Source organism: Bradyrhizobium sp., from assembly GCF_027451485.1.
In the GTDB taxonomy this organism is placed as follows: domain Bacteria; phylum Pseudomonadota; class Alphaproteobacteria; order Rhizobiales; family Xanthobacteraceae; genus Bradyrhizobium.
On record NZ_DAIDJE010000078.1, the window covers coordinates 1 to 83,754 of the forward strand.

The window sequence follows — 83,754 nt, forward strand, 5'->3', positions numbered from 1 at the left end:
ACGACGGGCAAATCACGGGCACATCTTCGCGCGTCTTCCGCCCGCCAGGAGGGGCGTTTCGCGATCGTCACTGAACGTTGGGCGGAAGATGCGGTGGACGCGGCGCGCGCAACAGACGAATGCGCGCTCGCGGACGGCGAAGTCGTGGCGTCCTGATACCTCGACGCTGGTATCAACTCGGTGACGATGCTTGCGCATGGCACTGGGGATGGTGGCAAGAAAGCCCGATCACCAGGGAGACCACGAAGGAAACCGTTAAAACCATTGCGCAGGGAATGCCGGAAGGTTTCGGCGAACCTGTGGTGACTAACTCGTGTGCTTTCTTTCATTGCACGCGAGGCTGCGGGCGAGCCAAACGCCCGGCATTCCCTGCTCCCTCTGATTTCGGGAGACATTGCTTGCAATCACCCGGAGGCGATTTGCCTGGCGGGAATGGCGACGTATGTCCGAGACCTCACGCGGTCATTCCGGGGCGCGCGAATCCTTTCTCCAGGTCTTCATGGGGCGAGATGGAGTCTCAGCTCGATGCCTCGCATCGCCCCGGAATGACAGGGTATCAGGCTGTTTGACATGTGCATCGATTCGACCCGCGCAGGGCCGTCAACCCCGCGGTAACCTGTTTTATTTACCCTTCGCGAACCATGAATCCCGGCCATCGGGGAACGGGTGCGTACAGGCGGCTCCATGTTGTGTTCGAAGTTGCGTTTGAAGGCTCTCACCTTGGTTGTTCCCCTGGCCGCTGCCGCGTTTTTCGTCCGCGGCAGCCTGCTCTCCACCCCGCACCCCTGCATCGCGGTCGCCAACACATCGGTGGAGATGGCCGAACTGCCCTGGCACGCCGACCTGCATGTCGCCTTCACCGACGATCCGGCGGCCGCGACGGTGCGGGTGGCGATCACCGACAGCGCCGAAGCGGCCGACTTCGCGCTGGTCGACGACAGCGACGCCGCGGAAGTGAGCGCCTGCGAGGCCAATCCCGTCACGCGCGCCGTTTCGATCGAGGATAGCGCGGCGCGCGGCGCCCCGGTGATTTACCTGACGCATGACGGACCGGCTGACTATCGGATCTTCGTCCGTTCGAAGAGATTTACCCCGCGCGAGGCGGCCGCGCTCGTCGTCGGCGCGGGCGTCGCCGGGCATCCGCAACGGGCCGCATCGCTCTGATGCCGCGATGGCGCGCTATCGTCAGCGCCTAACGCTTCATCAACCACGTTCGCAAGCGGCGAACGGAACCGGCGCGCCTTCAAGCACTTCGCAACGCCGAAGGCGGCATCTTCGCGAGCCAACGAACGATGCGCAAAAAAGAAACTTCAGGTGATCGGCCATGGGGCGGATGATCCGGATCAAATTGCACCTGAGGCGCTTTTCGCGACGTCATCCGTGGATCGCGTTTGCGGTTCGCTCGTTCACCATCTTCTCCGCCACGTTCGGCGGCGCCTATGGCTTCATCACCGGCAGCCGCTCCGAACATTCCGGCTACGACCCCAACGCTTTCGCGATCGGCGCAAGCTTCCTGTTTGCGATCGCCTGTCTCGCGCTCGCCACGGTAAGCATGCGGCTGCGCTTTGTGCACAGGAAGATGCGCAAGATCGCGCTGCATAACGAGGCGTTGGCCGACCGCAATTGGGAACTGCAGGAAGCCGAGGAGCGCGCGCGCAGCCTGTTCGAGCAGCAGGGCGACCTGATCGTGCTGCGCGACGCTGACGGCAGGATCACCTTCGTCAACGACGCCTATTGCGAACTGGCGCGCAAACGCCGCAACGAGCTGATCGGCAGCCGCTTCCAGTTCACCGTGATCGAACAGGGCGACAGCGCCATCGAACCGAACGGCACCAGAGTTCATGACCAGCGCATCGAAACCGCGCTGGGTCCACGCTGGATCGCCTGGCGTGAAGCGCTGGTCCGTTTCGATGCCGGGGCGCCGGCCGAAATGCAAAGCGTCGGCCGCGACGTCACCGACCGCACCGAAACCGAGCGCGCGCTGGCCGAGGCGCGCGACCAGGCGGACGCCGCCAACCGCGCAAAGTCGCGTTTTCTGGCGATGGCAAGCCACGAGATCCGAACCCCGCTCAACGGCATCCTCGGCATGAGCGGACTTCTGCTCGACACCGCGCTGACACCGGAGCAGATGACTTACGCCAGGGCGGTGAAAACGTCCGGCGAGGCGCTGCTCGCGCTGATCGAGGAGCTGCTCGATTATTCCAAGATCGAGGCCGGCAAGATCGATCTGGAATCGCGCCCCTTCTCGCTCGCCGGCCTGATCGAGGACATCACCGAGTTACTGGCGCCGCGGGCGCAGGCGCGCAAGCTCGAGATCGCATCCTTCATCGACGACCACCTGCCGGCGCAGGTGATCGGCGATGCCGCGCGCTTGCGGCAGGTGCTGCTCAATCTGGCCGGCAACGCCATCAAGTTCACCGCGTCAGGCGGCGTGGCGCTGATCGTGGAGCCCGGCATCTGGCCCAACGAAATCGCCTTCGTCGTGCGTGACACCGGCATCGGCATCGCAGCCGAAGCGCAGGCGCGTATCTTTCGCGAATTCGAACAGGCCGACGACCGTATTGCCCGCAGCTATGGCGGCACCGGCCTCGGCCTTTCCATTTCCGAACGCATCGTCAAGCGAATGGGCGGCCGCATCACGCTGGAAAGCGAACCCGGCAAGGGCTCGACCTTCGTGGTCAGCATTCCGCTGGCGGCAAGCCAGAACGCCCCGCAACCGTTTGCGGCGCCCGATCTTGCCGGCCGCGCAGTGATGCTGGTCGCGCCGCGAGGCATCGAGGCCTCACTGGTGGCGCGGCGGCTGGAATGCTGGGGCGCGCAGACCTGCGTGGTTGCGGATGCCGATGTGGCGCGGGCGCTGTTGCCGGAGCGGAGCTGGCACGCGGTGCTGCTCGATCATGCGCTGGGCATCGACACGGTCGAGACGCTGGCCAGCGCAGCGCGGCCGTTCGCCACCCAGCGGATCGTCATGTTCACGCCGGCGACGCGCCAGGAATCGCAGTTCTCGGCGGCTTCAGCGCTCACCGGCTATCTGGTCAAGCCGCTGCGCGCGGCCTCGCTCGCGGCGCGCCTTGCGAGCCTGCCCGGCGTTTCCGCGCCAGGTCTGACTGATGAAGCCGTCACCGCGCCGGCGATGATTGCCGAAGCGTTGCCCGCCGTTATCCCGCGCGGGTTCTCGGTGCTGGTCGCCGAAGACAACGAGATCAACGCGCTGTTGATGCGCTCGCTCCTGACCCGGCTCGGACATCAGGCCGTCATCACCACCAATGGCGAGGAAGCGCTGGAATCCTGGCTGGCGGCGAAATCTGCCGGTACGCCCTATGATCTCGTGCTGATGGATATTCAGATGCCGGGCCTCGACGGCATCGAGGCCACCAAGCGCATCCGCAGCCATGAAGCCATGCAGGCCGGACGGCGGACGCCCATCCTGGCGCTGACCGCGAATACGCTGGTCGAGGACCGTTATGCCTGCTTCGAAGCCGGCATGGACGGCTTTCTGGTCAAGCCGCTCGACCGCGAGAAGCTCGCCGACGCGCTCGCTGGCCTCGGCGCCACGCCGCATATCGCGGCCTGAGTTCGTCGCCTGCGGCAAGGCACGATTGCCCGTGCCTGCCTTGACAGCGGCGGCTGATTCCATCGAGCATCGCCGATCTTTTCAAGCATGATCTCCGTGCAGCGCTCAAGCGTTTATCGGGAGGGAACCGGTACCCGGTTTGCGCTGACGCGGGCGTGCCGGTCCGGATCATGCGCCAAAGACAAGAAAGGTCACGGGAGGCATTCGATGCAGAGCAGGCTTTTGCGATTTTTCTTTTTGTCGGTCGCAACATTTCTTGCCGGTATTTCTTTGTTGTCGTCCACCAACGCCCAGGAGCCAAAGCTTGAGGCGACCGACACCATGATCCCGTCGGGCGATCCCGGTATCGAGCTCTTCGTGCGCAACAAGCATCTCGCCGGGCAGACGAGCTCGCCCGACAAGATTCTTTTGTTCGTGCACGGCGCGACCTATCCGGCCGAAACCGCGTTCGACCTGCCGATTGAAGGCATGTCGATGATGGACCTGATCGCAAGCCGCGGTTACGACGTCTATCTTGTCGACGTCAGGGGCTATGGTCATTCGACGCGGCCGCCCGAGATGAGCCAGCCGCCGGAAGCCAACAAGCCAATCGTGTCGACGAAAGTCGCCGCCCACGACCTCGGGGCTGCAGTCGACTACATCCTGCACAAGCGGAAGGTCGCGAAGATCAACGTGATGGGCTGGTCATGGGGCACCTCGATTGCCGGGTCCTACGCCGCGGAGCACAACGACAAGGTCGAGAAGCTCGTGCTGTATGCGCCGCAATGGATCCGCAACGAGCCGGCTACGCCGCCGGCGAAGCCGCTGGGCGCTTACCGGCTGGTGTCGATGGATTCCGCGAAGGCGCGCTGGCTGAAAGGCGTCGCGCCGGACAAGCAGGCCGGCCTGATTCCGCCCGGCGTGTTCGAGGCGTGGGCCAAGGCGACCTGGGCAACCGATCCCGACGCCTCCAAACACAATCCGCCGATGCTGCGCGCGCCGAACGGCGTGCTGGAGGACAGCGCCAACAGCTACGGTTCCGGCAAGGCGCTGTATGATCCCGGCAAGATCACGGTGCCGACGCTGCTGCTGCACGCCGAGTGGGATGCCGACCTTCCGTCCTATCAGGCGCAGGGTTATTTCGCCCACCTGACGCATACGCCTTACAAACGGCTGATCGAGCTTTCAGAAGGAACGCACACGGTGATGATGGAAAAGAACCGCATGCAGTTCTTCCACGAACTGATGGGCTTCCTCGACGAGGAAAGGCCGCTGGCGCTCAAGTGAAACAAGCATGAGCCGGAAAATGGGAGCCGGTCTTCCGAAAAGATCGTGCTTCAAGTAAGAAGGTTCAGAGCCGGCGCAGCGCCACCGTTTCGACCACGTGGTCGGCGCCCTTCTTCAGGATCAGCGTGGCGCGCGGCCGGGTGGGCAGGATGTTGTCCTCAAGGTTGGCAAGGTTGGTGCGTTCCCAGATCGCGGTCGCGGTCGCGGTCGCTTCGTCGTCGGACAACAGCGCGTAGCGGTGGAAATACGATCTCGGATCGGTGAATGCGGTGTCGCGCAGCGCCAGAAAGCGCTTTACGAACCATTGCCGCAGCACAGGTTCCTCTGCGTCGATATAGACAGAGAAATCGAAGAAGTCGGAGACGACGGGCACGGCCTTGCCGTCGCGCGGCAGCGGCCCGGTCTGCAGCACGTTGACTCCTTCGACGATAAGAATGTCTGGACGATCAACCTCGATCCATTGGTTCGGAACGATGTCATAGGTCAAGTGCGAATAGACCGGTGCACGCACCTTGGCGCGTCCGGACTTGATGTCGCTCAGAAACTCCAGGAGGAGCGGCAGATCGTAGCTTTCGGGAAACCCCTTTTTCTGCATCAAGCCCTGCTGTTCGAGCACGGCCTTGGGATAGAGAAACCCGTCCGTCGTCACCATCTCGACCTTCGGTTGCGGCGACCAGCGGGCCAGCATCGCCTGCAGCACGCGCGCGGTGGTGGACTTGCCGACGGCGACCGATCCGGCGACGCCGATGATATAGGGCACCTTGCGGTCGCGAATCCCCAAAAATTGCCGCTGCGCATAATACAGCCGCTGCGTGGCGTCGACGTAGATCGACAACAGGCGCGACAGCGGCAGATAGATGTCCTCGACCTCTTTGATGTCCAGCCGGTCATGCAGCGAACGCAGCTTGTCGAACTCGCCGGGCTCCAGCGTCATCGGCGTATCATTGCGCAGCGCCGCCCACTGCTTGCGCGTGAAGAGACGGTAAGGATTATACCTCTGATCCGGTGCCCTGATATCCATGACGCCTATCCAGCTGGACTAATCGCGCTTGCGCGCGGCCTTTTCCTCAAGACCGGACATCCCGGTGCGGCTTTGCAGCGTTGCCTCGACTTCCTCAAGCCGAACGCCTCGCGATTTCAACAGCACCAGCAGATGAAACAGCACGTCGGCGCTTTCGGCGATCAGGTGGTCGCGGCTGGCGCCGACCGCGGCGATCACGGTTTCGACCGCCTCCTCGCCGAACTTCTTGGCGCAATGCTCCGGTCCCTTGTCCAGCAGCTTGCGGGTATACGAAGTCGCGCCGCCAGATGCGGCTCGGGCGTCGATGATGCTGACCAGGTCTTGGAGTGAAAAACGCGACATCAATTCGAACTCGGCTTCAAACCCCGCAGGCACCAGGCGGCTCAGGACGCCAAGTGCCCCTGACATGTAGCACTTCCGTCAGGAAGAGTCGTCAGGGATCGAGCCGCATGGCCAGGCCGGCGCGGGCCATGTGGTCCTTGGCTTGCCGAATGGTAAATTCGCCAAAATGGAAGATGGAGGCGGCAAGCACCGCCGTCGCGTGCCCTTCGCGGATGCCATCGACCAGATGGTCGAGATTGCCGACTCCGCCGGAAGCGATCACCGGCACCTTGACGCTGTCGGCGATCGCGCGCGTCAGCGGCAGGTCGAACCCCTGCTTGGTGCCGTCGCGATCCATCGAGGTGAGGAGGATTTCGCCGGCGCCGAGCGAAACCACCTCCTGCGCGTACTCGATGGCGTCGATGCCGGTCGCCTTGCGCCCGCCATGGGTAAATATCTCCCAGCGGTCCGAGCCGCCGGGGCGTTTCACGCGCTTGGCGTCAATGGCAACCACGATGCATTGGTCGCCGAATTTTTCGGCCGCTTCCTTGACGAATTCGCGCCTGACCACTGCGGCCGAGTTGATCGAGACCTTGTCGGCGCCGGAACGCAGCAGCGTGTTGATGTCGTCGACCATGCGCACGCCGCCGCCGACCGTGAGCGGCATGAAGCAGGCTTCCGCCGTGCGCCGGACCACGTCCAGCATGATGCCGCGGTTTTCATGAGTCGCGGTGATGTCGAGAAAGCAAAGCTCGTCGGCGCCGGCGGCGTCATACGCAATAGCGGCCTCCACCGGGTCGCCGGCGTCGCGCAGATCGACGAAGTTGATGCCTTTGACGACGCGCCCGTCTTTCACGTCGAGACAAGGGATCACGCGAACCTTGAACATGGATACTCCTACGCCGCCGCCCGCGCGCTGCGGATCAGCTTCAGCGCTGCTACAGGATCGAGACGGCCGTCATAGAGCGCACGGCCGACAATGGCGCCGGCGAGCTTCTTGGCACGCGGGTCAAGCAGCGCCTTCACGTCGTCGATCGACGCGAATCCGCCGGAGGCGATGACAGGAATGGAAATGCTGTTCGCCAGCTCGATGGTGGCATCGAGGTTGAGGCCTTTCAGAAGCCCATCGCGCGCGATGTCGGTAAAGATGATCGCGGCAACGCCGGCATCCTCGAAGCGCTGCGCAATATCGAGCGCTCTGACCTCGGAGGTTTCAGCCCAGCCTTCGACCGCGACCCTGCCGTCGCGCGCATCGAGGCCCACAGCCACGCGGCCGGGAAACCTTTTCGCCGCGCTCTTGACCAGCTCGGGATCGCGCACCGCGGCGGTGCCGACGATCACCCGCGTGATGCCTTTTTCGAGCCAGGCCTCGACTGTTTTCAGGTCACGGATGCCGCCGCCCAGTTGCACCGGCATGGTGATTTTCGCGAGCATCGCCTCGACGGCGTGCGCGTTCACCGGCTTGCCGGCGAAGGCGCCATCAAGATCGACGACATGGAGATATTCGAATCCTTGCGCGGCGAAGCTTGCCGCCTGTGCCGCAGGGTCGAGATTGAAGACGGTCGAGCGCGCCATATCGCCCTGCTCCAGGCGCACGCACTGCCCGTTTTTCAGATCGATGGCTGGAAAAAGAATCACGGCTTCCACTTCAAGAAGTTGGAGATCAAGGCGAGCCCGAAGCGCTGGCTCTTTTCGGGGTGGAATTGCGTACCAATCGCGGTGTCGCGGGCAACGATCGCCGTCACCGGGCCGCCATAGTCGGCGCGCGCCAGCACATCGGCTTCGTTGACGGCATTGAGGTGATAGGAGTGCACGAAATAGGCGTGCCTGCCCTTTGGCCCCAGCGGCAAACGCTCAAGCACGGCGTGTTCGGCCACCAGATCGAGCGTATTCCAGCCCATATGCGGAATCTTCAGGCTCTCATCGCGCGGCGAAATTTTCTCGACATCGCCGGCGATCCAGTTGAAGCCGTCGGTCGTGACGTATTCCTTGCCGCGCGTTGCCATCAGCTGCATACCGACGCAGATGCCGAAAAACGGCCGCGCCTTATGGCGAACGGCTTCCGTCAGCGCGTCAACCATGCCGTCCAGCGCATCGAGGCCACGACGGCAATCGGCAAACGCGCCGACGCCGGGCAGCACGATGCGGTTGGCGCGATACACGGTATCGGGATCGCGCGTGACTACGATCTTGTCCGGACTCTCCATGCTGCGGCTGGCGCGCTCGAATGCTTTCGCCGCCGAGTGCAGGTTGCCGGAACCGTAATCGATGATCGCGACACTCACCTTGGCGCTCCCGGTTCCGGAAACAGACCGATGATATCGTCGCGCGGCAGTGGCGGCGGCTTGGAGAAGGCCTGGCCTGGGACATCCCGCGTCGGCGGCGGACCGCCGCGATCAACCGCCGGCTGGTCATTGCCGGTTATGCGTTGCCGTGCGGTCCAGCGGTCGAAGAAGCGGCGCTCAGCGCCCTCCTCATCGTCGGCGACCACGATATCAATCTGCCGCCAGTTGCGCCGCGACAATGTCCAGCGTTTGAGGCTGGCGGCCTCGAAGCCCAGAAGCAACGCGAGCAGCACATCGACAAGCAAGACGAGCCCGGCGCCGAAGCCGAGCCGGACGAACGCAATGTCGATCGCCGTCATCAGCACGATCCAGCCGATCATCGCCAGCCAAAGGCGATGCCACGCGAGCCACACCACGCCAAGGATCGCGGCCCAGACATGAAAGCCGTCACGGACGAAGGCGAAGCGGTCGGTCGCGCGGAAATCCAGGTTGCTCACCACGGGGGCGTGAACGGTATAGACCGGCATTCTTACTCTCCGCCGAGAATCGGACCTCCAGGTCAGCCGCCGAGCTGACCCTTGGTCGATGGCACCTCGCCTGCCGCGCGCGGGTCGATGGCAACTGCCGTCCGCAGCGCCCGCGCCAGGCCCTTGAAGCAGGACTCGGCAATGTGATGGCTGTTCTCGCCATATAGGGTTTCGACGTGCAAAGTCACCCCGGCATTCATCGCGAACGCATTGAACCATTCGCGCACCAGCTCGGTGTCGAATTCGCCAACCTTGTCGCGCGGAAACTCGGCCTTGAAGACCAGCACCGGGCGGCCCGAAATATCGATCACGACCCGCGACAGCGTTTCGTCCATCGGCATATGGACGCTGGCGTAGCGATTGATGCCGGCCATGGTTCCCAGCGCCTGCTTCACAGCCTGCCCCAGAGCAATGCCGACGTCTTCAGTCGTGTGGTGGTAATCGACGTGCAGGTCGCCCGTCGCCTTCACGGTGATGTCGATGCGGGAATGGCGGGCCAGAAGATCAAGCATATGGTCGAAGAAACCGATCCCGGTCGCGACGTTGGACACGCCCGACCCGTCGAGATTCACCGTCACTTCGATATCGGTCTCTTTCGTCTTGCGCTTAATGGTGGCGCTACGCATGAGCATCCTTCTCCAGACCAACTCATTGGCCGAAAACGCGGTTCTTTTAACAGGCCCCTCCATGCTTCGCTACTGCGGGACGCCGCTGTGGGAGGGTGACTTGAGCCTATGGTGACCAAAATCCGGCTCCCTCGCCCGTCTAAAAGTCTGGCCGGCTAGGGCGTCGAGTTGTAACCACGCGCGCCTGCCCCTAGATGTGGCGAGGTCGAGAGGTATTCCATGCATTCAGCAGCCCAACAGACGCCGGTTTGGCACGGCACCACCATTTTGACGGTCCGCAAGGGCGGCAAGGTCGTGATCGGCGGCGACGGTCAGGTCTCGATCGGCCAGACCGTGATCAAATCGAACGCCAAGAAGGTCCGCAAGCTTGGCAAGGGCGACGTCATCGGCGGATTTGCCGGGGCGACGGCTGATGCCTTCACCTTGTTCGAGCGGCTGGAGGCCAAGCTTGAGCAATATCCCGGGCAATTGACCCGCGCTGCAGTTGAACTCGCCAAGGACTGGCGGACCGACCGCTATTTGCGGCGCCTGGAAGCCATGATGATCGTCGCGGACAAGGACGTTTCGCTGGTCTTGACGGGGACCGGCGACGTGCTGGAGCCGGAAGGCGGCGTGATGGCGATCGGCTCGGGCGGCAATTATGCCCTTGCCGCTGCGCGTGCGCTCGTCGAAACCGACAAGGATGCGGAAAGCATCGTGCGCCGTGCGCTCGATATTGCGGCCGACATTTGCGTCTATACCAATCGCAACGTCACCATCGAGATGCTGCAGGCCGGCTGAGAGGCATGACGGCATTCGCCTTTCGCCCGATGTTGGCGGATGACCTGCCGACGATCAAGCGCTGGCTGGAGGCGCCGCACGTCCGCGAATGGTGGCATGACCCGGCCGAGCAGTTTGAGCTCGTCAGCGGCGACCTCGGCGATCCGGAAATGGCACAATTCATGGTTGCCGCAGATGGACGGGAATTTGCCTATTTGCAGTGTTACAAGCTGGGCGCCAAGGATTCCGGCTTCGGACCACAGCCGCAGGGCACCCGGGGGCTCGATCAATTCATCGGCGAAGCCAGCATGGTCGGACGTGGCCATGGCTCGGCCTTTGTCCGCGCCTTTGCCGACAGATTGTTGGCTGACGGAACGCCCCGTGTCGTCACTGATCCGGACCCCGCCAATCGACGGGCGATTCGGGCCTATGAAAAAGCCGGCTTTCGCCGCGACCGACTGGTGAAAACACCAGATGGAACGGCACTGTTGATGATCCGCGATCCGTGATGGCAACCGCTGCAAAACGACGCTTGTTCCGGCCGCAATTTACACATAGCTAGAAACCATGACTGACTTTTCTCCCCGCGAAATCGTTTCCGAACTCGACCGCTTCATCGTCGGCCAGACCGAGGCCAAACGGGCGGTCTCCATCGCCTTACGCAATCGCTGGCGTCGCCAGCAGCTCTCCGAAGGCTTGCGTGAAGAAGTGCTGCCGAAGAACATCCTCATGATCGGACCGACCGGCGTCGGCAAGACCGAAATCGCGCGGCGTCTGGCAAAGCTCGCGGGCGCGCCCTTCATCAAGGTCGAAGCCACGAAGTTCACCGAAGTCGGCTATGTCGGGCGGGACGTCGAGCAAATCGTGCGCGACCTCGTCGAGGTCGCCATTTCTCTGACCCGCGAGCGCAAGCGCAAGGACGTTCAGGCGAGAGCGCAACTCGCCGCCGAGGAACGCGTTCTCGATGCGCTGGTCGGCGCCAATTCCAGCGCCGCCACACGCGACTCCTTCCGCCGAAAACTGCGCGAGGGCGAACTCAACGACAAGGAGATCGAGATCGAGACGCAGGCTTCCGGCGGGATGCCGATGTTTGAAATTCCGGGAATGCCGGGCGCGCAGATGGGCGCGATCTCGATCGGCGATATCTTCGGCAAACTGGGCGGCCGCACCAAGACGCGCCGGCTGACGGTTGCCGGCTCGCACGAGATCCTCGTCAATGAAGAAGCGGACAAATTGCTCGACAACGACCAGCTCACCCTAGAGGCGATCGCCGCGGTCGAAAACAACGGCATCGTGTTTCTCGACGAGATCGACAAGATCTGTGTGCGTGACGGACGGGTCGGCGGCGAAGTGTCCCGGGAGGGCGTGCAGCGAGACCTGCTGCCGTTGATCGAAGGCACGACCGTCTCGACCAAGCATGGACCGGTGAAGACCGACCACATCCTATTCATTGCTTCCGGCGCGTTCCATATCGCAAAACCGTCGGATCTGTTGCCGGAATTGCAGGGACGGCTGCCGATCCGCGTCGAGCTGGACGCGCTCACCCGCGACAATATGCGACGGATTCTGACCGAGCCCGAGGCCTCACTGATCAAGCAGTATGTCGCACTGATGCAGACCGAGGGCGTCACGCTGGATATCACCGACGGCGCGATCGATGCGCTGGCCGATATCGCGGTGGCTGTCAATTCGACCGTGGAGAACATCGGCGCCCGGCGCCTGCAAACCGTGATGGAGCGCGTGCTGGACGACATTTCCTTTGCCGCGCCGGATCGCCATGGGGAAACCATCCGGATCGACGCCGAATACGTGCAGAAGCACGTTGGCGATCTCGCCAAGAATGCCGACCTGAGCCGGTTCATTCTGTAGCGCGCCCGAATGAGCCGGCTCCGCCCGGCAGAATCCAAGGTGATGCGACGGCTGTCTTTAGGCCCTCACCATGCCGCCATTCCGAAATCAAAGCCGCGATCGCCGGATCCGCACATAGAGTGCGCCCGCGCCGCCGTGACCAATATGAGCTTCGTCAAAGCCGACCACCAGGCTGCGAAACTCCGGCTGGCTCAGCCATTGCGGCACCTGGCGCCGGAGCACGCCGCGCTCGGATTCAGCACCAACCTTTCCTTTGCCGGTGATGACGAGCACGAAGGTCAGGCCGTCGCCGTGCGCGCGATGGAGAAAGCCCGAGAGCGCGCGATGCGCCCGCGCCTGGGTCATGCCGTGGAGGTCGAGACGGGCTTCGATCTCCTTCTTGCCCTTCGACAGCTGCAATCGCTCACGGCGGCCGAGCGGCACCAGCGGCGGCGTCAACGGTTTCTTCGGTTGTGGGCCGGTAGCGGGAACCGGCTTCGGATGAACCGCGATTTTGGCGGCGGCCCGCGCTTCCACTGATGGTGGGGCCGTCGGCGCAGTTATCACGCGGTGCTTCTTTCGCAGCGGCTTGATCTGCCTGGCGACGCTTTCCCACAGCGCATGCTCCTCTTCGCTCAGGATTCGCTTGCGGCGCGGCGGGTCCAGAATCGGGGGTGGTCGCTTCATGAGGATCGGCGGTGACGGACAAAGCGGCGAAGACGAAGGCCCGTGCGTCCGATCTTGATCAGCGGCCGTGCCTGCGGCAACGGCACTTTCACGGTCGCCTGGACTGTGGCGGTTGGAGCCGCCGAAGACTTTAGGCTACCTCGGGCTTCGTTTGAACTCTCCTTCAATGGACCGGCCTGTGGGAACAGCTTGGCGATTTTTTCCGACGGGCGCGGGTCCGGCAGCGGCATCCTGCGGCCACGGGCGGTGGGATCAAGGCTCTTGGGCACCAGCATCACGAAGCGCATGTTGTGGCGGAAGCGCCCGGATATGCGGCCGGCTTCCGGACCGGTGCCATAGTAGATGTCGGCACGGGCAGGGCCGATGATGGCCGAGCCGGTATCCTGCGCGACCATCAGACGCCGAAACGGCGTTTTCGCCTGCGGCGACTCGATCGGCAGTTCGCCTTCGATGAAGAACGGCGTTCCATAGACGTGAAGCGAGTTGTCGACCGCGATCGACCGGCCCGGCGTCAGCGGCACGCCTTGCGCGCCCACCGGCTCATCCTTGTCGGAAAGTGGCACTTCGCGAAAGAACACATAGGCGCGGTTCTGCCGACGCACTTCGTTTGCGCCTTCGGGATTTTGCTCCATCCACTCCCTGATCTTCTGCATCGACATCTGGTCTTTCGGAATGATGCCGCGATCGATCAGGATGCGGCCGACCGCCGTATAGGGAAAGCCGTTATGGGCATCGTAATTGATGCGGATGGTCGAGCCGTCCTGAAGACGAACCCGCGCCGATCCCTGGATCTGCGCAAACAGAAGATCAGTCTGGTCCTTGAGCCAGCAGATTTCGAGACCGCGGCCGGCGATCGCGCCATCTTCGATCTGGGCGCGGTCATAATAGGGCACCAGTTTGCGCCGTCCGATCTTGCGATACACCGGACCCTTGTTGGGAAGGCTGGGAGAATCCTGCGTATAGCCTTTGACGAACAAGTTCGACGGCCGGCGATAGACCGGCACATGGAATACATCCGTCTGCGTCCGCGAGCCCTCGATGATCGGCTCGTAGTAGCCGGTTACAAAGCCGGCATCCTGGCCAAGCCGCGATATTTGTAGCGGCACGAAATTCTCCTCGAAGAAGGCTCTCGCCTTTGCATCGTCGGTAATCGCACGGGCTCTGGCAAGGCGGCACGGTCCGCGGAGGGAGGCGCCGAGCGCCCTGGAGTCCTCGGGCGAATTTTGCTGGGCGGCAATCGTGGCGCAGCTGACGCGGAAGGCCTTGTAGGCCTGCGTGTGGTCATCGGACGCCCAGCCGGCGATATCCTGCCAGGCGAGCGGAATATATTGCCCGCCATGGATCACGATCGGCCATTCAAGGCGTGGATAGGGAATTGGGCGCGAAGCCCGCGCCGCCGCGTGCGTGTGGGCAGAAAGCGATGCGCGAATTTTGCGGGCAGCCATCGGCGCGAGCGGAATGACAGACAGCGCCAGAACCACGAGACCGAGCGCGGCGGCAATGCGCCGCAAACGGCTAGTTCGCGCTACCAGTGCCGACCAGCTTCCAGTTAGGATCGCGCGAAGACGGGTCGCGGGCGAATGTCCAGACATCGGTGATATCGGCGACCTTGTCCGGGTTGCCGTCGACAATCGCGCCGGTCTTGTCCCGGGTGACCGAGATCATCTGCGACACGAAGCGAACGGTGAGCTGCGCGTTGCGGTCGCGCGCCTCGGCCCCGACAATTTCGGCCTTGTCGATCGAAACAAACCGCGTCTCGGTCTTGCGCTCCTGGCGCTCGCGGTCCTTGATCGCAGCGTCGAAACTCTCATAGACCTCGGACGAGAGCAGGTCCTTCAGCGACCGCCGGTCGCCGTTGGCGAAGGCCAGCACGATCATTTCGTAGGCGCTTCGCGCGCCGCTCAGGAAATGACGCGGATCGAACGACGAATCCTGTGCGGCGATCGCGTCAAGACCCTGCGCGAGCGGCGTTCCAGCTTCGGCGATGCCCTTCCAGCGATCGGTGGGCGGCGTAACCTCGGCCGTCGGCGCCGCCGGCGCCTGATCGATCACGGTTCCCGGGATCGGAACGACGTTGCTGTCCGGCGCGCCCTGCACGACGTTGCGCGCTGCGCGATCATAAGGCGGCCGTTCATTGCCGGTGCGCTGTCCGAGAACGTTGCGCAAACGGAGGAAAATGAAAACGGCCAGCGCCAGGAAGATGATCGTATAGATATCCACGTCGAATTCGCTTTCTGATCTAGGCGCCGGCGGTGGACCCGGCGGTAGAGCGTCCCTTTATTGGGAGCAGATATTACATCATCGATGAGCCAGCCGCATGTAAGCACGAAACCTAGGCTTACCAATGGTATCTGCCGGCCAGAATGTCACACCAATTGAACTGCTCGCTCCCGGGCATGTCCGGCTGACGAATGGACAAATCCTAGCGCGTTTTAGACCCGGGTGGAAACCCCGAGAGCCGCTATAAGTCGCGTATATTCAATTATTTAGAGGAACCTCTCGTTCCCTCGGCGGTTCGCAATTGATCGAATTGGACGCGACCTGTCGCCCTGGTTGGACGGTCGTCCTTGTGGAAAGAGGTGGGGCTATGATAGCCACTCGCCTCGAAAACGCGTTTGTTTCCCTTTCAGGCGAATTCGGATGCGACAGATGGCTCCGCTCGCCAAACCGTTCCAGGAGAGAATCATATGACCAACGGCAATGGTGCGCCTCCCGAGGCGGCCCCTCCTCCGCAGTTGAACGTGTTGGCGCAGTACACCAAAGATCTGTCGTTCGAAAACCCGAATGCACCGGCTTCGCTTGGACCGCAGCAGCAGCAGCCCGCGATCAACATCCAGATCAATGTCAACGCCAACGGCGTTGCCGAGAACGATTACGAGGTGGCGCTGTCGGTCGAAGGCAAGGCCGAAAGCAACGGCAAGGTGATGTTCAGTTTCGAACTCGTCTATGCCGGTGTTTTCCGGATCCTGAACGTGCCGCAGGAAAATCTGCATCCGCTGATAATGATCGAATGTCCGCGTCTGCTGTTTCCGTTTGCCCGCGAGATCATCGCGACCGCGGTTCGCGATGGCGGCTTCCCGCCTTTGATGCTGGATCCCGTCGACTTCGTCGGGCTGTATCGCCAGAACATGGAACGGCAAGCCGCTCAGATGCAGGCGGCCCAAGTGAAGCCAAGTTAATTCAGGCGGAGCTGATTTCGCCCTGGGCTGCCACGGGCGGCAGGAAGTCGTTCCAGATCGGCTTGTCGCCGAGCGTCAGAACAAACTCGCGATGCGCCAACCGATCGGCCTCGGTGACCCGGGGCGCGAGCGGGATTTCGCGCTGTCGCCGCGGCATTTCGCCAACGCCGGCAACGCGAATTTCGCGTGGTTCCGCAGCCAGGATGAGTTGCGACTGCCGCGCGCCGATCAGATCGATATAGACTTCGGCCAACAGCTCCGCATCGAGCAGCGCGCCGTGCTTGGTACGCCGCGAATTGTCGATCTGATAACGCGAGCAAAGATCGTCGAGGCGGTTCGACACACCCGGATGTTTGCGCCGCGCCAGCATCAGCGTATCAACCAGACGCTCCTTCGAGATCGCCGGCCGCTTGATCCGCTCGAGTTCCGCATTGATGAAGCCGATATCGAACGAGCTGTTGTGAATCACCAATGGGGCGTCGCCGATGAACGCCAGGAACTCGTCGACCTCCTCCGCAAACAACGATTTGGTGGCGAGAAATTCGGTTGAGAGCCCGTGCACGGCAAAGGCTTCCGCCGGCATGTCCCGTTCGGGATTGAAATAGCGGTGAAAGATCTGCCCGGTCGGCATGCGGTTGAATATCTCGACGCAGCCGATTTCAACCAGCCGGTCACCGCGCAACGGATCAAGGCCGGTTGTTTCGGTATCGAGGACGATTTCGCGCATATTGGATTTAAAATCCAGACCAGGAGAACGGACGAATCAGGTCCGCCCGGACGTCATTTTAGCAGCCTCCGCCAGAATGTCGCGAATCCGCGAGCGAACGGGATCAAGGCCATGCGAGGTATCCACCACGAAATGCGCGCGCTTTCTCTTTTCCGCATCCGGCATTTGGCGCGCCAGAATCGCAGCAAGCTTTTCCTCGGTCATGTTGGGGCGCGCCAGAATTCGTTCGCGCTGAAGTTGCGGGCTTGTCGTCACCACGACGACGGCATCGACGCGCTTTTCGCCGCCGGTCTCGAACAACAGGGGCACATCGACCACCGCCACCGGGGCACCGGACTGTTCGGCGTCTCGAAGAAACTTCTGCCGTGAGGCTCCGAGCATCGGATGCACGATTTCCTCGAGTTGTTTCATGGCAGCGGGATCATGCACGACGCGGGCGGAAAGCCTGTTGCGGTCAACTTTGCCGTCGATCGACGTGCCGGGAAAGGCGGCCTCGATGGCGGCAACAGCTTCGCCTTCGTAAAGCCGGTGAACCGCGGCATCGGCGTCATAGACAGGTACGCCCGCTTCCGCGAACAGACTGGCGGTAGTCGATTTTCCCATCCCTATGGAGCCGGTCAAGCCGAGGACGATCATGTTCACACGCTCAACAAATTTTTGCTGCGCAAAAATGCGAACAGCGGCAACAGCGGCAGGCCAAGAATCGTGAAGTGATCGCCCTCGATCTGCTCGAACAAATGAACACCCAGCCCTTCGAGCTGATAGGCGCCGACGCTCGACGTCACGGCCTGCCCAGCCTCAGCCAGGTAGCTTTCGATAGCAGCATCGCTTAACGGCCGCATGGTCATGCGTGCGATCGAAACGTGTTGGAATAGCAGCTTTCCGTCGCGAGCAACCGCGACCGCGGCGTGAAGCTCGTGGCACTGGCCGGATAGCGCGCGCAACTGTCCAGCGGCTTGCGCCCTGTCCGCGGGCTTGTTGAAGGTCCGCGTTCCAAGCGCCAGCGTCTGATCGGCACCGACGACGTAGTGCCCTGTCCGCCCCAGCGCGACGGCGCGGGCTTTTTCACGGGCAAGTAGGCCTGCGATCTCGCCTGGCGCGGACAGTCCGGATGATTCCTGGATGGCACGCTCGTCGATATCCGCCGGTTCGCATTCAAAAAGGATGCCTGCATTGGCAAGCAGGGTTTGCCGCGCCTTGCTCTTCGAGGCCAGCAGCAGAGGCTCTTGTCCCCGCCACAGCGTCATTCGGCCAACCGCTGCCGTTGCCGATCGGAGAAAAGCTTCATGACAGCGGCCGCAGTTTCCTCGATCGAGCGGCGGGTCACGTCAAGCTGCGCCCAATTGAACTTGGCGCAGAGCCGCCGTGCAAAGGCAACTTCATCGGCCACGGCCTGGCGGTCGATATAAGTTTCGTTGTCGCGGTCACCCATGCTGAGCAGCCGGTTCTGCCTGACCTGAATCAGACGTTCCGGCGTTGCATGCAGGCTGACGACCAGCGGCTTGGTCAAGACTTCCAGCTGATGCGGAATTGGAATGCCCGGCACCAACGGCACGTTGGCGGTGCGGATGCCGCGGTTGGCGAGATAGATCGAGGTCGGGGTTTTCGATGTACGGGACACGCCGACCAGAATGACGTCCGCTTCGTCGAGGCCTTCGACGTGCTGACCGTCGTCATGCATCATCGTGTAATTCAACGCATCGATCCGCTTGAAGTATTCGGCATTGAGGGTGTGCTGCGCCCCTACCCGCCCCGAAGTCGGTGCGCCGAGATAGGCCTGGAAGAGTTGCATCACCGGCCCGATAATCGACAGGCTTGGAATGTTGATCTCCTGACACTTCGATTGCAGCTTCGAGACGAGATCCTTTTCCAGCAGTGTGAACAGCACGATTCCCGGCGCTTCCTCGATTTCGTTCAACACGCGATCGAGCTGCTTCTGGCTGCGAACCAACGGATAAACATGCTCGACGGGAATGACGTTGGTGTATTGCGCGGCGACAGCGCGGGCCACGGTTATCAACGTTTCGCCGGTCGAGTCGGAAACCAGATGCAGATGAAAATAGTTGCTGTTCGTGGGCACGAAGAAGCCTGTGTAATCTGTGAATCCTTGTGGAGATTACCCGAGAGAAAACCGGCCATCCTGCCCGGTCTGGGATAACCGGATTTTTTCTTCACAAGGCTTCCGGTGAGGATAACTGAATTCCGGCACGATCACGTTAGTGGGGTTTTGTGGATTTGTCTCTTCATAAACTGGTCGGACGGCCCGCCAAAGAATTGAAATATCGGATGTAACGGCAATCGGCGGGACTCACGAGGAAATTGTAGACAGATGTGAGAAAGGTCTGAATAACGATCGGATGCCGTTGGGTGAGTCCAATCCACCGCTACCCAGACTCAAACCTTAAGATTCTAAAATTATTAGTTTAGATAAGGACGCATCACGATAGGTCGGATCGAGCCGAGGGAAAGATGTCTCTCCGCTTGATACGGGGCTGATCGCTGGTGGCGAACGTCACGCTGTCCGCGCATTCCGATAGAGGTGGGAGAGCCGGTGTACGAGTGGATCAAGGCGCTGCATGTGATCGCGGTCATCGCCTGGATGGCCGGTATGCTCTATCTGCCACGGTTGTTCGTCTATCACTGCGAGGCCGAGGCGGGCTCGAAGCAGTCCGAGACCTTCAAGGTGATGGAACGGCGTTTGCTCAAGGCGATCATCAATCCGGCGATGATCGTGACCTGGCTCGCGGGGCTTTACCTCGCATGGTCCGGGCGCTGGCTTTTCACCAGCTGGTGGATTTACGGAAAACTTTTCCTGGTGCTGGTGCTCTCGGGTGTCCACGGACTATTTGTTCGCTGGGTGAAGGATTTCGCGGCGGACCGGAATCGTCACCAGCAGAAATTCTATCGGTTAATCAATGAGGTGCCGACCCTCCTGATGATCGGGATCGTCATTCTGGTGGTCGTCAAGCCATTTTGAGCGCCCTCCCCGCAGCTACGCGCCGTCTTGCGGAAGGTCGTCCAATTTTCTATATTGATGGCATTCCCACCCTACGCAGGCGGATGTGATTGCGTTCCGGTTTCCTTGTGGACCGGCCGCTGCATCAGGTTTGAGGCCCTCCGGGCTCTTGCCTTGCTCAGACCTGCGGACCTTCCTGACTTCAGGCTCCGCGCTCCCAAGAAGCCACCTCGCAACCTCCCTTCTTCAGCACTCCACAGGACCATCCCAATGCGGGAAATCAAACTCCAAGACCTCAAAGCCCAGACGCCGGCGGAACTCGTCGCCTTTGCGGAGGAGAAAGGGGTCGAAAACGCCAGCACGATGCGCAAGCAGGAGCTGATGTTTGCCATTCTCAAGCAGCTCGCGATCCAGGAAATCGATATTATCGGCGAAGGCGTCGTTGAGGTTCTCTCCGACGGCTTCGGCTTCCTGCGCTCGCCGGATGCCAACTACCTGCCCGGCCCGGACGATATCTATGTGTCGCCATCGCAGATTCGCCGCTTCGGCCTTCGCACTGGCGATACCATCGAAGGCCACATTCGCAGTCCCAAGGAAGGCGAACGCTATTTCGCGCTGCTCAAAGTCAACACGCTGAATTTCGAGGATCCGGAAAAGTCCAAGCACAAGGTCAATTTCGACAACCTGACACCGCTGTTTCCGGACGAGCGCTTCCGCCTCGAACTCGAGGACCCGACCCGGAAAGACCTTTCGGCACGGGTGATCGATATCGTTGCCCCCATCGGCAAAGGCCAGCGTGCGCTGATCGTCGCGCCGCCGCGCACCGGCAAGACCGTGCTGATGCAGAACATCGCACACTCGATTACGGCCAATCATCCCGAATGCTACCTGATCGTGCTTCTGATCGATGAGCGTCCGGAAGAAGTCACGGACATGCAGCGTTCAGTGAAGGGGGAGGTTGTCTCTTCGACCTTCGATGAACCGGCCGTGCGTCACGTTCAGGTCGCTGAGATGGTGATCGAAAAAGCCAAGCGCCTGGTCGAACATGGCCGCGATGTGGTGATCCTGCTCGATTCGATCACACGGCTCGGGCGCGCCTACAACACTGTGGTGCCTTCATCCGGCAAGGTGCTGACCGGCGGCGTCGATGCCAACGCGCTGCAGCGGCCAAAACGATTCTTCGGCGCGGCGCGCAATATCGAGGAGGGTGGTTCGCTGACGATCATCGCGACGGCGCTGGTCGATACCGGAAGCCGCATGGACGAAGTGATCTTCGAAGAATTCAAGGGCACCGGTAACTCCGAACTGATTCTCGACCGCAAGGTATCGGACAAACGCACCTTCCCGGCGATCGACATTTCTCGGTCCGGCACCCGGAAGGAAGAGCTGATCACCGACCCGCAGGTGTTGAAGAAGATGTACGTGCTGCGGCGGATCCTCAATCCGATGGGCACGATGGACGCCATCGACTTCCTGCTCGACAAGCTCCGCAACACCAAGAACAATGCGGAATTCTTCGAGTCGATGAATACCTGACGGGACTGGGCCATTGGCCGAGCAGGGCGTCTTCGTGCAAGCGGAGGCGCCTTTTTCTTAGGCCGGTGCTTGGAGAGCCAAGGCCAATGCAATCCGCCGATTTTGCTGCGTCACGGCCGCAGCAGGGGCTGCAGCATTTTGCGAATCTGACGGGCAGCCGGATCAGGCAGCTCTAATTTCATTGCATTTGCAAAGGCTCGCGACCAAATAGGGCGTGCACCCACGCGAGCAGACCATCTTTGCGTTGTCGTCCGGCCGGCCTCCGGCTGCGATCGCGGTGGTGCGCGTGTCCGGGCCGCAAGCGAGAATGGCGGTCGAGACATTCGCGGGCAGGGTGCTTGAGCCACGCATCGCTACGCGCGTTCTGCTGCGCGATGGCGAGGGGCCCGCAATCGACGACGCGATCGTGCTGTGGTTCCCTGGGCCCGCGAGCGCGACCGGGGAGGACGTCGCCGAGTTTCAGGTTCATGGCGGACGCGCCGTGCTGGCCGCGCTTTTTGCGGCGCTCTCAAGGCTTGAAAACACGCGCGCCGCGGAGCCCGGCGAGTTCACGCGCCGTGCCTTCGAGAATGGCAAGATCGATCTCACGGAAGCCGAAGCGCTGGACGATTTGATTCATGCCGATACCGACCGGCAGCGGCGCCAGGCTTTGCGCCAGCTTCAGGGTTTGCTCGGCGACCGGGCGCGTGATTGGCGCGCGCGGGTCATCCAAGCATTGGCCCTGATTGAGGCCGGCATCGATTTCTCCGACGAAGGTGATGTGCCGGCCGAATTGATCGCGCCGGCGTTGGCGACGGTTGAGTCCTTGGTTGCGGAGATCGCGGACGCGCTTGCCGGGCAGGGGCGCAGTGAGCGCCTGCGCGACGGCGTGATCGTTGCGATTGCAGGACCACCGAATGTCGGCAAATCGACATTGATCAATGTGTTGGCGCGGCGCGAGGTGGCGATCGTCTCGCCATACGCCGGCACCACCCGTGACCTCATCGAAGTTCAACTCGATCTCGACGGTTATCCGGTGACGGTGATCGACACTGCCGGCATTCGCGATACCGACGATCCCATTGAACAAGAGGGGGTGCGCCGCGCGCGATCACGGGCCGCGGAAGCTGATCTCGTCTTGTGGATGACGGATGCCGACCGCGGGCAAAGCGAAGAGAAACTGAAGACGATGGCGGCGACGTTGTGGACGATCCGCAACAAGATCGATCTCGGCTCGGTCAATGAACGGGCAGAGGCCGCGCGCGGAGATCGACCAGGGCAGGGGGCCGGGACAACGTTCAAAATTTCCGCGCGCGAAGGCATCGGGATTTCGACGTTGGTTGCGGCGCTCGCAGCGTTTGCCCGGGATTATTTCGGGTCCGGTGAAGATGGCCTGATCGGCCGCGAGCGGCAGCGGAACTTGTTGCGGGAAACGGTTGCCGCGTTGGAGCGATGCCTGAGGGTCGCCGGGGCGGGCGACGAGCTGGCAGCTGAGGAGCTGCGGATGGCGTCCCAATCGCTCGGCCGGCTACTTGGCCGGGTCGACGTCGAGGACGTCCTGGATAAGATCTTCCGAGAATTCTGCATCGGGAAATAGTGAACGAATATTCATTTATCTTTTGAAGGTCATCTCTGTTTCACGTGAAACAGGGCGCGCACCCCTTAGCCTTTGGTCCGCTTTGTCACTTCCGGGTTTGACATCGGCGGTATAGAAGACGCCGCATGACTTCCCGATCTGAATCCTTTGACGTCATCGTTATCGGTGGCGGCCATGCCGGCTGCGAGGCCGCCAGTGCTGCCGCGCGGATGGGTGCGCGAACAGCTCTGGTCACACACCGCTTTTCGACCATCGGTGCGATGTCCTGCAACCCGGCCATCGGTGGCCTCGGTAAGGGTCACCTCGTCCGCGAGGTCGACGCACTTGACGGCCTGATGGGCCGCGTGGCCGATGCGGGCGGAATCCAGTTTCGTGTCTTGAATCGTCGTAAGGGCCCCGCCGTCCGGGGACCCCGCGCACAAGCCGACCGCAAGCTTTATGCGGCCGCGATGCAGGCGGCAATCCGCGACACCGCTAAGCTGATGGTGATCGAAGGTGAGGCCAACGAGCTTCTTGTTTCGGCGGGCCGCCTCCGCGGTATCGAACTCGCCGATGGCCGCGAACTCACGGCGGCTGCTGTCGTCGTTACGACCGGGACTTTTCTGCGCGGTCTTATCCACCTTGGCGAGAAGAACTGGCCCGCTGGCCGAGTCGGCGAAGCGCCAGCGCTGGGGCTCTCGGCCTCATTTGAGCGGATCGGCTTCACCCTTGGGCGGCTGAAGACCGGGACGCCGCCGCGGCTCGACGGGACGACGATCGATTGGGCGGCGGTCGAGATGCAGCCGGGGGATGATCCGCCCGAGCCGTTTTCGGTCTTGACCGACCGGATCACGACCCCGCAGATCCAGTGCGGCATCACCCGGACCACGCCAACGACCCACGAGTTGATTCGGGCCAACGTGCAACGCTCTCCGATGTATTCGGGGCAGATCAAAAGCACCGGTCCTCGCTATTGTCCTTCGATTGAGGACAAGATCGTCCGCTTCGGCGATCGAGACGGCCACCAGATCTTCCTTGAACCCGAGGGTCTCGACGACTCCACGGTCTATCCCAACGGCATTTCGACCTCGCTGCCGGAGGACGTCCAGCTCGCCATTCTGGCCTCGATCCCGGGGCTGGAGCGCGTTCGGATGGTCCGCCCGGGCTATGCGATCGAATACGATCACGTTGATCCACGTGAACTGGAGCCGACGCTTCAGGCCAAGCGACTTGCGGGACTGTTTCTGGCCGGTCAGATAAACGGCACCACAGGCTACGAAGAGGCGGCGGCCCAGGGACTGGTTGCGGGGCTGAACGCCGCGCTCGCGGCCGGCGGTTCTCAGCCCATCGTGTTCGATCGCGCCGATGGCTATCTTGGCGTCATGATCGATGATCTGGTGACCCGCGGGATTACGGAGCCCTACCGGATGTTCACATCCCGTGCCGAGTATCGTTTGACCCTGCGGGCCGACAATGCCGACAGGCGGTTGACCGATAAAGGCATTGCGCTCGGATGCGTCGGATCGGCGAGGTCCGAACGGCACCGGACCAAGATGGCGGCGCTGAACGCCGCGAAGGCGAGGGCGCAATCACTCACCCTGACGCCGAACGAAGCCGCTCGATATGGGCTGTCACTCAATAAAGACGGTCAGCGCCGGTCGGCTTTCGAACTGCTCGCTTATCCAGAAGTCGGTTGGGCGCAGGTGCGCGCCATCTGGCCGGAGCTGGCGTCCGTTGATCCCACGATCTCAGACCATCTCGAGATCGACGCCAAGTACGACGTCTATCTCACGCGCCAAGCCGCGGATGTCGAGGCCTTTCGTCGTGACGAGGGTCTGCTCCTGAACGGCGTCGATTTCGATCAGGTGCCGGGTCTATCCAACGAGGCTCGTGCCAAGCTCAGGGCGTCGCAACCGCGCACCGTCGGGCAGGCGGGCCGGCTTGATGGCGTGACGCCCGCCGCGCTGGGAATCCTGACCGCCTATCTCCGGCGAGAGGCCCGGCAGAAAACGGCGAGAAACTCGGCCGCGAGCGCGTAAGTCGGGGTAGTGTTTCACGTGAAACAAGACGATTCGCCATGGGCAGCGCCAATACATATTCCAGCCGTTCAACTGAAAGCCCGCTCGAGCAGCGCCTTGCTGCCGACCGCGCACGAGCGTTGGTGCTGACGCCTGTTTCACGTGAAACAGAGGCGCGGTTGGACCGCTATATCAGCCTCCTCCAAACCTGGCAGGCGAAAACCAATCTCGTCTCGCCCACAACGCTAGGGACGCTGTGGAGCCGGCACGTGTCTGATTCGTTGCAGCTCCTAGCATTCGCTCCCGTCGCCAAGGTTTGGGTCGACTTTGGCAGCGGCGGCGGCTTTCCTGGCCTCGTGCTCGCCTGCGCCCTCGCCGACAAGCCCGGTGCAGTGGTTCACCTGATCGAGCGTAACGGCAAGAAAGCCAGCTTTTTGCGCGAAGCCGCGCGGGTGACTGGCGCAGCCGCGGTCATCCACCTTGGGGATGTCAAGGATACTGTGGATAGGCTCACCGGTCCGATCGATTGCGTCACCGCGCGCGCGGTTGCTCCGCTACATCAATTGCTGGGCCTTGCAGAACCCTTGATCAAAAAGGGTGCGAAAGCCCTGTTCTTGAAGGGCCAAGATATAGAAGCAGAATTGACCGAAGCCACCAAATATTGGAAAATTGAACCTCGTCTCCATTCCAGCCTAACCGGCGGACAAGGCTGGATCGTCGAACTCGATCGGATCGAGCGCCGCAACCTGTCCCACAGCGACGATGGCATCCCGCGATGAACGAAATAGATCAGGAATTTGAAGAAGATAGCTCGGAACTCCGACCTGGTCATCCGCGCATCCTGTCGCTGGCCAATCAGAAAGGCGGCGTCGGCAAGACCACCACCGCAATCAATCTGGGAACGGCGCTCGCAGCAATCGGCGAGCGGGTGCTGATCGTCGATCTCGATCCGCAGGGGAATGCTTCGACCGGGCTCGGAATCGACCGCCGCAATCGCAGTTGCTCGACCTATGACGTCCTGGTCGGTGAAGCCGCCTTGCGCGAATCGGTGGTGCCGACTGCGGTGCCGCGCCTGCACATCGCGCCGTCGACCATGGATCTGTCGGGCCTCGAGCTTGAGCTCGGCCATACCCAAGGCCGGGCGTTTCGGCTGCGCGATGCGATCTCAGCCCTCAATCACAACGTGTTACCGGACGCGGACTACACCTACGTACTGATCGACTGCCCACCATCGCTCAACCTTCTCACCGTCAACGCGATGGCCGCTTCGGATGCGATCCTGGTGCCGCTCCAGTGCGAGTTCTTCGCGCTCGAAGGTTTGTCGCAACTGCTGCAAACCGTCGAGCAGGTGCGTTCGACGCTCAATCCGAATCTTTCGATCCATGGCATCGTGCTGACGATGTTCGACTCGCGCAACAACCTGTCGAACCAGGTCGTTGCCGATGTCCGGCAGTTCATGGGCAGCAAGGTCTACAACACCATGATCCCGCGCAACGTGCGCATCTCCGAGGCGCCGTCCTACGGCAAGCCGGTGCTGGTTTACGACCTCAAATGCGTCGGCAGCGACGCATACCTGAAGCTCGCAACAGAGGTCATTCAGCGTGAGCGCGAGCTGCGCACGCATTGAGCCGGGCATCCCGTCGTTCCGGATGATGCGCGCCGACGATCAGTCCGAAGTACCGGGCTGATGAGCCGAGGGTGGGGTTGGAGTTTTCGGGTCGGCAGGTCCTGCGCCCGATGTGATGGCAATGGGAGTGGTTGAGTTGAATCCAAGGGAGCTGGCGATGGCGGACGAAGCTCGTTCGCGACTGGGGCGCGGTCTTGCAAGCCTGATCGGGGATGTGGGCGGAGAAGCCGGACATGTCGAGCGGCCTCGTGCGCAGCGCAAGGTGCCGATTGAATTCCTCAAACCCAATCCGCGCAATCCGCGCCGCGAATTTCCCGATGGCGAGCTGAAGGAACTTGCCGACTCGATCAAACAGCACGGCGTGATTCAGCCGATCGTGGTCCGGCCGGTGCGCGGCGCACAGGATCGCTTCGAGATCATCGCCGGCGAGCGCCGCTGGCGCGCCTCGCAGGCTGCAGGTCTGCATGAAGTTCCGATCGTGCCTGTCGACGTCAGCGATTCGGACGCGCTCGAGATCGCAATCGTCGAGAACGTGCAGCGCGAAGATCTGAATGCGATGGAGGAGGCGCAGGGCTATCATGCGCTCGCCAACGAATTCAAGCGCAGCCAGGAAGACATCGCGAAAATCGTCGGCAAGAGCCGCAGCCACATCGCCAACATGATGCGGCTGACAAAACTGCCGGCCGAGGTCCAGGCTTATATCGCGCTGGGTCAGCTCTCAGCCGGCCATGCCCGTGCGCTTATCGGCGTGCCGGATCCGATCGCCGCGGCCAAGCGCATCGTCGAAGAAGGCCTCAATGTGCGCCAAGCCGAGGCGCTGGCGCATACCGAAGGTGTGCCGGAGCGCAAGCCGCAAAAGGCGAGGGGCACCAAGACCAAGGACCCCAACACGGTCTCGTTGGAAAAAACCGTCAGTGACGCGCTTGGCCTGTCCGTCAGCATTGATCATCACGATGCCGGCGGCATCGTTCACATTCGCTACCGCGACCTCGACCAGCTCGACGAGGTCGTCAAGCGGTTGAGTTCGAAACCGTAAGCGGAATCACCCGCGTCGCCTTGCGTTGACCGCAATCGAAAGCAGCGCGCGCTGCGCGATCACGGCGGCCAGCGCCGCCTGCTTCCGCATTTCGAGTGCTGCGGCAGCCAGTTGATCGATGATGGCCGTCAGCCGCGGCACATCAAAATTGCGCAGCGCAGTCTCGACGTTGGCCTTCCGTGAAAAATGCAGCCGCGGGAATCCGCCGTCGAGCACAGACGAAACTGGCGCGCCTTCCGCGATCGCAATCGCCGACTTGTGCAGCCATGCCGCCTGGCGCTGGGCGGCGGAGATGATCACACCGGGATAGGTGCCGGCGACCATGGCCTTGGCGAATTCAGTCTCGACAGCGGCAGCATTTCCGGCAAAGGCGCCATCGACAATCGGGTCGATTTTCAGCTCGGAAGCATCGGCAACGACCGCCATCACGTCATCAAGTGTCACCTCACCCTTGCCATGCGCGTATAGCGCGAGCTTGCGCAGTTCGTTGCGCGAGGCCTGACGGTCGCCGCCGAGCAAACCCATCAGCATTGCACGGGCGTCGGAAGCGAGGCGCAGGTTCGAGAGTTTCAGCTCATCGTCGATCAATTTCGCCAGGTCGCGCTCGGTGTCGGCATAGCAGGCGATGGCGACCGCCGTTTTGGCGCGCTCGCAGGCTTTGCGTAGCGGCGATTCGGGACGCAATTCGCCGGCTTCGATCACGATGCGGCAATCTTTCAACGGCGTTTCCGCCAGCGCGTCGATGCCGCTGGCAAAACTCCGCGAGCCGGCCCTGACACGGATGGCGCGGCGTCCACCGAACAACGGAATCGTCAGGGCTTCATCGACCAGCCGCGACGGCTCGGCTGAAAGCTCGTCGCCGTCGAGTCTCACCAGCGAGAAGGGATCAGCGGGGTCGTCGACCGCCGATGCCAGCAAGCCCTCGGCGCGCTCGCGCACAAGACCGGCGTCTGGACCGTAGAGCAGGACGATGGGACGTGCCGGGTCCGGCCGGGCCAGGTAGGCATCGACTTCTTTTCCGCGGAGCGCGACCATGGTGAGACTAACAGCTGGGATATCAGAATAGGTGAACCCGGATTGAGGCGAGCCAAGACGGCTCTCGCCTCAAAAGCTACGATCTCTCAGGTGCCTGCGAAGAAAAAGGAGGCGAGTCTCGTCTTGATGCGTTCGGCGATTTCCTGAGAGGCGCGATCCTCGGCGTCGTGAAGGGCGCGGGCACGGGCAAACCGCTGATAACTGCCAGGGATGTCGTAGGAGACGCGCGAGAAGGTGGTTCCGGTCATCACCGATTTGTTGGTGGCGATGTCGATAAGGTTGAATTGGGCGTTGATGCCGTAAGTCTCACTGGTCGGCAGTCCCGTGTTCGGGTCGGTCATCAGCGTCGAGTCGGAGGTCTGGAGCCTGATGTCCAACCGATGGGTTGGGCTCGTTCCGGTGGCGTTGCCGTACAGCTTGAATGCCAGAGCATTGCGGACCTCGACCCCAAGTCGGGCTATCCGCGATGAATTAGGAACGTTCAGCGGCGGGAGATCGACCCCCATCAGCTTTTCGCGCAGAGCTGGCGTCCCATCCGCATGCTCGGCATACATCGGCTGAAAGCAGCCCGCCGTCAGCGCCGCCAATAAAGCCACGACGAGGAGCCGAGCGGCAATCCTAGCCAACGACATTCACGATCCTCATGGGAACGACGATCACTTTGCGCACGGGTTTGTCCCCTAAGGATTGTCTTACCGCATCAAGGGCTAAAACGGCAGCCTCAATTTCCGCGTTTTGGGCCGTGCGGGCCACGGTTACCTCGCCCCGCTTCTTGCCGTTGACCTGGACAACCAATGTTACTGTCTCTTCGACCAGCAAATCTCGTTCGATTTGGGGCCAATTTGCCTCTGAAACCAGACCCGGCTGGTCGAGTACGCGCCAACACGCCTCGGCCAGGTGAGGCATCATGGGTGCGAACAGCTGAACCAGGATGAGGGCGGCTTCCTTTACCGCCCAGCTCAGGTCAGGCGAGGGCTGTCCGGGGCGTGCCAGGATGTCGGCCAGCGCGTTGGAAAATTCGCGGATATGGGCAAGGCAGACATTGAAATGCAGCCGTTCGATGCCGGTCGAAACCTTGTCGAGGGCGCCATGCGCCGCCTTCCGCAGGGCAGTCGCGTCAGTCCCGAATGCCGCCGGCCTTGTCGCAGGCGCGGCCTTGGCGACCTCGGCGGATTCATGAACGAGGCGCCACAGCCGCTGCACGAAACGAGAGGCGCCCTGCACACGCTCGTCGCTCCAGATGACGTCGCGGTCGGGGGGCGAATCCGACAACATGAACCAGCGCGCTACGTCGGCGCCGTAGGTTGCGATGATGTCGTCCGGGTCGACCGTGTTCTTCTTCGACTTAGACATCTTCTCGATTGCGCCGATTGAAACCGCTTCGCCGGTCGACAGCAGCGTCGCACGTCGATCAGGGCCTGCGCTATCGACCTTCACTTCGGCCGGCGTGACATAGCTGCCGTCGGCCTTCTGATAAGTCTCGTGAACCACCATGCCCTGGGTGAACATGCCGGCGAACGGTTCAGCCATGTCGATGTGGCCCGTCGCCTTCATCGCGCGGGTGAAGAAGCGGCTATAGAGCAGGTGCAGGATCGCGTGCTCGACGCCGCCGATATATTGATCGACCGGCATCAGGCGGTTGGCGACCGCAGGCGTCGTCGGCGTCTTCTCGTTCCAGGGATCGGTGAAGCGCGCGAAGTACCAGGACGAATCGACAAAGGTGTCCATGGTATCGGTCTCGCGCTGGGCCTTGGCCCCGCATTGCGGGCAAGTAACGTGCTTCCAGGTCGGGTGATGATCGAGCGCGTTGCCGGGTTTGTCGAAAGTGACATCTTCAGGAAGCGCGACCGGCAAGTCCTTGTCGGGCACCGGAACGACGTCGCATTTCGGGCAGTGGATGACGGGAATCGGACAGCCCCAGTAGCGCTGTCGCGATATCCCCCAGTCGCGCAGGCGGAAATTGACCTGACGCTCGGCTACTGGCGAATTGTCGCGAAGCTCCGCCTCCAACCTCCTGGCCACTTCTTCCTTGGCCTGATCGATCGATAGCCCATCGAGGAAGCGCGAATTGATCATGCGGCCGTCGCCGTCGTAGGCGGTGTCCGTGATCACGAAGGTCTTCGGGTCCTGACCCTCGGGGCAAACCACCGGCGTGTTGCCGAGCTGGTACTTGTTGACGAAATCGAGGTCGCGCTGGTCGTGCGCGGGGCAGCCGAAGATGGCGCCGGTGCCGTATTCCATCAGCACGAAATTGGCGACGTAGACCGGCAGCCTCCAGTTCGGATCGAACGGATGAATCGCGCGAATGCCGGTGTCAAAGCCCTGTTTTTCGGCGGTATCGATGATTTCCTGCGCGGTGCCGGTGCGTTTGATCTCGGCGATGAACTCAGCGAGCTTGGGATTTCTCGCAGCAGCTGCCTGCGCCAGCGGATGGTCTGCCGAAATCGCCATGAATTTGGCGCCGAACAGGGTATCGGGACGCGTCGTGAAAATCTTCAGCTCGCTCTCGCCGGCGGGCGTCGTCGCCGCGTCAAGCGCGAAACGGATCAGGAGCCCCTCGCTGCGCCCGATCCAGTTGCGTTGCATCAGCCGCACCTTGTCGGGCCAGCGGTCGAGCGTGTCGAGCGCATCCAAAAGCTCCTGCGAGTACTTCGTGATCTTGAAGACCCACTGGTTCATCTCGCGCTGTTCAACGATCGCGCCCGAGCGCCAGCCGCGGCCGTCGATCACTTGCTCGTTGGCGAGCACCGTCATGTCCACCGGGTCCCAGTTGACCTTGCGCTTCTCGCGTTCGGCGAGGCCCGCACGCAGGAAGTCGTTGAACATCTTCTGCTGGTGTTTGTAGTAGCTGGGATCGCAGGTCGCGAACTCGCGGCTCCAGTCGAGCGACAGGCCGATTGAGCGCAGCTGCTTCTTCATGGCGGCGATATTGTCGTAGGTCCACGCCTTCGGCGCCACCTTGCGTTCGATCGCGGCATTTTCAGCTGGAAGCCCGAACGCGTCCCAACCCATCGGATGCAGCACGTTGAAGCCCTTGGCGCGCATGAACCGCGCCAGCACGTCGCCCAGCGTATAGTTCCTGACGTGCCCGATATGGATGCGCCCGGACGGGTAGGGGAACATCTCGAGCACATAGTATTTCGGCCGCGGATCGTCGTTCTTGGCAGCAAAAATCGCCTTTTCGTCCCATTGGCGCTGCCAATAGGGCTCGGATTCACGGGCGTTGTAGCGTTCGGAACTCATGAAATCGCGCGGCTTTTGCTGGATTCGGGCGGTTCTTGAAAGTCGCGCGACTAGGCCACAAAAGCGGCTTTCCGGTCAACGGGGCGCGGCGGGATCGATTACAATCAGGCTGTTCGATCGTGGCGTGGGCGGCTAGCCCGCCAGCGCAACTGCGCCGCGGTTCTCGCCAGCCCGTGCGAGCCCATGCTCGGCGACCCGGTTGCGCCCCTGGCGCTTGGCGACATAGAGGCTGGCGTCGGCGGCTTCCAGGAGGTCGTTCGGGTTGAGCGCCGGGTTTGGCCTGAGGCTGGCGACGCCGACGCTCACCGTGACGGCCTGATACGCCGAAGTTGCATGCAAAATGGCGAGGTCCTGCACCGTTGCCCGTACCATCTCGCCAATCTCGATCGCACGACTGCTATGGGTATCCGGCAACAGCAGGCAGAATTCCTCCCCGCCGTAGCGGGCGGCAAAGCCCGCGGCCTCGAGCGCGACCTGGCTCAGCGTCTCGCCGATCTTGGAGAGGCAGGCGTCGCCCTCGGGATGGCCATAGGTGTCGTTGAACAGTTTGAAGTGATCGACGTCGATCATCAGCAGCGAAAGTTCGCAGTGGCACTGCTGGGCCTTCGCCCATTCGAATTCGAGTCGGCTCTGGAACCCACGGCGATTGGCCAGGCCCGACAGCATGTCGATCGAGGCCATCACGGCGAGGTGGTCGTTGGAAGCGATCAGCTCGCGTTCCCGCTCGGAAAGCTGGCTTGCCATCCGGTCGAACGCGCGGGCGAGCGGCGCGAATTCGGCCGGCAAGCGGCTGTCGGAGGCGCGCACCGACCATTCGCCGTCTCCGACGCGCCGCGCGACTGCGACCAGCTTGTGGATCGGTTTGATGATGAGCGTTTCCGCCGCGATCAGCGCGCCCAACAGCACGATGAGGCAGACCAGTCCGAGCTGTATATAGGCGTTGCGAATCTCCTGGTTGATTCCGGCGGCCACCCTGGCTTCGTCGACAATGAGGATCAGGCGCGATGCCGTGCCGGGAATGCTCGAAAAGCTCAAGGTCAGCTTCGCACCATCCGGAGCGGGGAATGAAAACGTCCCGGACCGCTGCTCCGGATTGATCGCTCTCGCCGCCGCGGTGGCCAGCGCCGGCACGCTATTGAGGGGACGGCCGACCAGACGCGTAAGATCTGCCGGAGCGGCCATTACGGTGCCCGCGCTATCGAGCAGGAAGGCCATGATGCCGCGACGATCGCTGAGATCGTTGATGACCTTTGACATCCACTCGAGATTGATGCTGGCGACGATGAAGAGATCCGATTCCGGATTGATCGCCGAGACCGGGTAAGCGGCCACCACGACCGGCTCGTTGTCGTATTTGGAGAGCAGGAAATCGCTGAAAATGAGATCGTGCGCCTGCCGCGTCCGCTGGAAATAGTCGCGGTCGCTGAGATCGAGACCAATCAGGGTGTCGAGGGTTGCGCATTTGATGCGGCCGTCGCTGCTCACGATCGTCAGGTTGCGGATCCACGGCAGGCTGACCGGAAGACTGGCCGACAAGGTGTCACAGCCCGGGTCGGAGGCTTTTTTTAAAGCCTGGATATGGGCGGTCGACTTCAGCACGGTTTCGACCGACGAAATGGCTTCCCGTTCGGTGTCGGCGCTTTGCTGAGCGATGCGCGAAAATTCGGAATAGGCCTGCGCAATCTGCTTGTTGCGCGCCTCTTCGAGCGAGTGGGCACGTTCCAGCATTAATGGCGCAACCAGGATCAGCGCCAAAAGAGCGAGCCGGGCGCGGATGCCGAACAGCTTGCGAAGCTCGATGGTTTTGCGCTTGAAGCCAAAGCTTGACATGCTGGTTCCCAACCCCGAGCCGCACCATACAGGAGAGGGTTCAAGAAGCCCTGCTCGGATTATATAAAAATCGAACGAACTCCAACTTCCCTTGCAGGCAACATCCATGGTCTCCGAGAATGCCTCATCGCTAACCGGACATTTACCAAACGGCCTTGCCGTGGTCGAAGAAGCCGTCGCGCGGGCATGCATGGAGGCGCGGCGGGATCGTGCCTCGGTGACATTGATTGCGGTGTCCAAGACATTCGGCGCCGAGGCGATCGAGCCGGTGATCGCCTCAGGCCAGCGCGTGTTCGGCGAAAACCGCGTTCAGGAAGCCAAAGCGAAATGGCCGGCCTTAATGTCGGTCCACCCCGGCATCTCCCTGCATCTGATCGGTCCCTTGCAATCCAACAAGACGAAGGAAGCGGTGGCGCTATTCGACGCCATTCACTCCGTCGATCGTCCAAGCCTGTGCGAGGCGCTTGCGAAGGAATTCCGCAGCCAGGCGCGCCGGCCGCAATTGTTTGTTCAGCTCAACACCGGAGAGGAGCCGCAAAAGGCCGGGGTCGCGCCCAGTGAGGCGGACAGCTTCATCGCAAGCTGCCGCGACGAATATGGCCTGCCGATCTCGGGCTTGATGTGCATTCCGCCGGTCAACAAGGCGCCAGCGCCGCACTTTGCGCTGACCGCCAAGATCGCGGCGCGCAACGGCTTAAAGAATCTGTCGATGGGGATGAGCGCGGATTTTGCCGTTGCGATCCAGATGGGCGCGACCCACATCCGCGTGGGTTCAGCCATTTTCGGCCACCGCGGATAGAGCCGACCATTTGAAGTTCTTGCGGCGCCAGCAGCAAACTCGGTCGAGGAACTTCAAATGGATAAGCGCACCAGAAATGTGGAGTTGCTGGCGGAGTTTGCTGGTGCCCGGGACTTCCGGAGTTCGCGATAGCTGCGCCGAGATGGCGGGTGAATTCCGGAAAGTGACCGCTAAACAAATGCCACCGACACCTTGCCGAGCAGGCCGAAGTCGGCGGCGAACACGTCGCCGGCCTGGATCGGCAACGGCGTGCAGCAGGTGCCGGTCGTGACCAACTCCCCTTCCCGCAAGGTGATGCCGAGACCGCGCAATTCGTTGACGCACCAGGCAAGTGCCAGGCGGGGATCGCCGAGGACATTCTTGCCGTGGCCGATATGTTTCGCGCCGCGCAGCGTCACGATCGGCCGCTCTTCGATGAGATCGCGGGCGCGCCAGTCGGCTGTTGTCGCATCGCCCAGCACAAAAAGATGGGCGCAGGCATTGTCGGCAATCAGTTGGGCTTCGCCGGCGCTGACAAAGTCGGCAAAGCGCGAATCCGGGATTTCGATCGCCGGATGCAGCGCGCCAACGGCGCCGAGCACTTCCTGCACCGAGTACGGATTGAGCCGTGGCGGCAGGTCCCGCGAAAAGCGGAACGCGAATTCGGCTTCGCCCACTCGCATCTCGTTTCCCGACATCGACGCCGTGCCGCCGTCGGCAATGACCTTGTCGGTGAAGATGCGTCCCGCCAGCGGCCCGCTGACATTGATGTGTTTCTGTCCGGCCTCGCTGGTCGCCGCAATCTTCCAACCGAACAGCCTGCCGCTCGAATGCTTGGCGAGCTCGGCCTGAACGGCGTAGCCCTCGGCGCGGTTCTGGGGGCGGATCGAAGCGTCGAGACGCTCCAGCTTGGTGCCGTCGCGCCAGTGATCGCTCAGCGTCTTTGCCGCAGCTGCTATCTTGTCGTGGTCGAGCATGCGTCCCTCCGACCTACTTAATGATGATCCTCGTATCCGGGCCAATCTGCCGCAAGAGGTGCAGCATGGCCGATTTTGTCATGGAAATGCAGCCTGCCGTCGGCGAAAAGTCGGGTCGCGCCAGATGGAGAAACACCGCGCTGCCACGGCCGGCAGTTCTCGGCCGTGCGTTGTGATCGATCTCGACGATGAAATCGTAGAGGTGGTCATCGCGCGTGAGCCGGTCGCCGTCGCCGCCAGGTGCGATTTTCAGCGGCCGATTGTAGTGGCGGCTTGCGGGATCCTCGCACCAGGCGTCGCTGGGGCGGATAGCTCGAACGGGTAGATGGGTTGATGGCCTCCGGTGGCGGTCGGCACGCCACCACAGCCGCCGCGGCCGGAATGTCCCCTTTGGGGTTCCGCCGTCGCCCTCGCGCTTGTTGGCCATGATTCCACCGCGCCCCAAGGCTACGGGACTAACCTGCCGCCCGGCGATGAGCCAGCCGCGGCACGGGTTCCCGGCTGCTGCATGGATACGGATCGTTCCGAGCGGCCGGTCCGGCGCCATTTTCGAGTAAGTCTCTGCAAGTATAGGGATATCCATGAGCGTGGATGGTCGTTTGATCGGCTGTCCTGCGGCTATTCGATGCCGCTGCATTACAGGACATTCATCTTGTGGGCCCGAATCCTGGGTTAGATTGGGCTTTGGCTTGTGAATTCGTAACAGCCACATAGTTCATGACGAAAGTCCTGAAGACCCCCTTTTTGATCCCTAGACGCGGCGTGACCCTTCCGTCAGGCCGCCGCCCTGCCCCCAAAGGATTCTACCCATGGCCAATGCCCGCAAGATCCTGATCGTAGATGACGACACCGATCTGCGCGATACGCTGGTGGAGCAACTTTCTCTGCACGACGAATTCGAGGCTTCCGCCGTCGACACCGGTGCCAAAGGCGCAACCGCAGCCAAGACCGATGCCCCCGATCTGGTGCTGATGGACGTTGGACTGCCCGATACCGATGGCCGTGAGGTCGTGCGCTCCCTGCGCAAGGGCGGGTTCAAGGCGCCGATCATCATGCTGACGGGCCATGATACCGACTCGGATACAATTCTGGGGCTTGAGTCCGGTGCCAACGACTATGTCGCCAAGCCTTTCCGTTTCGCGGTGCTGTTGGCGCGGATCAGAGCGCAGCTCCGCCAGCACGAGGCCAGCGAAGACGCCGTGTTTTCGGTCGGTCCCTATAGCTTCCGGCCCGGCTCCAAGATGCTGACAGGCGCCAACGCCAAGAAAGTGCGGCTGACGGAAAAGGAGACAGCAATTCTCCGCTTTCTCTATCGTGCCGGCCAGGCTCCAGTCTCACGCGAAACCCTGTTGCAGGAAGTCTGGGGTTACAACTCCGGTGTCACCACGCATACCCTGGAGACGCACATCTATCGCCTGCGCCAGAAGATCGAAAAAGACGCCGCCAATCCCGAGATCCTGGTGACCGAGGCCGGTGGCTACAAGCTGGTCCCGTGATCCGGTCCAGCTTCCTGCTGTGGCGGTTCAAAAGTCCGCATTATTGATGCCGCGAACTCGCCATGCGACATATGACGCGACACTGGATATTTAGGTTTGCTAGTGTCCTATCACTCCGAAGTTCGTAAAGTGGGCGCTGCGCTCGATACGGACTTCGAAATCGAGACATTAGATTCTTCGCAACTGGCCTTTCATGTCGATCGAGGATGATGTTGCCCTGTTGGAGCGGGTCCCGACCCTTCGTGTGTTGGGGACAACCGCCTTGCGTATGCTCGCTATCGGCTCCGAACAGCGTGGGTTTGCGCGCGATTCCGTGCTCTTTCGCGCCGGCGATGAAGCGGATGCCGGTTTTGTCGTTCAGCGCGGCGCCTTCCGCGTCGAGGAAGGTGCTGCCTCGGTGGTGGCAGGTCCTGGCGCCCTGATTGGCGAGCTCGCGCTGATCAATGCGATGCGGCGGCCCTCGACGGCGATCGCGCTGGAAGATTCCTCGGTCATTCGGGTCGCCCGCAGCTTGTTTCAGCGTGTGCTGGAAAGCGATCCTGAGGCAGCGCGCCGACTGCGCGACGAATTTGCCCGCCGTACAAGCCAGATCGCAAGCGACATTCTGGTCGCGGGCGCCAAGCTCAGCACATAAACGCGTCAAACATCGAGCGTAACCGTTACAGGGACGTGATCGGACGGCCGCTCCCAGCCGCGTGCGTCCCGCCCAATGCGGAAGTCACTGACGCGATCTTTCAGCGCGGGTGAGACCCAGATGTGGTCGAGCCTGCGGCCGCGATCGCCAACCGTCCAGTCCGCGGCGCGGTAGCTCCACCATGTGTAGACCTTCTCGGAAAACGGTATGCGCTCGCGGGCAACGTCGACCCACTCACCCTGCTTTTGAGCGGCCAAAAGCTTCTCGCATTCGATCGGCGTATGCGAGACGACTTTCAAAAGCTGTTTATGTGACCAGACATCGTTCTCGTGCGGCGCGACGTTGAGGTCGCCTACGAGGATATGGTGATCGTCGCCGCGCGGATGCAGCGGCTCGCAGGATTTCATTTCATCAAGGAAGCGAAGCTTGTGGTCGAACTTCGGATTGACCGCAGGGTCCGGAATGTCACCGCCGGCGGGCACGTAGAAGTTATGCAGCACCAGCGGTTTGGAGAACTGCGCGCGTTCGCCGAACTCGACCGAGATATGACGGGAATCGACCTTGTCGCAGAAGGTGCGGATGTCCGTTTTCTCGAACGGCAGGCGCGAGATGACGGCGACGCCATGATAGCCCTTCTGCCCATTCAGGGCGATGTGCTCGTAGCCGAGGCGCCTGAACCGCTTGAGCGGAAAGGCGTCGTCGATGCACTTGGTTTCCTGAAGGCACAGCACATCGGGCCGCACCGACTTGATGAATTTGGCGACGAGGTCGATGCGCAGCCGCACCGAATTGATATTCCAGGTTGTCAGAGAAAGATGCATGTGAGCCGGGAGATAGATGCGTTGAGAGAAGACGCATGTCTGTCCCCTGCAATCAAGGATCAATTTCAGTTTCCGGCCTGGATTGGCGGATTGCTCAACACAATCCGGTCTCCCTCACTGAGCCCGCGGCTGGTTGGTGGTGAATGTCAAAGGCACCCCACGAGGGAGTTAGCCCGGTGGAAAGGTCTTTTCCGCGGTGTCGATTTTGAACATGCCGGGATCGACTTTCTTCGACGTATCCAGGTTATAGACGGCAACCGTGGTGTCGTAGCCTTGCGGGTCGGTCACAGTCCACTGCTTGAGTTGGCCGTCCTTGGCGCCGACCATCAGCATCAAGCGGCTGGTACCTGTAAGCAATTGGTGTTCTTCGATCGTGACGCTGACGTACATGTCGTCAGCAGTCACGCTGACGACGTTGGTATCTTTCATCAGGTCAATACGGTCCGACAGCAGATAACGCAGCGGCGTTTGCGACAGCGGATAGAGATCCTGGGTGTCGAGATTGCGGTCGCGTACTGCCACCATCGATCCATCCGCCACGATCGCGGTCGGGTTCGGCGGGTCATATTCGAAGCGCACCTTGCCGGGCTTCTGGATGAAGAACTGACCCTTGCTCTTGGAGCCGTCGGGTCCGACCTGGACGAAGTTTCCGACCAGCGTCTGCAGCGATGACAGATAGTTGCTGATCTTGGCCGCTTGCGCCTTTTGCTTGTCGTCGAAGGTCGCAAAAATACTCAACGGCAAATTGCGATGCGGATCGGGAATAAAGGGAGTGGGCGGCTGCTGCATTGCGCCCGTCGTCATAGGCCCCTTCTGCGTATCCGATGCACCGTCGCGATTTTTTGGCGCGGCCTTGGGCATTGGAATGCTCTGCGGCGGAATTGGCGCCTGGGCAATTGCCGAGGTCGAGACGATGTCGACAAACAGGGGAGCCGTCAGAAACGCCAAAGCGACTGCGAGCGCCATGCGCCTGAGGTAAAGCGGCAATCGCCTGGCCATCCGAATTTTCTGATTTTCGATCAACGCGTCGTCCCGCCGGTTGGTCGCCCTTTTATCCTGCTTCGCATCGGGGCGATATCGCTTTTCCGTGAAAACAAGCCCGTAGTTGCTGGGGATCTGAGGGCCGCGCGATGGCGGTCAAAAGCCGCCTTCTTCTTCCGGAACGAGAATCTCGCGCTTTCCGGCATGGTTGGCCTGCCCGACGATGCCCTCGAGTTCCATCCGCTCCATCAGGGATGCCGCACGATTGTAGCCAATTTGCAGCCGACGCTGAATATAACTGGTTGAGGCCTTGCGGTCGCGTTTGACGATGGCGACCGCTTGGGCGAACAGATCGCCGCCGCCGTCGCTGCCCATCCCGGTGGAATCGAACACAGCGCCGTCCTCTTCCGAGGGTTCTTCGGCCGTGACCGCCTCGAGGTATTCCGGCGAGCCCTGCGTCTTGAGGTGACGCACCACCTTCTCGACCTCTTCGTCCGACGCGAACGGGCCGTGCACGCGGCTGATACGCCCGCCGCCGGCCATGTAGAGCATGTCACCCTGGCCGAGCAGTTGCTCGGCGCCCATTTCACCCAAAATGGTGCGGCTGTCGATTTTCGACGTGACCTGGAATGCGACGCGGGTCGGAAAGTTCGCCTTGATCGTGCCGGTGATGACGTCGACCGACGGACGCTGCGTTGCAAGGATCACGTGCAGGCCAGCCGCGCGTGCCATCTGCGCGAGGCGTTGCACGGCGCCTTCGATGTCCTTGCCGGCGACCATCATCAGGTCGGCCATTTCGTCGACGATGATCACGATGTAAGGCAAGGGGTCGAGGTCGAGTTTCTCTTCCTCGTAGATCGCCTTGCCGGTCTCCTTGTCGAAACCGGTATGCACCGTGCGTGTGAGTTCCTCGCCCTTGTTCCTCGCTTCGACCAGGCGTGCATTATAACCGTCGATGTTGCGCACCCCGAGCTTGGCCATTCGCTTGTAGCGTTCCTCCATCTCGCGCACGGCCCATTTCAGCGCGACGACGGCCTTCTTGGGATCGGTGACGACCGGCGTCAAAAGATGCGGAATGCCGTCATAGACGGAGAGTTCGAGCATCTTGGGGTCGACCATGATCAGGCGGCACTGGTCCGGCCGGAGCCGATAGACGAGGCTTAGAATCATGGTGTTGATAGCGACCGACTTGCCCGAACCGGTGGTGCCCGCGATCAGCATATGCGGCGTGCGGGCCAGATCGATGATGACGGGATCGCCGCCGATGGTCTTGCCGAGGCAGAGCGGCAGTTTGGCGACCGACTCGTTGGATTCCTTCGCAGTCAGCAATTCGCGCAGGTAGACCTTCTCGCGATGTGCGTTCGGCAATTCGATACCGATGGCATTGCGGCCGGGCACGACGGCGACGCGCGCCGAGAGCGCGCTCATCGAGCGGGCGATATCGTCGGCCAGCCCGATCACGCGCGAAGACTTGATGCCGGGCGCCGGCTCGAGTTCGTAGAGCGTAACGACCGGGCCCGGATTGGCCTTGACGATTTCGCCGCGCACGCCGAAATCCTGCAGCACGCTTTCGAGCCGACGCGAATTGGCTTCCAACTCAGCCTTGGAGAGCGGCTGGCGATCGGCGGCCTTGGGCGCTGCGAGCATGGACATCGCCGGAAAATCCCATTTATCGGACTTCTTCGGCGCTGATTTCGGCGCGGGCTTCTTGCGCGGGGCACGCGCGGCGGGCTCTTCCTCTTCCTCCTCGTCCACCTCCTCTTCTTCCTCCTCGTCCCCCTCATCGTCCTGCGGAGCGAGGGAGGGGGCGGCACGTGCACCGAGGTTCGGCTCCTGGCGGTCGAACGAGGGCGCACGCGGGGCGGCTGCGCTCGAGACCAGCCAGCGGTAGGCGGCGACCAGAAGCCATGACAATCTGGCCCGCAGGCTCATCAAGGCGTGTACGGCCCAACCGAGCGAGATCGAGCCGCGGTCTTCGTCGTCAACAAGCTGGTCTTCCTCCTCGTCGACTGGCGCCGAATTTTCTTCCGCAGGATGGGAGCCGATGCCGCTTGCGACGATGAAAGTCGCAGCCATCGCCGCGCCGAGCACCATTCCAAGACCCAAATAGTAAAGGAAACCGGGCGGCCCAAACACAACCGCAGGCGCGCGCACCAGCGCGTCGCCGGCGACGCCGCCAAGCCCGGTCGGCAGAGGCCACCGGCCGCCATGCGGCCAGCAGCTGGCAAATCCGGCGGCGAGCCAGGCGCACAGGATCCAGCAGCCGAGCCGCAGGGCCTCGCGGTCGAAGGCGCGATGCGTCAGCATCCGCCAGCCCCACACCGCAACCGGCAGGATCAGCATGATTCCGCCGAGCCCGAGAATCTGCATCAGCAAGTCGGCGCCGATCGCACCAATATACCCGGCGACGTTGTGGATCGGGCGTGATGTGGCATGGCTGAGGCTCGGATCCTGCACCGACCAGGTCATCAGGGCCGCAGCCGCGCCGGCGGCGAGTGTGATCAAACCGAGACCGGCGAGTTCGCGCAAGCGGCGGACCAGCGCCTCGCGAATTGCGGCCGGCAGTTGGTTCACCAGGGGAATGACGCGTTCGATTGCCGGCATGCTGTCAGCCCAGAGTCTGAACCAGCCGATGCAGCGCCTCGGCCGTGATTTCACTGTCCGCGACCAGCGCGAGGCGGATATAGCCAGCGCCGGGATTGCTGCCGTCCGGCTGCTGCCGCGCGAGATAGCTTCCGGGGATCACCCGGACGCCGGCATCTCTGTAGAGCTTGACGGTCGCTTCCTCGTCGCCGCCTTTGGCTGATACGTCGAGCCAGACGCAGAAACCGCCCGCAGGACGGCGATAGCCATATCTGGCCCCGAGAATCTGATCCGCCAGATCGAACTTGATCCGATACAGCCTACGGTTTTCCTCGACATGCGTTTCGTCATTGTAGGCTGCGACCGCGACATGCTGAATCGGCACCGGCACCTGGGGCGCCGCGACGTTGCGCAACTCGTGAAACGCGCTCAGAAACCGCTTGTCACCGGCCGCAAAGCCAAGGCGCATGCCGGGAAGGTTCGAGCGCTTCGACAACGATTGAAACGCCACCACATTGGCAAAATCGTCGCCGGCACATTCGAGCATGCTGCCCGGTGCTTCCTCCGTGTAGATTTCCGAATAGCATTCGTCGCTGAAAATCAGGAAGCCGTAGCGCTCGGCAAGTTTCTTCAGGCGCACGAAATAGTCTCGCGAGGCAACCGAGCCTTGCGGGTTAGCGGGCGAGGCGATGTACATCGCCACCGTCCGCGCCAGCGTCGCCTCGTCAAGCGTGTCGAGGTCGGGCAGGAAGCCGTTGGCAACGGTGGCCGGCAGGTAGACCGGCTCGCAGCCGGCGGCGCGCGTGCCGGCGCCATAGGCCGGGTAGAACGGATTGGGCATGAGGATGGCGGGCCTGCCCTTGCGCTCGCCGACAAAGCGGACGGCGGCGAGGGCCGCCAAAAAGAGTCCTTCACGGCTACCGCTGAGCACCAGAAGTTCACTCTCGGGATCGATCGCGCGCGGCAGCTTGAAACGCCGGGAAAGCCAGCCAGAAGCAGCGCGCCGGAAGGGGTCGATGCCTTTGGCAATCGGATAACGGCCGAAGTCGGCAATGTGCTCCGCCAGCACCGGGGCCACGAAGCCCGGGACAGGGTGCTGCGGTTCGCCCAAAGACAGCGGTATCAATGGCTTGCCCGGCTGATAGGGCGCCAATAGTTCGGCGACCCGCAGAAAGGGCGAGCGCTCCCCTTCAGTGTTTCCACTGCGCTCGGGCGCGCGGGATGATGCGGTCGTAGCCATACGTGTCGCGCCAGCACTCTTTGACATCGCCGATCGGGTTTGCAGACCGGCGGGGAATAGTCCAGATCACCATAGATACGGCGAGGTTAAGGCGCGATTAACCATCGGTCCCGGCGCCCGAAATCGGCTCGCTCGGACTCCGGGAGCCTGCCTGAACGGAAAGAAAAAAGGGGCCTCAGCTTGCGCTGAAGCCCCTCAACGGTCGGAGCATTGCCGGGTATGTGCTCAAACCGTAGTTCTGGGCATTCCTCTTGGAAAAATGCCCTCGGGAGAACTCACATGTTATAGGCGCGCTCGGTGTGGTCGGTGAGATCGAGGCCCTCACGCTCGCTTTCGATGTTGGCACGCAGCCCGACGATCACGTCTACGATCTTGTAGAGAACAGCTGAGCCGACGCCGGACCAGACCAGCGTGGTGCAGACGCCCCAGATCTGGGAGACCATCTGCGAGCCGAACTCATAGTCGGCGATCTTGCCGGTGGTGTAGTCCATGATTCCGGTGCCGCCGAGCGCCGGGTTGACCAGGATGCCGGTTCCGAGCGCGCCGATGATGCCGCCGACGCAATGCACTCCGAACACGTCAAGCGAGTCGTCGTAGCCGAGCGCATTCTTCACGGTGGTGACGAAGAAGAGGCAGACCACGCCGACCACGAGACCAAGCACAATGGCTCCCATGGGGCCGGCATAGCCGGCCGCAGGCGTCACCGCGACGAGGCCGGCGACCGCGCCGGAGATGACGCCGAGCACGGAAGGATGGCCTTTGGTCGCCCACTCGGCGAACATCCATGACAGAGCGGCCGCGGCGGTCGCGACGAAGGAGTTGGTCATGGCAAGCGCGGCGCCACCGTTGGCTTCGAGGTTCGATCCGGCATTGAAGCCGAACCAGCCGACCCAGAGCAGCGAGGCGCCGATCATCGACATCGTCAGCGAGTGGGGGGCCATCAGATCCTTGCCGTAGCCGACGCGCTTGCCGACGATCAGCGCGCCGACGAGGCCGGCGATGCCTGCGTTGATATGCACGACGGTTCCGCCCGCAAAATCGATAGCGCCCTTCTTGAAGATCCAGCCGGCGTCGGCATTGACGGCTGCGAGCTTGGCTTCCGCTGCAGCCTTTGCCGCCGCATCGCTGCCGGCCGCGGCAACAGCCTTGACCGCATCCGAGATCGCGTCCGGGCCGGCCCAGTACCAGACCATGTGCGCGATCGGGAAATAGATCACCGTCACCCACAGCGGAATGAACAGGGCAATCGCCGAAAACTTCATGCGTTCGGCGAAAGCTCCGACGATGAGCGCGGGCGTGATCGCCGCGAAGGTCATCTGGAAGCAGACGTAAACGAGTTCGGAGATATTGGCGTCCACGCTGAAAGTGGCCGCCTTGGAATCCGCCGTGACGCCGGCCAGGAAAGCTTTCGAGAAACCGCCGATGAAATCGGAGCCGCCAGTGAAGGCGAGGCTGTAACCGTAAAACGCCCAGATGACGACGACGACGCACACCGCGTAGAACACCTGCATCAGGATCGAGAGCATGTTCTTCGACCGGACCAGACCGCCGTAAAACAGCGCCAACCCCGGTATCGTCATCAACAGCACCAGCACTGTCGAAGTCAGCATCCAGGCGTTGTCGCCCTTGTTGACCGTCGGTTCCGCATAAGCGGCGGTGGCGGCGAATACGCCGACGGCGAGGGCCGTCAATCCCGCGCAATAGGGACGCTTGAACGTCATTTCGTTTTACTCCTGATTGGAAAAGGTTGAGCGCGCGGGATCAGAGCGCGGCGGCGTCTGCCTCGCCCGTCCGGATCCGGACTGCGTTTTCAAGATTGATAACGAAAATCTTGCCGTCGCCGATCTGACCGGTTTTGGCCGCGGACGTGATGGCCTCGATGGTCTTCTCCACCTGACCGGTGGGGATCGCGACTTCGATCTTGATCTTGGGCAGGAAGCTCACCGCATATTCGGCACCGCGATAGATCTCGGTGTGGCCCTTCTGCCGGCCGTATCCCTTGACTTCGGTGACGGTCAGGCCGTGAACACCGATGGCGGTGAGAGCATCGCGAACTTCTTCGAGCTTGAACGGCTTGATGATCGCCATAACGATTTTCATCGGTCTTGATCCCCGCTTGGACCCGGCCGGGAAGCAGCCGGGCAATCTCGACTGGGTTCACCGCGCTTGAAGGAAGGTCACAGCGCGGGCACAGCCGCTGGCGGAAGAATCAAATGCCGTGCCAGTTTCGCTTTCGGCGCAAACGTCCTTTCAAAGCCGGGTTTTTGAGGTGCGCCGGGCGCGCGCGGAATGATGCCGGACGCCACTGCTCAAATGTTGGGCATTGCGGCTCATCAATTATGCGCAAGAGAATCTGGCGCTTGAACGCTGCTCAGCGCAAAGGCAGTAGCGGTATTTTAGTACTTTATTGCAGCGCCTCGCCGTGCTGCGAAATGTCCAGGCCTTCAAGTTCCTGCTGCGTCGAAACGCGAATGGGAACGAACAGGCCGACCAGTTTCAGCAGGATGTAAGTCACGATTACCGACCAGCCAAGCGTGACGGCTACGCCGTAAGCTTGCGTCAGCAAGAGATGTGGATTGCCCTCGAGAAGGCCGGACGCATCTCCGATCGAGGCGCTGGCAAACACCCCGGTCAGGAGGACTCCGGCCAATCCGCCGATGCCATGGACGCCGAAAACATCCAGCGAATCGTCGTAATCGAAGCGGCGCTTGAGCCAGGTGCAGGCCCAGAAGCAGATGCCGCCCGCAATCACGCCGATCACCACCCCCGCCCAGGGCGCCACAAATCCCGAGGCCGGTGTTATGGTGCCGAGCCCCGCGACAGCGCCGGAGATCATTCCGAGCACGGATGGCTTGCGCTGGATCGACCATTCGATCGCGCCCCAGGTCAGCGCGCCGGCACAGGCTGAAAGATGCGTCGCCGTGATCGCCATCACCGCGCGCGAGTTGGCACCGAGCGCCGATCCGCCGTTGAAACCGAACCAGCCGACCCACAACAGGCCGGTGCCGATCACGGCCAGCGACAGATCGAACGGCGACAGATTTTCCGTGCCGTAACCGCGTCGGCGTCCGACCACCAGGGCGGCCACCAAACCGCCGGCGCCGGCGGAAAGATGCACAACCAGCCCGCCGGCAAAGTCCAGAACGCCGGCAGTACCGAGAAAGCCGCCGCCCCACACCCAATGCGCCAGCGGCACGTAAACGAGCATGAACCAGCCGATCGAAAACAGGAGATACGCCGAGAAGCGCATGCGGTCGGCGACGGAACCGGCGACCAGCGCCACCGTGATGACCGCGAACGTCATCTGGTAGAGCATGAACAGCGCTTCCGGAATCGTCTTTGCCGCCGGATTGATGCTGTCGACGGTCATCCCGGCGAGAAACCAGCGACCGAGGCTGCCAAGCCACGGGCCGTCGCCGACGAAAACCAGGGAATAGCCAAATGCCACCCAGAGGATCGAGACCAAAGCCACGGCGGCGAGGCTTTGCGCCATCGTTCCCAGCACGTTCTTCTTCCGCACCATGCCGGAGTAAAACAAAGCGAGCCCCGGGATGGTCATCATCAGCACCAGCGCGGTCGCGACGATCATCCAGGCGGTATCGGCGGCGTTGATTTGTCCGTCTGCGGCGAAAGCCGGCTGTACAAACGAAAAGACGGCCGCAACCGGCGCGGCCAGCTTCGCCGCGCAACGCAAATGAGCCCCCATGGATATGTCCCCACCCCGTTGTTATTCGCGGGCCTGGCGCCCTTGCCAGGTGCGATGGAAGTCTTGCGAGTTCGTTACCGAGTCTAGAGCGCGTCGCTGTCGGTCTCGCCGGTCCTGATCCGCAACGCGTGGTCGATTGGCGTGACGAAAATCTTGCCGTCGCCGATCTGCCCGGTGCGCGCACTCGAGGTGATCACATCGACGGCCTTTTCGGCGATATCGGATGCCACAGCGATCTCGATCCGCAGCTTGGGCAGGAAGTTCACGACGTATTCCGCGCCGCGATAGATTTCGGTGTGGCCCTTCTGCCGGCCATAGCCTTTGACCTCGGTGACTGTCATGCCGTGCACGCCGATCGCCGTCAGTGCCTGGCGGACCTCATCCAGTTTGAAGGGTTTGATAATGGCAATAATGAGCTTCATTTTCGGGCCTTCTTTTCCTGGACTTCGAAGGTCGGTCAAGCGGCATGGGAATGGTATTCCTCCCACTCCGTTGCACAATAAAGTGCCACGTGACCGAAAAACAATTGCGAAATTGCCGGTTCGACCGATAGTTCCTGTAGCGGTGCCGGCGTCTTCTGCCAAGAGCGGGTGGTTGGCCTTGTGACCGCCGCTATTGCAACCGGCGCGTAGGGTAGGGCATGGCCGCCGGGTGAGGCGGCACTCGAGTGCCTCGACACGATCAGCGGCGTTCGCGCACCGAGCCTTCCTGCGCGACGGAGGCCACCAGCGTGCCGTCCTGCTTGAATATCAGCCCGCGGGTGAGCCCGCGCCCGCCTTGCGCGCTCGGCGAATCCTGGGCGTAAAGCAACCATTCGTCAGCACGAAACGGCCGATGAAACCACATCGCATGGTCGAGGCTTGCCGGCATCATGCGCTTGTCGAACAGGGTGCGGCCATAGCGGGCCATCACCGCGTCGAGTAGCGAGAAATCCGACGCATAGGCCAGCGCGCACATATGCAGCGCCGGATCATCCGGCAGCTTCGCGGCAGTCTTGATCCAGACGTGGATGCGTCCGTCATCGATCTTCTGGCCGAAATAGCGATTGAGTTCGACCGGACGAAGCTCGATCGGCCGGTCGGATTCGTAATAGCGGCGGATGAAATCCGGCATGCGCTGGAAGACCTCCTGGAACATCGGCTGCTTGGAGATCTCCTCGGCCGTCAGCTTCTCCGGGGGTGGCACGTCCGGCATCTCGTCCTGGTGGTTGAACGCGCTCTCCTCGTCGCTGTGGAACGACACCATGATCGAGAAGATGGCGTTGCCGTGCTGGATCGCTGTGACGCGGCGGGTCGCATAGCTCTTGCCGTCGCGCAGACGCTCTACTTGATAGATGATCGGCACCTGTGGATCGCCCGGCAGGATGAAATAGCAGTGCAGCGAATGCGGCAGCCGGCCCTCGACGGTGCGGCACGCCGCCATCATCGCCTGACCGATCACTTGGCCGCCGAACACCCGTTGCCAGCTCGTCTTCGGGCTGTTGCCGCGGAACAGGTTCACCTCGACCGGTTCGAGATCGAGAATGGAAATCAGGTCGATCAGGCTTTTGGACATCGGAATCTTTCTGGCGTCATGTCCGGAACGCCCGCGCAGCGCGCCCCCGGAACGGCAGGCTTGGCCCTTGCTTATAGCCCCTGTTTCGCCCAGCTATAATACAGTAGCAAGGTTCCATTGGCTTCGAGCAGGTCCAGCATGTCGATTCAACGAGGCATTGTCATCGGCGGCGGCGCATTTGCCGGGCTCGCGCTCGCTTTGGCGCTACGCCAGGGCCTCGGGCCCGACTTTCCCGTCATTGTCGTTGATCCGGCGCTCGGCACGCGCCCAAGTCGCGACCCGCGGGCCACCGCCATCGTCGCGGCCTGCCGCCGCCTTTTCGAAGCCATCGGCGTCTGGGACCAGGTTGCGTCGGGTACTCAGCCCATCCTCGACATGGTTGTCACCGATTCGAAGCTGGAGGATGCGACACGGCCGGTCTTCCTGACATTTTCCGGACACATCGAGCCGGGTGAACCTTTCGCCCATATGGTCGAGAACAAACACCTGATCGACGTGCTGGTGCAACGCGCCGAGGCAGAGGGCGTCGACCTCCGTCCCCTTGCGGTTTCCGATTTTTCCGCAAAAAGCGGCGGCATCGACGTGACCCTTTCGGATGGCAACATCATCGAGGCGAGCCTTTTGGTGGCCGCCGACGGCGCACGCTCGAAGCTGCGCGAGCGCGCCGGCATCGCCACCAATGGCTGGGACTACGACCAGTCCGGGATCGTAGTCACCGTCGGACATGAGCGCGATCATCACGGCCGGGCCGAAGAGCATTTTCTTCCTGCCGGTCCCTTTGCGATTCTGCCGCTTTCCGGCAAGCGCTCGTCATTGGTATGGACTGAAAAGCGCAGCGAGGCGGCGCGGATCGTGGCGCTCGGAGAAGAGGATTTTCACAACGAGCTCGAGCGGCGCTTCGGTTTGCATCTGGGCGAGGTGAGGGCGCTCGACAAGCCCCGTGCCTTTCCGCTTGTTTATTTCGTGGCGCGCTCGTTCATCGGCGAGCGTCTGGCGCTGATCGGCGATGCCGCCCATGTGATTCATCCGATCGCAGGTCAGGGGCTCAATATGGGCCTGAAGGATGTCGCCGCGCTCGCCGAAGTCCTCGTCGATGCGGCAAGGCTCGGCATCGATCCCGGCCAGGCGGACGTGCTCGAGCGCTATCAACGCTGGCGGCGGTTCGACACCATGGCGATGGGTCTTGCCACCAACTCGCTCAACTTCCTTTTCTCGAACAAATCGACGCTGCTGCGGACGGTGCGCGACATCGGTCTTGGTCTGGTTGATCGCGCCCCGCCCCTGAAGGACATGTTCATTCGCCAGGCCGCCGGTCTTGCCGGAGAGGTTCCGCGCCTGCTCAAGGGCGAAGCGCTGTAGCGCAGGATCCGAAATGGCGGTGTTTCCCCGCAACAAACGCGTAAGGTTTGCGCAGAGATCGTGGGCAAACAACAGGCGGCTTATCAGCGCCTGTCGTCGGCCTGGATGAAAGCAGCGACCGCGTCGACCATGTTAGCATCGAGTGCGCGATCCGGCTGATTGTAAGCGGCCAGATTGTCGGCATCGTCGGTCACATCGACCAGAACATGGTTCATGTCCGGCAGCCAAAGTGTCTTTGCGAGCGACGCTGCCGTAGAGAGTGCAAGGAAATCGAGGCGCGCCACCTGCAGGTCGCGCCCGCCGCCGACAATCAGGATCGGCTTGTCGATCGCTTTCAATGGCTCGATTGGGTCGACAACAAAGGCGGAGGCGAGGCTCGGCTGCATCGAAGGCGGCACGTCAAAGCCCCGAGGCGGCGGGTCGACGGTTTGCCCCGCCATGATAGCGTCGATCGCCCTGGCGATGGGATCCCGAATGTCGGGCGGAATCTGCCGCTTCTCAAGCTGCGCCTTGACGAGATCACCCTCCCGCCGCGCCGCAGTAGCGAGCAGGACCAGCCGGTCGATCTGAGTCTGCCGCGCCGCGAGGATCGCGACCAGTCCGCCTTCGCTGTGCCCGACCACGACCACGCGGGAGAATTTTCCGCTGTTCCGCAGGTAGTTCACCAGCGAGACAGCGTCGTCGACGTAGTCCTTGAAGCGAAAATCCTCGGGTTTGCCGAATTGCGGCTTCCATCCGCCGGCACCGCGCTTGTCGTAGCGCAGTGTCGCGATTTTCTGAGCTGCCAGCTGTCCGGCGAGCTTCTTCAACGTCGCGGGCTTGGCCTGCGGTCCGTTGCCGTCGTGATCGGTCGACCCGGAGCCCGCGATCAGCAAGGCGACCGGCGGCTTTTCGACGCCGGGCGGGGTCGTCAGAAACGCATCGAGATTGCCGACGCGAATCTGGGTCTCGTCCGCCGACGCCATCGTCGTTGCAGAGCAAAGGCCGAGGAAGGCGAGCGCGATCAAAGGCGCGCATTTGCGCAAGGCTCTTCTCAATCGAACGGCTTTTCTCAATCGATCTTCCTGGCCTCTTCGGGCAGCATGATCGGAATCCCGTCCCGAATGGGATAAGCGAGCTTGGCGGCGCGCGAGATCAACTCCTGCCGCGCGGCATCATATTCAAGCGGCCCCTTGGTCATCGGGCAAACCAGAATTTCCAGCAGTTTGGGGTCGACAGTGCCTTCGGGGCGTTCGGGCAGGGCGGTCATGCCATGGTCTCCGTGCAAATGTTGGAATCAGGCCACCGGTTGAGGGCTTCCTGTATCACATTCGGACCACGCGTATAGCCGTGCCGGTTTCCTGCACGGCGGTCCCTCCGGAGCGAGGCGGTAAAGGAAACGCGAACAGATCCGATCAATTGCAATCCGAACCAATAGGTAGATTCCAACACTTCTCCGGTAAGACGGTGCGGTGCCAGATGGTTCACTACCGGGCGGGTCAAGGATCGACATGTTTGCAAATCGACGTAAAAGCGAACGGCGCGTGTGCCGGAGCTTCGCCAAAATCCAGTTTGGGACGGGTTCGCTGCCGCGCGACTGTACCATTACCGACGTCTCTGCCGGCGGCGTGAAGGTCATCAGCGAACACCTTGATGTTCCTTCAGAGTTCACCATCATCATGTCGGAAGGGCGGCCGCGGCAATGCCGAATGGCATGGCGGATCGGCTACGAGTTCGGTGCCCAGTTCCTGGACTGAAGCCACCACGGGCTGAAAGCAGGCCAGTCCGTCTCGCAAACGGACTGTTCGCGGATAGCGATCGCACAGACTTAACCCGAATTCAGGGTTAGGCCTGCGCGCACTTCTGACCCGGATGCCGCCTGTTTGAAGTTCCCGCCCGATCAGCCCTTGGCGCGCAGCTTGTTGATGATCGGGGCGAACAGCGAGCCCTTCGGCTTCTTCGGCTCGCCGCGCCCGGTGAGCTGATTGGCGATATGCACGAAGGTCTTGCTGATGCGGTGGCTGGCGGAGATCTCGGCAATCATCTGGCCGTTATTGGCGGCGGTACCGAACATCTTGGGGTCGAACGGTATAGCGGCGAGCGAAGGGCCTTCAATCGCCTTGGCGAATTCACGCGGAGAAATTTCCGGTCGCTTCGACATGCCGACCTGGTTGAGGCAATAAAGCGGCGGGCGGTCGTTCGGGCGCGCCGCCTTGAGCATGGTCAGCATGTTCTTGGTGTTGCGCATGTTGGCGAGATCGGGTTCGGCGACGATCAGGATGTCATCAGCCCCCACCAGCGCGCGGCGCGTCCATCCGGACCACTGGTGCGGAATATCGAGAACGATTACCGGCGTGGTCAGGCGCATGGTATCGAAGACGGCATCAAACGCGTCGACGCCAAAATCATAGACGCGTTCAAGCGAGGCAGGCGCGGCCAGAAGGCTGAGATGGTCGTTGCACTTGGCGAGAAGCCGCTCGATGAAGGCGCTGTCGGGCCGCTCGGTCGCGAACACGGCGTTGGCGATGCCTTGCAACGGATCCTTGTTGTAGTCGAGGCTGGCGGTACCGAACGCCAGATCGAGGTCGATCACCACGGAGTCAAGCGCGATATCCCGCGCGATGGCCCAGGCCACGTTGTGGGCGACGGTGGATGCCCCGACACCGCCCTTGGCGCCAACAACGGCAATGATGCGCCCGACCGGCGTGTCTTCAGACGCCGAGAACAGACCGCAGATCGCGCGGACCACGTCGAGCGTTTCGACCGGACCGATCACATAGTCGCTCACGCCGCGACGTACCAGTTCGCGGTACGGGGCGACATCCTGGTTGCTGCCGATCACGACGACGCGTGTTCCAGCGTCGCAGACGGTCGCGAGTTCGTCGAGACCGGCCAGGATGTCGTGTCCGGCCTTGGTCTCCAGAATGATGACGTTGGGGGTCGGAACGCTGTGATAGGTCTCGATGGCGGCTTCCATGCCGCCCATCTTGATGGTCAGATGCGCTTTCGCCAGGCGCCGGTCGAGACCTGCGGATTGCACCGCGTCGGCGGTTGCGGTCGTCTCGCAGAATGCCTGCACCGACACTCTTGGCGCCGGGGCGATATAGTCGTTGCTGAGCGGGGGCAGTTCGTCCGGCTCTTCGGAATCGTTACGCGAGTGAATCATTTGCCTGCATCGCTGAGTTTGGCTTTGTCGCCGTCGGGATAATTGGTCGCGGTGCTCGTACCCTTGCGATATTTTTCAAAGCCTTCGGTACGCCGTGCCGTGTAGGCGGGGGTTTCCGGGCGCGGCTGCACGAGGTCCGACGGATTCGCCACCATCGCCGCCATGTTGCGCTGATAGGCGCAGCCGAAATTGTAATAGGATCTGTTCTCGAAGTAGGTAGGATCCTTGATCGAGGGCCCGAGATCCTCGGGCCACTCGCCGCAGGGGCCTGCGACGGCCGTCATCTTCGGATAACTCAGACGTACTGTCGCAAGCGTGCGCGGATCGTCGGGCGTGTAACGGTGGAGCTTGATGGCGTTGGCCGGCACGCCGCCTGCTTCGAGCAGGCCTCTTGCTTCGTGGACGGCGCTTTCCGCTGCCCGGGCATTGGCCGTATCGGCCGGAACATCAATGACAATGGCTCCGGTTGCCTCGGCGACCCAGCTGCGTGCCAGGCCGAAGACGTCGGCGCGCTGGTTTGCTGATAACCCGCCACGTGCGTGTCCGACGAAGAGAACGATGGAGTGGTTGGCTTCCTGAACCGCAATCGGATGCCGCAGGCGGTAATCGTCCGGCGGCTGTACCGGCGTCGCAACGCTTCCGGTGGTCTCCGAGCAGGCGCCCAGGACGATCGCAAGGCCAGCCATCGCGCCGGTCAGCGCCGCCCATTTGAAGTTCCTGCGTGGCAAGCGGCAAACCCCGTTCAGGAACTTCAAATGAAAAGGCGGCACTGAGATGGTGTTCCTGCTGGCGCCCATGAGCTTTCGAATTTCGCGAACGGTGCACGGTGACGTGAAACACGAACTTATGAAAGTGGGCACGAAGCGCAGCATTCTGCAGCGATCGAGCAATGTCCCGCTTGTCATCTTGCTTCCCCCCGCCGCCGCCTTGCTTAGTCTATGATGAAGCCAAAATTGGCCTGGTAATTTCCGATCGGTTCCACCCGCGCCGGAACGCCGTAGATGCGGTTGATCTGCGCAAACAGCGCCGACTGGGCATCGGTGGCCGGCGCGAAACCATCATCCGGCCGGGAAAGCTCTTTTTGCGCGACCGCGCGCACCACGTAGGGGGTGACGATGACCATCAGTTCGGTCTGGTTCTTGACGAAGTCCTGGCTGCGGAACAGCTGACCGAGAACCGGGATCTGATCGACGCCAGGCATGCCGTTGATGGCCTGTTTGGTCTGTTCCTGGATGAGCCCGGCCATCGCGAGCGATCCGCCCGAGGGAATCTCCACCGTCGTTTCGGCGCGGCGCGTCTTGATCGAGGGAATCGTCGTTCCGCCTTGGCCGCCCTGCAAGGCGTTTTCCAGCGAGACTTCGGATACTTCGGTCATGACGCGCAGGCTGATCTTGCCTTCCGTCATGACGACTGGCGTGAAATTGAGCGAGATGCCGAATTTCTTGAAGCTCACGGTCTGCACGCAGTCTCCGATGGCGCCGGCGGTCGTCGTTTGACAGGTAACGCCGGTCGGAATTGGGAATTCGCCGCCGGAAATAAACGTCGCTGATTCGCCGGAGATGGCGGTCAGATTGGGCTCCGCCAGCGTGTGCACGACGCCGGCGCTTTCCATCGCGCGCAAGGTTGCGGTGACCGTCGGCACGCCGGCCCGGTTGAGGGCCGCAGCGGCCAGGCCATTGGCGCCGACAAGCGGTCCATTGTTGGCGCTGAACGGGTTCGTGTTGTTGAAGTTCACCACGGCCGTGCCGTAGTTCATGTTGGCGCCGATATCGATGCCGAGCTGCTTGATGATGCTGCGTTGGACCTCCGCGACGGTCACTTTCAGCATCACCTCATCGCGGCCGCGGACCACGATGGAATTGACCACCTTGTCCGGGCTGCCCACCAGCCGGGCGACGACATCGCCGGCCTGCTGTGCCTCGATCGGGGTCGCTACCGATCCGGTCAGCATCACGCTGTCGCAGATGCCCTCGGCCTGGATGGTGGCGGCCGGCAAAAGCTGCTTCAGCGCGGCGCGAATGCCATTGAGATCCCGCTTGATCGCAATGTCGTAGGCTGCGATCTGCTGGCCATCTGCGTCAAAGAATACGACGTTGGTTTGTCCGACGGCGGAGCCGATGATGTAGGCTCGCTGCGACGAGCGGATCACCGCGTTGGCGATCTTCGGATCGGCTACCAGCACATCCTTGGTGTCGCGCGGCAGGTCGATGACGGCCGACTTGCCGACGCCGAGCGCAAGAAAGCGCGTCCTCGGCGTATCGTGCGGGATGCCGGAGGTCGTCGCCGGGGCTGCACTTGCCGTCGCGGTGCTCGCCGGCGCGGTGGATTTCGGCACGCTGATGATGGCTGGGCCCGAGGGGGCCGCCGTCTCGCCCTCGGCTGCGGCGGCCGGTGCCGGAGCGAAAGCGAGCGCAAGCGCTGCCGCAGAGGCTGACAGTGTGCTGATCAATAACGTTCGCATCGACGTGCGGCTTCCCCTGCTCGCCATATTCTTCGTCCTTCTGGTCTTGGGCGCCCTTCTGGTCACTTCGACGCTGCGCCACCTGGGTTGGTGACGCCGTAGCGGACCACGTCGATACCGGGGTGCTGGCTCCGCTCATTGACGCTAATCGCAATCTGGTTGGCGTCGGCGATGCTGCGCAGGGCGAGTGACAGCGTTCCAGCCTGGCGCGCGCTCGCGAGCTCGGTTGTCTGCTCGGGCTTCAATGCGAGCGTGACCGTGCGGCCGATGACGCTGTTGGTGCCTTCCTTTTCCTTCGGCGCTTGGTCGATCGCGAGCACGCGAATGTTGGCCAGTGCAACCTCCGAGACGACGATATCGGGCAGGCTCGGGTTCGGATTCTTCACCCGGCGCGTCAGAATGACGTCGACACGATCGTTGGGAAGAATGAAGCCCCCGGCGCCGGTCTCCGCGGAAATCTCCGTCGCTACCGCGCGATAGCCGCTTGGCAGGATAGCAGCCATGAATCCGGAGCCGTCGGCCTTCACCAGCTTGGCTTCGCGGATCGGCTCGCCTGCAACAAAGGGAGCGCGCGCGATCGAGCCGGCGATCTGATTATTGGCATTCGGTCGATCGCTTCGGCGGATGAAGCTGTTGCTCGTCGTCGACGCAGGCCAGGTCTGCCAGATCACGTCATTGGCGTTTAGCGTCTGGCCGAGGCCGATGTCGGCCTTGGCGACCAGAACATCGATAGTCTGAAGCTGTGCGACAGGTGCAGCTGCCGGGGCGGGAGGCTTGCTTTCGGTCAATCCGCTGGCGAGGTACGCCGCGACGCCGCCGGCACTGAGAGCAATAGCTAGAACGACAATGCGGGCGATGTTCATACGCGATCTACTGTTTACGCCGGGGTACAAAGCTGGCCTGGAAGCTCCCCTCTGAGGATGACTAAGCGGTAAAGGTATAAGCGACCTTGAAAGCCGCGGCCTTTGCGAAGGACCGGCCGCCGATTTGTCCGCATGGTGAACACAAGGTTTATCGTTTCCAAAACAGATGCGCGGGCGGCGCCATCGATTGCGCAGGCAGGTGTCTCCACACCCCAACGGGTGGACGGGTTTGTGGACGTCTCTGGTACGTGATCTGTTTTTTCAGGGCGGCGCGATTGCGCGGGCCGTGATCTACGCCGGCCCCGGCGAGAAGGGTTCTCCCATGCAACCATCGAGCCGCGGCCTTGCACCTTGATCCGGACTTGCTGGCCAGTCGAAACCGTCGGATGGACGTGCGGCCGCGTTATCCCGCTCACGACTCCTTCCCTCGCCGGAGCACCGGCCGGGTTCTCCGCGCCATCATTTCGGCCGGGCAGCGCTTGGCTCCGCCGTCATGATGGTCGCCATCGGCTATGAGCGGCGACGCCGTTCAAAGCGCATCACGCCGCGCTCTCTCGTCCGCGCGGCTTCACCTCACCGTGAAACTACGGGGCTCACCGTTTGGCACTGACCGGATTCGGCAACGGACCTCGATTGCTTGGATTCGGGCGCCAGCCGAAGAAGGGCTACCAAGAGCGGAATTGAACCGCCACTTTAAAATTCCTCTAAGATCAGCGGGTTTTAGCCCGCCAAGCTTGACCTTCGGGCCTGTCGTTGAAAATAGACATTTATGACGGTTATGACAGCTATCGATGACAACCCGGCGCCCGAGAAGCGACTTGGTTCGGCCAAGCGCGGCTATTCCGGCAAGATCCACAAAGTCGCCGCCGATGGGGTGAATTCCTCGCTTTCCGCGCTCGAGCTTGAAAGTCGCCTGCTTGAACTCGGATTTGTCGAGGGGGCAAGGGTCGAGGTGCTTCACGAAGGCATTGTCGGCGGCGATCCGATCGCCGTTCGCATCGATAACGTCACGGTCGCGATGCGCCGGCGCGAAGCGATGGCCGTCATTGTCGTCTGACGGCCGCCCTCGAATTTCAAGGTCCTGTCAAGAGGACCGTAATCCGGCTATAGGGCCCCAAATCCGAAAGCCGCGTCAGAGACCATAAGATCCAAAGCTCCTTTGATTTCGAAGTTCGCATCAGAGGCCGCCGCAACAGCTTGCGAACTTCGGAAATCAGAGCTTTGGACTGTACGCCGTCATGGAAGCTCCGTTGATGCATCTGGCCCTCGTGGGCACGCCCAACAGCGGCAAGACCTCGCTGTTCAACGCGCTGACCGGCAGCCGGCAGAAGGTCGCGAACTATCCGGGGGTCACCGTCGAGCGCAAGGAAGGCTTTTTTGTCACGCCGCTTGGTCGGCAGGCCTCGCTCGTCGATCTGCCCGGCACCTATTCGCTGCGCGGGCGCAGCCCCGATGAGGAAATCACCCGCGATTTCGTGCTGGGGCGCGCCGCGGGCGAAGCGCCGCCGGATCTTGTGCTCTGCGTCGCCGACTCCACGAATCTGCGGCTGACGATCCGACTGCTGCTTGAACTCAAGCAAACCGGCCGGTCGCTGATGCTGGTACTCAATATGTTCGACATCGCAACGCGGCGCGGCGTCTCTGTCGATATCGCGCGCTTGTCCGAAATGCTAGGCGTTCCCGTGGTGACCTCGATCGCAGTGCGCAAGGCCGGTATCGCCGATCTGTTGCGCAAGACCGACGAGATTGCGATGAAGCCGCAGAGCTCGGCCCGGGAAAATTCCTGGAAGGTGCTCTCGGTCGCGGAGCTGCGAGCCACCCAGCGCGAAGCCGACCGCATCATCGCGGCAACCGTCAGCCTGCCGGCCCGGCCGGACAACTGGACGGCGAGGATCGATGCGGTGGTGCTGCATCCGGTGGCGGGCCTCGCAATTCTCGCGCTCATCCTGTTTGTCATGTTCCAGGCGGTGTTCGCCTGGGCACAGCCGCTGATGAACCTTTTGTCGGATGCATTCTCGGGGCTCGGTCAGTTCGTGCACGACACGCTGCCGGCGGGACTGCTGCAAAGCTTCCTTCAGAACGGCGTGATCTCCGGCGTCGGCAGCGTCATCGTCTTCCTGCCGCAGATCATCATCATCTTCCTGTTCATTCTGCTGCTCGAAGATTTCGGCTACATGGCGCGCGCCGCGTTCCTGATGGATCGCATCATGGGCGGCGCAGGACTGCACGGCCGCGCCTTCATCCCCCTGCTCTCGAGCTTTGCCTGCGCCATTCCCGGCATCATGGCGACGCGCGTCATCGACAACCGCCGCGACCGCCTGACCACGATCCTGATTGCGCCGCTGATGACCTGCTCGGCGCGAATTCCGGTCTACACCCTGATCATCTCGGCTTTCATACCCGACGATCAGGTCTGGGGCTGGGTCAATCTGCGCGGCCTGGTGATGTTCGGCCTTTATGCCGCCGGCATCACCAGCGCACTCGGCGTATCGTTCCTGATCAAGTTCTTCATGTGGCGCGATTACGCGCCGGCGCCGTTCATGCTGGAACTGCCGGATTACAAATTGCCTCGCCTCAAGAGCATCGCACTCGGCGTCTATACCCGGGCGAAGATGTTCCTGCAGCGCGCCGGCACCACGATTTTCTCGATGATGGTGCTGATCTGGTTTCTCGCCTCGTTTCCGCAGCCACCCGCCGGCACCGCAGAGCCCGCCATCAACTACAGCCTCGCCGCAATCATTGGCCATGCGCTGGCGCCGCTGTTTGCACCAGTCGGATTCAACTGGCAGATCGTGGTTGCGCTCGTTCCAGGAATGGCGGCGCGCGAAGTTGCGGTCGCAGCGCTAGGCACGGTCTACGCCATCGAAGGCGGCAAGGAAGCCGCCGACCAGATCGGCCAGGTGCTGGCTACCAAATGGAGTCTGGCGACGGCGTTGTCGCTGCTCGCGTGGTACATCTTCGCCCCGCAATGCGCGTCGACTCTTGCCGTCATCCGTCGGGAAACCGGCGGCACGAAATGGATGGTACTCACCTTCAGCTACATGTTCGCGCTGGCTTACGCGGCGAGCCTTCTAACGTATAATATTGCCGTCACATTGGGCGCCGGCTGATTGAGCCGGAGGCTCCGTCAATGGCGCGCAACGCAAGCTTCATATCAGGCTTCCGCACAGCGTGCTTACGAACTCCCCAGTTTAGGTTTGTTCTAATTCTAATGTGGAGAGATTCCAATTTGCGCAACGCAGATTCCGAATCCCTCCTTCAACGGCAACCACTATTAGCTGTCCCCGAAATCGCGGAGTTCTTGACCTTCGCGGATTGGGGGATCCATGCCGCTTCATCTCATTTCGCGCGCTTCCGCGTGGCGATTCCAACCATTTGGCCGTTCGAGCCGTCGGACGCTCCTGGCAGCGACGGCCGTTTCGGCGCTCGCCTGCCATGGCGCTTGGGCTGAAGGTGACGTCAACGAGGCTGTACTGAAAAAAATGGAAGCGATGGAGCAGCGCATTGAGTTGCTCGAAGCTGAACTCAAGCAGAAGCGAGCGGCCGATGCCGCAGCACAACCTTCGCCGATAGAGAAGAAGACCCCCCTCGACAAGAAGCAGGCTGCATCGACCGAAAAGCTGCCTAAAAAGGCGCCTCAGGCAGATGCAGGCAAGAACGACCGAGCGGTCGCTGCGGCAGAACCGGCGCCGTCCCCCCAAGGCAAGCCTGCGACCAAGACAGATAATTTGGACCTCGCCATGCCGGCATCCGACCTTCCAATTCTTGGTCTTGCCCCTTCGCCGGTTACCGGCTTGAGTATCGGCGCTTACGGCGAGGTCTTGTTCGGCAGAACGCAGAATCCGGCGGCGGGCGGTCAGTGGCAGAATGGGTTCGACACCGCGCGAATGGTGCTGCTGCCGACTTACGCGATCACCGACAACATCATCTTCAATGCCGAGATCGAATTCGAGCACGGCGGCTCAGCGTTCGACAACGACGACAAGATGCACGGTACCGCCGAGATCGAGCAGCTCTGGATCGATTTCAAGATCATCGACCAGTTCAACTGGCGTGCGCCCGGCGTCGATCTGATACCCATCGGATTTATCAACGTGCATCACGAACCGACACAGTTTTATAGCGTCTATCGGCCCGAGCTCTACAACGGCCTTATTCCATCGACCTGGATGGCGCCCGCCACCAGCGTCTACGGCTCGATCACCGATGGTCTGAGCTATCAGGTGATGCTCAGCGCCACCAACGAAGACTATGGCGATTCCTTTGATAATCGCACGGCGGCGAAAACCGTGCCGCCGCCCGGCATACCCTATTTGCCTGGTATCGATGGGCTCAACGCGCTCGCGTTCTCCAAGCCTCCAATCGGCGGCTTCGAGCAGCTATCAAACGCACTCGCGGTGTCCGGTCGGCTCGACTTCTCGCCGCCATTTCTCCCAGGCTTCAACGGCAGCGTCAGCGCCTATTACTCGCCGAATACCACGCCGCGCGGCGCCCATGACGATCTCGGCAACCTCCTCGGCAGTTCGAGCCTCGCCATGTTCGATGCCGAATTCCGCTATCGGGTACCCGATACAGGGCTGGAATTGCGGGGCGAATACGTCCATGTCGGCTTCGGCAATCCGGCAAACCTGCGCGCCAACAACGATAGCGATCCGACCGACAATGTTGGAGCATCGATGTTCGGCTATTCGGGCGAGATCGCCTACCACGTCCCGCTCGGGACCATCCTGAAGAGCGACTGGGAAGCGGTGCCGTTCTACAACTACACCTACGAGAATCTTCAGGCCGGCGGATTCGCTGGAACCGATTTCAACCTGCCAACCGGCGCGGGACAACGTCAATTTCACACCGCTGGTGTCGCCGTATTCCCGTCGCCGAAAGTCGTGCTGAAAGCCGAATATCAAAGGGTGATCGACAAGAGCCTCGCCGGCGCGCTTTCGGATTCGTATCTTGGCGGGGTCGGCTTCTTCTTTTAGCGCGCGACAAGTATGAGGTTAGCGAAGGCCGTGCGTCGCAGCTGGCGCGGGAGGCAAAGACATGGAAGTGATGGCATCAGGTGATCTATGACGGAATGGATTCGATTTGCACTGCCGGTGACGGCGATCGCTTCGGTCGTCTCTCCGGTCTATGCGATGGAGTATCTTTCGATTGAAGAAGCGCAGAAGCAGGCCTTCCCATCGGCCACCCAGTTCACCGCAGTTCAGGCGGGAAGGATATGGAAAGCCGAGGCTGGTGGCCATGTCGTCGGTTATTTCATCTTCGACCGGGTCGTCGGCAAGCACCTTTATATCGATTATGCCGTTGCTTTGACGACAACGGGAGCGGTGCACAAGGTCGAAATCCTGCAATATCGCGAATCTTACGGCGGCGAGGTCCGAAGCCCGAGCTGGCTCGCGCAATTTGTCGGAAAGACGAACGCGAGTCCGCTCAAGATCAACGGAGATATCAGGAATATTGCGGGTGCCACGCTGTCCTCGACGCATGTTACCGAAGGCGTGAAACGGATCTTGGCGACCTATGGCAGCCGCCTCAAATAGCGTACGCCGGGCCAGACCCTTGCTCGGTACGTTCGTCGAAATCGAGGCGGCCGGGTCGTTTCAGCCCGATGTCCTGAGCGCGGTCGAAGCCGCGTTCGAGGCGGTCTCGACTGTGCATCAGCTGATGAGTTTTCACGACCCGGACAGCGATGTCGGCCGTCTCAACCGGGAAGCTCACGTTCGCCCGGTCCCCGTGCATGCCCTGACGTTCGAAGTCCTGGAAGCGGCGCTCGAAATGAACCGGCGGTCGAACGGAATTTTTGATGTCGCCGTAGCTCCGGGCCTTCAGGCGGCAGGGATTTTGCCGAAGACCGGCCGAGACGTCTCGCTCACGGCGGAGCCAGGAGCGACCGACGCGATCATGCTCTTGGAAGGCAATGTGGTTGGCTTTCGAGATGCCGGCGTGAGGATCGACCTTGGCGGGATCGCGAAAGGCTTTGCGGTCGATCGCGCGCTCAGTATTCTGCGCGAGCGGGGCGTCGTGAACGCGATCGTGAATGCAGGCGGCGATCTTGCTTGTTTCGGCGAGGAAACCCGAACCGTTTGCATTCGCCATCCACGCGATCCCGGCCGCATCGTCTGTCAGATCCAACTCGTCGACGCGGCGCTCGCGACGACGGCGCGTCGCTTTGATCCCTTCCATTCCACGGAAACCGCCAGGCCGGCCATTATTGACCCTCGTGCCACGGTGGCCGCCTGTGCCAACGACGGGGCGACCGTGCGGGCGGCTTCCTGCATGATCGCCGACGCCTTGACGAAGGTCGTGATGATTGCCGGAACGGGCGCAACCGAGTTGATCGAGCAGTACAGCGCAAGTGCGCTACTGATTGGTTCCGACCGCGGTCTCCAGATCACCCCCGATTGGCAACACGCGGTGCACCTTGCGGCTTAAACTCCCATTCCGCCTCGCGATCTATGCAGCCTTTGCCATCCTGTTTCTGACCGGGGTGGGATGGCTTGTTGCGGATTGGCGGAAGGAGATTTCCGGTGATGAAATCTGGCAGCAGGCGATTGCGTATCTCCTGATGACACACGGCGGCGCCGCCATGGTGACACTGATGATGGTCGGCGCGCTCATTCCGATTCATCTCATGCGTGCTTGGCGAAGCCGGACGAATCGCGTTTCCGGAGCTGTGATGGCGACGTTCAATGCTATCCTGATCGGGACAGCCTTCGGGCTCTATTACCTCGGTTCGGAAACGTTGCGGCCGTGGATCAGCTGGACCCACATCGCCGCCGGATTTTCATTGGCCCTGATGTTTCCGCTGCATATCTACTGGGGCCGGCGAAAATTGCGTTAGCCGCTACTGCAATCCGGTGTCGTTGCTGGTGCGCTTCTTGGCGAGATCCATCTCGGTGATCGCGATCAGGATTTCGGCGCGTGTCTTGAGGTCGGGGGCTTCAAGCATCGCCTGCTTTTCTGGTGGCCCGTAGGGAGACATCATCGCAAGCGCATTGACCAGCGCCTCATTCGGCGCGTTCTCGATGCCTTCCCAGTCGACCTTGAGGTTGTTGGCCTTGAGAAAATCCATCAGCGCTTTGAGCAGCGCCTCTCGATCGACGGCTTCCTCGCCCTTTCGCGCGGTAAAATCGTCGATATAGGGAAAATAATCGACCTTGCACTGCCGGTAGGGCGTCAGCGCGCTCTGTTCCTCGACCACCTTGAAGCGGGAGATGCCGGTGAGCTCGAGGATATAGCGGCCGTCGCCCGACTCGGCGAGCTGGGTGATGCGTCCGACGCAGCCGACCTGAAACAGCTTCGGGTGGGTCTCGTCCGGAGAGTGCGAGACGTCGGGCTGGATCATCCCGATCAGGCGATGTCCGTCGCGAAACGCGTCGTCGACCATGGCGAGATAGCGCTGTTCGAAAATGTTAAGCGGCATCTGCCCACGCGGCAACAACAGCGCGCCGGGCAGCGGAAACACCGGAATGATCTCGGGCAGGTCGGAGGGTCCGCGATATTCGGCATTGATCGGCATTGCGGTCACCAGCGCATATCGTGCCTTTGGTGATCCAATTCTAACATTTGAATCGCGATATGGCAGGCGCTTTTGCAAACGTTAGAATTGAAGGACCACCAGCTAGTGGAAGTTGCTCGGCCGCGGCGGGGCTCGGAATTACGAGAACAGGATCGTCGACAGCCGCTTTCTTCCTTCAACGGTCGCCTCATCGGTTGCGCCCCACGCATCGAAGAACTGGATCAGCTGCTTGCGGGCGCCGTCCTCGTTCCACTTGCGGTCCCGCTTGATGATTTCGAGCAGCTGCTGGGTCGCCTCCGTGCGTTTGCCGGCGGCGTTGAGCGCCGTGGCGAGATCGAACCGTGCTTGATGGTCTAGCGGATTTGCGGCGACTTTCTGTTCAAGGTCGGCAAGCGGCCCAAGCGAGCTTGCCTGTTCGGCCAGATCGATCATGGCCTGGACGGCCTTGACCGCGGCGTCGCCGCGCTTGGATTCCGGAACCATCGCCAGCGTCTGCTTGGCCCGGTCCATTGCGCCGGTCGTGGCGTAGCACTTCGCCAGTCCCGCAAGGCCTGGGATATTGGTGGCATCGGCGGCGAGAACTTCCGCGTAGATCGAGGCGGCGGTCGCGGCATCGCCGTCGGCGAGCACGGTCTCGGCCTCTTTGAGCACCTCTGCGATGTTGGGCTCTCCGGGCACGCCGGCCGTGAGCTTGTTGACGAACGCCGTGACCTGGCTCTCCGGCAAAGCGCCCATAAAGCCATCGGCGGGCTGACCATTGACGAAGGCGATGACAGCCGGAATCGACTGGATGCCCATCTGGCCCGGAATCGCCGGGTGCTCGTCGATGTTCATCTTGACCAGCTTGACCTTGCCCCTGGCGGCGCGGACGACCTTTTCAAGGATGGGCGTGAGCTGGCGGCAGGGGCCGCACCACTTTGCCCAGAAATCGATCAGCACCGGCTGCCGTTTGGATTCCTCGATCACGTCCTTGACGAAACTCTGGGTCGTCGTGTCCTTGATCAGATCGGGTGTTGCCTGCGGTGCGGCTCCATTGCCCTGCTCTATTATCGTCACGGAAATCCTCGTCTGATGTCTTGCCAGTGGTCTGGCCGGCCGCGACTGTCTAGCACGCTCCGGCCTCGCCGTTCAGAACTTCTCCCCCAAATGGCGGCTGCTTACGAAATTTCAATCGGTTTCGCGGATTTGGCCGAGGATGCGGGCCGCCACACGGCGCCATCGGGCGCGGATTGGGCGTTGTTGTCTCAGGACGGCGCCGCGCTCTTCTTCATAGACGGTCAGCCATGGCCAAGGCCGATTGAAAGCAATCCTCGCCCGAATCGATCGAGCCTCCAGCCGGCGCAGTTTCGGGCCATCGGCGATTTCGGAGACCGCTCGAGGCCATTTCCGGCCGATTTCGGCAAAATGGCAGTAATATCGGGCGCTTAAGCTATTTTCGATTGTGCGCTGCTGGCTGTTGCATTCGCTGTCCGCATTTGGCATAGGTCAGACGTCACCCGATAAACGTGAGGTGACGCTTCCCAAGGATGCGGGTGTAGCTCAGGGGTAGAGCACGACCTTGCCAAGGTCGGGGTCGAGGGTTCGAATCCCTTCGCCCGCTCCAGGTTTCCGCAACATGCAGCGCCGGGTGCGTGCATCGGCCTGTCATTCGGCGGAGTTTCCCTCGAAAACCGCTGTGATCCCTGTCGCGCAGCCTCGATATCGACTTAAGGCTCGGACCTTGCGCGCTTCTCTCTCGCCAAGGATATGCTAGGATTTTTCCAGCCTTGCCGCAGGCGGACGATTCTGCGGCGGAGCTGTCATAAAAAACAAAGATCGCAGCCGCCTTGGCTGCACAGGGAGAGAGACGCGATGAAATCGGCTTTCAATCGATCTATTCTTGCGCTCGCAGCGATCCTCGTGGCGGGGGCAACCGGTCAGGCCAAAGCGCAGGACAAGGCTCTGAAGCACTATGAGTCCGGCAACAAGGAATTCTGGACCCATCCGCCGGACGACTGGTTCCTCGGCGACGAGACCCAGACCCAGAAGGGTCTTGCCCCGAAAATGGGCCCGCCGACCGGCTCCTCTGACGCGGAGCTGGCCTCAACAATCAAGAAGATCAAGCTGCCGCCGGGCTTCAAGATTGAGGTGTACGCCTCCGGCGTGCTCGCCGCGCGTCAGATGGCCTGGGGCGACAAGGGCACGCTGTTCGTCGGCTCGTTCGGTCTCGGCAACGTCTACGCCATCACCGACAAGGGCGGCAAGAAAGAGGTCAAGACCATCCTCAAGGGTCTCAATCCGCCGATGCCCACCGGCATCGCGTTCAAGGATGGCGCGCTCTACGTCATTAATGTCAACAAGCTGATCCGCTACGACAACGCCGAAGACAATCTCGACAAGCTCGGCGAAGGCAAGGTGGTCTATGACGACATGCCTTCCTATGCTGCGCACGGCTGGAAGTATCTCGCCGCCGACAAGGATGGCTGGTTCTACGTTCCATTCGGACCGCCCTTCAACATCGGCATTCCGCCGACCAGCGTGTCGCAGATCCGGCGCGTCGATCCCAAGACCGGCAATGCCGAACTGGTCGCGCTTGGCGTCCGCAACAGCGTGGGCGGCGATGTCGATCCGCGTACCGGAAAATACTGGTTCACCGAGAATGCGCGTGACTGGCTGAGCGACGATACGCCGAGCGACAAGCTCAACATGATCTCGCGGCTCGGCGAGCACTTCGGCTATCCGTATTGCCACGAGGGAGACATCCCCGATCCGAAGTTCGCCATGGGCCACAAGTGCTCGGAGTTCACGCCGCCCGTACTCAAGCTCGGCGCGCACGTCGCCCCGCTCGGCATGAAGTTCTATACGGGCAATATGTTCCCGGCCGAGTACAAGAACTCGATTCTGATCGCCGAGCATGGCTCGTGGAACCGGCATAAGTATCAGGGTGCACGCATTGTTCGCGTCACCGCCGATCCGGACGGCAAGAATGCCAAGCAGACGGTGTTCGCCGAAGGCTGGCTCGACGGTGACCAAAGCTTCCACGGCCGTCCTGACGACATCATCCTGAACAAGGATGGATCGATTCTCGTCGCCGACGATTGGGCCGGTGCGATCTATCGCATCAGCTACAGCAAGTAGAAGCTCAACTCCAAAAAGCTGCGGCCGCCTGGCAATGGGCGGCCGCAGATTTTGCTTTCAGCAGTAGATGAAACGGAGCGGTACCGGTGATGCGCCGATTTTTTTTGAGCGTTTTCTGCGCAGCCGCCTGGTCGATTGCCTCAACCGCAAGCTCGCCCGCCGCCGACATGGAGGCCGTGAAGAAGAAGGCCGAACTCTGCGCTACCTGTCACGGTGAGAACGGTATCTCGCAAACGGAAAACGTGCCCTCGCTGGCCGGTCAGCCCGATCAATTCATCCAGTGGCAACTGGTGTTCTTCCGCAGCGGCTCGCGCAAAAGCGAGCAGATGCAGTCAATTGTCGAACAGCTCGACAACCAGGATATTCGCAATTTAGGGGCCTATTTCGCGTCACTCACGCCGCCAAAAGCGACAAAGGATGACAACCCGGACCTTTCGAAAAAGGGTGCGCAGGCGGCGAACGGCCGGCGCTGCGCCAACTGCCATACCGACAGTTTCGCGGGCAAGGGCGCGGTGGCGCGTATCGCCGGCCAGCGCGAGGAATATCTTTTGAAGGCGCTGCACGACTACAAGTCCGGCGCGCGATCCGGCGGCGGCATGGCGGCGATGGCCGATGTCGCCTACCCCTTGAGCGAGGAGGAGATCACCGCACTGGCGCATTATCTGGCGCATTTGTAGGATCTTCTCCCGGCGAATGCCGGGACCCGTAGCCGCAGCTTCATCGAATTCGATGACGCCGGTCGCCGCCTGTAATGGTGCCGGTGGCTGCGGGGCTTTGCATCAAGGACGAGCGCTAAAACAGCGATCACCCGCGCTGGCTCTCATAGGCCTTCAGGTGCGTATAGGCGACCTTGAGTTTTGGCAGGGGTACCTTTGCAGCGTCGCCGCGTGCGATCATATCGCCGACCACGTGATCGGCCTCGGTCCGCGCACCGGCCTTGATATCGCGGAACATTGAGGCGGTGAGTGGAGACCCTTCTGTCATCAGCATTCCGTTGATGCGGCTCAGGAATGCCTCGCGCGGAGTGTAGCCGGCAGCCCTTGCGACAGAAATGCATTCGTCGCGAACGCCCAGGATGAAGTCCCGGCCACCGGGCGCAGCCAAGATATGGCCGACCGGCGCGCGCATCAGGGATGTCGAGCTCGCAAGCGTGGTGAGCAGCACCCACTTCTCCCACATCTCCTGCATGATGTCGTCGCTCGCCTGCGAACCGATGTTGGCCGGAGCAAAATTCGCCGCGATGGCCTGCACTCGATCCGACATGGTCCCGTCGCGCTCACCAAAAGTGAGCGACTGAAACACCGGCGTCAGCTGCACAACGTGACGATTTTCATCGAGCGTCGCGGCAATACCGCACTGGCCGCCGATGACACGCTCCCGACCGAAGCGATCATCGAGGACGTCGAGGTGACGCATCCCATTGAGCAGCGGGAGAATCACCGTCTGTGGTCCAACTGCGGGAGCAAACGATTCGATCGCGTCATCGAGGTCGAACGCCTTACAACTCAACAGCACGACGTCGAACTTTTCCTTGAGCGTGTCGGCCTGCACGGCGGGCGGATTTTCCAGCGTCACGTCTCCATTGGGACTCTTGATGACGAGGCCGTCCCGGGCGAGTTCCGTTGCCCGCTTGGCGCGGACCAAAAACGTCACATCACGGCCGGCCTGCAACAATCGTCCGCCGAAATATCCGCCGATCGCTCCGGCTCCCACGACAAGAATACGCATTGGACGACGTCCTTTTCTTTTTGGCGATGGCGAATGGCGAATAGTAGCAAGTCAATCCGCTATACACCACTCGCGCTCGCCATTGTCCCGTCACCACTTTTCCCCGAACGGGCGAATTTCCAGTTCGAATGTCCAGGCGCTGCGCGGCTGCTGATAAAGCTGCCAATAGGAGGCCGCCACCGAGGCGGGCGGCATCAGCAGATCCGGATTGTTGAGCGCTTCCTTGCCCCAGAGCTGTTCGCGCCGCTGACGCACCCAGGCGGTATCGACGCCGGAATCGATGATCAGATGCGCGACATGGATGTTTTTCGGACCGAGTTCGCGCGCCATGGATTGTGCAACCGCGCGGAGCCCGAACTTGGCGCTGGCAAAGGCGGCAAAGCCGCTGCCGCCGCGCAGGGATGCCGTCGCGCCGGTGAAGAAGATGTTGCCCTGGCCGCGCGGCAGCATCAGGCGTGCCGACTCGCGCCCCGCAAGAAAGCCCGCCCAGCAGGCCATCTCCCAAACTTTGCGGAACACGCGGTCGGTGGTCTCCAGAATCGGAAAATTGACATTGGCGCCGACGTTGAAAATGCTCACCTCAAGCGGAGCGTGCCGGTCAGCCTCGCTGAGGAAGGCCTCGACTTCATTTTCCTTGCGCGCGTCCAGCGCGCGCGCCACGATCGATCCGCCCGCCGCCTCGATGTCGCGCACCAGCGGCTCGAGCTTGGCGCCGTCGCGCCGGCCAGCGAATACGGTGAAGCCTTCTGCGGCGAATTTCCTGGCGATTTCGGCGCCGATATAGTCGCCGGCGCCGATCACGGCCACGGTAGCGTTGCGCCTTTGCATGATTCGTTCTCCGCTCACGTCACCCGTCACTGCGGCGAGGCGAAGCAATCCGGAGACATATGAAGGCCTGGATTGCTTCCCCGCTTTGTTCCTCGCACAGACAAAGATTACCGACCCAACTGCACCATCTCCTCGACGTCGCGCAACTGCTCCTTGCCGAAGAATATCTCATCGCCAACGAAAAACGTCGGTGAGCCGAAGGCGCCGCGCTCGACGGCCGCCTGCGTATTCTCGATCAGCTTCGCTTTCACGTCGGCTTCGATGGCGCGGGCGAACAGCCTCGCTGCATCAAGGCCGGATGCGGTCAGCGCGGCAAGCGCAACTTCCGGGTCGTCCATCTTCTTCGGCTCGACCCACATATGATGAAAGGCGGCGTCGACGTATCGTTCGAAAACGCCTTCGAGTTGGGCGGCGACCGCAGCGCGCATCAAGTTCAGCGTATTGACCGGAAAGAACGGGTTCCAGGTGTAAGGCTTGACCTGAAAGCGCTTCAGGAAGCGTTGTGTCTCAATTGCCTGGAATTCGCGCTTGTTCTTGATGCCGGCTAGCGTCTCGGCCGGAGAGCGATTGTTGGTGGCCTTGAAAATGCCGCCGAGCAGGATCGGCACGTATTCGAATTTCACCCCGATCCGTTTCTCGATTGGAGGGATCGCCTCATGGCTGAGGAATGCGTTGGGGCTGCCGAAATCGAACAAGAATTGCGGAGCTGTCGGACTCATGAGCGCCTCGCGTTGCCGGAACAGGTTGCATTGTGGCGCAGCTGGCGTCCCGCGTCTATCCTGTTATGATGGTTATCATACTTTGGTCAGATCAGCCGCTTGATGGCGCGCTTGCGCCATGCCAGCAGGTAGTAGCCCATTTGCAGCAGGAACATTGCGCTGAACGCGATCGGGTAGGCCGCCCAGATACCGTCGATCCCGATGACCCGGCCGAGCAGGAACGCGGCGGGCACCTCGATTCCGGCGATTGCGAAGATCTGAATCGACAATGGTGCCCATACTGTTCCGCTGGAGCGCATCGCTCCTGAAAATACCAGCGCCATCCCAAACACCACCGAGCTCCACAAGACGATACGGAGCAGCCTCTGGGCGAGTTCAAGAACCGAGGGATCGACGATAAAGAAGCCCATGATGATGCGTGACAGCAGGTAGGCGAGCGCGACCAGGCTGCCGGTCAGGACGAGATTCATGACGAGTCCTGTACGCACGATCGAGCCGATCTGGTTCGAGTGGCCCCTGCCGATCGCCTGCGCACCAAAGATCGAGACCGTGATGGCAATCGACACCGCCGGGAACTGGGCATAGCCCAGGACCTGGTTGACAGCGCCATAGGCGGCGGTCGCTCCGGCGCCGAAGCCGTTGACAAGCCCAAGCAGCACCAATTCCGCCAGCGACATGCTCACCATTCCGGCGGCGGAGGGGATTCCGATATTGAGAACCTTGCGGAGCAGGACTCCGTCGATCCGCATCGCGCGCAGAAATGCGGCGTCGAAGGCCAGGACATGGTGACGGCGTCGAAGGTCCAGAGTCAGCCACAACAGCGTGAACACGCCTGAGACCGCCGAGGCCCATGCCGCGCTGGAAACACCGAGCATTGGCAGACCGAGCCACCCCTTGATCAGAGCAGGTGTTGTCAGAAGGCCCACCCCGGTCGAGATGGCCAGCGCCACCAGCGGCGTCACCGTATCGCCGGTGCCGCGCAGCATCGAAGTCAGCAGAAGGAAGACGAAAGTCAGCGGCATCGAGACCAGCATGATGCGGGAATAAGATTCCGCGGCGTCGAGAATGGCAGGCGGAGTCGCGAGTACGATCAGGAGCTGCCGGCAGAACAGGCCGCCGAAAATCGCGATCATCGCCGAGCCGAGCAGGGCGACCGTCAGCGTCGTCCCCGCCACCGACCGCACCTTGTCCGGTTCGCGTGCCCCCCAGGCCTGCCCGATCAGCACGCTGGCGCCCGCGCCCAGTCCTATGACGAACGAGATGAAGAAGAACATTATCGGAAAGAAAGTGGACACGGCCGCCAATGCGTCCACGCCGATCATCTGACCGAGATAGACGCCGTTGATGGTGCCGAACAGCGATTGCAGGATGTTGGTCAGCATCATCGGCGCGAGGAAGAACAGGAATGTCTTCCAGAGAGGCGTGTGATCAGACACGGGCTTCTCCTTGTGAAGCGGTGTAGCGGATTGGAGATCTGCAACTTGGAGGCTTGAAACTGCAGCAGGTAGAGCGCGATTGATGTCCGATCAGGCGCTTTGAGTATCGGCGCGATCGCTGAAGGCAAGCTTGATGATGTGGTCGCGGACATCCTCGGGCCAACCGGCGATATGTTCGCTGAAACGCCGCCGCTCGCCAGCAAACAACGCGCGTGAGGCCTCCTCGAAGCCGGGCAGATCACCCGCCATCGCCGACATGAAGTGATAGGCCGCGTCCCTTGCCGCACGATGACGATCTCGATCGCCGCTGGTCCGGCGCGCCTCGTCGACGAGTTTTCGCAGGGCCACGGAGGCGCCTCCCGGCTGGTTCGCGAGCCATTCCCAGTGCCGGGGCAACAGCGTCACCTCGCGGGCCACCACTCCGAGTTTGGGACGGCCGCGACCGCGCGGCTCAGCGCTCGCTATTTCCTCGGTGGACGACTCGAAACTCTTGCAGCGAAGGTCGAAGTCGACCGGGCGGCCCGTGGCATCGTCGAAGATCAGGATGGGCCCAGTTGCGGGGCTCTGACCGGCTTTCCTGACAGCGAGCGCAACCTCGGCCAAAGGGCCGGATGCCAACAGCCGTGGTCCGATGAAGGCTGTGAACTGCGGGGTGGGGCTTTGCATCCTGGATCAATCTCGGAAATTGAGAACGGTCGCCAATTTATATCCGGGTAAATTACAAATCAATATTACCCGGATAAAATATTCGAGAGCCTCGATCGTTGAGCGCGTTCGTCATCGCTGACAGCATGGTCCGCTGCTACGAAGTCTCGGTCTGACAAACCGCCAAACCGCTTCGGCACATCTGGGGGTTCACGTGCTTACGGTCCATCACCTCAACAATTCCCGATCGCAGCGGGTGCTGTGGCTTCTGGAAGAACTAAACGTCGGCTACGACATTGTGCGCTATCAGCGTCAGCCGGACATGCGGGCGCCGGCCGAGCTCCGCGCCATTCACCCGCTTGGAAAATCGCCCGTCATCACCGACGGCGGAAAAACGATCGCGGAGTCCGGCGCGATCGCCGAATACCTCGTCGGCAGTTACGGCAACGGACGGCTGATCCCGCCGCCCGATACGCCGGAGCGTTTGCGCTATACTTATTGGCTGCACTATGCCGAAGGCTCGGCCATGCCGCCGTTGCTGATGAAGCTGCTGTTCACGATCATGCCGCGGCGCTCGCCCGCCTTGCTTCGTCCGCTGGTACGCAAGGTCTGCAATCAGGCGCTTCTGGCCATCGTCAATCCGCAGCTCAAGCTGCACATGGCGTTCTGGGAAAGCGAGCTCGCCAAGAGCGAGTGGTTCGCGGGCGAAGCCTTCACCGCCGCCGACATCCAGATGAGCTTTCCGCTGGAGGCGGCGGCAGCGCGCGGCGGCCTCGAGCAGGGCCATCCCAAGGCGATGGCATTTCTGGAGCGCATCCACGCGCGGCCCGCCTACCAGCGCGCGCTGGAAAGAGGCGGACCCTACGCAGTCGGCAAGTAAGCAGATTATTGTCCTTCGGCTTCGCCGCAGGCGCGGACTGCCGAGGGCTTAATGCCTGAAGTGGCGCACCCCCGTGAACACCATGGCGATGTTGTGGGCGTCGGCGGCTTCGATGACCTCGTTGTCCCGCACCGAGCCGCCGGGCTGGATCACCGCGGTGGCGCCCGCTTCAATGCAGGCCAGCATGCCGTCGGCAAACGGGAAGAAGGCGTCGGAAGCGACGACCGATCCTTTGGTCAACGGCTCGGCGAGCTTTAGCTCGCGCGCGGCGTCCTCTGCCTTTCGCGCGGCGATGCGCGCCGAATCCACCCGGCTCATCTGGCCCGCACCGATGCCGACGGTGGCGAGATCCTTCGCATAGATGATCGTGTTCGACTTGACGTGCTTGACCACGCGGAAAGCGAACATCAGATCGCGCATCTCCGCTTCGGTCGGCGCCCGTTTGGTCGCAACCTTCAGCACCATGTCGTCGATCACGGCGTTGTCGCGGCTCTGCACCAGCAAACCGCCCGCGACCGTCTTTGCTGTCAGCCCGCTGGCCCGGGGATCGGGCAGTCCGCCGGTCAGAAGCAGCCGAAGATTGCGGCGCTTGGCGACCACGGCGATGGCGTCATCGGTTGCGCCGGGTGCGATGATGACCTCGGTGAAGATCTCGGTGACGGCCTTCGCCGTCTCCACGTCCAACGTGCGGTTCAGCGCGATAATGCCGCCATAGGCCGAGGTCGAGTCGCAGGCAAGCGCGCGGCGGTAAGCTGTGGCGAGATCGGAGCCCTCGGCAACGCCGCAAGGGTTGGCGTGCTTGACGATGACGCAGGCCGCGGTGCGTCTTGGATCAAATTCGGCGACGCATTCAAACGCCGCATCGGTGTCGTTGATGTTGTTGTAGGAAAGCTCCTTGCCCTGCAACTGGAGCAACGTCGAGACGCCGGGCCGCCTTTCGGGCAGGCGATAGAATGCCGCCTTCTGATGCGGATTTTCGCCGTACCGTAGCGACTGAATCAGGCGACCGCCGAAGGCGCGGAAATCCGGCGCTTCAATATTGATTTCGGAAGCGAACCAATTGGAGATCGCCGCATCGTAGGCGGCCGTCCGCGCATAGGCCTTTGCTGCCAGACGCCGTCGCAAGTGCAGTGTGGTTGCGCCCTGATGGGCCTTGAGTTCATCAAGAATGGCCTGATAATCGCCGGCATCGACAACGACAACAACATCGTTGTGGTTTTTCGCCGCGGCGCGGATCATCGCGGGTCCGCCAATATCGATGTTCTCGATGCACTCTTCGAAATTGCCGCCTTTATCGACGGTGGCTTCAAACGGATAGAGGTTGACGACCAGCAGATCGATTGGTGCGATATCATGCGCCTTCATCGCGCCGGCGTGATCGGCTTTGTTGCGGATGGCGAGCAGACCGCCGTGCACTTTCGGATGCAGCGTCTTGACGCGCCCATCCATCATCTCCGGAAATCCGGTCAGCTCTGAGACGTCCTTGACCTTCAAGCCGGCTTCCGCGATTGCTTTCGCGGTCCCGCCGGTCGAAACGAGCTCGACGCCCTGGAGAGCGAGCGAGCGCGCGAATTCGAGCAGGCCTGATTTGTCGGAAACAGAGAGCAGAGCGCGGGTAACGCGGCGTAGTTGATCGGTCATGGGCAAAATCCTTCGTTCAGGAGTGCTGATGCCCAGGCGCACGGCAGAAATTCCCGCGCTTCCCGATGGTGCTCCATCCAAAGTCGCCAGTCGCGCGAGCGAGCGCTGAGTAGCAGCTTTCAGTGTCCTTCACAACGGTAAGATAGAGCGTCGCCAAATAGCCGTACTCTCACGCCCAGCGAAGGAATCTTATTGGCACCCTTGCGCAAGTAACAATCAAGGCGCTCTCAAAGCGGCAGTTCCGGTTCGTGGCGCGCACCGCGTCTTGCTGAGGTTGCCGATGGCGAGGCAGTCGAGCGCACGAAGCTCCAGCGAACGGACGGCGCACGGTGTGACTCCTGGCGGATCACGATCTGGGAGGTGCGGCGCGGCCCGTCATTGCCGGCCAGAAATACGCTGTCTTCAAGGTCGACCCTGTCGTCGAGCGCCTCAAAGATCCAGACATCGCGGTTGGGCAGCACCAGCATCACGCCTCTGGCGTCGCTGAGACGACTTGCCTTCACCGCGGGGTGAAGATGAAAGCGCAGCGCATAATCGGTTTCACTGACCTTGCTTCGACCGTTGGACGCCAGAACCAGGCTATCTTCGCCATCGAGCCGCGTGCCGTCCGGTGCGAGCATCAGCGTCCGGCGGTGAATCACGCCGAACCGGTTGAGGTAGCCGTCATGCGAAGCCGTCAGCAGCACGCCATTGGCCACGGCTTCGCGATAGCTTTCGACCTCCGTCGGCCCGCTGACGATCGGCGCGCCCTGCAACAGCCGCTTCATCGCCGAAAACTCCACGAACTGGCACGACGATGTGTCGTGGTAGGTCAGCGTCGAATGGGCCGCCGTGCCTCGGGCAAAGCTCCGCCAATTGTCGCGGCCGGTGGACGGCATACCGCAATTGGTGACGAGCCGGCTCGTGCCTGAGGAGAGCTCAAACGAAAGGCATCCGGCATGCGCGTCCTGGCTGACGCTTGGCGGAGGCGCTGGCCCGGTGTCGATGATCAGGACGGTGTTGCCGGCGTCGAGCCGCTGAAACCCGGTGTGCGACATGTTCGACATCGGCACGCCATGGGTGTCGTCATAGGCCAGCAAGGTCGCCAGCACGTCAGAAGGCGTGCTGCTCATCCCGTTGAACAATGCGAAACTGCCGTCACCGTGCCTGAAGAAGCGCAGCATCGGCATCATGCGGTCGATGGCGTTCAACAAGGCCGGCGGCGGCGCGATGTTGCGCGCGGCGAAGGTCTGCCGCAGTGGTAGGAGATCGGTCAAAAGCTCGATCAGCGCGCCGGGGTTGCGCGAGATATGTCCGCCGTCGGGCAGGATTTGCCGTTGCAACTCCTCCGAAAGCTTGCGCGCGGCGGTGCGGATGTGGCGCGCCTGATTAGCCAGGCACAGCGAGGCGTAACAGAGCGCGATCAATACCTGGAGCCGCGGCACGCCATCGGCGATGTCGATCGTAGCGGAGCGTAGGTAACGGATTTCGCGCGAAAGCCCACGCAAATAGCGCCGATAGAATTTGCCGTCGGTATCGCCGAGGACCAACGGCGCCTGCGACAAGAGCGAGACGACGCGCCGGGCCAGCACGTCGGGACGGCGCGCCATCGGTCGTTTGTAGTTCGGGTTCGACAGCCAGTCATCGACCAGCGCGCGGGCGTTGGCGCGGGTCAGCGCGGTATCAGCGGCGCGCAAATGGCGAAGCCATCCGAAGCCGAGGAGCGCGACCTCCCAATCCTCCGATGGCGGCTCGAGCTCGAAAATCGAGCGGCCGTGGCAGGTGACGATTTTACCCGCGAAGACGAAGCGGCCAGCGTAGATTTCGGCCGCGCGCGTTGCGTCCGCCGTGCGCAGATCATGCGGGGCAATGATGAGGCGATCGGTCCGGCTTGGCCATATTGAGGACAATGCCGCCGAGCCGCTGCTTGCCCGCGCCATCAGGTTGCGCGCAACGCGGCCGAGAATCAGCGTCGAGATACGTTTGCGTTGTGACACGCCCTGCCTTGGCTGGGAGGATTCTTTCCGGCTCCTTTTAATCCGGAAATGCAGCCAAAACACCACCTTGAAACGGTCCGAATCAGCGCGGCAGGCGCAAAAACCGGTGCAAAATCAGGATTTAGCCGACAATGCCGTTTAATTCCGCCGCACGAGCCTTGCCGCGTAAAACCCGTCCAGCCCGCCAAGCCTCGGATCGGCATGCGGCAGGTGACAGGGCAGGGTACGCAGATCGCCGTCTCGGTTAAGGATTTCGCTCAGGCCCGCGACCTCGCTCGCAGCGATCGGAACGCGCTGCATCGCAGATTCGGACTTCAGCAATTCCGATATCGCCTGCTCACCTTCTTCCGGCTCGAGCGAACAGGTGCAATAGATGAGCGTTCCTCCGGGTCTGAGCGCCGCGACGGCGCGTTGCAGCAGCCGCTTCTGGGCGGCCGCAAGTGGCGCAATGTCGGACTCCTGACGCAGCCAGCCGATGTCGGGATGACGCCGGATCGTTCCGGTCGAGGTGCAGGGGGCGTCGAGCAAGATGCCGTCGAAACCCGCGCCCTGGCTCTGGCCGAGCCACTCGGCGCCGTCGGCCACCACGAATTCAGCACTGAGCGACAGCCGAGTCAGGTTGTCGCGGAGCCGCGCCATGCGGGCGGGCGAGCGGTCGACCGCGGTGACCTGCGCACCGGCGTGAACGAGTTGCGCGGTCTTGCCGCCTGGGGCGGCGCAGAGGTCGACGATTTGCTTGTTCTTGATGTCACCGAACAGCCGAGCCGGCAGGGCAGCGGCCGCGTCCTGCACCCACCATTGGCCCTCGGCGAAGCCCGGCAACGTCGTCACCGAGCCTTGCAGTAGCGTGCGGACCGAGCCGGTCGGCAGCGTTTCGCCATGCAGCCGTGTCGCCCATTGTGCCGGATTGGACTTCACCGTGATATCGAACGAGGGCTCCTGCCCGATTGCAATCGCGATGTCGCGCGCAATCGTCTCGCCGTAATGGGCCGACCAGCGCGCGAGCAGCCATGGCGCAACGTCAAGATTTCTCGATTTTACCTCGTCAATCAGCGGCTGGCCCTCCCGCGCGCAGCGCCGCAGCACGGCGTTGACGAGGCCGGCATATTTCGCCGCACGACGATCCGACTGGACGAGCCGCACCGACAAATCGACCGCGGCATGGTCGGGCACGTCCATCCAGAGAATTTGCGCGGCGCCAATCAGCAGCGCGCTCTGCACGCGGGGTGCGTCGGTGGGAATGCCGCGATCAAGAAGCCGTGAAAGAACATGGCCAAGCGTACCCAGCCGCCGCAGGATCGTTGCGACCAGGCGCCGCATCAGCGCGCGGTCGCGGTCGGAAAGACTTTTCAGTCCGGGATGCGCGGCCGCGCCATCGAGTTGTTCGTCAAGCGTGCGGTGCTTGTGGAGGACGCCATCGAGAATGTCGGCTGCGATCCGCCGCGCGGCGAGGCCAGGCGCTTCAGTGGGCAGAGCGAATCGTTGCGGGGGCATGGAGCGGGTACATCTTGTATTTGGGTGCAGCAATCCGGACGTCAGCCGGTGGCGGTTGGCAGTTGCTGCGGAGAAGGGACGGGAATGCTGGACCACCGGCAGCAGGAATCGCTTTGCCATGAGAATATGCCAATTATAAGAATCCGACGTATGACTTCGAGGTGAGCAGCCATGACGGAACAGACATCGCAGCCAGAGCGGCGCGCATCCATTAGCGAAAGCAAGCTGCCGCCCGCTGCCCAACGCGCGCTGGCGGAAGCCGAAGCGCGGCGGAATGCTGCCGCGCTTGAAGCAAAGTCGCTGCCGAAGGAGTTTCAAGGGCCGAAGGGACCCGAGCCGACGCGATACGGCGACTGGGAGAGCAAGGGCATCGCCTCAGACTTTTGAGGCGGCGACTCCCAATCGCAGGCGTGTTCCGCCGCCGCGATCAGCGCGTTACCACCACCGGGGTGCCGACCGAAACCCGGTCATAGAGGTCGGTGATGTCGGGGTTGAGCATCCGGATGCAGCCATAGGAGACGAAGCCGCCGACCGACCCCGGCCTGTTGGTGCCATGGATGGCGTAATCGCCGCCTTCCAGCGTCATTGCCGCAACCCCCATCGGATTATGCGGCGAGCCACCGGGAATGACATCGGGAAGACTCGGAATGTCGTGCTTGACTTCGGCCGGCGGAGACCAGGCCGGGTTGCGGTACTTGCCGCTGATCCGCGTGGTGCCGGACCATTGCTTGCCGTTTTTGCCGACGCCGACCGGATAACGAACGGCGTGGCCGGAATCGAGGATGAGATAGAGGTGGCGTTCGTTTGTTTTGACCACGATCGTTCCCGGGGAGTATTCGCTGCTCACGTCGACCATCTCGGGATGTGCCTGGACGCCATTGCTCGCCAGAAGCCCCATGCCGATGGTGGCCGCCGCCACCGTCATCCTCAAAGACATTGTCCGCTCCAATATGGCCCGCTCGAATACCGAGGAACAGCGAGACCAGCCCCGCGCGACCGGCCCTTACTTCGCATATTAACCGCGTCCATTAACCCGGCGTTGTGCACGGACGTCGCGGCACGCAGTTTCGAGGGGGAAGCAAAGAAAATGTCGGAAATAAAGTAAATGACCGGAAAACCACAGTGCTTGAGGAAACGTCCGTCGGCGCCGACCTTCGAATGACAAACGCGTGAAACGAGCGCCGTCGGCCCTGTAATCTGAGCGCGCAAGAAACCGCCCGCTCTGTCTCTTCGTTGATCGCCGCCCCAACATTTCCCGAACGACGAAGGATGCATTTGTGCCCGGCGATGCGTCGGCAGCGCGGCCTATGAAGGACGCGCTGCAAATCGTCAGGCGCACTGGTTTTGCGGTTCCGCTTACGCCGTGGTTCGCTTGTTCTGCCGGTTCCTGACGAGGTCGTCGACCACGGCCGGATCGGCCAGCGTCGAGGTGTCGCCGAGGCTGCCCGGATCGTCCTCGGCGATCTTGCGCAGGATGCGGCGCATGATCTTGCCCGAGCGTGTCTTCGGCAGACCCGGCGCGAACTGGATCTGGTCGGGCGAGGCAATCGGTCCGATCTCCTTGCGCACCCAGGTCACCAGTTCCTTGCGCAACTCTTCGGTCGGCTCGGTGCCCGCCATCAGCGTGACATAGGCATAGATGCCCTGGCCCTTGATGTCGTGTGGATAGCCGACCACGGCCGCCTCGGAGACCAGCACGTGCGCCACCAGCGCGCTTTCGACCTCGGCGGTGCCCATGCGGTGGCCGGAGACGTTGATGACGTCGTCAACGCGGCCGGTGATCCAGTAATAGCCGTCGGCATCGCGCCGGCAGCCATCGCCGGTGAAATACTTGTTCTTGTAGGTCGAGAAATAAGTCTGCTCGAAGCGGGCGTGATCGCCATACACGGTGCGCATTTGGCCAGGCCATGACTTTACGATGCACAGGTTGCCTGTCGCCTCGCCTTCCAGCACCTTGCCGTCGGCGTCGACGATCTGCGGCACCACGCCGAAGAACGGCCGCGTCGCCGAGCCCGGTTTCAGCTTGGTTGCGCCGGGGAGCGGCGTGATCAGGATGCCGCCGGTCTCGGTCTGCCACCAGGTATCGACGATCGGGCAGCGGCCGTCGCCGACGACGCGGTGATACCATTCCCAGGCTTCCGGATTGATCGGCTCGCCGACCGAGCCGAGCAGGCGAAGCGAGGCGCGCGAGGTCTTCTTCACCGGGGCGTCGCCGCCCTGCATCAGCGCGCGGATTGCCGTCGGTGCGGTGTAGAAGATGTTGACCTTGTGCTTGTCGATGACCTGCCAGAATCGCGAATTATCCGGGTAATTCGGCACACCTTCGAACATCAGCGTGGTCGCGCCGTTCGCGAGCGGCCCATAGAGAATGTAGCTGTGGCCGGTGACCCAGCCGACGTCGGCAGTGCACCAGTAGATGTCGCCGTCGTGATAATCGAAGACATATTGGTGCGTCATCGCGGCAAAGACGAGGTACCCGCCGGAGGTGTGCAGCACGCCCTTGGGCTGGCCGGTCGAGCCGGAGGTGTAGAGGATGAACAGCGGGTCCTCCGCGTGCATGTGCTCGCACGGACATTCGGTGGTCACCATCTCGGCGGCTTCGTGGTACCAGAAGTCGCGCGACGGATTCATGTCGACCTTGGCGCCGGTGCGCTTGACCACCACGACCCAGTCGACGCCGCCGGTCTTGGCGATCGCCGCATCGACATTGGCCTTCAGCGGAACCTTCTTGCCGCCGCGCAGGCCCTCGTCGGCCGTGATCACGACCTTGGACTGGCAGTCGTTGATGCGTTGCGCCAGGCTGTCCGGCGAGAAGCCGGCAAACACCACCGAGTGAATGGCGCCGATCCGCGCGCAGGCGAGCATCGCGTAGGCTGCTTCCGGGATCATCGGCAGATAGATCGTGACGCGGTCGCCCTTCTGCACATTGCGCGTTCGCAGGATGTTGGCGAACTTGCAGACCTCGTCATGGAGTTGCCTGTAAGTGATGTGTCTGGACTCGGAAGGGTCGTCGCCTTCCCAGATGATCGCCGTCTGGTTGCCGCGCTTTTCCAGATGGCGGTCGATACAGTTCCAGGCGACGTTGAGCACGCCGTCCTCGAACCACTTGATCGAGATGTGGCCGGGCTCAAAGGAGGTATTTTCGACCTTCGTGAAGGGCTTCATCCAGTCGATGCGTTTGGCGTGTTCGGCCCAGAAGCCGTTGGGATCCTTGACCGAGCGCGCGTACATTTCCTGGTACTTGGCATCATCCACCCAGGCGCGCTTCGCCCAATCCGCCGGTACGTCGTAAATCTTCTCGGACATTTGATCCCTCCACTCCCGATGGCGGCCCGCGAACGCCGAAAGGCTGCCGTCTTGATCGTTGCGAATGATTATGCGCCCGCGCCAACGACGCCGACAAGCGCAACGATTACGACCTTCGGCGGGCTCGTCCGTTGCGCCGGATCAACTTCCAGCAGGGGCTGCGCGGGCCCCCGGAACTGACGCCGTTTGCCCTGGGACTTAAGACCGCAGGGCAGGGCTGCATCGCCTTCCAAAGGTATTTAGTGACCAGTCCACAAAAGGCCGGGACTAGCCCTCGCGGCCAATACCCCCTAAATGGCCAGTTCGAGGCCGAAATGCCCTTTTTGGCATCCGGTCCCGGGCCGGAACAAACAGAATCAACCGGCATTAGCAGGGTAAGCGTTGGAGTAAGGCGTCTAAAGCAATGACGGATCAGCAGAATTTCGAGACTGCGCGGCTGGATGTGGCCGGTCCGGAGATAGCTTTGGCCAAGGCGCTGGGACAGTGGCCGAAACCGCGGCCGTCCAAGCCGCGGAGGCGAGCCCAAAAGGCGGCCGCGGCGACCGCGCCGTCCGTCGAGATCCTGGCGCGGGAACTGGGCCTCACCCTCGGCGAACAGACCCAGCTCACCATCCGTCGCGTCAAGCGGGGCAAGACTTATTCCTTCGTGCGCGCCAACGGCTCGCATATCCGCGATGCCAAAACCATCCGCCGCCTGCATGCGATGGCGGTGCCGCCGGCCTATCAGAACGTGCGCTATTCGCCTGATCCGAATTCGCATTTGCAGGCTGTAGGGCGCGACGCTGCCGGCCGGCTGCAGTACCGCTATCACGCCGACTGGGAGAAGGTCCGCGAGCACCGCAAGGCGCATCGCCTCGCCAAGCTTGTCGGCGCGCTTCCAAAGATCCGCCGCCACGTCTCGATGCATCTTGCCGGCGACGAGCCCACCCGCGAGTTCGCGCTCTCGGCGGTAATCGAACTGATCGCGCGCACCGCGATCCGACCGGGCAACGAGACCTACGCGCGGATGAACGGCACCCGGGGCGCCACCACGCTTTTGAAATCCAACGTGACGCTGGAGGACGACGCGTTCGTGCTCTCCTTCAAGGCCAAAGGCGGCAAGGCCGTGCGCAAGGAATGCGACGCGGCCAAGCTCGTGCGCGCCATTCCGATTTTGCGCACGCTGCCCGGCCGGCGCCTGTTCCAGTATCGCGATGCGTCGGGCACGGTGCGCACCGTTTCTACGACGAGCGTGAATGCCTTCCTGCGCGAGATCGCCGGCATCAAGATTTCGCTGAAGGATTTCCGCACGCTGATGGCCTCCGCCGTGGTGCTGGAATCGCTGTCGCGGGTCTCGCCGGCGTCGAGCCAGCACGGCCGCAAGCGCCAGGTGCTCGAGGCGATCCGCGCTGCCGCCGACCAGCTTTCCAACACGCCCGCGATCTGTCGCAAGAGCTACGTCCATGACACCATCGTCACTGCGTTCGAGGACGGCATTCTGGAGCGCTTTGCCGCGACCATGAAGGGTTACCGCACCCAGAAGAAACGCGAGCAACTTCTGGCGCAGGTGGTGCTAGCGGCTGCGGCGTAAGCGGTTCGTTCAATCTCCGCATCTCCACACTCCTGCTCGTTCCGGAGCACGCGAAGCGCGAATGATGGTGCGCTGTTGCGCACCTAAGAATCCATTCGTCCACACGTTCTGCGGTGTGATGGATTGCGGCTCGATGCTTCGCATCGCCCCGGAATGACGGAATCCTTCAGGCACATCTCCGCGTTCCCGCGGCTTCCTTCACCCGAGTCCTGCAAAATCGTTTTGCCCTCTTGCAGAGGGCGCAGGGAATGCCGGGCGCTTCAACGCACCCGCAGCCTCGTGTCAAAAGAAAACACGAGGTCGTCACTGCAGGTTCGCCGAAAACGTTCCGGCATTCCCCGCGCGGCTGGTTTACGGCTTATGGCGCGCTCTCCCTGGTGAGCCGGGCTTTCTTGCCACCATCCCTGCTGCGATGCGAAGCATCGTCTCCAGGTTAACGCCAGCGTCGGGGCGTCAGGACCACACGCTTTCGCCGTCCGCTTGCTGGCGCATTCGTCCCTTGCGCCACAAGCGTCCATCGCATCCCGCGCCCAGCGTTAAGTGACGATCGCGAAACGCCCCTCTGTTTCAGAGCGCGGGACGCGCAGAGAGTTGCCAGTGATTTGCCCGACGCCACAAGCGAAAAGTGAGTGCGGCAGATTGGA

Annotated in this window: 78 protein-coding genes, 1 tRNA gene and 1 riboswitch; of the genes, 31 read left to right on the plus strand and 48 right to left on the minus strand. The window is 62.0% G+C overall.

Annotation, left to right across the window (positions count from 1 at the left end; translation table 11 throughout):
* The first annotated feature begins 705 nt into the window (after positions 1-705).
* The 3 genes from NEZ08_RS10565 to NEZ08_RS10575 all read left to right on the plus strand — a co-directional run bounded on the left by NEZ08_RS10565 (position 706) and on the right by NEZ08_RS10575 (position 4,840).
* A complete protein-coding gene (locus NEZ08_RS10565; protein WP_298106599.1) occupies positions 706-1,164 on the plus strand; it encodes a hypothetical protein in 459 nt (152 codons plus the stop codon).
* A gap of 160 nt (positions 1,165-1,324) precedes the next feature.
* Positions 1,325-3,574, plus strand: a complete 2,250-nt coding sequence (locus NEZ08_RS10570; protein ID WP_298106600.1) for a response regulator — start codon at positions 1,325-1,327, stop codon at positions 3,572-3,574.
* Between the two features lie 207 nt (positions 3,575-3,781).
* The gene (locus NEZ08_RS10575; RefSeq protein ID WP_298106602.1) at positions 3,782-4,840 is read left to right on the plus strand and encodes an alpha/beta fold hydrolase; all 1,059 of its coding nucleotides are present in this window, start codon (positions 3,782-3,784) and stop codon (positions 4,838-4,840) included.
* A 64-nt stretch (positions 4,841-4,904) separates the two neighbouring features.
* On the opposite strand, the gene coaA is transcribed toward NEZ08_RS10575, so the two are convergent.
* The 7 genes from coaA to hisB form a co-directional block, all read right to left on the minus strand.
* A complete protein-coding gene (gene coaA, locus NEZ08_RS10580; protein WP_298106603.1) occupies positions 4,905-5,861 on the minus strand; it encodes a type I pantothenate kinase in 957 nt (318 codons plus the stop codon).
* A gap of 18 nt (positions 5,862-5,879) precedes the next feature.
* Entirely contained in the window at positions 5,880-6,203 is a 324-nt protein-coding gene (locus NEZ08_RS10585) for a phosphoribosyl-ATP diphosphatase (protein ID WP_298106729.1), read from the minus strand.
* 91 nt (positions 6,204-6,294) lie between these two features.
* Complete coding sequence (hisF, locus tag NEZ08_RS10590; protein WP_298106605.1) at positions 6,295-7,071, minus strand: imidazole glycerol phosphate synthase subunit HisF; 777 nt, start codon at positions 7,069-7,071, stop codon at positions 6,295-6,297.
* A gap of 8 nt (positions 7,072-7,079) precedes the next feature.
* Positions 7,080-7,820, minus strand: coding sequence for a 1-(5-phosphoribosyl)-5-[(5-phosphoribosylamino)methylideneamino]imidazole-4-carboxamide isomerase (hisA, locus tag NEZ08_RS10595; protein WP_298106607.1), 741 nt, complete (start codon positions 7,818-7,820; stop codon positions 7,080-7,082).
* On the minus strand, positions 7,817-8,467 hold the full coding sequence (gene hisH, locus NEZ08_RS10600) for an imidazole glycerol phosphate synthase subunit HisH (protein WP_298106608.1): 651 nt from the start codon (positions 8,465-8,467) through the stop codon (positions 7,817-7,819). Before hisH ends, hisA begins: the two co-directional genes overlap by 4 nt.
* On the minus strand, positions 8,464-8,994 hold the full coding sequence (locus tag NEZ08_RS10605; RefSeq protein WP_298106610.1) for a DUF2628 domain-containing protein: 531 nt from the start codon (positions 8,992-8,994) through the stop codon (positions 8,464-8,466). Before NEZ08_RS10605 ends, hisH begins: the two co-directional genes overlap by 4 nt.
* Positions 8,995-9,026: 32 nt before the next feature.
* On the minus strand, positions 9,027-9,620 hold the full coding sequence (hisB, locus tag NEZ08_RS10610) for an imidazoleglycerol-phosphate dehydratase HisB (RefSeq protein ID WP_298106611.1): 594 nt from the start codon (positions 9,618-9,620) through the stop codon (positions 9,027-9,029).
* A 219-nt stretch (positions 9,621-9,839) separates the two neighbouring features.
* Between hisB and hslV the strand changes: the two genes are divergently transcribed.
* From hslV to hslU, 3 genes are read left to right on the plus strand one after another with little or no spacing between them, the layout of a single operon-like run.
* Positions 9,840-10,400, plus strand: coding sequence for an ATP-dependent protease subunit HslV (hslV, locus tag NEZ08_RS10615; protein WP_298106612.1), 561 nt, complete (start codon positions 9,840-9,842; stop codon positions 10,398-10,400).
* 5 nt (positions 10,401-10,405) lie between these two features.
* A complete protein-coding gene (locus NEZ08_RS10620) occupies positions 10,406-10,888 on the plus strand; it encodes a GNAT family N-acetyltransferase (RefSeq protein WP_298106614.1) in 483 nt (160 codons plus the stop codon).
* A 58-nt stretch (positions 10,889-10,946) separates the two neighbouring features.
* On the plus strand, positions 10,947-12,248 hold the full coding sequence (gene hslU, locus NEZ08_RS10625) for an ATP-dependent protease ATPase subunit HslU (RefSeq protein ID WP_298106616.1): 1,302 nt from the start codon (positions 10,947-10,949) through the stop codon (positions 12,246-12,248).
* Positions 12,249-12,335: 87 nt separating this feature from the next.
* Here hslU and NEZ08_RS10630 read toward each other — a convergent pair whose 3' ends face one another.
* The 3 genes from NEZ08_RS10630 to NEZ08_RS10640 are packed head-to-tail and all read right to left on the minus strand — an operon-like array spanning position 12,336 to position 15,134.
* On the minus strand, positions 12,336-12,914 hold the full coding sequence (locus NEZ08_RS10630) for a Smr/MutS family protein (RefSeq protein ID WP_298106618.1): 579 nt from the start codon (positions 12,912-12,914) through the stop codon (positions 12,336-12,338).
* Positions 12,911-14,506, minus strand: a complete 1,596-nt coding sequence (locus tag NEZ08_RS10635; RefSeq protein WP_298106620.1) for an MltA domain-containing protein — start codon at positions 14,504-14,506, stop codon at positions 12,911-12,913. The genes NEZ08_RS10630 and NEZ08_RS10635 overlap by 4 nt, the downstream gene beginning before the upstream one ends.
* A complete protein-coding gene (locus NEZ08_RS10640; RefSeq protein ID WP_298106622.1) occupies positions 14,430-15,134 on the minus strand; it encodes a Tim44/TimA family putative adaptor protein in 705 nt (234 codons plus the stop codon). The genes NEZ08_RS10635 and NEZ08_RS10640 overlap by 77 nt, the downstream gene beginning before the upstream one ends.
* 467 nt (positions 15,135-15,601) lie before the next feature.
* On the opposite strand from NEZ08_RS10640, the gene secB reads away from it, so the two are divergent.
* A complete protein-coding gene (gene secB, locus NEZ08_RS10645; RefSeq protein ID WP_298106623.1) occupies positions 15,602-16,093 on the plus strand; it encodes a protein-export chaperone SecB in 492 nt (163 codons plus the stop codon).
* Position 16,094: 1 nt separating this feature from the next.
* On the opposite strand, the gene dnaQ is transcribed toward secB, so the two are convergent.
* Genes dnaQ through NEZ08_RS10665 form a run of 4 tightly spaced genes read right to left on the minus strand, consistent with a single transcriptional unit; the run spans position 16,095 to position 18,900 of the window.
* Positions 16,095-16,820 (minus strand): DNA polymerase III subunit epsilon, encoded by a 726-nt coding sequence (gene dnaQ / locus NEZ08_RS10650; RefSeq protein WP_298106625.1) that lies wholly within the window; start codon positions 16,818-16,820, stop codon positions 16,095-16,097.
* Between the two features lie 36 nt (positions 16,821-16,856).
* Positions 16,857-17,456, minus strand: a complete 600-nt coding sequence (gene coaE, locus NEZ08_RS10655) for a dephospho-CoA kinase (protein WP_298106627.1) — start codon at positions 17,454-17,456, stop codon at positions 16,857-16,859.
* 2 nt (positions 17,457-17,458) lie between these two features.
* Positions 17,459-18,067, minus strand: a complete 609-nt coding sequence (locus NEZ08_RS10660) for a Maf family protein (RefSeq protein ID WP_298106629.1) — start codon at positions 18,065-18,067, stop codon at positions 17,459-17,461.
* The gene (locus NEZ08_RS10665) at positions 18,064-18,900 is read right to left on the minus strand and encodes a pyruvate, water dikinase regulatory protein (protein ID WP_298106631.1); all 837 of its coding nucleotides are present in this window, start codon (positions 18,898-18,900) and stop codon (positions 18,064-18,066) included. Before NEZ08_RS10665 ends, NEZ08_RS10660 begins: the two co-directional genes overlap by 4 nt.
* A gap of 471 nt (positions 18,901-19,371) precedes the next feature.
* Between NEZ08_RS10665 and hemJ the strand changes: the two genes are divergently transcribed.
* From hemJ to NEZ08_RS10700, 7 genes are all read left to right on the plus strand, one after another.
* A complete protein-coding gene (gene hemJ, locus NEZ08_RS10670) occupies positions 19,372-19,797 on the plus strand; it encodes a protoporphyrinogen oxidase HemJ (RefSeq protein WP_298106633.1) in 426 nt (141 codons plus the stop codon).
* 249 nt (positions 19,798-20,046) lie between these two features.
* On the plus strand, positions 20,047-21,312 hold the full coding sequence (rho, locus tag NEZ08_RS10675) for a transcription termination factor Rho (protein ID WP_072818380.1): 1,266 nt from the start codon (positions 20,047-20,049) through the stop codon (positions 21,310-21,312).
* 214 nt (positions 21,313-21,526) lie between these two features.
* Positions 21,527-22,888, plus strand: coding sequence for a tRNA uridine-5-carboxymethylaminomethyl(34) synthesis GTPase MnmE (mnmE, locus tag NEZ08_RS10680; protein WP_298106637.1), 1,362 nt, complete (start codon positions 21,527-21,529; stop codon positions 22,886-22,888).
* Between the two features lie 125 nt (positions 22,889-23,013).
* Positions 23,014-24,906, plus strand: coding sequence for a tRNA uridine-5-carboxymethylaminomethyl(34) synthesis enzyme MnmG (gene mnmG / locus NEZ08_RS10685; protein ID WP_298106639.1), 1,893 nt, complete (start codon positions 23,014-23,016; stop codon positions 24,904-24,906).
* A gap of 38 nt (positions 24,907-24,944) precedes the next feature.
* Positions 24,945-25,664, plus strand: coding sequence for a 16S rRNA (guanine(527)-N(7))-methyltransferase RsmG (rsmG, locus tag NEZ08_RS10690; RefSeq protein WP_298106641.1), 720 nt, complete (start codon positions 24,945-24,947; stop codon positions 25,662-25,664).
* The gene (locus NEZ08_RS10695; RefSeq protein WP_298106643.1) at positions 25,661-26,512 is read left to right on the plus strand and encodes a ParA family protein; all 852 of its coding nucleotides are present in this window, start codon (positions 25,661-25,663) and stop codon (positions 26,510-26,512) included. Before rsmG ends, NEZ08_RS10695 begins: the two co-directional genes overlap by 4 nt.
* 157 nt (positions 26,513-26,669) lie before the next feature.
* On the plus strand, positions 26,670-27,548 hold the full coding sequence (locus NEZ08_RS10700) for a ParB/RepB/Spo0J family partition protein (RefSeq protein ID WP_298106644.1): 879 nt from the start codon (positions 26,670-26,672) through the stop codon (positions 27,546-27,548).
* 6 nt (positions 27,549-27,554) lie between these two features.
* On the opposite strand, the gene holA is transcribed toward NEZ08_RS10700, so the two are convergent.
* The 4 genes from holA to NEZ08_RS10720 form a co-directional block, all read right to left on the minus strand.
* A complete protein-coding gene (holA, locus tag NEZ08_RS10705; RefSeq protein ID WP_298106646.1) occupies positions 27,555-28,583 on the minus strand; it encodes a DNA polymerase III subunit delta in 1,029 nt (342 codons plus the stop codon).
* Between the two features lie 86 nt (positions 28,584-28,669).
* On the minus strand, positions 28,670-29,215 hold the full coding sequence (lptE, locus tag NEZ08_RS10710; RefSeq protein WP_298106648.1) for an LPS assembly lipoprotein LptE: 546 nt from the start codon (positions 29,213-29,215) through the stop codon (positions 28,670-28,672).
* The gene (gene leuS, locus NEZ08_RS10715) at positions 29,202-31,826 is read right to left on the minus strand and encodes a leucine--tRNA ligase (protein ID WP_298106650.1); all 2,625 of its coding nucleotides are present in this window, start codon (positions 31,824-31,826) and stop codon (positions 29,202-29,204) included. The genes lptE and leuS overlap by 14 nt, the downstream gene beginning before the upstream one ends.
* A gap of 132 nt (positions 31,827-31,958) precedes the next feature.
* Complete coding sequence (locus tag NEZ08_RS10720) at positions 31,959-33,656, minus strand: diguanylate cyclase (RefSeq protein WP_298106652.1); 1,698 nt, start codon at positions 33,654-33,656, stop codon at positions 31,959-31,961.
* Positions 33,657-33,762: 106 nt separating this feature from the next.
* On the opposite strand from NEZ08_RS10720, the gene NEZ08_RS10725 reads away from it, so the two are divergent.
* Positions 33,763-34,455, plus strand: coding sequence for a YggS family pyridoxal phosphate-dependent enzyme (locus NEZ08_RS10725; protein ID WP_298106654.1), 693 nt, complete (start codon positions 33,763-33,765; stop codon positions 34,453-34,455).
* A 170-nt stretch (positions 34,456-34,625) separates the two neighbouring features.
* On the opposite strand, the gene NEZ08_RS10730 is transcribed toward NEZ08_RS10725, so the two are convergent.
* Positions 34,626-35,411, minus strand: coding sequence for a hydratase (locus NEZ08_RS10730; protein ID WP_298106656.1), 786 nt, complete (start codon positions 35,409-35,411; stop codon positions 34,626-34,628).
* 13 nt (positions 35,412-35,424) lie between these two features.
* On the minus strand, positions 35,425-35,994 hold the full coding sequence (locus NEZ08_RS10735; RefSeq protein ID WP_298106658.1) for a L,D-transpeptidase family protein: 570 nt from the start codon (positions 35,992-35,994) through the stop codon (positions 35,425-35,427).
* Between the two features lie 226 nt (positions 35,995-36,220).
* On the opposite strand from NEZ08_RS10735, the gene NEZ08_RS10740 reads away from it, so the two are divergent.
* Together NEZ08_RS10740 and NEZ08_RS10745 are read left to right on the plus strand one after the other, a co-directional pair.
* Positions 36,221-36,907, plus strand: a complete 687-nt coding sequence (locus tag NEZ08_RS10740; RefSeq protein WP_298106660.1) for a response regulator transcription factor — start codon at positions 36,221-36,223, stop codon at positions 36,905-36,907.
* A gap of 193 nt (positions 36,908-37,100) precedes the next feature.
* Positions 37,101-37,541, plus strand: coding sequence for a cyclic nucleotide-binding domain-containing protein (locus tag NEZ08_RS10745; protein ID WP_298106662.1), 441 nt, complete (start codon positions 37,101-37,103; stop codon positions 37,539-37,541).
* Positions 37,542-37,546: 5 nt separating this feature from the next.
* Here NEZ08_RS10745 and NEZ08_RS10750 read toward each other — a convergent pair whose 3' ends face one another.
* The 9 genes from NEZ08_RS10750 to tesB all read right to left on the minus strand — a co-directional run bounded on the left by NEZ08_RS10750 (position 37,547) and on the right by tesB (position 48,426).
* Positions 37,547-38,362, minus strand: coding sequence for an exodeoxyribonuclease III (locus NEZ08_RS10750; protein ID WP_298106663.1), 816 nt, complete (start codon positions 38,360-38,362; stop codon positions 37,547-37,549).
* A 168-nt stretch (positions 38,363-38,530) separates the two neighbouring features.
* Entirely contained in the window at positions 38,531-39,289 is a 759-nt protein-coding gene (locus tag NEZ08_RS10755; protein WP_298106731.1) for an outer membrane lipoprotein carrier protein LolA, read from the minus strand.
* Between the two features lie 210 nt (positions 39,290-39,499).
* Entirely contained in the window at positions 39,500-41,947 is a 2,448-nt protein-coding gene (locus NEZ08_RS10760) for a DNA translocase FtsK (protein WP_298106665.1), read from the minus strand.
* Between the two features lie 4 nt (positions 41,948-41,951).
* Positions 41,952-43,166, minus strand: coding sequence for an aminotransferase class I/II-fold pyridoxal phosphate-dependent enzyme (locus tag NEZ08_RS10765; RefSeq protein WP_298106667.1), 1,215 nt, complete (start codon positions 43,164-43,166; stop codon positions 41,952-41,954).
* Between the two features lie 275 nt (positions 43,167-43,441).
* A complete protein-coding gene (locus tag NEZ08_RS10770) occupies positions 43,442-44,887 on the minus strand; it encodes an ammonium transporter (RefSeq protein ID WP_298106668.1) in 1,446 nt (481 codons plus the stop codon).
* Positions 44,888-44,927: 40 nt separating this feature from the next.
* A complete protein-coding gene (locus NEZ08_RS10775; protein WP_298106670.1) occupies positions 44,928-45,266 on the minus strand; it encodes a P-II family nitrogen regulator in 339 nt (112 codons plus the stop codon).
* A gap of 304 nt (positions 45,267-45,570) precedes the next feature.
* On the minus strand, positions 45,571-46,872 hold the full coding sequence (locus tag NEZ08_RS10780) for an ammonium transporter (RefSeq protein WP_298106672.1): 1,302 nt from the start codon (positions 46,870-46,872) through the stop codon (positions 45,571-45,573).
* Between the two features lie 83 nt (positions 46,873-46,955).
* Entirely contained in the window at positions 46,956-47,294 is a 339-nt protein-coding gene (locus NEZ08_RS10785; protein ID WP_298106674.1) for a P-II family nitrogen regulator, read from the minus strand.
* A gap of 259 nt (positions 47,295-47,553) precedes the next feature.
* Entirely contained in the window at positions 47,554-48,426 is an 873-nt protein-coding gene (gene tesB / locus NEZ08_RS10790) for an acyl-CoA thioesterase II (protein WP_298106676.1), read from the minus strand.
* A 138-nt stretch (positions 48,427-48,564) separates the two neighbouring features.
* On the opposite strand from tesB, the gene NEZ08_RS10795 reads away from it, so the two are divergent.
* Entirely contained in the window at positions 48,565-49,785 is a 1,221-nt protein-coding gene (locus NEZ08_RS10795) for a ubiquinone biosynthesis hydroxylase (protein ID WP_298106678.1), read from the plus strand.
* A gap of 83 nt (positions 49,786-49,868) precedes the next feature.
* Here the strand turns inward: NEZ08_RS10795 and NEZ08_RS10800 are convergent, their stop codons facing one another.
* Together NEZ08_RS10800 and NEZ08_RS10805 are read right to left on the minus strand one after the other, a co-directional pair.
* A complete protein-coding gene (locus tag NEZ08_RS10800) occupies positions 49,869-50,840 on the minus strand; it encodes an alpha/beta fold hydrolase (RefSeq protein ID WP_298106680.1) in 972 nt (323 codons plus the stop codon).
* A complete protein-coding gene (locus NEZ08_RS10805; RefSeq protein WP_298106682.1) occupies positions 50,837-51,034 on the minus strand; it encodes a Trm112 family protein in 198 nt (65 codons plus the stop codon). Before NEZ08_RS10805 ends, NEZ08_RS10800 begins: the two co-directional genes overlap by 4 nt.
* 241 nt (positions 51,035-51,275) lie before the next feature.
* On the opposite strand from NEZ08_RS10805, the gene NEZ08_RS10810 reads away from it, so the two are divergent.
* The gene (locus NEZ08_RS10810) at positions 51,276-51,521 is read left to right on the plus strand and encodes a PilZ domain-containing protein (protein WP_367278403.1); all 246 of its coding nucleotides are present in this window, start codon (positions 51,276-51,278) and stop codon (positions 51,519-51,521) included.
* Between the two features lie 143 nt (positions 51,522-51,664).
* Here NEZ08_RS10810 and NEZ08_RS10815 read toward each other — a convergent pair whose 3' ends face one another.
* The 4 genes from NEZ08_RS10815 to cpaB form a co-directional block, all read right to left on the minus strand.
* The gene (locus NEZ08_RS10815) at positions 51,665-52,930 is read right to left on the minus strand and encodes an AAA family ATPase (RefSeq protein WP_298106686.1); all 1,266 of its coding nucleotides are present in this window, start codon (positions 52,928-52,930) and stop codon (positions 51,665-51,667) included.
* On the minus strand, positions 52,927-53,616 hold the full coding sequence (locus NEZ08_RS10820) for a CpaD family pilus assembly protein (RefSeq protein ID WP_298106733.1): 690 nt from the start codon (positions 53,614-53,616) through the stop codon (positions 52,927-52,929). The genes NEZ08_RS10815 and NEZ08_RS10820 overlap by 4 nt, the downstream gene beginning before the upstream one ends.
* 245 nt (positions 53,617-53,861) lie before the next feature.
* Positions 53,862-55,391, minus strand: coding sequence for a type II and III secretion system protein family protein (locus NEZ08_RS10825; RefSeq protein WP_298106689.1), 1,530 nt, complete (start codon positions 55,389-55,391; stop codon positions 53,862-53,864).
* 62 nt (positions 55,392-55,453) lie between these two features.
* Entirely contained in the window at positions 55,454-56,254 is an 801-nt protein-coding gene (cpaB, locus tag NEZ08_RS10830) for a Flp pilus assembly protein CpaB (RefSeq protein ID WP_298106691.1), read from the minus strand.
* 769 nt (positions 56,255-57,023) lie between these two features.
* Here cpaB and NEZ08_RS10835 point away from each other — a divergent pair.
* The 6 genes from NEZ08_RS10835 (at position 57,024) to NEZ08_RS10860 (ending at position 63,092) form a co-directional block, all read left to right on the plus strand.
* Entirely contained in the window at positions 57,024-57,311 is a 288-nt protein-coding gene (locus NEZ08_RS10835) for a FeoA domain-containing protein (RefSeq protein WP_298106693.1), read from the plus strand.
* Between the two features lie 181 nt (positions 57,312-57,492).
* Positions 57,493-59,364, plus strand: a complete 1,872-nt coding sequence (locus NEZ08_RS10840; RefSeq protein WP_298106695.1) for a ferrous iron transporter B — start codon at positions 57,493-57,495, stop codon at positions 59,362-59,364.
* 216 nt (positions 59,365-59,580) lie between these two features.
* Positions 59,581-61,230 carry a hypothetical protein gene (locus NEZ08_RS10845; RefSeq protein ID WP_298106697.1) on the plus strand — a complete coding sequence of 550 codons (1,650 nt, stop codon included), beginning with the start codon at positions 59,581-59,583 and terminating at the stop codon, positions 61,228-61,230.
* A gap of 87 nt (positions 61,231-61,317) precedes the next feature.
* A complete protein-coding gene (locus NEZ08_RS10850) occupies positions 61,318-61,791 on the plus strand; it encodes an FMN-binding protein (protein ID WP_298106699.1) in 474 nt (157 codons plus the stop codon).
* A gap of 19 nt (positions 61,792-61,810) precedes the next feature.
* Entirely contained in the window at positions 61,811-62,683 is an 873-nt protein-coding gene (locus tag NEZ08_RS10855; protein WP_298106700.1) for an FAD:protein FMN transferase, read from the plus strand.
* Positions 62,673-63,092 carry a hypothetical protein gene (locus NEZ08_RS10860; protein WP_298106703.1) on the plus strand — a complete coding sequence of 140 codons (420 nt, stop codon included), beginning with the start codon at positions 62,673-62,675 and terminating at the stop codon, positions 63,090-63,092. The genes NEZ08_RS10855 and NEZ08_RS10860 overlap by 11 nt, the downstream gene beginning before the upstream one ends.
* Before the next feature lie 3 nt (positions 63,093-63,095).
* On the opposite strand, the gene NEZ08_RS10865 is transcribed toward NEZ08_RS10860, so the two are convergent.
* The 3 genes from NEZ08_RS10865 to NEZ08_RS10875 all read right to left on the minus strand — a co-directional run bounded on the left by NEZ08_RS10865 (position 63,096) and on the right by NEZ08_RS10875 (position 65,252).
* Positions 63,096-63,770: an LON peptidase substrate-binding domain-containing protein gene (locus NEZ08_RS10865; RefSeq protein WP_298106735.1), complete on the minus strand. Its 675-nt coding sequence runs from the start codon at positions 63,768-63,770 to the stop codon at positions 63,096-63,098.
* Positions 63,771-63,908: 138 nt separating this feature from the next.
* The gene (trxA, locus tag NEZ08_RS10870) at positions 63,909-64,826 is read right to left on the minus strand and encodes a thioredoxin (protein ID WP_298106704.1); all 918 of its coding nucleotides are present in this window, start codon (positions 64,824-64,826) and stop codon (positions 63,909-63,911) included.
* A gap of 111 nt (positions 64,827-64,937) precedes the next feature.
* Positions 64,938-65,252 carry a hypothetical protein gene (locus NEZ08_RS10875; RefSeq protein WP_298106705.1) on the minus strand — a complete coding sequence of 105 codons (315 nt, stop codon included), beginning with the start codon at positions 65,250-65,252 and terminating at the stop codon, positions 64,938-64,940.
* A gap of 46 nt (positions 65,253-65,298) precedes the next feature.
* Between NEZ08_RS10875 and NEZ08_RS10880 the strand changes: the two genes are divergently transcribed.
* The 3 genes from NEZ08_RS10880 (at position 65,299) to NEZ08_RS10890 (ending at position 67,564) form a co-directional block, all read left to right on the plus strand.
* Positions 65,299-65,373 (plus strand) — tRNA-Gly (locus NEZ08_RS10880).
* A 248-nt stretch (positions 65,374-65,621) separates the two neighbouring features.
* Positions 65,622-66,887, plus strand: a complete 1,266-nt coding sequence (locus tag NEZ08_RS10885; RefSeq protein WP_298106707.1) for a PQQ-dependent sugar dehydrogenase — start codon at positions 65,622-65,624, stop codon at positions 66,885-66,887.
* 89 nt (positions 66,888-66,976) lie between these two features.
* On the plus strand, positions 66,977-67,564 hold the full coding sequence (locus NEZ08_RS10890) for a c-type cytochrome (protein ID WP_298106737.1): 588 nt from the start codon (positions 66,977-66,979) through the stop codon (positions 67,562-67,564).
* A 127-nt stretch (positions 67,565-67,691) separates the two neighbouring features.
* Here NEZ08_RS10890 and panE read toward each other — a convergent pair whose 3' ends face one another.
* The 5 genes from panE to NEZ08_RS10915 all read right to left on the minus strand — a co-directional run bounded on the left by panE (position 67,692) and on the right by NEZ08_RS10915 (position 72,264).
* On the minus strand, positions 67,692-68,615 hold the full coding sequence (gene panE / locus NEZ08_RS10895; protein ID WP_298106709.1) for a 2-dehydropantoate 2-reductase: 924 nt from the start codon (positions 68,613-68,615) through the stop codon (positions 67,692-67,694).
* Between the two features lie 90 nt (positions 68,616-68,705).
* A complete protein-coding gene (locus NEZ08_RS10900; RefSeq protein ID WP_298106710.1) occupies positions 68,706-69,443 on the minus strand; it encodes an SDR family oxidoreductase in 738 nt (245 codons plus the stop codon).
* A 107-nt stretch (positions 69,444-69,550) separates the two neighbouring features.
* On the minus strand, positions 69,551-70,162 hold the full coding sequence (locus NEZ08_RS10905; RefSeq protein WP_298106712.1) for a 2-hydroxychromene-2-carboxylate isomerase: 612 nt from the start codon (positions 70,160-70,162) through the stop codon (positions 69,551-69,553).
* Between the two features lie 86 nt (positions 70,163-70,248).
* Positions 70,249-71,598 carry an MATE family efflux transporter gene (locus NEZ08_RS10910; RefSeq protein ID WP_298106714.1) on the minus strand — a complete coding sequence of 450 codons (1,350 nt, stop codon included), beginning with the start codon at positions 71,596-71,598 and terminating at the stop codon, positions 70,249-70,251.
* A 90-nt stretch (positions 71,599-71,688) separates the two neighbouring features.
* Entirely contained in the window at positions 71,689-72,264 is a 576-nt protein-coding gene (locus NEZ08_RS10915) for a DUF2239 family protein (RefSeq protein WP_298106716.1), read from the minus strand.
* Positions 72,265-72,457: 193 nt separating this feature from the next.
* Here NEZ08_RS10915 and NEZ08_RS10920 point away from each other — a divergent pair, with 193 nt between their 5' ends.
* On the plus strand, positions 72,458-73,123 hold the full coding sequence (locus NEZ08_RS10920; protein ID WP_298106718.1) for a glutathione S-transferase: 666 nt from the start codon (positions 72,458-72,460) through the stop codon (positions 73,121-73,123).
* 48 nt (positions 73,124-73,171) lie between these two features.
* Here NEZ08_RS10920 and purH read toward each other — a convergent pair whose 3' ends face one another.
* From purH to NEZ08_RS10935, 3 genes are all read right to left on the minus strand, one after another.
* Positions 73,172-74,764, minus strand: coding sequence for a bifunctional phosphoribosylaminoimidazolecarboxamide formyltransferase/IMP cyclohydrolase (purH, locus tag NEZ08_RS10925; RefSeq protein ID WP_298106720.1), 1,593 nt, complete (start codon positions 74,762-74,764; stop codon positions 73,172-73,174).
* 23 nt (positions 74,765-74,787) lie between these two features.
* Positions 74,788-74,868: riboswitch (ZMP/ZTP riboswitch) on the minus strand.
* Positions 74,869-74,991: 123 nt separating this feature from the next.
* Positions 74,992-76,683: a heparinase II/III family protein gene (locus NEZ08_RS10930; RefSeq protein WP_298106739.1), complete on the minus strand. Its 1,692-nt coding sequence runs from the start codon at positions 76,681-76,683 to the stop codon at positions 74,992-74,994.
* Positions 76,684-76,878: 195 nt separating this feature from the next.
* Entirely contained in the window at positions 76,879-78,234 is a 1,356-nt protein-coding gene (locus NEZ08_RS10935; protein WP_298106722.1) for a transcription antitermination factor NusB, read from the minus strand.
* Positions 78,235-78,405: 171 nt separating this feature from the next.
* On the opposite strand from NEZ08_RS10935, the gene NEZ08_RS10940 reads away from it, so the two are divergent.
* Positions 78,406-78,621 (plus strand): DUF1674 domain-containing protein, encoded by a 216-nt coding sequence (locus tag NEZ08_RS10940; protein WP_298106724.1) that lies wholly within the window; start codon positions 78,406-78,408, stop codon positions 78,619-78,621.
* Positions 78,622-78,661: 40 nt separating this feature from the next.
* Here the strand turns inward: NEZ08_RS10940 and NEZ08_RS10945 are convergent, their stop codons facing one another.
* Positions 78,662-79,171: a L,D-transpeptidase gene (locus tag NEZ08_RS10945; RefSeq protein ID WP_298106725.1), complete on the minus strand. Its 510-nt coding sequence runs from the start codon at positions 79,169-79,171 to the stop codon at positions 78,662-78,664.
* A 419-nt stretch (positions 79,172-79,590) separates the two neighbouring features.
* Positions 79,591-81,540 (minus strand): acetate--CoA ligase, encoded by a 1,950-nt coding sequence (gene acs / locus NEZ08_RS10950; RefSeq protein ID WP_298106727.1) that lies wholly within the window; start codon positions 81,538-81,540, stop codon positions 79,591-79,593.
* Positions 81,541-81,943: 403 nt separating this feature from the next.
* Here acs and NEZ08_RS10955 point away from each other — a divergent pair, with 403 nt between their 5' ends.
* Positions 81,944-83,110 carry a DNA topoisomerase IB gene (locus NEZ08_RS10955; RefSeq protein WP_298106728.1) on the plus strand — a complete coding sequence of 389 codons (1,167 nt, stop codon included), beginning with the start codon at positions 81,944-81,946 and terminating at the stop codon, positions 83,108-83,110.
* The last annotated feature ends 644 nt before the right edge of the window (positions 83,111-83,754 follow it).

Bases quoted from the DNA above. Each gene is read 5' to 3' on its own strand.
- NEZ08_RS10570 (WP_298106600.1), top strand. From the start codon at position 1,325: ATGGGGCGGATGATCCGGATCAAATTGCACCTGAGGCGCTTTTCGCGA.
- NEZ08_RS10575 (WP_298106602.1), top strand. From the start codon at position 3,782: ATGCAGAGCAGGCTTTTGCGATTTTTCTTTTTGTCGGTCGCAACATTT.
- coaA (WP_298106603.1), bottom strand. From the start codon at position 5,861: ATGGATATCAGGGCACCGGATCAGAGGTATAATCCTTACCGTCTCTTC.
- NEZ08_RS10585 (WP_298106729.1), bottom strand. From the start codon at position 6,203: ATGTCGCGTTTTTCACTCCAAGACCTGGTCAGCATCATCGACGCCCGA.
- hisF (WP_298106605.1), bottom strand. From the start codon at position 7,071: ATGTTCAAGGTTCGCGTGATCCCTTGTCTCGACGTGAAAGACGGGCGC.
- NEZ08_RS10605 (WP_298106610.1), bottom strand. From the start codon at position 8,994: ATGCCGGTCTATACCGTTCACGCCCCCGTGGTGAGCAACCTGGATTTC.
- hisB (WP_298106611.1), bottom strand. From the start codon at position 9,620: ATGCGTAGCGCCACCATTAAGCGCAAGACGAAAGAGACCGATATCGAA.
- hslV (WP_298106612.1), top strand. From the start codon at position 9,840: ATGCATTCAGCAGCCCAACAGACGCCGGTTTGGCACGGCACCACCATT.
- NEZ08_RS10620 (WP_298106614.1), top strand. From the start codon at position 10,406: ATGACGGCATTCGCCTTTCGCCCGATGTTGGCGGATGACCTGCCGACG.
- hslU (WP_298106616.1), top strand. From the start codon at position 10,947: ATGACTGACTTTTCTCCCCGCGAAATCGTTTCCGAACTCGACCGCTTC.
- NEZ08_RS10630 (WP_298106618.1), bottom strand. From the start codon at position 12,914: ATGAAGCGACCACCCCCGATTCTGGACCCGCCGCGCCGCAAGCGAATC.
- NEZ08_RS10635 (WP_298106620.1), bottom strand. From the start codon at position 14,506: ATGTCTGGACATTCGCCCGCGACCCGTCTTCGCGCGATCCTAACTGGA.
- secB (WP_298106623.1), top strand. From the start codon at position 15,602: ATGACCAACGGCAATGGTGCGCCTCCCGAGGCGGCCCCTCCTCCGCAG.
- dnaQ (WP_298106625.1), bottom strand. From the start codon at position 16,820: ATGCGCGAAATCGTCCTCGATACCGAAACAACCGGCCTTGATCCGTTG.
- coaE (WP_298106627.1), bottom strand. From the start codon at position 17,456: ATGATCGTCCTCGGCTTGACCGGCTCCATAGGGATGGGAAAATCGACT.
- NEZ08_RS10660 (WP_298106629.1), bottom strand. From the start codon at position 18,067: ATGACGCTGTGGCGGGGACAAGAGCCTCTGCTGCTGGCCTCGAAGAGC.
- rho (WP_072818380.1), top strand. From the start codon at position 20,047: ATGCGGGAAATCAAACTCCAAGACCTCAAAGCCCAGACGCCGGCGGAA.
- mnmG (WP_298106639.1), top strand. From the start codon at position 23,014: ATGACTTCCCGATCTGAATCCTTTGACGTCATCGTTATCGGTGGCGGC.
- rsmG (WP_298106641.1), top strand. From the start codon at position 24,945: ATGGGCAGCGCCAATACATATTCCAGCCGTTCAACTGAAAGCCCGCTC.
- NEZ08_RS10695 (WP_298106643.1), top strand. From the start codon at position 25,661: ATGAACGAAATAGATCAGGAATTTGAAGAAGATAGCTCGGAACTCCGA.
- NEZ08_RS10700 (WP_298106644.1), top strand. From the start codon at position 26,670: ATGGCGGACGAAGCTCGTTCGCGACTGGGGCGCGGTCTTGCAAGCCTG.
- holA (WP_298106646.1), bottom strand. From the start codon at position 28,583: ATGGTCGCGCTCCGCGGAAAAGAAGTCGATGCCTACCTGGCCCGGCCG.
- lptE (WP_298106648.1), bottom strand. From the start codon at position 29,215: ATGTCGTTGGCTAGGATTGCCGCTCGGCTCCTCGTCGTGGCTTTATTG.
- leuS (WP_298106650.1), bottom strand. From the start codon at position 31,826: ATGAGTTCCGAACGCTACAACGCCCGTGAATCCGAGCCCTATTGGCAG.
- NEZ08_RS10720 (WP_298106652.1), bottom strand. From the start codon at position 33,656: ATGTCAAGCTTTGGCTTCAAGCGCAAAACCATCGAGCTTCGCAAGCTG.
- NEZ08_RS10725 (WP_298106654.1), top strand. From the start codon at position 33,763: ATGGTCTCCGAGAATGCCTCATCGCTAACCGGACATTTACCAAACGGC.
- NEZ08_RS10730 (WP_298106656.1), bottom strand. From the start codon at position 35,411: ATGCTCGACCACGACAAGATAGCAGCTGCGGCAAAGACGCTGAGCGAT.
- NEZ08_RS10735 (WP_298106658.1), bottom strand. From the start codon at position 35,994: ATGGATATCCCTATACTTGCAGAGACTTACTCGAAAATGGCGCCGGAC.
- NEZ08_RS10740 (WP_298106660.1), top strand. From the start codon at position 36,221: ATGGCCAATGCCCGCAAGATCCTGATCGTAGATGACGACACCGATCTG.
- NEZ08_RS10745 (WP_298106662.1), top strand. From the start codon at position 37,101: ATGTCGATCGAGGATGATGTTGCCCTGTTGGAGCGGGTCCCGACCCTT.
- NEZ08_RS10750 (WP_298106663.1), bottom strand. From the start codon at position 38,362: ATGCATCTTTCTCTGACAACCTGGAATATCAATTCGGTGCGGCTGCGC.
- NEZ08_RS10760 (WP_298106665.1), bottom strand. From the start codon at position 41,947: ATGCCGGCAATCGAACGCGTCATTCCCCTGGTGAACCAACTGCCGGCC.
- NEZ08_RS10765 (WP_298106667.1), bottom strand. From the start codon at position 43,166: ATGGCTACGACCGCATCATCCCGCGCGCCCGAGCGCAGTGGAAACACT.
- NEZ08_RS10770 (WP_298106668.1), bottom strand. From the start codon at position 44,887: ATGACGTTCAAGCGTCCCTATTGCGCGGGATTGACGGCCCTCGCCGTC.
- NEZ08_RS10775 (WP_298106670.1), bottom strand. From the start codon at position 45,266: ATGAAAATCGTTATGGCGATCATCAAGCCGTTCAAGCTCGAAGAAGTT.
- NEZ08_RS10780 (WP_298106672.1), bottom strand. From the start codon at position 46,872: ATGGGGGCTCATTTGCGTTGCGCGGCGAAGCTGGCCGCGCCGGTTGCG.
- NEZ08_RS10785 (WP_298106674.1), bottom strand. From the start codon at position 47,294: ATGAAGCTCATTATTGCCATTATCAAACCCTTCAAACTGGATGAGGTC.
- tesB (WP_298106676.1), bottom strand. From the start codon at position 48,426: ATGTCCAAAAGCCTGATCGACCTGATTTCCATTCTCGATCTCGAACCG.
- NEZ08_RS10795 (WP_298106678.1), top strand. From the start codon at position 48,565: ATGTCGATTCAACGAGGCATTGTCATCGGCGGCGGCGCATTTGCCGGG.
- NEZ08_RS10805 (WP_298106682.1), bottom strand. From the start codon at position 51,034: ATGACCGCCCTGCCCGAACGCCCCGAAGGCACTGTCGACCCCAAACTG.
- NEZ08_RS10810 (WP_367278403.1), top strand. From the start codon at position 51,276: ATGTTTGCAAATCGACGTAAAAGCGAACGGCGCGTGTGCCGGAGCTTC.
- NEZ08_RS10815 (WP_298106686.1), bottom strand. From the start codon at position 52,930: ATGATTCACTCGCGTAACGATTCCGAAGAGCCGGACGAACTGCCCCCG.
- NEZ08_RS10820 (WP_298106733.1), bottom strand. From the start codon at position 53,616: ATGGCTGGCCTTGCGATCGTCCTGGGCGCCTGCTCGGAGACCACCGGA.
- NEZ08_RS10825 (WP_298106689.1), bottom strand. From the start codon at position 55,391: ATGCGAACGTTATTGATCAGCACACTGTCAGCCTCTGCGGCAGCGCTT.
- cpaB (WP_298106691.1), bottom strand. From the start codon at position 56,254: ATGAACATCGCCCGCATTGTCGTTCTAGCTATTGCTCTCAGTGCCGGC.
- NEZ08_RS10835 (WP_298106693.1), top strand. From the start codon at position 57,024: ATGACGGTTATGACAGCTATCGATGACAACCCGGCGCCCGAGAAGCGA.
- NEZ08_RS10840 (WP_298106695.1), top strand. From the start codon at position 57,493: ATGGAAGCTCCGTTGATGCATCTGGCCCTCGTGGGCACGCCCAACAGC.
- NEZ08_RS10845 (WP_298106697.1), top strand. From the start codon at position 59,581: ATGCCGCTTCATCTCATTTCGCGCGCTTCCGCGTGGCGATTCCAACCA.
- NEZ08_RS10850 (WP_298106699.1), top strand. From the start codon at position 61,318: ATGACGGAATGGATTCGATTTGCACTGCCGGTGACGGCGATCGCTTCG.
- NEZ08_RS10865 (WP_298106735.1), bottom strand. From the start codon at position 63,770: ATGCCGATCAATGCCGAATATCGCGGACCCTCCGACCTGCCCGAGATC.
- NEZ08_RS10875 (WP_298106705.1), bottom strand. From the start codon at position 65,252: ATGCCAAATGCGGACAGCGAATGCAACAGCCAGCAGCGCACAATCGAA.
- NEZ08_RS10885 (WP_298106707.1), top strand. From the start codon at position 65,622: ATGAAATCGGCTTTCAATCGATCTATTCTTGCGCTCGCAGCGATCCTC.
- NEZ08_RS10890 (WP_298106737.1), top strand. From the start codon at position 66,977: ATGCGCCGATTTTTTTTGAGCGTTTTCTGCGCAGCCGCCTGGTCGATT.
- panE (WP_298106709.1), bottom strand. From the start codon at position 68,615: ATGCGTATTCTTGTCGTGGGAGCCGGAGCGATCGGCGGATATTTCGGC.
- NEZ08_RS10900 (WP_298106710.1), bottom strand. From the start codon at position 69,443: ATGCAAAGGCGCAACGCTACCGTGGCCGTGATCGGCGCCGGCGACTAT.
- NEZ08_RS10905 (WP_298106712.1), bottom strand. From the start codon at position 70,162: ATGAGTCCGACAGCTCCGCAATTCTTGTTCGATTTCGGCAGCCCCAAC.
- NEZ08_RS10915 (WP_298106716.1), bottom strand. From the start codon at position 72,264: ATGCAAAGCCCCACCCCGCAGTTCACAGCCTTCATCGGACCACGGCTG.
- purH (WP_298106720.1), bottom strand. From the start codon at position 74,764: ATGACCGATCAACTACGCCGCGTTACCCGCGCTCTGCTCTCTGTTTCC.
- NEZ08_RS10930 (WP_298106739.1), bottom strand. From the start codon at position 76,683: ATGGCGCGGGCAAGCAGCGGCTCGGCGGCATTGTCCTCAATATGGCCA.
- NEZ08_RS10935 (WP_298106722.1), bottom strand. From the start codon at position 78,234: ATGCCCCCGCAACGATTCGCTCTGCCCACTGAAGCGCCTGGCCTCGCC.
- NEZ08_RS10940 (WP_298106724.1), top strand. From the start codon at position 78,406: ATGACGGAACAGACATCGCAGCCAGAGCGGCGCGCATCCATTAGCGAA.
- NEZ08_RS10945 (WP_298106725.1), bottom strand. From the start codon at position 79,171: ATGTCTTTGAGGATGACGGTGGCGGCGGCCACCATCGGCATGGGGCTT.
- acs (WP_298106727.1), bottom strand. From the start codon at position 81,540: ATGTCCGAGAAGATTTACGACGTACCGGCGGATTGGGCGAAGCGCGCC.
- NEZ08_RS10955 (WP_298106728.1), top strand. From the start codon at position 81,944: ATGACGGATCAGCAGAATTTCGAGACTGCGCGGCTGGATGTGGCCGGT.